Source organism: Pseudomonas cavernae, from assembly GCF_003595175.1.
GTDB lineage: Bacteria > Pseudomonadota > Gammaproteobacteria > Pseudomonadales > Pseudomonadaceae > Aquipseudomonas > Aquipseudomonas cavernae.
In genome coordinates, this window is the sequence record NZ_CP032419.1 from 1,414,969 (window position 1) to 1,526,193 (window position 111,225).

The 111,225-nt window shown below is 63.4% G+C and carries 108 protein-coding genes, 2 tRNA genes and 1 pseudogene (2 of these 111 cut by a window edge); 58 read left to right on the forward strand and 53 right to left on the reverse strand.

Annotated features, from left to right (window positions below; translation table 11 throughout):
• On the forward strand, window positions 1-218 hold the 3' end of the coding sequence (locus tag D3880_RS06515) for a sensor domain-containing diguanylate cyclase (protein ID WP_119892677.1). It extends 1,549 nt beyond the left edge of the window; only the last 218 of its 1,767 coding nucleotides appear in the window; the start codon falls outside the window, past its left edge; it ends in the stop codon at window positions 216-218.
• 798 nt (window positions 219-1,016) lie between these two features.
• On the opposite strand, the gene D3880_RS06520 is transcribed toward D3880_RS06515, so the two are convergent.
• Complete coding sequence (locus tag D3880_RS06520) at window positions 1,017-1,475, reverse strand: hypothetical protein (RefSeq protein ID WP_119892678.1); 459 nt, start codon at window positions 1,473-1,475, stop codon at window positions 1,017-1,019.
• A gap of 221 nt (window positions 1,476-1,696) precedes the next feature.
• On the opposite strand from D3880_RS06520, the gene D3880_RS06525 reads away from it, so the two are divergent.
• Entirely contained in the window at window positions 1,697-2,356 is a 660-nt protein-coding gene (locus D3880_RS06525; protein ID WP_119892679.1) for a hypothetical protein, read from the forward strand.
• A 359-nt stretch (window positions 2,357-2,715) separates the two neighbouring features.
• Here the strand turns inward: D3880_RS06525 and D3880_RS06530 are convergent, their stop codons facing one another.
• Window positions 2,716-3,402 carry a DUF4197 domain-containing protein gene (locus D3880_RS06530; RefSeq protein WP_119892680.1) on the reverse strand — a complete coding sequence of 229 codons (687 nt, stop codon included), beginning with the start codon at window positions 3,400-3,402 and terminating at the stop codon, window positions 2,716-2,718.
• A gap of 110 nt (window positions 3,403-3,512) precedes the next feature.
• Window positions 3,513-5,996 carry a glycerol-3-phosphate 1-O-acyltransferase PlsB gene (gene plsB / locus D3880_RS06535; protein ID WP_119892681.1) on the reverse strand — a complete coding sequence of 828 codons (2,484 nt, stop codon included), beginning with the start codon at window positions 5,994-5,996 and terminating at the stop codon, window positions 3,513-3,515.
• A gap of 214 nt (window positions 5,997-6,210) precedes the next feature.
• On the opposite strand from plsB, the gene D3880_RS06540 reads away from it, so the two are divergent.
• The 6 genes from D3880_RS06540 (at window position 6,211) to D3880_RS06565 (ending at window position 11,808) form a co-directional block, all read left to right on the forward strand.
• Window positions 6,211-6,681 carry a YMGG-like glycine zipper-containing protein gene (locus D3880_RS06540; protein WP_119892682.1) on the forward strand — a complete coding sequence of 157 codons (471 nt, stop codon included), beginning with the start codon at window positions 6,211-6,213 and terminating at the stop codon, window positions 6,679-6,681.
• A 219-nt stretch (window positions 6,682-6,900) separates the two neighbouring features.
• Complete coding sequence (locus tag D3880_RS06545; protein ID WP_119892683.1) at window positions 6,901-7,824, forward strand: ABC transporter ATP-binding protein; 924 nt, start codon at window positions 6,901-6,903, stop codon at window positions 7,822-7,824.
• Window positions 7,821-8,552 (forward strand): ABC transporter permease subunit, encoded by a 732-nt coding sequence (locus D3880_RS06550; RefSeq protein ID WP_119892684.1) that lies wholly within the window; start codon window positions 7,821-7,823, stop codon window positions 8,550-8,552. The genes D3880_RS06545 and D3880_RS06550 overlap by 4 nt, the downstream gene beginning before the upstream one ends.
• 10 nt (window positions 8,553-8,562) lie before the next feature.
• Window positions 8,563-10,401 carry a Gldg family protein gene (locus D3880_RS06555; protein WP_119892685.1) on the forward strand — a complete coding sequence of 613 codons (1,839 nt, stop codon included), beginning with the start codon at window positions 8,563-8,565 and terminating at the stop codon, window positions 10,399-10,401.
• Between the two features lie 13 nt (window positions 10,402-10,414).
• Complete coding sequence (locus D3880_RS06560) at window positions 10,415-11,389, forward strand: DUF4340 domain-containing protein (RefSeq protein ID WP_119892686.1); 975 nt, start codon at window positions 10,415-10,417, stop codon at window positions 11,387-11,389.
• Between the two features lie 209 nt (window positions 11,390-11,598).
• The gene (locus D3880_RS06565) at window positions 11,599-11,808 is read left to right on the forward strand and encodes a cold shock domain-containing protein (protein WP_119892687.1); all 210 of its coding nucleotides are present in this window, start codon (window positions 11,599-11,601) and stop codon (window positions 11,806-11,808) included.
• Window positions 11,809-11,985: 177 nt separating this feature from the next.
• Here the strand turns inward: D3880_RS06565 and D3880_RS06570 are convergent, their stop codons facing one another.
• The 5 genes from D3880_RS06570 to D3880_RS06590 all read right to left on the reverse strand — a co-directional run bounded on the left by D3880_RS06570 (window position 11,986) and on the right by D3880_RS06590 (window position 18,388).
• Window positions 11,986-12,369, reverse strand: a complete 384-nt coding sequence (locus tag D3880_RS06570) for a hypothetical protein (protein WP_119892688.1) — start codon at window positions 12,367-12,369, stop codon at window positions 11,986-11,988.
• Between the two features lie 27 nt (window positions 12,370-12,396).
• Entirely contained in the window at window positions 12,397-13,197 is an 801-nt protein-coding gene (locus tag D3880_RS06575; protein WP_119895680.1) for a putative RNA methyltransferase, read from the reverse strand.
• Window positions 13,198-13,202: 5 nt separating this feature from the next.
• Window positions 13,203-14,354 carry a succinyl-diaminopimelate desuccinylase gene (gene dapE / locus D3880_RS06580; protein ID WP_119892689.1) on the reverse strand — a complete coding sequence of 384 codons (1,152 nt, stop codon included), beginning with the start codon at window positions 14,352-14,354 and terminating at the stop codon, window positions 13,203-13,205.
• 92 nt (window positions 14,355-14,446) lie between these two features.
• Window positions 14,447-17,044: a glycosyltransferase gene (locus D3880_RS06585; protein ID WP_119892690.1), complete on the reverse strand. Its 2,598-nt coding sequence runs from the start codon at window positions 17,042-17,044 to the stop codon at window positions 14,447-14,449.
• A 192-nt stretch (window positions 17,045-17,236) separates the two neighbouring features.
• Window positions 17,237-18,388 carry an iron-containing alcohol dehydrogenase gene (locus D3880_RS06590; protein WP_119892691.1) on the reverse strand — a complete coding sequence of 384 codons (1,152 nt, stop codon included), beginning with the start codon at window positions 18,386-18,388 and terminating at the stop codon, window positions 17,237-17,239.
• Between the two features lie 164 nt (window positions 18,389-18,552).
• On the opposite strand from D3880_RS06590, the gene tcdA reads away from it, so the two are divergent.
• A complete protein-coding gene (tcdA, locus tag D3880_RS06595; RefSeq protein WP_119892692.1) occupies window positions 18,553-19,368 on the forward strand; it encodes a tRNA cyclic N6-threonylcarbamoyladenosine(37) synthase TcdA in 816 nt (271 codons plus the stop codon).
• A 6-nt stretch (window positions 19,369-19,374) separates the two neighbouring features.
• On the opposite strand, the gene D3880_RS06600 is transcribed toward tcdA, so the two are convergent.
• The 7 genes from D3880_RS06600 to map all read right to left on the reverse strand — a co-directional run bounded on the left by D3880_RS06600 (window position 19,375) and on the right by map (window position 27,384).
• Complete coding sequence (locus D3880_RS06600; RefSeq protein WP_119892693.1) at window positions 19,375-19,788, reverse strand: SufE family protein; 414 nt, start codon at window positions 19,786-19,788, stop codon at window positions 19,375-19,377.
• Window positions 19,785-20,990, reverse strand: coding sequence for an aminotransferase class V-fold PLP-dependent enzyme (locus tag D3880_RS06605; protein WP_119892694.1), 1,206 nt, complete (start codon window positions 20,988-20,990; stop codon window positions 19,785-19,787). Before D3880_RS06605 ends, D3880_RS06600 begins: the two co-directional genes overlap by 4 nt.
• A gap of 113 nt (window positions 20,991-21,103) precedes the next feature.
• Complete coding sequence (dapD, locus tag D3880_RS06610; protein ID WP_119892695.1) at window positions 21,104-22,138, reverse strand: 2,3,4,5-tetrahydropyridine-2,6-dicarboxylate N-succinyltransferase; 1,035 nt, start codon at window positions 22,136-22,138, stop codon at window positions 21,104-21,106.
• A gap of 79 nt (window positions 22,139-22,217) precedes the next feature.
• Window positions 22,218-22,565: an ArsC family reductase gene (locus D3880_RS06615; RefSeq protein WP_119892696.1), complete on the reverse strand. Its 348-nt coding sequence runs from the start codon at window positions 22,563-22,565 to the stop codon at window positions 22,218-22,220.
• A 2-nt stretch (window positions 22,566-22,567) separates the two neighbouring features.
• Window positions 22,568-23,776, reverse strand: a complete 1,209-nt coding sequence (gene dapC, locus D3880_RS06620; RefSeq protein WP_119892697.1) for a succinyldiaminopimelate transaminase — start codon at window positions 23,774-23,776, stop codon at window positions 22,568-22,570.
• 92 nt (window positions 23,777-23,868) lie between these two features.
• Window positions 23,869-26,568, reverse strand: a complete 2,700-nt coding sequence (locus tag D3880_RS06625; protein WP_119892698.1) for a [protein-PII] uridylyltransferase — start codon at window positions 26,566-26,568, stop codon at window positions 23,869-23,871.
• A gap of 30 nt (window positions 26,569-26,598) precedes the next feature.
• The gene (gene map, locus D3880_RS06630; protein WP_119892699.1) at window positions 26,599-27,384 is read right to left on the reverse strand and encodes a type I methionyl aminopeptidase; all 786 of its coding nucleotides are present in this window, start codon (window positions 27,382-27,384) and stop codon (window positions 26,599-26,601) included.
• A 325-nt stretch (window positions 27,385-27,709) separates the two neighbouring features.
• Between map and rpsB the strand changes: the two genes are divergently transcribed.
• The 23 genes from rpsB (at window position 27,710) to ispD (ending at window position 53,491) form a co-directional block, all read left to right on the forward strand.
• Window positions 27,710-28,450, forward strand: coding sequence for a 30S ribosomal protein S2 (gene rpsB / locus D3880_RS06635; RefSeq protein ID WP_119892700.1), 741 nt, complete (start codon window positions 27,710-27,712; stop codon window positions 28,448-28,450).
• Between the two features lie 122 nt (window positions 28,451-28,572).
• Window positions 28,573-29,442: a translation elongation factor Ts gene (gene tsf / locus D3880_RS06640; RefSeq protein ID WP_119892701.1), complete on the forward strand. Its 870-nt coding sequence runs from the start codon at window positions 28,573-28,575 to the stop codon at window positions 29,440-29,442.
• Window positions 29,443-29,623: 181 nt separating this feature from the next.
• Window positions 29,624-30,367, forward strand: coding sequence for a UMP kinase (gene pyrH, locus D3880_RS06645; RefSeq protein ID WP_119892702.1), 744 nt, complete (start codon window positions 29,624-29,626; stop codon window positions 30,365-30,367).
• Window positions 30,364-30,921 carry a ribosome recycling factor gene (frr, locus tag D3880_RS06650; protein WP_119892703.1) on the forward strand — a complete coding sequence of 186 codons (558 nt, stop codon included), beginning with the start codon at window positions 30,364-30,366 and terminating at the stop codon, window positions 30,919-30,921. The genes pyrH and frr overlap by 4 nt, the downstream gene beginning before the upstream one ends.
• Window positions 30,922-30,936: 15 nt before the next feature.
• Window positions 30,937-31,695, forward strand: coding sequence for a polyprenyl diphosphate synthase (gene uppS / locus D3880_RS06655; RefSeq protein WP_119892704.1), 759 nt, complete (start codon window positions 30,937-30,939; stop codon window positions 31,693-31,695).
• On the forward strand, window positions 31,695-32,522 hold the full coding sequence (locus D3880_RS06660) for a phosphatidate cytidylyltransferase (protein ID WP_119892705.1): 828 nt from the start codon (window positions 31,695-31,697) through the stop codon (window positions 32,520-32,522). The genes uppS and D3880_RS06660 overlap by 1 nt, the downstream gene beginning before the upstream one ends.
• Window positions 32,519-33,709: a 1-deoxy-D-xylulose-5-phosphate reductoisomerase gene (ispC, locus tag D3880_RS06665; protein WP_119895681.1), complete on the forward strand. Its 1,191-nt coding sequence runs from the start codon at window positions 32,519-32,521 to the stop codon at window positions 33,707-33,709. The genes D3880_RS06660 and ispC overlap by 4 nt, the downstream gene beginning before the upstream one ends.
• A 14-nt stretch (window positions 33,710-33,723) precedes the next feature.
• Window positions 33,724-35,076, forward strand: coding sequence for a sigma E protease regulator RseP (gene rseP / locus D3880_RS06670; RefSeq protein WP_119895682.1), 1,353 nt, complete (start codon window positions 33,724-33,726; stop codon window positions 35,074-35,076).
• 74 nt (window positions 35,077-35,150) lie between these two features.
• A complete protein-coding gene (gene bamA, locus D3880_RS06675; protein ID WP_119892706.1) occupies window positions 35,151-37,571 on the forward strand; it encodes an outer membrane protein assembly factor BamA in 2,421 nt (806 codons plus the stop codon).
• Window positions 37,572-37,616: 45 nt separating this feature from the next.
• Window positions 37,617-38,120, forward strand: coding sequence for an OmpH/Skp family outer membrane protein (locus D3880_RS06680; RefSeq protein ID WP_119892707.1), 504 nt, complete (start codon window positions 37,617-37,619; stop codon window positions 38,118-38,120).
• Between the two features lie 2 nt (window positions 38,121-38,122).
• Window positions 38,123-39,184 carry a UDP-3-O-(3-hydroxymyristoyl)glucosamine N-acyltransferase gene (gene lpxD, locus D3880_RS06685; protein ID WP_420800849.1) on the forward strand — a complete coding sequence of 354 codons (1,062 nt, stop codon included), beginning with the start codon at window positions 38,123-38,125 and terminating at the stop codon, window positions 39,182-39,184.
• A 46-nt stretch (window positions 39,185-39,230) separates the two neighbouring features.
• The gene (gene fabZ / locus D3880_RS06690) at window positions 39,231-39,674 is read left to right on the forward strand and encodes a 3-hydroxyacyl-ACP dehydratase FabZ (protein ID WP_119892709.1); all 444 of its coding nucleotides are present in this window, start codon (window positions 39,231-39,233) and stop codon (window positions 39,672-39,674) included.
• Window positions 39,671-40,447: an acyl-ACP--UDP-N-acetylglucosamine O-acyltransferase gene (gene lpxA / locus D3880_RS06695; RefSeq protein ID WP_119892710.1), complete on the forward strand. Its 777-nt coding sequence runs from the start codon at window positions 39,671-39,673 to the stop codon at window positions 40,445-40,447. The genes fabZ and lpxA overlap by 4 nt, the downstream gene beginning before the upstream one ends.
• A 4-nt stretch (window positions 40,448-40,451) precedes the next feature.
• A complete protein-coding gene (gene lpxB, locus D3880_RS06700) occupies window positions 40,452-41,585 on the forward strand; it encodes a lipid-A-disaccharide synthase (protein WP_119892711.1) in 1,134 nt (377 codons plus the stop codon).
• Window positions 41,585-42,187, forward strand: coding sequence for a ribonuclease HII (gene rnhB / locus D3880_RS06705; protein WP_119892712.1), 603 nt, complete (start codon window positions 41,585-41,587; stop codon window positions 42,185-42,187). The genes lpxB and rnhB overlap by 1 nt, the downstream gene beginning before the upstream one ends.
• Window positions 42,188-42,346: 159 nt before the next feature.
• On the forward strand, window positions 42,347-45,868 hold the full coding sequence (dnaE, locus tag D3880_RS06710; RefSeq protein WP_119892713.1) for a DNA polymerase III subunit alpha: 3,522 nt from the start codon (window positions 42,347-42,349) through the stop codon (window positions 45,866-45,868).
• A gap of 166 nt (window positions 45,869-46,034) precedes the next feature.
• Entirely contained in the window at window positions 46,035-46,985 is a 951-nt protein-coding gene (gene accA, locus D3880_RS06715; RefSeq protein ID WP_119892714.1) for an acetyl-CoA carboxylase carboxyl transferase subunit alpha, read from the forward strand.
• 59 nt (window positions 46,986-47,044) lie between these two features.
• The gene (tilS, locus tag D3880_RS06720; protein ID WP_119892715.1) at window positions 47,045-48,361 is read left to right on the forward strand and encodes a tRNA lysidine(34) synthetase TilS; all 1,317 of its coding nucleotides are present in this window, start codon (window positions 47,045-47,047) and stop codon (window positions 48,359-48,361) included.
• 188 nt (window positions 48,362-48,549) lie between these two features.
• Window positions 48,550-50,181 carry a CTP synthase gene (locus D3880_RS06725; RefSeq protein WP_119892716.1) on the forward strand — a complete coding sequence of 544 codons (1,632 nt, stop codon included), beginning with the start codon at window positions 48,550-48,552 and terminating at the stop codon, window positions 50,179-50,181.
• Between the two features lie 4 nt (window positions 50,182-50,185).
• Entirely contained in the window at window positions 50,186-51,031 is an 846-nt protein-coding gene (kdsA, locus tag D3880_RS06730; protein WP_119892717.1) for a 3-deoxy-8-phosphooctulonate synthase, read from the forward strand.
• Between the two features lie 125 nt (window positions 51,032-51,156).
• Complete coding sequence (eno, locus tag D3880_RS06735) at window positions 51,157-52,446, forward strand: phosphopyruvate hydratase (protein ID WP_119892718.1); 1,290 nt, start codon at window positions 51,157-51,159, stop codon at window positions 52,444-52,446.
• A gap of 59 nt (window positions 52,447-52,505) precedes the next feature.
• A complete protein-coding gene (gene ftsB / locus D3880_RS06740) occupies window positions 52,506-52,784 on the forward strand; it encodes a cell division protein FtsB (RefSeq protein WP_119892719.1) in 279 nt (92 codons plus the stop codon).
• Window positions 52,781-53,491, forward strand: coding sequence for a 2-C-methyl-D-erythritol 4-phosphate cytidylyltransferase (gene ispD, locus D3880_RS06745; protein WP_119892720.1), 711 nt, complete (start codon window positions 52,781-52,783; stop codon window positions 53,489-53,491). Before ftsB ends, ispD begins: the two co-directional genes overlap by 4 nt.
• Before the next feature lie 212 nt (window positions 53,492-53,703).
• On the opposite strand, the gene D3880_RS06750 is transcribed toward ispD, so the two are convergent.
• Window positions 53,704-54,591: a LysR substrate-binding domain-containing protein gene (locus D3880_RS06750; protein ID WP_119892721.1), complete on the reverse strand. Its 888-nt coding sequence runs from the start codon at window positions 54,589-54,591 to the stop codon at window positions 53,704-53,706.
• A 103-nt stretch (window positions 54,592-54,694) separates the two neighbouring features.
• On the opposite strand from D3880_RS06750, the gene D3880_RS06755 reads away from it, so the two are divergent.
• The 8 genes from D3880_RS06755 to rpoS all read left to right on the forward strand — a co-directional run bounded on the left by D3880_RS06755 (window position 54,695) and on the right by rpoS (window position 61,843).
• Window positions 54,695-55,807: an S-(hydroxymethyl)glutathione dehydrogenase/class III alcohol dehydrogenase gene (locus tag D3880_RS06755; protein WP_119892722.1), complete on the forward strand. Its 1,113-nt coding sequence runs from the start codon at window positions 54,695-54,697 to the stop codon at window positions 55,805-55,807.
• Between the two features lie 99 nt (window positions 55,808-55,906).
• Window positions 55,907-56,752, forward strand: coding sequence for an S-formylglutathione hydrolase (fghA, locus tag D3880_RS06760; protein WP_119892723.1), 846 nt, complete (start codon window positions 55,907-55,909; stop codon window positions 56,750-56,752).
• 55 nt (window positions 56,753-56,807) lie between these two features.
• Window positions 56,808-57,281, forward strand: coding sequence for a 2-C-methyl-D-erythritol 2,4-cyclodiphosphate synthase (gene ispF / locus D3880_RS06765; RefSeq protein WP_119892724.1), 474 nt, complete (start codon window positions 56,808-56,810; stop codon window positions 57,279-57,281).
• On the forward strand, window positions 57,278-58,336 hold the full coding sequence (truD, locus tag D3880_RS06770; protein ID WP_119892725.1) for a tRNA pseudouridine(13) synthase TruD: 1,059 nt from the start codon (window positions 57,278-57,280) through the stop codon (window positions 58,334-58,336). The genes ispF and truD overlap by 4 nt, the downstream gene beginning before the upstream one ends.
• Window positions 58,324-59,073 (forward strand): 5'/3'-nucleotidase SurE, encoded by a 750-nt coding sequence (surE, locus tag D3880_RS06775; RefSeq protein ID WP_119892726.1) that lies wholly within the window; start codon window positions 58,324-58,326, stop codon window positions 59,071-59,073. The genes truD and surE overlap by 13 nt, the downstream gene beginning before the upstream one ends.
• Before the next feature lie 41 nt (window positions 59,074-59,114).
• Window positions 59,115-59,750: a protein-L-isoaspartate(D-aspartate) O-methyltransferase gene (locus D3880_RS06780; protein WP_177412193.1), complete on the forward strand. Its 636-nt coding sequence runs from the start codon at window positions 59,115-59,117 to the stop codon at window positions 59,748-59,750.
• 132 nt (window positions 59,751-59,882) lie between these two features.
• Entirely contained in the window at window positions 59,883-60,737 is an 855-nt protein-coding gene (locus tag D3880_RS06785) for a peptidoglycan DD-metalloendopeptidase family protein (RefSeq protein WP_119892728.1), read from the forward strand.
• A 101-nt stretch (window positions 60,738-60,838) separates the two neighbouring features.
• Window positions 60,839-61,843, forward strand: coding sequence for an RNA polymerase sigma factor RpoS (gene rpoS, locus D3880_RS06790; protein ID WP_119892729.1), 1,005 nt, complete (start codon window positions 60,839-60,841; stop codon window positions 61,841-61,843).
• 421 nt (window positions 61,844-62,264) lie between these two features.
• Here rpoS and fdxA read toward each other — a convergent pair whose 3' ends face one another.
• Together fdxA and mutS are read right to left on the reverse strand one after the other, a co-directional pair.
• Window positions 62,265-62,588, reverse strand: a complete 324-nt coding sequence (gene fdxA / locus D3880_RS06795; protein WP_119892730.1) for a ferredoxin FdxA — start codon at window positions 62,586-62,588, stop codon at window positions 62,265-62,267.
• 141 nt (window positions 62,589-62,729) lie between these two features.
• On the reverse strand, window positions 62,730-65,297 hold the full coding sequence (mutS, locus tag D3880_RS06800; protein ID WP_119892731.1) for a DNA mismatch repair protein MutS: 2,568 nt from the start codon (window positions 65,295-65,297) through the stop codon (window positions 62,730-62,732).
• Window positions 65,298-65,371: 74 nt separating this feature from the next.
• On the opposite strand from mutS, the gene D3880_RS06805 reads away from it, so the two are divergent.
• From D3880_RS06805 to recX, 3 genes are all read left to right on the forward strand, one after another.
• Entirely contained in the window at window positions 65,372-65,878 is a 507-nt protein-coding gene (locus D3880_RS06805) for a CinA family protein (protein ID WP_119892732.1), read from the forward strand.
• 86 nt (window positions 65,879-65,964) lie between these two features.
• The gene (recA, locus tag D3880_RS06810) at window positions 65,965-67,014 is read left to right on the forward strand and encodes a recombinase RecA (protein WP_119892733.1); all 1,050 of its coding nucleotides are present in this window, start codon (window positions 65,965-65,967) and stop codon (window positions 67,012-67,014) included.
• A gap of 8 nt (window positions 67,015-67,022) precedes the next feature.
• Window positions 67,023-67,487 (forward strand): recombination regulator RecX, encoded by a 465-nt coding sequence (gene recX / locus D3880_RS06815; RefSeq protein WP_119892734.1) that lies wholly within the window; start codon window positions 67,023-67,025, stop codon window positions 67,485-67,487.
• 168 nt (window positions 67,488-67,655) lie between these two features.
• On the opposite strand, the gene D3880_RS06820 is transcribed toward recX, so the two are convergent.
• Both D3880_RS06820 and D3880_RS06825 read right to left on the reverse strand, forming a co-directional pair.
• Window positions 67,656-68,726, reverse strand: a complete 1,071-nt coding sequence (locus D3880_RS06820) for an LOG family protein (RefSeq protein ID WP_119892735.1) — start codon at window positions 68,724-68,726, stop codon at window positions 67,656-67,658.
• 275 nt (window positions 68,727-69,001) lie between these two features.
• Window positions 69,002-69,406, reverse strand: coding sequence for a quorum-sensing-regulated virulence factor family protein (locus D3880_RS06825; protein WP_119892736.1), 405 nt, complete (start codon window positions 69,404-69,406; stop codon window positions 69,002-69,004).
• Window positions 69,407-69,695: 289 nt separating this feature from the next.
• On the opposite strand from D3880_RS06825, the gene D3880_RS06830 reads away from it, so the two are divergent.
• Window positions 69,696-70,406, forward strand: coding sequence for a tRNA-uridine aminocarboxypropyltransferase (locus D3880_RS06830; RefSeq protein ID WP_119892737.1), 711 nt, complete (start codon window positions 69,696-69,698; stop codon window positions 70,404-70,406).
• A gap of 9 nt (window positions 70,407-70,415) precedes the next feature.
• On the opposite strand, the gene D3880_RS06835 is transcribed toward D3880_RS06830, so the two are convergent.
• Entirely contained in the window at window positions 70,416-71,306 is an 891-nt protein-coding gene (locus D3880_RS06835; protein WP_119892738.1) for a DMT family transporter, read from the reverse strand.
• Between the two features lie 125 nt (window positions 71,307-71,431).
• On the opposite strand from D3880_RS06835, the gene erdR reads away from it, so the two are divergent.
• Window positions 71,432-72,082: a response regulator transcription factor ErdR gene (gene erdR, locus D3880_RS06840; RefSeq protein ID WP_119892739.1), complete on the forward strand. Its 651-nt coding sequence runs from the start codon at window positions 71,432-71,434 to the stop codon at window positions 72,080-72,082.
• Window positions 72,083-72,157: 75 nt separating this feature from the next.
• Entirely contained in the window at window positions 72,158-72,523 is a 366-nt protein-coding gene (locus tag D3880_RS06845) for a diacylglycerol kinase (protein ID WP_119892740.1), read from the forward strand.
• Between the two features lie 207 nt (window positions 72,524-72,730).
• On the opposite strand, the gene D3880_RS06850 is transcribed toward D3880_RS06845, so the two are convergent.
• A complete protein-coding gene (locus tag D3880_RS06850) occupies window positions 72,731-73,657 on the reverse strand; it encodes a LysR family transcriptional regulator (RefSeq protein ID WP_119892741.1) in 927 nt (308 codons plus the stop codon).
• Window positions 73,658-73,774: 117 nt separating this feature from the next.
• Here D3880_RS06850 and fpr point away from each other — a divergent pair, with 117 nt between their 5' ends.
• Window positions 73,775-74,554 carry a ferredoxin-NADP reductase gene (gene fpr / locus D3880_RS06855; RefSeq protein WP_119892742.1) on the forward strand — a complete coding sequence of 260 codons (780 nt, stop codon included), beginning with the start codon at window positions 73,775-73,777 and terminating at the stop codon, window positions 74,552-74,554.
• A 267-nt stretch (window positions 74,555-74,821) separates the two neighbouring features.
• Here fpr and D3880_RS06860 read toward each other — a convergent pair whose 3' ends face one another.
• Window positions 74,822-75,232, reverse strand: a complete 411-nt coding sequence (locus tag D3880_RS06860; RefSeq protein WP_119892743.1) for a VOC family protein — start codon at window positions 75,230-75,232, stop codon at window positions 74,822-74,824.
• A gap of 59 nt (window positions 75,233-75,291) precedes the next feature.
• Between D3880_RS06860 and D3880_RS06865 the strand changes: the two genes are divergently transcribed.
• A complete protein-coding gene (locus D3880_RS06865; RefSeq protein ID WP_119892744.1) occupies window positions 75,292-75,585 on the forward strand; it encodes a putative quinol monooxygenase in 294 nt (97 codons plus the stop codon).
• A gap of 138 nt (window positions 75,586-75,723) precedes the next feature.
• Here the strand turns inward: D3880_RS06865 and tsaA are convergent, their stop codons facing one another.
• Window positions 75,724-76,416 carry a tRNA (N6-threonylcarbamoyladenosine(37)-N6)-methyltransferase TrmO gene (gene tsaA, locus D3880_RS06870; protein WP_119892745.1) on the reverse strand — a complete coding sequence of 231 codons (693 nt, stop codon included), beginning with the start codon at window positions 76,414-76,416 and terminating at the stop codon, window positions 75,724-75,726.
• 50 nt (window positions 76,417-76,466) lie between these two features.
• Entirely contained in the window at window positions 76,467-76,853 is a 387-nt protein-coding gene (locus D3880_RS06875; protein ID WP_119892746.1) for a winged helix-turn-helix transcriptional regulator, read from the reverse strand.
• A gap of 110 nt (window positions 76,854-76,963) precedes the next feature.
• Between D3880_RS06875 and D3880_RS06880 the strand changes: the two genes are divergently transcribed.
• Window positions 76,964-77,557, forward strand: a complete 594-nt coding sequence (locus D3880_RS06880) for a protoglobin domain-containing protein (protein WP_119892747.1) — start codon at window positions 76,964-76,966, stop codon at window positions 77,555-77,557.
• A complete protein-coding gene (locus D3880_RS06885) occupies window positions 77,557-78,045 on the forward strand; it encodes a redoxin domain-containing protein (protein WP_177412158.1) in 489 nt (162 codons plus the stop codon). Before D3880_RS06880 ends, D3880_RS06885 begins: the two co-directional genes overlap by 1 nt.
• 28 nt (window positions 78,046-78,073) lie before the next feature.
• Here the strand turns inward: D3880_RS06885 and D3880_RS06890 are convergent, their stop codons facing one another.
• The 17 genes from D3880_RS06890 to D3880_RS22680 form a co-directional block, all read right to left on the reverse strand.
• Entirely contained in the window at window positions 78,074-78,388 is a 315-nt protein-coding gene (locus tag D3880_RS06890; RefSeq protein ID WP_119892748.1) for a cupin domain-containing protein, read from the reverse strand.
• A gap of 274 nt (window positions 78,389-78,662) precedes the next feature.
• Window positions 78,663-79,463: a DUF2182 domain-containing protein gene (locus D3880_RS06895; protein WP_238474415.1), complete on the reverse strand. Its 801-nt coding sequence runs from the start codon at window positions 79,461-79,463 to the stop codon at window positions 78,663-78,665.
• 2 nt (window positions 79,464-79,465) lie between these two features.
• The gene (locus D3880_RS06900; protein ID WP_119892749.1) at window positions 79,466-80,101 is read right to left on the reverse strand and encodes a DUF1326 domain-containing protein; all 636 of its coding nucleotides are present in this window, start codon (window positions 80,099-80,101) and stop codon (window positions 79,466-79,468) included.
• A gap of 309 nt (window positions 80,102-80,410) precedes the next feature.
• Window positions 80,411-81,181, reverse strand: a complete 771-nt coding sequence (locus tag D3880_RS06905; RefSeq protein ID WP_119892750.1) for an SDR family oxidoreductase — start codon at window positions 81,179-81,181, stop codon at window positions 80,411-80,413.
• Between the two features lie 113 nt (window positions 81,182-81,294).
• Window positions 81,295-81,756, reverse strand: coding sequence for a YehS family protein (locus tag D3880_RS06910; RefSeq protein ID WP_119892751.1), 462 nt, complete (start codon window positions 81,754-81,756; stop codon window positions 81,295-81,297).
• Window positions 81,757-81,957: 201 nt separating this feature from the next.
• Window positions 81,958-82,668 carry an rRNA pseudouridine synthase gene (locus D3880_RS06915; protein ID WP_119892752.1) on the reverse strand — a complete coding sequence of 237 codons (711 nt, stop codon included), beginning with the start codon at window positions 82,666-82,668 and terminating at the stop codon, window positions 81,958-81,960.
• Window positions 82,669-83,018: 350 nt separating this feature from the next.
• Window positions 83,019-83,312, reverse strand: a complete 294-nt coding sequence (locus tag D3880_RS06920) for a hypothetical protein (protein ID WP_119892753.1) — start codon at window positions 83,310-83,312, stop codon at window positions 83,019-83,021.
• 88 nt (window positions 83,313-83,400) lie between these two features.
• On the reverse strand, window positions 83,401-83,730 hold the full coding sequence (locus D3880_RS06925) for a DHCW motif cupin fold protein (protein ID WP_119892754.1): 330 nt from the start codon (window positions 83,728-83,730) through the stop codon (window positions 83,401-83,403).
• A gap of 55 nt (window positions 83,731-83,785) precedes the next feature.
• Window positions 83,786-84,193: a VOC family protein gene (locus tag D3880_RS06930; protein ID WP_119892755.1), complete on the reverse strand. Its 408-nt coding sequence runs from the start codon at window positions 84,191-84,193 to the stop codon at window positions 83,786-83,788.
• Window positions 84,194-84,323: 130 nt separating this feature from the next.
• Window positions 84,324-84,740 (reverse strand): DUF1801 domain-containing protein, encoded by a 417-nt coding sequence (locus D3880_RS06935; protein WP_119892756.1) that lies wholly within the window; start codon window positions 84,738-84,740, stop codon window positions 84,324-84,326.
• Between the two features lie 117 nt (window positions 84,741-84,857).
• On the reverse strand, window positions 84,858-85,370 hold the full coding sequence (locus D3880_RS22665) for a hypothetical protein (RefSeq protein ID WP_162934949.1): 513 nt from the start codon (window positions 85,368-85,370) through the stop codon (window positions 84,858-84,860).
• A gap of 87 nt (window positions 85,371-85,457) precedes the next feature.
• Window positions 85,458-85,916, reverse strand: a complete 459-nt coding sequence (locus D3880_RS06940; protein ID WP_119892757.1) for a hypothetical protein — start codon at window positions 85,914-85,916, stop codon at window positions 85,458-85,460.
• A gap of 94 nt (window positions 85,917-86,010) precedes the next feature.
• On the reverse strand, window positions 86,011-86,421 hold the full coding sequence (locus D3880_RS22670) for a hypothetical protein (RefSeq protein ID WP_162934950.1): 411 nt from the start codon (window positions 86,419-86,421) through the stop codon (window positions 86,011-86,013).
• A gap of 92 nt (window positions 86,422-86,513) precedes the next feature.
• On the reverse strand, window positions 86,514-86,987 hold the full coding sequence (locus tag D3880_RS22675) for a hypothetical protein (protein ID WP_162934951.1): 474 nt from the start codon (window positions 86,985-86,987) through the stop codon (window positions 86,514-86,516).
• 429 nt (window positions 86,988-87,416) lie between these two features.
• On the reverse strand, window positions 87,417-87,803 hold the full coding sequence (locus D3880_RS06945) for a hypothetical protein (RefSeq protein WP_119892758.1): 387 nt from the start codon (window positions 87,801-87,803) through the stop codon (window positions 87,417-87,419).
• 108 nt (window positions 87,804-87,911) lie between these two features.
• A complete protein-coding gene (locus D3880_RS06950; protein ID WP_119892759.1) occupies window positions 87,912-88,214 on the reverse strand; it encodes a hypothetical protein in 303 nt (100 codons plus the stop codon).
• Window positions 88,215-88,314: 100 nt separating this feature from the next.
• On the reverse strand, window positions 88,315-88,590 hold the full coding sequence (locus D3880_RS22680; RefSeq protein ID WP_162934952.1) for a hypothetical protein: 276 nt from the start codon (window positions 88,588-88,590) through the stop codon (window positions 88,315-88,317).
• A 508-nt stretch (window positions 88,591-89,098) separates the two neighbouring features.
• Here D3880_RS22680 and D3880_RS06960 point away from each other — a divergent pair.
• Window positions 89,099-90,064 carry an integron integrase gene (locus D3880_RS06960; protein WP_119892760.1) on the forward strand — a complete coding sequence of 322 codons (966 nt, stop codon included), beginning with the start codon at window positions 89,099-89,101 and terminating at the stop codon, window positions 90,062-90,064.
• Between the two features lie 3 nt (window positions 90,065-90,067).
• Here D3880_RS06960 and D3880_RS06965 read toward each other — a convergent pair whose 3' ends face one another.
• Window positions 90,068-90,427 (reverse strand): DCC1-like thiol-disulfide oxidoreductase family protein, encoded by a 360-nt coding sequence (locus D3880_RS06965; protein ID WP_119892761.1) that lies wholly within the window; start codon window positions 90,425-90,427, stop codon window positions 90,068-90,070.
• A gap of 100 nt (window positions 90,428-90,527) precedes the next feature.
• Window positions 90,528-91,856: pseudogene (gene rimO, locus D3880_RS06970) on the reverse strand (30S ribosomal protein S12 methylthiotransferase RimO).
• A gap of 246 nt (window positions 91,857-92,102) precedes the next feature.
• Here rimO and D3880_RS06975 point away from each other — a divergent pair.
• A complete protein-coding gene (locus D3880_RS06975) occupies window positions 92,103-94,007 on the forward strand; it encodes a potassium transporter Kup (protein WP_119892762.1) in 1,905 nt (634 codons plus the stop codon).
• Window positions 94,008-94,161: 154 nt separating this feature from the next.
• Here D3880_RS06975 and D3880_RS06980 read toward each other — a convergent pair whose 3' ends face one another.
• From D3880_RS06980 to D3880_RS07000, 5 genes are all read right to left on the reverse strand, one after another.
• On the reverse strand, window positions 94,162-94,710 hold the full coding sequence (locus tag D3880_RS06980; protein WP_119892763.1) for a cytochrome b: 549 nt from the start codon (window positions 94,708-94,710) through the stop codon (window positions 94,162-94,164).
• Between the two features lie 87 nt (window positions 94,711-94,797).
• Window positions 94,798-96,063, reverse strand: coding sequence for a virulence factor family protein (locus tag D3880_RS06985; protein ID WP_119892764.1), 1,266 nt, complete (start codon window positions 96,061-96,063; stop codon window positions 94,798-94,800).
• Between the two features lie 7 nt (window positions 96,064-96,070).
• Entirely contained in the window at window positions 96,071-98,713 is a 2,643-nt protein-coding gene (gene mprF, locus D3880_RS06990; RefSeq protein ID WP_119892765.1) for a bifunctional lysylphosphatidylglycerol flippase/synthetase MprF, read from the reverse strand.
• Between the two features lie 299 nt (window positions 98,714-99,012).
• Window positions 99,013-99,089 (reverse strand) — tRNA-Met (locus D3880_RS06995).
• A gap of 130 nt (window positions 99,090-99,219) precedes the next feature.
• Window positions 99,220-99,296: transfer RNA gene (locus D3880_RS07000), tRNA-Met, on the reverse strand.
• A 330-nt stretch (window positions 99,297-99,626) separates the two neighbouring features.
• On the opposite strand from D3880_RS07000, the gene dinB reads away from it, so the two are divergent.
• Window positions 99,627-100,682 carry a DNA polymerase IV gene (gene dinB / locus D3880_RS07005; RefSeq protein ID WP_119892766.1) on the forward strand — a complete coding sequence of 352 codons (1,056 nt, stop codon included), beginning with the start codon at window positions 99,627-99,629 and terminating at the stop codon, window positions 100,680-100,682.
• A gap of 147 nt (window positions 100,683-100,829) precedes the next feature.
• Here the strand turns inward: dinB and D3880_RS07010 are convergent, their stop codons facing one another.
• From D3880_RS07010 to D3880_RS07025, 4 genes are all read right to left on the reverse strand, one after another.
• Window positions 100,830-101,234: an META domain-containing protein gene (locus D3880_RS07010; protein WP_119892767.1), complete on the reverse strand. Its 405-nt coding sequence runs from the start codon at window positions 101,232-101,234 to the stop codon at window positions 100,830-100,832.
• The gene (locus D3880_RS07015; RefSeq protein ID WP_119895685.1) at window positions 101,231-101,668 is read right to left on the reverse strand and encodes a hypothetical protein; all 438 of its coding nucleotides are present in this window, start codon (window positions 101,666-101,668) and stop codon (window positions 101,231-101,233) included. Before D3880_RS07015 ends, D3880_RS07010 begins: the two co-directional genes overlap by 4 nt.
• Before the next feature lie 76 nt (window positions 101,669-101,744).
• The gene (locus D3880_RS07020; protein WP_119892768.1) at window positions 101,745-102,734 is read right to left on the reverse strand and encodes a 2-hydroxyacid dehydrogenase; all 990 of its coding nucleotides are present in this window, start codon (window positions 102,732-102,734) and stop codon (window positions 101,745-101,747) included.
• A 10-nt stretch (window positions 102,735-102,744) separates the two neighbouring features.
• On the reverse strand, window positions 102,745-105,495 hold the full coding sequence (locus tag D3880_RS07025; protein WP_119892769.1) for a response regulator: 2,751 nt from the start codon (window positions 105,493-105,495) through the stop codon (window positions 102,745-102,747).
• A 184-nt stretch (window positions 105,496-105,679) separates the two neighbouring features.
• Between D3880_RS07025 and cysM the strand changes: the two genes are divergently transcribed.
• From cysM to D3880_RS07050, 5 genes are all read left to right on the forward strand, one after another.
• Window positions 105,680-106,582, forward strand: a complete 903-nt coding sequence (gene cysM, locus D3880_RS07030) for a cysteine synthase CysM (RefSeq protein WP_119892770.1) — start codon at window positions 105,680-105,682, stop codon at window positions 106,580-106,582.
• Window positions 106,583-106,584: 2 nt separating this feature from the next.
• The gene (gene rlmD, locus D3880_RS07035; protein ID WP_119892771.1) at window positions 106,585-107,934 is read left to right on the forward strand and encodes a 23S rRNA (uracil(1939)-C(5))-methyltransferase RlmD; all 1,350 of its coding nucleotides are present in this window, start codon (window positions 106,585-106,587) and stop codon (window positions 107,932-107,934) included.
• 83 nt (window positions 107,935-108,017) lie between these two features.
• Window positions 108,018-110,264, forward strand: coding sequence for a GTP diphosphokinase (relA, locus tag D3880_RS07040; protein ID WP_119892772.1), 2,247 nt, complete (start codon window positions 108,018-108,020; stop codon window positions 110,262-110,264).
• Between the two features lie 19 nt (window positions 110,265-110,283).
• Window positions 110,284-111,114, forward strand: coding sequence for a nucleoside triphosphate pyrophosphohydrolase (gene mazG, locus D3880_RS07045; RefSeq protein ID WP_119892773.1), 831 nt, complete (start codon window positions 110,284-110,286; stop codon window positions 111,112-111,114).
• A gap of 101 nt (window positions 111,115-111,215) precedes the next feature.
• Window positions 111,216-111,225 carry the 5' portion of a DUF2058 domain-containing protein gene (locus D3880_RS07050; RefSeq protein ID WP_119892774.1) on the forward strand. The gene runs 530 nt beyond the window's last position, so the window shows 10 of its 540 coding nt (coding positions 1-10); it begins with the start codon at window positions 111,216-111,218; the stop codon falls past the right edge of the window.

Here is a 111,225-nt window from a genome sequence, read left to right on the forward strand (position 1 = left end):
CCGATATCGACGAAGCCATGACCTTCGCCCGGCGCATTCAGGGCGAACTCGCCGAGGCGCCCGTGCTGCATGGCGATGAGCGAATCCCCCTGGCCACCAGTGTCGGCATCGTCGCCATCAACCCCAACGATGCGAGCGCCGAGTCCGCGCTGTCGCGCAGCGACATGGCGCTGTATCGCGCCAAGCGGGGTGGCCGCAACCGAATCGAGTGCTATTGAGAGGCGCGGCTCGAAGAATCGGGGAAAATCCGTAATCGCAAAAGTGGGGTGACATCAACGTTTCTGTCTCAATGTTGCATCGGATTAATACAGAGACTTCTGGCCCGGCGGAAATAAGCCCTGGTCAGAGAGTTGGAAGTTTTCCACAACCCATAGGGTCTGTTGACGTTTCGTCGCGAACCGCGTTGCCGCGCCAAATGGCGCCAGGCTAGGCGCGGGACGCAGGGAATGGTCGTTCCCTTGCCAAGTCCCGCAACGACGCATGGCGCCATTTGCCGCACAACCCGCAGGGACGGGCCTGTTTTTGCGCGGCGCGTCGTTGCGCGACGCTCATTTGGAACGACCAAACTTCACGTCTCGCGCCTAGCCCCGCGCAAAAACAGGCTCCGTCGCGGCCGTGACGAAACGTCAACAGACCCTAGGCCAAACATCCTTTCCCCAAGACCCTGCCTTCTGAAGCTGCGCATTGGATGCTCAGTGGTGACGAGCTCAAGTGCGAGCCTTACCGATCGACCAGTGAATGTGTTCGAGCGCCCTATAGAGGGACGTTTTGAGCCGGCCGGGTGGGCCGCGTAAGTGGTCATCCCCTTTGCCAAGGCGTGGTCACATCGAATGCAAATGACTGGTCAGTGGCAATGCAAGCCGGTGGTCAAGCGAGGCACAATTTCGCAACCAGGGCATCGCAGCCTCTGGAGGCCGGCTTCTTCGGCGAAACCGGCACGATTGGCTTGTGGCGGGGGATGTACGGCTGGGCGTAGGTAGGTCGGGCCTGATTGCCTCAGGCCCGCTGCAGGCGGATCACAGCATGGGGTCGGGGTCTTGCACCAGGACGCACTTCCTGCCGTTTTCGTCTTCGTAGTAATCGAACACCTGGTACATGACGACATGTCCGCCGCCCGGCATCGCCGCCACATAATCGCCGACTTCGGCGGCGAAGAAGCCCTTGGACGCCGGGGCCGCCTCGCACTCGATGAACGCCTCGATGAACAGCTCGGGGTCGAGATCGCCGAAGAATTCTTCCCGATCCTTGGCGTCCCAGTCCTGGGGGGCCTGGAACTGGCCGACGAACAGCAGTTTCGCATCGCCCATTTCCTCGTGATCCGCTTCGGGGTCCTGTTCGTCCGGGCGATAGACCGTGCAGTCGCGGGCGTCGGCGTGGCTCAGGATGGCTGTGCGTGCGGCGCTGCGCTTGGCCGGGTCGATTTCCGCTTGGGTGGGCTCTTCCTGCGGGGTGACTTTGTCGTTGCGGTTGTTCATTGCATTCTCGGCGATGGCTGGCGTGCGGTTGGCCAATAGTAGCGGTTGCAGCGCCGGGCCGGGCGAGCAAGCGCCGATCGTCCTGGTGCAGGCTTACGCTCGATCGCCAAGCGGCGAGCCATGTAGCCAGGCAGCAGGGCGACGGAAGGTGGCAGCGAGCCTGGGTGGCGCGTCTAGGCTCAACATTCCATCTTGGGACTCGCTACCTGCAGGAGGACTGTATGCAAAAGATGATTGTGACTCTCGTCTTACCGGCTGCCCTATTGGTATTGCTCAGCAGTTTCGCCAGCCAGGCCCAGTCCGCGGACATGACCTTCTTCGTCACCAGCCAGGGCCTGGGCAAGGGCGCCGATCTGGGCGGTCTGGCCGGCGCCGACCAGCATTGCCAGGCGCTGGCCTCGGCCGTCGGCGCGGGCCAGCACACCTGGCGCGCTTACCTCAGCAGCAGTGCCAGTGGTGGCGCGGCGGCGGTCAATGCGCGCGATCGCATCGGCCCGGGGCCCTGGCAAAATGCCAAGGGCGTGGTCATCGCCCGCGATGTCGCGCAACTGCACGGCGACAACCAGCTGCGCAAGGACACCGCCCTGGACGAGCACGGGGCGGCGGTCAAGGGCCGCGGCGATACGCCGAACATGCACGACATCCTCACCGGCTCGCAGGCGGACGGCACCGCGTTCGCCGGTAGCGATGACCATACCTGCCGCAACTGGACCAGCGGCGCCGACGGGGCGGCCCAGGTCGGCCATCACGACCGCATAGGGCTGCGTGACGATGCGCCGGCCCGCTCGTGGAACTCCTCGCACCCTTCGCGGGGCTGCAGCGCTGAAGCTTTGGCCGGCTCGGGTGGGGCGGGGCTGCTGTACTGCTTTGCCGCCGACTGACGGGCGAGGCCGCCACGGCTAGCAACGTGCAGGCGGGCCAGGCCGGGTAGAGCGGTCGGGCTCGCCGTATTTATAAGTACCGCGGATCAGTGCAGACATCCCGGCGCAACCCGGTGCGCGGGCCAAGCGCGGCTTAGAACCTGTCTCGGATCTGCTGCGCGTCGGCGACACTGCGTTAAAAACAACCTCGGAAAGCGGCTTGCCGCTAACGCGCTTCAGCGCGACCCAAAGGGCGAGTGCAACGAGTCATGCTTATTTACAGCTCGTAAACTCCGCTTCCTCAGCTATTTTGACCAGCCTTCGGCTGTTACTGCGTTGCGCCTTGTCTCGCTCTAGCTCGCGAGATCCGAGACAAGCTCTTAGAGCGCGCCGAAGACCTTCTTCGCCAAGCTGGTGGCGGCGCCGGCCGGGTTCTGGCGCAGGCTCGCTTCCTGTTCGGCGATCATCTTGAACAGGCCGTCCAGCGCCTCTTCGGTGACGTAGCTTTCGATGCTGGCGGTCTTGGCGTTGCCGACGCCGAAGCTCGCCGCCTGGCCGGCGAAGGCGTTGTACTGCTGGGCCAGGCCGACCTTGGCGGTGGCCTGCTTGACGATCGGCAGGAACTTGGCGCGCAGCTGTTCGCGGCTGCTCTGGTTCAGGTACTGGGTGGCGGCGTCGTCGGGGCCGCTGAGGATGCCCTTGGCGTCCTCCACGGTCATCTTCTTCACCGCCTCCACCAGCAGCGCCTGGGCTTGCGGCACGGCGGCCTCGGCGGCCTGGTTCATGCTGCTTTCCAGCTGCTCGACCTGGGCGCCCATGCCCATCAGCTTCATGGTCTTGGCCGCCTTGCCGAGGTTGCCCGGCAGTTCGATGCGTACCTCGGGGTTGTTGCTGAAGCCGCCGGGCTTGCCGAGCTGTTGCACGGCGACCTTGGCACCCTGGGTCAGGGCGTCCTTCAGGCCGCCGCTGGCGTCGCTCTGGCTGAGATCGGCGAGCGACAGGGCGAAGGTGTTGGCGGATAGGCTGAGGCCAACGAGCAGGGCGACGCGGGCAAGAGTGGTTTTCATCGGGAGTGTCCGTTCTCGGGGGAAGGGCGGCAGAGCCGGTTCAGAGTCTGTGCAATATCTTGCGTAGCCCGGATTGCATCCGGGCTACCAGTGTTGACTGGCAAGGCTGATTAGACCGGCACAGCCTCTTCGTCGCTACGTTCCAGCGCCACCTGGCGGATCGACAGGCGAATCTCCGCCGGCAGCACGCGCTTGGCGGCGCCTTCGGCCAGTTCGCTGAGCAGCGGGTGGTAGCTGAGCTTGCCGGCTTCGTCCTGGCGCAGCACTCCCTCGTCCAGCAGGGTCTGGATGAAGTGGCGGAACAGCGTCTTGTCGAAGAATTCCGGGGCGTTGAGGCCATGCAGGATCGACAGGCGCTGGGCCATCACCGTGGAGAGGTCCTCCAGTTCCTCGGCGCTGATGGCATTCTGCCCGGCGTTGAGCAGCAGGGCGGTGGCCATGTAGAAGCGCTGCAAGGTCTGCACGATGGCGCGCGAGAGCAGGGTCAGCAGGACGAACTGCCGTGAGCTCGGTGCCGGGCGCACGTAGACGTCCGCCTCGACCTTCAGCAGGCCCTGCTCGACCAGCGCCACCAGCCATTGATCGACCACCGCATCCAGCTCGTCCAGCGACCAGCGGATGAACAGCTCGGACTGCAGGTAGGGGTAGAGCGCGCGGGTGAAGCGCAGGATCTGTTCGCGGCTGATCCGCGCGCTGCTCTGGAAGAAGCTGGCGAGCAGCGCCGGCAGGGCGAAGATGTGCAGCACGTTGTTGCGGTAGTAGGTCATCAGGACGGCGTTCTGCTCGTCCAGATAGAAGATCTTGCCGAGGGCGTCCTTCTGCTCGGAGACCAGCTGCATGCCTTTGACGTACTCGATCAGCGCCTGGCCGTCGCCTTCCGGCAAGGTCGTGTGCGGCGAGTAGGGCACCTGGCGCAGCAGGCTCTGGTAGAGGTCGAGCACGCGCACCAGGGCGCGTTCGTCGAGCGCCAGCTTGCCGGTGGACAGCAGCGCCAGGGCCACCAGGTTGACCGGGTTGACCGCCGCCGCCTCGTTGAGGCGCTGGGCCACGCGCTCGGCCAGGCGGTTGGTGGTGTCGTTCAGCCAGTCCGGGCGGAACTGCGGGCCGAGTTCCTGCTGGCGCCAGCCGGGCTGCTGCTGGTCGAGGAATTCGCCCAGGCGGATCGGCTCGCCGAAGTTCACCGCGACCTGGCCGAAGCGCTGCTTGAACGCGCCGAGCACCTTGAACAGGTCGAAGATCGACTCCTTCTTCTTGGTCGCGCCGCGCAGCTCGCCGAGATAGGTGCGGCCCTCCAAGACCCGCTCGTAGCCGATGTACACCGGCACGAACACCACCGGCAAGCGATGCGAGCGCAGGAAGCTGCGCAGGGTGATGGCCAGCATGCCGGTCTTCGGCTGCAGGGTGCGGCCGGTGCGCGAGCGCCCGCCCTCGACGAAGTACTCGACCGGAAAGCCCTTGCTGAACAGGGTGTGCAGGTATTCGTTGAACACCGCGGTGTACAGCGGGTTGCCCTTGAAGGTGCGGCGCATGAAGAAGGCCCCGCCGCGGCGCAGCAGGCTGCCGATCAGCGGCATGTTGAGGTTGATGCCGGCGGCGATGTGCGGCGGCGTCAGGCCGTTGCGCAGCAGCAGGTAGGACAGCAGCAGGTAATCCATGTGGCTGCGGTGGCAGGGCACATAGATCACCTCGTGGCCCTGGGCGATGTGCTGCACGCCTTCGAGGTTGTTGAGCTTGATGCCGTCGTAGAGCTTGTTCCAGAACCAGGACAGCAGCACTTCGAGGCCGCGCACCACGGTGTAGGCGTAGTCCGAGGCCATCTCGTTGCCGTAGCGCAGCGCCTGGGCCTCGGCCTTCTCGACGGAAATCTTCTCGCGCTCGACCTCGTCGTTGATCGCCTGGCGCACCAGCGGCGCGTGGATCAGGCCCTTGACCAGGTTGCGCCGGTGCGACAGGTCGGGGCCGATCACCGCGGTCTTCTGGTTGCGGAAATGCACGCGCAGGATGCGGTTGACCATGCGCAGGGTGCGCTCCTGGCCCTTGCCCTGTTCGACCAGCTCGCGCAGGTGGATAGGCGCGGCGAACTGCACGCGGGTCTTGCGCCCGAGGATGAGGATGTTGAGCAGCCGGCGCAGGCGCCCGGTGACCGCCCAGCTGTCGGCGAACAGCAGTTTCCACGGGCTGGTCTCGCGGTCCGGCGACTGACCCCAGAACACGCTGACCGGCACGATCTGCGCATCCTCGGCGGCGTACTGGCCGATGGCGTTGACCAGGCGCACCAGCGTCGGCGAGGCGCCGCGCTTGTCCTGGCGGCCGAACCAGTCGGCCTCGCGGTTGAGGTAGAAGAACGCCGCTGGCTCCTGCAGGCCGCCGACCGCCACCGGCAGCACCGGCCGTGGCAGCCCGCTCTTGCTGCATTCGTGATCCAGCACTGCCAGGTCGCTGAGCGACGGCTGCTGCAGCACATAGAGCACTGGCTTGCTGCGGTCGAGCTTGAGGCTGAAGGCGGACTGGGCGATGGTTTCCGAGCGCACCCAGAGGTACAGCAGGCGGCGCAGGGTGCCAAACACGAGGCGGTGGAACGGCGAGCGGGTCATTACGGAATCTACTGCTGATTGTGGAACGAGCGTGCGCTCGGGCCGGCTAGTGTGCCGGATTAGCGCAGGCGCAGCAAAAGCCCGGGCGGGCGGTTAGTCGGATGTGCCCGAGATTGGCGGCCGTGTAGGGGATCGCTGGCTATCCTTTCAGTTCGGGGTTTGCCACGCAGGCAGCACCGTGGCAACCAAGGCTTTGCAGCCAGTGGAGGTAGGTATGAAGAGCTTTTCCGGAGTCTGCCTGGTGGCGGCCTTGCTCGCCGCCAGCGTCCAGGCGCAGACGGTGGTGCCCACCCAGGGGCAGAGTTCCCAGCAGGTGCAGCAGGACATGAGCGATTGCCAGAACATCGCGGCGAGTTCGGCCAGTAGCGCGTCGAGCACCAGCAGCGCGCACGTCGGTGGGCGCGTGCGGGGCGCGGCGGCGGGGGCGGCGGCCGGCGCGGTAGGGGCCGAGGTGCGCGGACGGCAACATGACGAGGTGTATGACCGGGTCGACGACGATGTGAAGCGCGATTACCGGCAGAACCGCGCCGAGCAAACCGCCGCCGCCGGTGCGGTGGTCGGCGGCATGCACCAGCGCCAGGAGCGCCGCCAGGATCGCCGCACTCAGCAGCAGACGGCCAGTTCGGCCAGTGCGACGGCCTATACCAGTTGCCTGCAGGGGCGTGGTTATCAGGTCACGCCCTGAGCGGCACGTGACGTTCGTCCCGGGCCGCAACGGCCCGGGGCAACGTCTTACAGGCTTTCTGACCGTCTGAATTTCCAGCTTTCATCTGCAACTTCCGGAAACTTCGGCTGTCTTGCATTGCCATGGTGGCACTCCTTATAGTCCGCCGGCATTTTCAAGACCCATCTCGCTGTGCTCGTGGGTGGCGAGAGGGGTTTTTCATCGTGATGGTGAGAGACCATGATCGAAATAAAAAATCTAACGAAACGATTCGCGCAGCATATTGCGGTGGACAACCTGTCCTTCCGTGTTCAAGAGGGGGAAGTGCTGGGTTTCCTGGGGCCGAACGGCGCCGGTAAATCCACCACCATGAAGATGCTCACCGGTTTTCTGGCGCCGACCTCCGGCACCGCGAGCATCCTCGGTTTCGATATCCAGACCCAGACCATCAAGGCCCAGCGGCAGATCGGCTACCTGCCGGAAGGCGCGCCCTGCTATGGCGACATGACGGTGCGCGGCTTCCTCGAATTCATCGCCGAAATCCGTGGTTTCCGCGGCGCCGAGAAGCGCCGGCGGGTGACGCTGGCGGTCGAGCAGGTGGAGCTGGAACAGGTTCTCGAGCAGTCCATCGAGACCCTGTCCAAGGGCTTCAAGCGCCGCGTTGGCCTGGCCCAGGCGATCCTCCATGATCCCAAGGTGCTGATCCTCGACGAGCCCACCGACGGCCTCGACCCCAACCAGAAGCATCAGGTGCGCGGGCTGATCCAGAGCCTGGCCAAAGACAAGATCGTGATCATCTCCACCCACATCCTCGAGGAAGTGACGGCGGTGTGCAGCCGTGCGGTGGTGATCGCCCACGGCAAGCTGCTCGCCGACGGCACGCCGTTCGAGCTGGAAAGCCGCTCGCGCTACCACCAGGCGGTGACCCTGGTCGGCGCCGAGGCGCTGGATCAGGCCGCGCTCGGCGCGCTGCCGGGCGTCGCCGGGGTCGAAATCAACGCACTGGAAAACAGCCTGACGGTGCTGGCGCAGCCCGGCCAGGTGATCTTCCCGCAGGTCAATGCGCTGCTGGCCCAGCGCGGCTGGGCGGTGAAGGAGTTGAACGTGGAGCGCGGCCGTCTCGATGAAGTGTTCCGCAGCCTGACCCGGGGGGAGATGGTATGAAGCAGTTGCCGGTAGTCTTCAAGCGCGAGCTGGCGAGCTATTTCGCCACGCCGCTGGCCTACGTGTTCATCCTGATCTTCCTGGTGCTGTCCGGGGTGTTCACCTTCTACCTCGGCGGTTTCTTCGAGAGCGGCCAGGCCGATCTGGCGCCGTTCCTCAACTTCCACCCCTGGCTGTACCTGTTCCTGATCCCGGCCATCGCCATGCGCCTGTGGGCCGAGGAGCGCAAGTCCGGCTCCATCGAGCTGCTGATGACCCTGCCGATCACCCGTACCGAAGCGGTGCTGGGCAAGTTCCTCGCCGCCTGGGTGTTCGCCGGTCTGGCGCTGCTGCTGACCTTCCCGATGATCATCACCGTCAACTACCTGGGCGAGCCGGACAACGGCGCGATCGTCACCGGCTACATCGGCAGCTGGCTGCTGGCCGGCGCCTACCTGGCGATCGGCTCGTGCATGTCGGCGCTGGCGAAGAACCAGGTGATCGCCTTCATCCTCGCGGTGAGCATGTGCTTCCTGTTCATCGTCAGCGGCTTCCCCATGGTGCTCGACAGCTTCAGCTGGGCGCCGCAGTGGCTGGTGGATGCGGTGGCGTCGCTGAGCTTCCTGACCCGCTTCGACGCGATCAGCAAGGGCGTGATCGACCTGCGCGACCTGCTGTTTTTCGTCAGCCTGATCGCCGCCTGGCTGACCGCTACCGCCGTAGTGGTCGACCTGAAGAAAGCCGACTGAGGATGCCCGCATGAAGAAGTTGATGTTTTCCAGCGTCGGGCTGCTGCTGATCGCCCTGGCGTTTCTCGCGTTCAATATGTTCTCCAGCCTGGCGCTCACCGATACGCGCCTGGACCTGACTGAACAGAAGCTCTACACCATCTCCGCCGGCACCCAGAAGATCCTTGGCGAGCTGGACGAGCCGATCAACCTGTACTTCTTCTACTCCGACAAGGCCACCAAGGACGTGGTGCAGCTGCGCAACTACGCCCGCCGCGTCGAGGAGATGCTCAAGGCCTACGAGCGCGAGGCCGACGGCAAGCTCAAGCTGCACATCGTCGATCCCGAGCCGTTTTCCGAGGATGAGGACCGCGCCGCCCAGTTCGGCCTGCAGGCGGTGCCGCTGAACCAGAGCGGCGACCAGGTGTATTTCGGCCTGGCCGGCACCAACAGCGTCGATGACACCCAGGTGATCCCGTTCTTCCCCCTCGATCACGAGGAGTTCCTTGAGTACGACATCAGCCGTCTGGTGCAGAGCCTGGCCAAGCCGGAGCTGCCGGTGGTCGGCGTGCTCTCGACCCTGCCGCTGAATGGCGGCTTCGACATGGCCAGCCAGCAACCCACCTCGCCGTGGATGGTGATGGAGGATCTGCGCCAGCAGTTCAAGGTGGAAAGCCTCAAGCCGGGCCTCGATCGCATTCCCGAGACGGTTTCGGTGCTGCTGCTGGTGCATCCGAAGAACCTGCCGCAACCGACCCTGTACGCCATCGACCAGTTCGTCCTGCGCGGCGGCAAGCTGCTGGTGTTCGTCGACCCCTACAGCGAGGCCGATCACAGCATGCCGATGCCGGGCGAGATGGGTGGCGCCGATAAGGCCTCCGACCTCGACCCGCTATTTAAGGCCTGGGGCCTGCGTATGGTGCCGGACAAGGTGCTCGGTGACGGCTCCTACGCCATGGCCGTGAGCATGGGCCAGGGCCAGCGCGCGGTGCGCCATGCCGCCTGGCTCAATCTGCCGAAGAATGCCATCGATCAGAGCGATGTCAGCACCGCCGGCCTGGAGAACATCACCGTGGCCACCGCCGGCATCCTCGAGCCGGTGGAAGGGGCGAAGACCCATTTCACCCCGCTGATCCACAGCTCGCAGTACGCCATGCCGTTCGACGCCCAGCGCTTCGCCATGCTGCAGAACCCGGAAAGCCTGATCCGCGAGCTGCAGCCGACCGGTGAGCGTTACGCCGTCGCCGCGCGCATCAGCGGCCCGGCGCAGAGCGCCTTCCCCAACGGCATCGAAGGGCAGAAGGACGGGCTCAAGGAGGCGGCCAGCATCAACGTCATCGCCGTCGCCGACACCGACATGCTCACCGACCGCATGTGGGTGCAGGTGCAGGAGATGTTCGGCCAGCGCGTGCCCCAGCCATGGGCCGACAACGGCAGCTTCGCGATCAACGCGCTGGACAACCTGGCCGGCTCCGATGCGCTGATCAGCGTGCGTTCGCGCGGCCGCTTCAGCCGTCCGTTCACCGTGGTCGAAGCGATCCAGCGCGATGCCGAGGTGCAGTTCCGCGAGAAGGAAGAGGCCCTGCAGACCCAGCTCAACGCCACCGAGCAGAAGCTCGCCGCCCTGCAGCAGAAGCAGGACCCGAGCAAGGTGCTGGAGCTGACCCCGGAACAGCAGGCCACCGTGCAGCAGTTCATCCAGGAGCGGGTCAAGCTGCGCAAGGAACTGCGCGAGGTGCGCTACCAGCTCAACGCCAACATCGAGGCGCTGGGGCGGACCCTGAAACTGGCCAACATCGTGCTGGTACCGGCGCTGCTGACCCTGGGCGTCCTGGCCCTGGGCCTGTGGCGCCGCCGCCGGCACGCCTGAGGGAGGGCGCGAGATGGGACGCAAGTCGCTGTTGTTGCTGGCGCTGCTGATCCTCGGCTTGGGCGGCGCGTACTTCTGGCTGCAAAAGCCGGCATCGGTCGCAGTCAGCCGCGTGCCGTTGCTGCCGTCCTTGCAGGGCCGGCTGGCCGAGGTCAGCGCCGTCGAGGTCGACAGCCCGGAGCAGACGCCGGTGCGTCTAGAGCGCCGTGAGCAGACCTGGGTGGTGCCGGCCAAGGCCGGTTATCCGGCCTCGGTCGGCGCGGTGAATACCCTGTTGCGGGCCCTGGGCGAGGCGCAGAAGGCCGAAGCCAAGACCAGCAATCCGCAACTGCATGAGCGGCTCGGCTTGGCGGAAAGAGGCGAGCAGCGCGCCACGCGCATCAATCTCGAACTGCCGGGCGCGCCGCCGCTGGCGCTGCTGGTCGGCAAGCCGGCGCAGCAGGGCAGTGGTCAGCTGGTGCGGCTGGTCGGCGACAACCAGGTGTGGCTGATCGACAAGCCGATCAACCTGCCGGTCGAGGAGCTGCAGTGGCTGGATCGGCGGGTCGCGGCGATTCCCTTCGCCAGCGTCAAACGCCTGGAAGTGCGCTATGCAGATGGCCAGCGCCTGACCCTGCTGCGCGCCGAGGCCGACGAGCCGAACTTCCGGCTCGCGCAACTGCCGGCCGGCAAGCCGCTGCCCTACGAAGCGGCGGCCAACGGCATGGTCAACCTGTTCGGTCGCCTGGACTTCGCCGACGCCGCGCCGCTGACGCAGGTGCAGTTCAAGGCGCCGGCGCTGCTCAATTTCGTCCTGGAGAGTTTTGCTGACGGCCAGGTGCAGGGTGCCGTCTACGTCCAGGGCGAGCAGTACTGGCTGACCCTGAAAGAGCGGCGCAACTTCAGCGCCGAGGAACTCCCGGGCAAGGCCGATTGGGCGTATCGGATCGAGCCGGGGCAGTATCAGGCGCTGGCCAAAACGCTCAAGGACGTGCTCGCGAAAAAGTGAGGAAATGCCCTGCAAGGCGCGCAGTGCGGGCCTTGCAGGCTTTATGGAAAAAGTACTTTTCAGCTTTTGCGCTTGCTTTATACTCGGCTGGCGGTGGCATTTAAGAGCGTTATGCAATTGTCTGCTTTGCGGCGGCAGCTGCGCGTTGTTACTGACCCGTCGATACCTCGTCAGAGGCAATAATAAAATGCGAGTTGGAGAGAGTTGGAATGGCTGATCGTGAGATTGGGACCGTCAAATGGTTCAATGATGCCAAGGGCTATGGCTTCATTCAGCGCGAAAGTGGCGCGGATGTATTCGTTCACTACCGCGCCATCCGTGGTGAGGGTCACCGCTCCCTGAACGAGGGCGAGCGCGTTGAGTTCTCCGTGATCGATGGTCAGAAAGGCCCGCAGGCTGAAGACGTTTCCCGGACTTAACCGTCCGGAACAACAAAAGGCCCGTCAGTGACGGGCCTTTTGTTTTTCTACGGTTCGTAGGGGCATCGGGCTACGAGTTGTAGGTTGGTGTGGAGCGCAGCGATACCCAACAAGCGGTCGCTCCGGGAGCGAAAGATGGGTATCGCTGCGCTCGACCCATCCTACGGGTTACTCAGTTCAGCTGGTGCGCCAGACGATCTCTTCCTCGCCATCGGCGCTGACCCGGATCCAGCGGTCGGCGGTTTCGTCGCTTTCATCCTCTTGCCAGCTGCCAGGCGCGCAGCGGACTTCCACGCCGAGGGCGGCGAAGGCTGCGCGGGCGCAGGCCAGATCGTCCGGCCAGGGCGTGTGCGGGCTGTCCAGATAGAGGCTGTGCCACTTGCCGACCGCCTTCGGCAGCCATGTTAGGGGAATCACCCCGGCGGCGCTGTCGACGTCGCACTTGTAGGTCTGGCCCTTCTGTCGCCATTCGGAACAAGGGCCGAGCGCCTGGCTCAGCCAGCCGGTGATGGCGTGGTGGTCGGCGTCCTTGAGGTAGATCTCGATATCCGGTTGGCGCATCGCAGGGTTCCTGTCGCCGAAGGCAAATTAGTTGAGTTGAAACCAATCGTAGCGCACCGCCACGGTGACCTCTAACGGCTGCTCGATCACCGCCGCGCGGCGTTCGGCACTGGCGCGCCAGCCATGCGGGGTCATCGCCAGCAGGTCGGCGCGCGCTTCGGGGCTGCTCAGCGCGAGGCTGAAGCTGAGCGTCTCGCTGTGGGCCAGGCGCATGTCGGCGGGGATCAGACTCAGGTGCTTCTCGTCGTCGTAGGCGCGCACCTCGTCGTACAGACGGGCGCGCAGTTCGATCAGGTGCTCGCGAGTCGGGCCGACGCGCAGCAGGCCGCCGCCGGCGCTGAGCAGGCGCCGGGCCTCGCTCCAGTCCAGCGGGCTGAACACGCTGGCGAGTACCTGGCAGCTGGCATCGGCCAGCGGGATGCGCGCCATGCTCGCCACCAACCAGCTCAGTTGCGGCGCACGCTTGCAGGCGCGTTTGACCGCCTCGCGGGAGATGTCCAGGGCATAGCCGTCGGCCTGGGGCAGTGCCTCGGCGATCTGCGCGGTGTAGTAGCCCTCGCCGCAGCCGATATCCAGCCAGGCGGCGGGCTTCCGCTCGGCGGCCAGTTCGGCCAGGCGCTTGGCGATCGGCGCGTAGTGGCCGGCTTCGAGAAAGCGTCGGCGTGCTTCGACCATGGCCTGATTGTCGCCCGGGTCGCGGCTGTTCTTGTGCTGCACCGGCAACAGATTCAGGTAACCCTGGCGCGCACGGTCGAAGCGATGCCCGGCCGCGCAGGCCACGCCGTTGTCCGCCGCGACCAGGGCGGCGGCGCACAGCGGACAGATCAGCCGGTTCACGCCAGCAGCCGCTCGAGGGTTTGCTGGTAGATATCGGTCAGCACGTCCAGATCGCTGGCGAGGATGCGCTCATCGACCTGATGGATGGTGGCGTTCACCGGCCCCAGTTCGACCACCTGGGTGCCCAGGGTGGCGATGAAGCGGCCATCCGAGGTGCCACCGCTGGTCGATGGCTGAGTCTCACGACCGGTCACCGCCTTGATGCTGGCGGCCACCGCGTCGAGCAACTCGCCGGGTTCGGTGAGGAACGGCAGGCCGGACAGCGCCCAGTCGAGGTGATAGTCCAGGCCGTGCTTGTCGAATATGGCGGCGACCCGCTGCTGCAGGCCTTCCACCGTGGATTCGGTGGAGAAGCGGAAGTTGAACACCGCCGTCAGCTCGCCGGGAATCACGTTGGTGGCGCCGGTGCCGGCGTTCAGGTTGGAGATCTGGAAGCTGGTCGGCGGGAAGAAGGCATTGCCGTCGTCCCAATGCACGGCGGCCAGTTCGGTCAGCGCCGGGGCAACCAGGTGGATGGGGTTCTTCGCCAGGTGCGGATAGGCCACGTGGCCCTGCACGCCGCGCACCTTCAGGGTGCAGCCGAGGGAGCCGCGGCGGCCGTTCTTCACCACGTCGCCGACTAGGCTGGTGCTCGAGGGTTCGCCGACGATGCACCAGTCCAGCCGCTCGCCGCGTGCACGCAGGCGCTCGACCACGGCTTTGGTGCCGTGCTGGGCCGGGCCTTCCTCGTCGCTGGTGATCAGGAAGGCGATGGCGCCCTTGTGCTGCGGATGGATGGCGACGAAGCGCTCGACCGCCACCAGCATCGCCGCCAGGCTGCCCTTCATGTCCGCTGCGCCGCGGCCGCAGAGCATGCCCTGGTCGTCGATCAGCGCCTCGAACGGCTGGTGCTGCCAGGCTTCGCGCGGACCGGTGGGGACCACGTCGGTGTGCCCGGCGAAGCACAGCACCGGACCGTCGCCGCCGCGGATGGCCCAGAAGTTCTCCACCTCTTCGATGCGCATCGGCTCGATACGGAAGCCGAGCGCGGCCAGGCGGCGCATCATCAGCTCCTGGCAGCCCTCGTCAACCGGGGTGACCGAGGGGCGGCGGATCAGGTCGCAGGCAAGCTCCAGGGTGGGGGAGAGGGTGGGGGAGAGGGCAGGCATTGCGGCTCCGGAACGGCAGATGGCGGAAAGGCCGCCATCTTAAAGCAAAACGGCGGCCATTAGGCCGCCGCTTCACGCTACACCGGAGGCGATCAGACTGCCGCCACTTCGTTTTCCACGGCCTGTTCGGCCGGTTTCGGCAGAGACGACAGCATGGCCATGATCAGCGCCGCCAGGTAGGGCAGCGACTGCACCAGCAGCATGGTCACCCAGAACTTCACGTCGGCGCTGGGCAGGCCCTGGACCACGCCGATGCCGGCCGCCGCGCCCCACAGCAGGAGCATGATGAACACCTCTTCACGCGCTTCGGCGAGCGCCACCAGGATGCCGTGGTTGGAGGCCATCTTCGGCGTGCGGAAGAACGGGATGGTCTTGGTGAAGGTGCCGTACAACACCGCCTTGGCGATGGTGTGCGACAGCGCCAGACCGGCGATCGCCGCCTGGAACGAACGCTTCAGGTCGACGCCTACCGCGCGCTGGTAGAGGAACATGATCTTGCCGAACTTGAAGAAGAACAGCGCCAGCGGCGGGATGGCGAAGATCATCAGCGGCGGGTCGACCCGTTGCGGCACGATGATCATCGCCGCCGACCACAGCAGTGCGCCGATGGTGAAGAAGATGTTCAAGCCGTCGGCGATCCACGGCAGCCAACCGGCGATGAAGTGGTAGCGCTGGCCGGACTTGAGCTCGCAGTCCTTGCCGAGGAACAGGCTGCGCGCGTGGCCCTTCATGATCTGGATGGCGCCGTAGGCCCAGCGGAAGCGCTGCTTCTTGTAGTCGATGAAGGTGTCCGGCATCAGGCCCTTGCCGAAGCTGTCGTAGGCGTAGGCGGCGGCATAGCCCTTCTCGAACACGCGCAGACCCAGCTCAGCATCCTCGCAGATGGTCCAGTCGGCCCACTGCAGTTCGTCCATCACGCTGCGACGGATCATGGTCATGGTGCCGTGCTGGATGATCGCGTTGCGGTCGTTGCGGGTGACCATGCCGATATGGAAGAAGCCCTTGTATTCGGCATAGCAGAGCTTCTTGAAGGTGCTCTCGTTGCCGTCGCGGTAGTCCTGCGGCGACTGCACCACGGCGATCTTCGGATCGGCGAAGTGCGGGACCATGTGCTTGAGCCAGTTGCGGTCGACGCAGTAGTCGGAGTCGATCACCGCGATCACTTCGGCATCCGCCGCGGTGTGCGGCAGGATGTAGTTCAGCGCGCCGCCCTTGAAGCCGGCCAGCGGCGCGACATGGAAGAACTTGAAGCGCGGGCCGAGCTGCGCGCAGTAGTCGCGCACCGGTTCCCAGACGGCCGGGTCCTTGGTGTTGTTGTCGATGATCAGGACTTCGAAATCCGGATAGTCGAGGTTGGCCAGGGCGTCGAGGGTCTGTTTGACCATCTCCGGCGGCTCGTTGTAGCAGGGCACGTGCACCGAAACCTTGGGCCGGTAGGCGCTATCGGTCAGCACCGGACTGAACGGCCGGCGGCGCGTGCGCGTCCACACGGTCTCCGCCAGTTCGTGGGCTTCGGTGAGCAGGACGATGAACACGCCGAGGGCGCCGACGCCGAGCAGCAGGCCGACGGTCAGGCTGAACCAGGTGCTGTATTGCTGGCTGTAGTCGTAGCCGATCCACACCAGCACCGAACCGCCGGCGAAGGCGACGAAGGTCAGGAAGGTGCGGCCGCGCTGACGCAGGGCGCTGCCGTCGATCAGCATCAGAGTCAGCGCCAGCAGGGCGAGAACTACCGAGCCGATGGCCAGCACCCGCCATTGCGGGATCGCCACCACCGGGCCTTCGAAATTGAATTTCGCCTGGCGCTCGGCGTTGTAGACGCCCCAGTAGGCGCCGACCGAGCCTTCTTCGCTGGCCTTCCACGGCTGGTCGAAGGCCTCGATGACGAAATAGTTGTAGCCCTTGGAGTTCAGCGCGTGCACCAGGGTGCGCAGGTAGATGGCCTGATCCGCCTGGGTGGCGTCGGCGCCGCCGCGCATGCGGCCGTTGCTCGGCCAGCCCACTTCGGAGAGCAGCAGCGGTTTTTTCGGGAACAGCTTCTTCAGATCCTTGGCGCGTTCGAGGACGAAATCGGTGGAGTCCTCCATCGGCACGAACTCCCAGTAGGGCAGCACGTGGGCGGCGATCAGGTCGACGTGCTTGGCCAGCTCGGGGTGTTCCTGCCAGATGTGCCACTGTTCGGAGGTGGTGACCGGCACCTTGACGGCCGCGCGCACGCGGTCGAGGTAGGCGATCAGCTTGTCGGCGGTGATTTCGCGGCGGAACAGCGCCTCGTTGCCGACCACCACGCGCACGACGCTGCGCGAGGAATTGGCGATCTCGATGGCCTGGGCGATCTCGCGCTCGTTGCGCTCAATGTCCGGGCTGATCCACACCCCGAGGGTCACGCGTAGGCCGAACTCTTCGGCCAGGCGCGGGATATCGGCGAGGGTGCCCTCGACCGAATAGGTACGGATGTTGTCGGTCTGCTTGCTGAGCAGCTCCAGATCTGCGCGGATTTGCGCGTCGTTCGGGTATTGGTTCTTCTGCGGGTTCTGATCCAGACGGAACGGCGAGAAGGAGAAGCCGGAGATCTGCTCGGGCCAGTCGGGCGCGCTGACCGGCCGGTTGATGAGGGCCCAGAAACCGGTGAACAGCGCGGCAACTGCCACGAAGACCACGAGATTGAGTCCGAATTTACGCGATGACATAGAAGTTTCAGGTTCCGATGCGTGGAACAGGGAGAGATGGCGCCAGCAGCAGGCTGGTCGGCGCGCATGCTACTCCGGCCTCTGGCGCCTGTACAGATTCCGCCGGGTGCCTGCAGGCTTTGTCCCTCCTGGCTTGCAGAAGTTCGTCGGCGGACCGTGCGGGCTTGCGCTGGCGCAGTTCATCAGCTCCGTTCAGAGCGCCTTTAGCAGTATGCGCTCGCAGCCCTCCAGGTCGAGGTCGGCATGCTCGCCGAGAGCGGTCAGGCCGTGGCGTTGCAGTTGGGCGAGGATCTGTGGGATCGCTCCGGCATCCAGGCCGTGTTCGCCGAGGCGGGTGGGCACGCCCAGGCGCTGGAAGAAGTCGCGGGTGGCGTTGATCGCGGCGTCGATGCGCGCCTCGGATTTGCCGAGGTTGAAGTCCCAGACCCGTTCGGCATATTGCAGCAGCTTGGCCTGCTTGACCGCGCGGCGCTCGTTGAGCAGGGCCGGGAGGATCACCGCCAAGGTCTGGGCATGGTCGATATGGTAGAGCGCCGTCAGTTCGTGACCGATCAGGTGGGTGCTCCAGTCGTGCGGCACGCCGCAGCCGAGCACGCCGTTCATCGCCTGGTTAGCGCAGAGCATCAGGTTGGCGCGCACCGCATAGTTGCACGGGGTGACCAGGGCTTTCGGGCCCTCCTCGATCAGGGTGCGCAGCAGGCCCTCGGCGTAGCGATCCTGCAGCGGCGCGCCGGCCGGATAGGTGAGGTACTGCTCGAGAGTGTGGACGAAGGCCTCGACCACGCCGTTGCTGATCTGCCGGGGTGGCAGGCTGAAGGTGCTGCGCGGGTCGAGGATGGCGAAGCGCGGGTACAGCAGGGGGCTGGCGAATGGCAGCTTCTCCTGGCGCCCGGCGTGGCTGACCACGCCTTTGCCGTTGCTCTCCGAGCCGGTGGCCGCCAGGGTCAGCACGCAGCCCAGCGGCATGGCCGCACTGATCGGCGTGCCGGTCAGCAATTCGAGCGGGTCGCCCGGGTGGCAGAGGGCAGCGGCGATGAACTTGCTGCCGTCGATCACCGAACCGCCGCCGACGGCGAGGATGAAGTCGCAGGCGGCGGCCCTGGCTTGCTCCAGGCCGCGGATCAGAGTGGCGAATTGCGGGTTGGCCTCGATGCCGGCGAAGCGGCTGGTGTGATGGCCGCTGAGGGCGTCTTCCACCTGCTGCCAGACGCCGTTCTGGAAGATGCTGCCGCCGCCGAGGGTGATCAGCACCCGGCTGCTGGGCGGGATTTCCTCGCTCAACCGGGCGATCTGCCCGGCGCCGAAGTGCAGGCGGGTGGGGTTGTAGAAGGTGAAGTTGCGCATGGCCACCTCCGCTGCGGTCGCCTCGCAGGTCAACAGTCGGTTTGCCTGACTTCAGACTATAGCGCTGCACCGGCCTGGGGCGGGGCCGGCGACAGGGTGTCTCGTCGCCCGGCGGTGTAGGCTTTTATAATGCGCGCCCGCTTTTCAGCCAGTGAGCCTAAGTCATGCAGATCGACGAGCAGCGTTTTGGCGGTATCGCCCGGCTATATGGCCGCGACGGCCTTGAGCGCCTGGCGGCCGCGCATGTCGCCGTGGTCGGCATCGGCGGGGTCGGCTCCTGGGCGGCCGAGGCGCTGGCGCGTTCCGGGGTCGGCGAGATCTCGCTGTTCGACCTCGACGATGTGTGCATCACCAACACCAACCGCCAGGTGCATGCCCTCGACGGTGCGGTTGGCCAGGCCAAGGTCGAGGCCATGGCCACGCGCCTGCGCGCCATCAATCCGGCCTGCGTGGTGCACGCGGTGGCCGACTTCGTCACCCGCGAGACCATGGCCGAGTACATCATCGAGCAGTTCGACGCGGTGATCGACTGCATCGACAGCGTGGCGGCCAAGGCCGCGCTGATCGCCTGGTGCAAGCGACGCAAGATCCAGATCGTCACCACCGGTGGCGCCGGCGGGCAAATCGACCCGACCCAGATCCAGATCGCCGACCTCAACAAGACTTTCAATGACCCGCTGGCCGCCAAGGTGCGCTCGACCCTGCGCCGCGACTACGGCTTCTCGCGTACGCCGGGGCGCACCTACAGCGTGCCCTGCGTGTTTTCCACCGAGCAGCTGCGCTACCCGAAGCCGGACGGCACGGTGTGTCAGACCAAGGGCTTCGTCGGTGAAGGGGTGAAACTCGACTGCGCCGGCGGTTTCGGCGCGGTGATGATGGTCACCGCCAGCTTCGGCATGGCCGCGGCGGCCAAGACCGTGGACAAGCTGGTGGCCGGCGCGCGGCGGCCGGCGGAGCGCAAGGCCGCCCCAGGTTCTTAATCCAGCCTACAGGGCGCGCAGGGTCAGCTCGCGCATGCGCTGCAGTACCGCGTTGAGGCCGTTGCTGCGCGAGGGCGACAGCTGACGGGCCAGGCCGAGCCGGGCGAACCAGTCGGCCAGATCGACTGCCGCCAAGTCCTGCGCGGACAGCCCTTCGACCCGCGCCAGCAGCAGCGCCAGCAGGCCGCGCAGCAGCCGGGCATCGCTGGCGGCGCGGAACTGCCAGCGGCCGTCCTGCACCTTGGCGACCAACCAGACCTGGCTTTCGCAGCCCTGCACGCGGTTGGCGTCGCAACGTTCGGCCTCGCTCAGCGGTTGCAAGCGCTCCCCCCACTGCATCAGCAGGCGCGCGCGCTGTTCCCAGGCACCGGCCGTGGCGAAGGCGGCGAGCGCCTCGCTGGCACTGGCGGGCAGGCTCATCGCAGCAGTTCCAGGGCTTGGTCGAGCGCGCTGAAGAAACGTTCGAGGTCGCTCGAGTCGTTGTACAGGCCCAGTGACACGCGAATCGCACCGCTCAGGCCGAGACTTTTCAGCAATGGCATGGCGCAATGATGGCCGGCGCGCACGGCGATCCCCTGTTCGCTGAGTAGATGCGCCAGATCGGCGCTGTGCACGCCCTCGACGCTGAAGCTGGCCAGCGCCACCTGCGGTTCGCCGAGCAAGCGAATGCCGTCCCGTGCCGCCAGGCCCGCGAGCAGCTTGGCGTGCAGCGCCGCCTCATGGCCGGCGATGGCCGCCGGATCGAGGCTGGCGAGGTAGTCCAGCGCCGCGCCCAGGCCGATCACCGCGGCGATCGCCGGCGTCCCCGCTTCGAAACCGAGCGGTGCGGGGCGGAAGGTGGCGCCGTGGTAGTCGGCGACCTGCACCATCTCGCCGCCGAACTGCCAATGCTGCAGGCGCTGCAGGGCCTCGTCGCGGCCATAGAGCACGCCGACGCCGTCCGGGCCGTAGAGCTTATGGCTGGAAAATACGTAGAAGTCGCAGCCCAGTGCCGGCACGTCGTGGCGGCCATGCACCGCGCCCTGGGCGCCGTCCACCAGGGTCAGGGCACCGCGTGCCTTGGCCAGGGCCAGCAGTTCGGGCAGCGGCTGCCAGCGGCCGAGCACGTTGGACAGCTGGCTGACCGCCAGCAGGCGGCAGCGCGGGCCGATCAGCTGCGCCGCCTGGTCGAGGTCGATGCTGCCGTCGGCGCTCAGCGGCAGAATCAGCAGTTCCAGCCCGCGCCGCTGCGCCAGTTGTTGCCAGGGCAGCAGGTTGGCGTGGTGTTCGAGGGCGCTGACGACGATCTGCTCGCCGGGGTGAAACTGCGTTTCCAGGCCATAGGCCAGCAGGTTGATCGCCTCGGTGGTGCCGCGGGTGAACAGGATCTGCGCCGGCGAGGCGGCGTTCAGCCACTGCGCGACCTTGCTGCGGGTCGCCTCGAAGGCCCGGGTGGCGCGTTCGCCGGGCAGGTGCTGGGCGCGATGAACGTTGGCCGCGCCGCTGACGTAGTAGCCGAGCAGGGCATCGAGCACCGCTTGCGGCTTCTGGCTGGTGGCGGCGCTGTCGAGGTAGGTCTGGCCTTCGGCTTCGAGGGCCGCGAGGGCCGGGAAATCGGTGCGCCAGGGGGAGGGTAGGGACATGGCGATTGGCTTCTAACGCGTTCCAGAAGAGTCTGGCAAAGGTTGAGCTGAAAGCGTAGCGGGCACAGGCCAGACTAGATGTCTGGCCTGTGCCGCAGACTCAAACCAATCTATTAGTTGTGCGCGTGCAGCGCCTCGTTCAGCTCGATGGCGGTCTTGTTGGTCTTGCATTCGACCGCGCCGTTCTGCGAGTTGCGGCGGAACAGCAGGTCGGCTTGACCGGCCAGGTCGCGGGCCTTGACCACTTTCACCAACTGGTTCTGCTCGTCGAGCAGCGCCACCTTGGTGCCGGCGGTGATGTACAGGCCGGCTTCGACGATGTTGCGGTCGCCGAGCGGGATGCCGATGCCGGCATTGGCGCCGATCAGGCAGCCTTCGCCGACCGAGATGACGATGTTGCCGCCGCCGGACAGGGTACCCATGGTCGAGCAGCCGCCGCCGAGGTCCGAGCCCTTGCCGACGAACACGCCGGCGGACACGCGGCCTTCGATCATGCCCGGGCCTTCGGTGCCGGCGTTGAAGTTGACGAAGCCCTCGTGCATCACCGTGGTGCCTTCACCGATGTAGGCACCCAGACGCACGCGGGCGCTGTCGGCCAGGCGCACGCCGCTCGGCACCACGTAGTCGGTCATTTTCGGGAACTTGTCCACCGAGAAGACTTCCAGCAGCTCGCCCTTCAGGCGTGCTTCCAGCTGGCGCTCGGCCAGTTCGCTGAGGTCGATGGCGCCCTGGCTGGTCCAGGCCACGTTCGGCAGCAGCGGGAAGATGCCGGTGAGGTTCTGCCCGTGCGGCTTGACCAGGCGGTGGGAGAGCAGGTGCAGCTTGAGGTAGGCCTCGGGAGTGGAGGTCGGCGCGGCGTCCTCGGCCAGCAGGGTGACGACCAGTGGCCGCTGACTCTCGGCCAGGCGGGTGAGCAGCGCGGCCTGGGCGGCGTCGACGCCTTTCAGCGCATCGGCCAGCTCGGCGGCCTGGGTGGTGCTGATGGCGATGGCCTGATTGCCGCCGCTGTAGTTGAGCTTGGCGGCCACCTTGGCCACTAGGTCGGCAGCCGGGTTGAGCAGCGGCTGGGCATAGAAGACTTCCAGCCAGTTGCCCTGGCGGTTCTGGGTGCCGACCCCGAAGGCCAGGCTATAGAGAGTGTTGGGCATGGTCATTCCTCGTGCTTAAAGGGAGATAAGGCTGCGCGGCGGCCGAGCGACAGGCTCGGTCAGGCGGCGCAGCCGTGGGTTAGCTGAGTGCGGCCGCGTATTGTTCCGGCTTGAAACCGACCAGGGTGCGCCCGTCGAGAGCGAGCACTGGACGCTTGATCATCGATGGTTGGGCGAGCATCAGTTCGATGGCCTTACCCTGGTCGAGATCGGCCTTCTGCGCGTCATCCAGCTTGCGAAAGGTGGTGCCGGCGCGGTTCAGCACGGTCTGCCAGCCATGCTCGGCGCACCATTTCTCCAGGCTGGCGCGGTCGATGGCGGAGGCCTTGTAGTCGTGGAAGCTGTAGCTCACGCCCTGCTCGTCGAGCCAGGTGCGGGCCTTCTTCATGGTGTCGCAAGCCTTGATGCCGTAGAGGGTGATGCTCATGGTCAGAGTCCCTGGAGGTAGTGGCGGATGCGTTGGGCGGCCTCCACGCACTCGGCCAGCGGCGCGACCAGGGCCATGCGCACACGGCCGGCGCCGGGGTTGAAGCCCTCGACTTCGCGCGACAGGTAGGAGCCCGGCACCACGGTGACGTGCTCGCGGGCGAACAGCTCGCGGGTGAAGGTCTGGTCGTCCACCGGGGTTTGCGCCCACAGGTAGAAGCCGCCATCCGGACGCTGCACATCCATCACCGGGGCGAGGATATCCAGCACCGCGTCGAACTTCTCGCGGTACAGCGCGCGGTTGGCGCGCACGTGCACTTCATCGTTCCAGGCGGCGACGCTGGCCAACTGGGTCTGTATCGGCATGGCGCAGCCGTGATAGGTGCGGTAGAGCAGGAAGGCCTTGAGGATCTCGGCGTCGCCGGCGACGAAGCCGGAGCGCAGGCCCGGCAGGTTGGAGCGCTTGGACAGGCTGTGGAACACCACGCAGCGTTTGAAGTCGCTGCGGCCGAGGGCGGCGCAGGCGCTGAGCAGGCCGGCTGGCGGGTTCTGTTCGTCGAAGTACAGCTCGCTGTAGCACTCGTCGGCGGCGATGACGAAGTCGTACTGGTCGGCCAGGGCGATCAGCTTCTTCAGGGTTTCCAGCGGAATCAGCGCGCCGGTGGGGTTGCCCGGCGAACAGAGGAACAGGATCTGTGTGCGCTGCCAGGTCTCGGCGCTGACCGCGTCGAAGTCCGGGTTGAAGCCGTTCTCCGCCAGGCATGGCAGATAATGCGGCTCGGCGCCGGCGAGCAGGGCCGCGCCTTCGTAGATTTGGTAGAAGGGGTTGGGGCTGACCACCAGGCCCGGTTCTTGTGAAGAGTCAGCACGCTTGACCACTGTCTGGGTGAAGGCGAACAGCGCCTCGCGGGTGCCGTTGACCGGCAACACATGGCGGGCGGCGTCCAGCCAGCCGGCCGGCACGCCGAAGCGCCGCTCGCACCACTGGGCGATGGCCTCGCGCAGGGCGGGGATGCCGAGGGTGGTCGGGTACACCGCCAGTTGCTCGAGGTTGGCGCTCAGCGCTTCGGCGACGAAGCTCGGCGAACGGTGCTTGGGTTCGCCGATGGACAGGGCGATCGGGTTCTTGTCCGCCGGCGGCTGGGCGCCGGCGAGCAGGGCGCGGAGTTTCTCAAAAGGGTAAGGCTGCAACTGGTTCAGGGCGTTGTTCATGCGTGTCGGACGTCAATCAATGCGGCGCAGCGCGCCGCCGGTGGAACAAGTCTGGTGCAGCACGGCGGGCGGCCGCGCTGCACCCCAAGGGTTCAAATGCTAATGCGGGACGGCTCGATCTGGCCGCCGGTCGGTGACAGCTGGGCGATGATCGCTTCCTGCAAGCGCGCGCACAGCTCCGGATCGGATAGCGGCTGGTTGTGCGCGTCGGTAATGAAGAATACGTCTTCGACGCGCTCGCCGAGGGTGGCGATCTTGGCGTTCTGCAGCGACAGGTCGAAATCCAGGAAGATCTTACCGATCCGCGCCAGCAGGCCGGGCCGGTCCGGTGCGGTGATTTCCAGCATGGTCACCGGCCGCTGCGCGTCGTTGGAAATGGTCACCTGCGGCGCGAAGGCGAAATGCTTGAGCTGGCGCGGCACGCGGCGCTGGATGATCGCCGGGTAGTTGTCGGGGTTCTTCAGCGCATCCACCAGTCCCTGACGAATTTGCTTGATTCGCGCAGGATCGTCGCCGATCGAGCCGCCATCAGTATCGAGCACTATGTAGGTGTCGAGGGTGAACTGGCTGCTCGAGGTGATCACCCGGGCGTCGTGGATGTTCAGGTTGAGCTGGTCCATGGCCGCCACGGTCACGGCGAAGAAGTCGTGCTGGTCCGGCGCGTAGATGAAGATCTGCGTGCCGCCCTCGAATTCACGCTGGGTGGTCTCCTTGATCAGCACCAGCGGCTCAGGGCGCTTGCCGTGCTGGAGGATGGCATCGGTATGCCAGGCCACGTCGCCGGCGGTGTGGCGCAGGAAGTAGTCGTCGCCGAGCTGGGTCCATAGCTGCTCGGCTTCGTCCGGATCGGTGCCGGCGCGCACCAGGATGTCCAGCGCCGCGCTCTGCGTCTGGCGGATCTGCTCCTCGCGGTCCAGCGGATTCTCCAGGCCACGGCGCAGGGCGCGCTTGGTCTCGGTGTACAGCTGGCGCAGCAGGCTGGCGCGCCAGGAGTTCCACAGGCTCGGGTTGGTGGCATTGATGTCGGCGATGGTCAGCACATAGAGGTAGTCCAGGCGCGTCTGGTCGCCGACCAGTTGCGCGAAGTCATGGATCACCTGCGGGTCGGAGAGGTCCTTGCGCTGGGCGGTGGTCGACATCACTAGATGGTTCTGCACCAGCCAGACGATCAGCCGGCTGTCCCAGGTCGGCAGCTGGTGGCGCCGGCAGAAAGCTTCGGCATCCACCGCGCCCAGTTCGGAATGGTCGCCGCCACGGCCCTTGCCGATGTCGTGGTAGAGGCCGGCGAGGTAGATCAGTTCGGGCTTGGGCAGCTTGTCCATCAGCTTGCTGGCTAGCGGGAACTTTTCCGCCAACTCCGGCCACTTGAGCTTGCGCAGGTGCTTGATCAGATTCAGCGTGTGCGCATCGACGGTGTAGATGTGGAACAGGTCGTGCTGCATCTGCCCGACGATATAACCGAACTCCGGCAGGTAGCGGCCGAGGATGCCGTAGCGGTTCATCCGTCGCAGGTTGCGGTGGATGCCCTGTGCGGACTTGAACAGCTCGATGAACAGGCTGGTATTGCGGATGTCGCCGCGGAACTCGTCGTCGATCAGGTGGCGATGGTCGCGCAGCAGGCGGATGGTGTCGGCGCGCACCCCCTTGATTTCCGGGTGCTGGGCCATCAGCACGAAGATTTCCATGATCGCGAAGGGGGTGCGCTTGAAGACGTTCGGGTGGGTCACCTCGATATAGTCGTCGCGTACCTGGAAGCGGCTGTTCAGCGGCCGCGGCTGGCCAGTCTCGCCGGCGCGCAGGATGGCTTCCTCGAAATGCAGGACTATCAGTTCGCTGAGCTCGGCGATGCTCATCACCGTGCGGTAGTACTTCTGCATGAAGCGTTCGATGGCGCGCTTGGCGTCGCTGTCGTCGAAGCCGAGCAGGCCGGCGATGCTGCGCTGGTGGTCGAACAGCAAGCGATCCTCGGCGCGCCCGGCGAGCATGTGCAGGGCGTAGCGCACCTTCCAGAGGAACTCCTGGGAGGAGGCCAGCAACGCGTATTCGCTCTCGAGCAAGAAGCCCTGGCCGACCATGGCGTGCAGGTTGAGGGTGCCGAAGTGCCGGCGCGCGACCCAGAGAATGGTCTGAATGTCGCGCAAGCCACCGGGCGAGCCTTTGACGTTGGGCTCCAGGTTGTACTCGGTGTCGTTGTACTTGGCGTGGCGGTCGCGCTGTTCTTTGCGCTTGGCCAGGTAGAAGTGCTTGCTCGGCCACATCTTGTCGGAGCCGGTGACTTCGATCATGCGCTGGCGCAGACGTTCGGGGCCGGCCAGGGTGCGGCTTTCCATCAGGTTGGTGACTACCGTCAGGTCGGCGCGTGCCTCTTCGGCGCACTCGTCCACCGAGCGCACGCTCTGGCCGACTTCCAGGCCGATGTCCCAGAGCAGGGTGAGAAAGCGTTCGATCGGCTCGCGGAAGGTCTCGTGATCGGCGCTGTCGAGCAGGATTAGCAGGTCGATGTCGGAATACGGGTGCAGTTCGCCGCGGCCGTAGCCGCCGACCGCCAGCAGGGCAATATCGGCGTCTTCGCACCAGTCGAAGCGCGCCCAGGCTTCACGCAGGATCTGGTCGGTGAACCAGGCGCGATCCTCCACCAGACGGCGGATGTCGCGGCCCTGGCGGAAGCGAGCATCGAGCACCTCGTGGGCGCCGCGAATGGCTTTCTTGAAGGCCGCGATAGGGCTGGACTTCAAGGCCAGTTCCGCCTGGAACTGCCCGCGATCGAACAACTCGGGATCCACCTGCGGCATGCAGCCTTCCTTTTAACGAGCGAGAACGGCCTAGAGGGCCGAAGTGCGGGCGATGGTGTCGTCGCTGCGCAGGGTCATGATTTCGTAGCCGTCGGCGGTCACCAGAATGGTGTGTTCCCACTGCGCCGAGAGCTTGCGGTCCTTGGTGATGGCGGTCCAGCCGTCGCCGAGCAGACGGGTTTCCGGGCGGCCCTGGTTGATCATCGGCTCGATGGTGAAGGTCATGCCTTCCTTCAGCTCCATACCGGTACCGGCGCGGCCGTAATGCAGCACCTGCGGCTCCTCGTGGAAGACCTTGCCGATGCCGTGGCCGCAATATTCCCGCACCACGGAAAAACCGTTCTTCTCGGCATGCTTCTGGATCACCTCGCCGATATCGCCGAGGCGCGCGCCCGGGCGGACCAGTTCGATGCCTTTATACATGCACTCTTGAGTGATCTTGGCCAGACGCTCGGCCCATTCGGCGACCTTGCCGACCATGAACATCTTGCTGGTGTCGCCGTGATAGCCATCTTTTATCACGGTGATGTCGATGTTCAGCACATCACCATCCTTCAGCGGCTTGTCATTAGGGATGCCGTGGCAGACGACGTGGTTGATCGAGGTGCAGATCGACTTGGGGAAGCCCTTGTAGTTGAGCGGCGCCGGGATGGCCTGCTGGACGTTGACGATATAGTCGTGGCAGATGCGGTCCAGTTCCTCGGTGGTGACGCCGGGCTTGACGTGCTCGCCGATCATCTCCAGCACTTCGGCGGCCAGACGGCCGGCCACGCGCATCTTTTCGATTTCCTCGGGCGTCTTGATCGTGACGGTCATGCGGACTCTCTTGGTGCGCCAGGCGCAAGGCTAAAAAGTGAAGGAAGGATTCTAACGCAATAAAGTGACAAGCTGCAGGCGGCTGGCGGGGTCAAGGGCGCAGGTGATCGGGGTGGGGCGGATCTGCTTGTTGTTGGGAGTAGGCGAGGCTTGGCTTCCAGCTATCGGCTTAGTGTGATATAAAATGCGCCGCTTTCTGGGCTGTAGCCCGTAAAGCTTAACCCGCACACGTATCGACACGGTGACCTGGGTGCCTCTCGGCTAGGGCTGGGGGTTGGTCATCGGGATGCGTGGAGGCCTAACCCGACTTACTTAAGGAACTATCATGTCCCAAGTCAATATGCGCGATATGCTGAAGGCCGGTGTGCACTTCGGCCACCAGACCCGTTACTGGAACCCGAAAATGGGCAAATTCATTTTCGGTGCGCGCAACAAGATTCACATCATCAACCTCGAAAAAACCCTGCCGATGTTCAACGAAGCTCTGTCCTTCGTTGAGAAGCTGGCTGCTGGCAAGAACAAGATTCTGTTCGTCGGCACCAAGCGTTCCGCTGGCAAGATCGTCAGTGAAGAAGCGGCTCGTTGTGGTTCGCCGTTCGTCGATCACCGCTGGTTGGGCGGCATGCTCACCAACTACAAGACCATCCGTGCTTCGATCAAGCGCCTGCGCGAGCTGGAAACCCAGTCCCAGGACGGCACTTTCGCCAAGCTGACCAAGAAAGAAGCCCTGATGCGCACCCGTGATCTGGAAAAACTGGATCGCAGCCTTGGTGGTATCAAGGATATGGGCGGCCTGCCGGACGCGCTGTTCGTGATCGACGTTGACCACGAGCGCATCGCCATCACCGAAGCGAACAAGCTGGGCATCCCGGTTATCGGCATCGTCGATACCAACAGCAGCCCGGAAGGCGTGGACTACATCATCCCGGGCAACGATGACGCCATTCGCGCCATCCAGTTGTACATGGGCGCCATGGCCGACGCCGTGATCCGTGGTCGCAGCAACGCTGGCGGTGGCACCGACGAGTTCGTCGAAGAAGCTGCCTCCCAGGCCAGCGAAGGCTGATAGCGGGCGACCATCGTCACCCGTTGCGCAAGAAGGGGGCTAGGCCCCCTTTTTGCCACTTTGGAATTTGTACCCGGTATCCGGGTTGAATGGTTAACTACCGATTCAAGAGGATTAAGAACATGGCAGAAATTACTGCAGCCCTGGTTAAAGAACTGCGCGAGCGCACTGGCCAAGGCATGATGGATTGCAAGAAAGCGCTGACCGCTGCCGGCGGCGACATCGAGAAAGCCATCGACGACATGCGCGCTGCTGGCGCCATCAAGGCCGCCAAAAAGGCTGGCAACATTGCTGCCGAGGGTTCCATCTCGGTGAAAGTGGCTGCCGACAACAAGGCTGCCGTGATCATCGAAGTCAACTCGCAGACCGACTTTCTGGCCCTGCAGGACGATTTCAAGAACTTCGTTGCTGACAGCGTCGAGAAAGCCTTCGCCGAGAAGCTGATCGACGCCGCTCCGCTGATCGCCTCGCAAGAGTCGGCTCGCGAAGCGCTGGTCGCCAAGTGTGGCGAAAACGTCAACATCCGTCGCCTGGCTCGCGTTGAGGCTGATGTGGTTGGCGCTTACCTGCACGGTAACCGTATCGGTGTTCTGGTGGCTCTGAAAGGCGGTGACGCCGAGCTGGCCAAAGAAATCGCCATGCACGTGGCTGCCAGCAACCCGCAGTTCGTCAATCCTGCGCAGGTTTCCGAAGAAGCTATCGCCAAGGAAAAAGAAATCTTCCTGGCGCTGAACGCCGAGAAGATCGCCGGCAAGCCGGAAAACATCGTCGAGAACATGGTCAAGGGCCGTATCAACAAGTTCCTTGCCGAAGCCAGCCTGGTCGAACAGCCGTTCGTCAAGGATCCGGAAATCAAAGTCGGCGATCTGGCCAAGAAAGCCGGCGCTGAAATCGTTTCCTTCATCCGCTACGAAGTGGGCGAAGGCATCGAGAAGGCCGAAGTCGACTTCGCCGCCGAAGTTGCTGCTCAGGTCGCTGCCACCAAGCAGTAAGACGGTTTCATACTGTCGTATCGAAGAGGCTGCCCGCTTACGCGTGCAGCCTCTTTTGCAAAGCGCGGGGCATAATGGGTCGTTTGCGCTGCACCAATTTACCTGGCAGTGGTCTGACTGCCCGGTAACAATACGAAACCTCTCGGGTTTCCCAGAAACAACGCCGCAGGAGAGATACGCAATGGCTCAGCAGGTGAGTGGTCGCCAACCTCGCTATAAACGCATTCTGCTCAAACTAAGCGGCGAAGCCCTGATGGGGTCGGAAGAATTCGGTATCGATCCCAAGGTCCTGGATCGCATGGCCTTGGAAGTCGGTCAGTTGGTCGGTATCGGGGTGCAGGTCGGTTTGGTGATCGGGGGCGGTAATCTGTTCCGTGGCGCCGCCCTGAGCGCCGCAGGCATGGACCGGGTGACTGGCGATCATATGGGCATGCTGGCCACGGTGATGAATGCCCTGGCCATGCGCGATGCCCTAGAGCGTTCGAATATCCCGGCGATTGTTATGTCGGCAATCTCCATGGTCGGCGTGACCGATCATTACGATCGTCGTAAGGCCATGCGCCACCTGAAAACCGGTGAAGTGGTGATCTTCGCGGCGGGTACCGGTAACCCGTTTTTCACCACCGACTCTGCGGCATGCCTGCGTGCTATCGAGATCGATGCCGATATGGTCCTGAAAGCCACCAAGGTCGACGGCGTGTATACCGCCGATCCATTCAAGGATCCGCATGCAGAGAAGTTCGAGCGGTTGACTTATGACGAAGTGCTGGACCGCAAACTCGGGGTCATGGACCTGACGGCCATTTGTCTATGCCGTGATCACGCCATGCCACTGCGGGTCTTTAACATGAACAAGCCGGGTGCCCTGCTGAATGTCGTGGTGGGTGGCGCCGAAGGAACTCTGATTGAGGAGGGCGAGCAATGATTAACGAGATTAAACAGGACGCGCAGGAGCGCATGAAGAAAACCCTGGAATCGCTGGCTCACGCGTTCAGCCGAATCCGTACTGGCCAGGCGCATCCGAGCATTCTGGGTGGGGTGATGGTGCCTTATTATGGTGTCGACACACCTCTGAACCAGGTCGCGAACGTGACCGTCAAGGATTCCCGCACGCTGCAAGTGGTGGCTTTCGAGCGCAGCATGCTGGCTGCGGTCGACAAGGCTATCCAGAGTTCCGGGTTGGGGTTCAACCCGACGAACCTGGGTGAGCTCCTTCTGATCTCGATGCCTGCCTTGACTGAAGAGACCCGCAAGGGCTTCACCAAGCAGGCTCGTGATGCTGCGGAAGAGGCTCGTGTGGCTGTGCGCAATATCCGTCGCGATGCGCTGAGTCAGTTCAAGGATCTGGTCAAAGAGAAAGACATCAGCGAAGACGAAGAGCGTCGTGCCGCAGATGATATCCAGAAGCTGACGGACAAGTTCGTGGCGGATATCGAAGTGGCTATGAAGCAGAAAGAAGCGGATCTGATGGCCGTTTGACGGCCTGCGCTGCATATGGACAAGGCGGAGAAAGTGCCCTCAGCAAATGTGCCACGCCATGTGGCCATCATCATGGACGGGAATAATCGCTGGGCAAAGAAGCGTCTGCTGCCCGGCGTTGCCGGACACAAGGCGGGCGTGGATGCGGTGCGGGCGGTGATCGAGGCGTGCGCCGAGGCGGGGGTTGAGGTATTGACCCTCTTCGCCTTTTCCAGTGAAAACTGGCAGCGCCCGGCCGATGAGGTCAGTGCCTTGATGGAGCTGTTTCTCAGGGCCCTGCGTCGCGAAGTGAAGCGGTTGAAGGTCAATGGCATCAGCTTGCGGATCATCGGTGATCGTTCGCGCTTCCATCCGGAGTTGCAGGCTGCCATGGCCGAGGCCGAGGCCCTTACCTCCGGAGAAGCCCGCTTCGTCCTGCAGGTTGCCGCCAACTATGGCGGTCAATGGGATATCGTCCAGGCTGCCCAGCGCCTGGCGGGTGAGGTTCAGGCTGGGCGGCTGCAGCCCGAGGCGATCACTCCGCAACTGCTCCAGGGCAACTTGGTTACCGCTGGGCTGCCTTTGCCGGACCTGTGTATTCGGACTGGTGGTGAGCACCGCATCAGTAATTTTCTGCTGTGGCAGCTGGCCTACGCCGAGCTGTATTTTTCCGACCTGCTTTGGCCGGATTTCAAACACGAGGCCATGCGCAAGGCGCTGGCCAACTACGCTACCCGCCAACGCCGCTTCGGCAAGACCAGTGAGCAGGTGGAAGCCGAGATGCGGAACAAATAATGTTGAAACAACGCATCATCACCGCCTTGATCTTGCTGCCTATCGCGCTCGGCGGTTTTTTTCTGCTGGATGGCGGGGCTTTCGCGCTGTTTATCGCTGCGGTGGTGACACTAGGTGCCTGGGAGTGGGCGCGTTTGGCCGGCTTCATGAGCCGGGTTGCGCGTGCGGCTTATGCTGCCGTGGTTGGCGGGCTGATCCTGCTGCTCTATCTGTCCCGCGAAACGCTGCCCTGGCTAGCCGGGGTGATCCTGTTGGCGGCGCTGCTGTGGTGGTTGTTCGCCACCGTGCTGGTATTGGGCTATCCCGCGACAAGCCGCTTTTGGACCGGCACTTCAGCAAGGGCGTTGATTGGTCTGTTGATTCTCCTCCCTGCCTGGCAAGGGTTGGTACTCCTCAAGGAGTGGCCGCTGGCCAACTGGCTGATCATCGCGGTGATGGTGCTGGTCTGGGCGGCGGATATCGGCGCCTATTTTTCCGGTAAGGCTTTTGGCCGGCGCAAGCTGGCGCCACAGGTCAGTCCTGGCAAGAGTTGGGAAGGCCTGCTCGGCGGTCTGCTGCTCAGCCTGCTGATTGCTGCGGCAGTCGGTTGCTATCGCCAATGGGCAGGAGCGGATTTCATCTTCGGTCTGCTGGGTGCTGCAGCGGTAGTCCTGATTTCGGTGGTGGGTGATCTGACCGAAAGCATGTTCAAGCGTCAGGCTGGGGTGAAAGACAGCAGTAATCTGCTGCCGGGGCATGGTGGCGTGCTCGATCGTATCGACAGCCTGACAGCTGCGATTCCGGTTTTCGCCGTGCTGCTGTGGATCGCGGGCTGGGGGGCGCTGTGAGCCGCCCGCAACAAATCACAGTGCTGGGGGCGACAGGCTCCATCGGTCTTAGCACGCTGGATGTGATTGCCCGGCACCCTGGGCGCTATCAGGTTTTCGCCCTCACGGGTTTTTCCCGTCTGGCTGAATTAGAGGTGTTGTGTCTGCAGCATCGGCCGCGTTATGCGGTGGTGCCCGACGCTGCTGCGGCGCGACATCTTCAGGAGGGGCTGATCGCCGCCGGTTTGAGTACTCGCGTATTGTCCGGCGAGGCAGGATTGTGTGCGGTGGCTTCGGATCCTGCGGTGGATGCGGTGATGGCGGCGATTGTCGGCGCGGCAGGGCTCAAGCCGACCCTGGCTGCCGTGGAGGCGGGCAAGAAGGTGCTGCTGGCGAACAAGGAGGCCCTGGTGATGTCCGGCGCCTTGTTCATGCAAGCAGTGCGCAAGAGTGGCGCGGTGTTGTTGCCGATCGACAGCGAGCACAATGCCATTTTCCAATGCCTGCCGGTGGATTATGCCCATGGCTTGGCACGCAGCGGGGTGCGCCGCATTCTCCTCACTGCTTCAGGCGGTCCCTTCCGTGAAACGCCCTTGCCGGCGTTGGCGCAGGTTTCCCCGGAGCAGGCCTGTGCGCACCCGAATTGGTCCATGGGGCGCAAGATCTCGGTAGATTCTGCCAGCATGATGAACAAGGGGTTGGAGCTGATCGAGGCCTGCTGGCTGTTCGATGCCCAGCCGGATCAGGTCGAAGTGGTGATCCATCCGCAAAGTGTCATTCACTCTCTGGTCGACTATGTCGATGGTTCGGTGCTAGCGCAGTTGGGTAATCCGGATATGCGTACGCCGATCAGTCATGCGCTGGCTTGGCCGGAGCGGATTGACTCCGGTGTGGCCCCCCTTGATTTATTCACCATCGCCCGGCTGGATTTCCTGCCGCCGGACGAATCGCGTTTCCCCTGCCTGCGTTTGGCGCGTCAGGCGGCTGAGGCGGGCGGCACGGTGCCGGCCATGCTCAATGCCGCCAATGAAGTGGCGGTGGCGGCGTTTCTCGAGCGGCGCATCCGCTTTACGGAGATCGCGAGTATCATCACCGAAGTATTGAATCTCGAAGCAGCAGGCGAGGCGGGGAGTCTCGAGGCTGTTTTGGCGGCTGATAGGCGTGCGCGGATATTGGCTGAACAATGGCTTGAGCGTCACGGGCGCTAGGCTGGAGGGTGATGATGAACACGCTTTATATGGTTCTGGGCCTTCTGGTGGCACTGGGGGTATTGGTTACCTTTCACGAGTTCGGGCATTTCTGGGTGGCCCGTCGTTGTGGTGTCAAGGTGCTGCGTTTTTCTGTCGGCTTCGGCACGCCCTTGCTGCGTTGGCATGACCGACATGGCACCGAGTTCGTCGTTGCGGCCATACCTCTCGGCGGATACGTCAAGATGCTCGACGAGCGTGAGGCCGAGGTGCCGGTCGAGCTGCTTGGTCAGGCTTTCAATCGAAAATCGGTGCGGCAGCGCATTGCCATAGTGGCGGCCGGTCCCGTTGCCAATTTCCTCCTGGCGCTGTTTTTTTTCTGGCTGCTGGCGATGTTGGGCAGTCAGCAGGTACGGCCGGTGATTGGTGCTGTCGAGGCTGACGGCTTGGCGGCACAGGCTGGCTTGGTGGTTGGCCAGGAGATCGTTGCGATTGATGGCGAGGCCACGTCTGGTTGGGCGGCGGTTAATCTGCAGTTGGTCCGCCGCCTCGGCGAAAGCGGTGCGTTGGACGTGCTGGTTCGTGAGCCGGGTTCGACGGCCGAGACTGCGCATCAGGTGGTATTGCGTGATTGGCTGAAGGGGGTGGATGAGCCTGACCCGATCGCGGCGCTGGGGATCAAACCCTGGCGGCCGCAGCTTCCGCCGGTATTGGCGCAATTGGATCCGGAGGGGCCGGCGCAGGCGGCGGGCTTGGAGATCGGCGACCGCATATTGGCTCTCGATGGTGTGACGCTGGAGGATTGGCAGCAACTGGTCGATAGCGTACGCGCTCGGCCGGGTGAGGTGATTTCGCTGCGCATCGAGCGTGCAGGGCAGCGGCAGGATGTGAGCTTGACCTTGGCTGCACGCGGTAAAGAACAGGATCGCAATGGTTATTTGGGGGCTGGTGTTCAGGGCGTCGAATGGCCGGCAGAAATGCTCCGGGAAGTTAGCTTCGGGCCACTTGAGGCAATCGGAGAAGGTTTCCGTCGCACCTGGACAATGAGCATCTTGACCCTTGATTCACTTAAGAAAATGCTCTTTGGCGAGCTCTCGGTAAAAAACTTGAGCGGGCCGATAACCATTGCTAAAGTGGCGGGCGCTTCAGCCCAGTCCGGGGTAGGGGACTTTCTTAATTTCCTCGCCTATCTGAGCATTAGCCTGGGGGTTTTGAATCTTTTGCCTATTCCCGTTTTGGATGGGGGGCATCTGCTCTTTTATCTGATCGAGTGGGCGCGTGGTCGTCCCTTGTCGGAACGAATACAGAGTTGGGGGATGCAGATCGGCATCAGTTTGGTCATAGGGGTGATGTTGCTCGCCCTGGTCAATGATCTGAGTCGACTGTAACGACTTACTGAATGACAAATCTGTCGCTTATGCGGCAGATTTTTTTATCGCCAGTTGGAATAAGAAAGGACTTCATGAAACGTCTGCTGCTGCCTGTGGCGCTAGCCACACTGATGATCGCCGAAGTTCACGCCGAGTCCTTCACTATCTCCGATATTCGCGTTAATGGTTTGCAGCGGGTTTCCGCCGGCAGCGTATTCGGCGCTTTGCCCCTTAACGTTGGCGACAAAGCCGATGATCGTGAGCTGGTCGATGCCACCCGTTCGTTGTTCAAAACCGGGTTTTTTCAGGATATCCAGCTAGGCCGTGATGGCAATGTATTGGTCATCACCGTGGTCGAGCGCCCCTCCATCTCCAGTATCGAGATCGAAGGTAACAAGGCCATTTCGAGCGAAGACTTGCTCAAGGGCTTGAATCAGTCTGGCTTGGCGGAAGGAGAGATTTTTCAGCGCGCCACTCTCGAAGGTGTGCGCAACGAGTTGCAGCGGCAATATGTGGCCCAAGGGCGCTACTCGGCCGAAATCGAGACCGAAGTGGTTCCCCAACCGCGCAACCGTGTGGCGTTGAAAATCAATATTAATGAGGGCACGGTTGCGGCCATTCAACATATCAACGTGGTTGGCAACACCGTCTTCCCTGAGCAAGAGTTAATCGACCTCTTCGAACTGAAAACCACCAACTGGCTGTCGTTCTTCAAGAACGACGACAAGTACGCCCGCGAAAAGCTTTCCGGTGACTTGGAGCGTCTACGCTCCTACTACCTCGATCGCGGCTACATCAATATGGATATCTCCTCGACCCAGGTCTCCATCACACCGGACAAAAAGCACGTCTATATCACTGTCAACGTCGACGAGGGGCAGAAGTACAGCGTGCGCGAGGTGAAACTCTCCGGTGACCTGAAGGTCCCGGAAGATGACGTCAAGGCGTTGCTGCTGGTCAAGAAGGGGCAAGTATTTTCGCGCAAGGTGATGACCACCACTTCCGAGCTGATTACCCGGCGCTTGGGTAACGAGGGCTACACTTTCGCCAACGTCAACGGTGTGCCGGAAGCGCACGATGACGACCATACCGTTTCGATCACCTTCGTCGTCGATCCCGGCAAGCGCGCTTATGTCAACCGCATCAACTTCCGTGGCAATACCAAGACCGAGGACGAGGTGCTGCGGCGCGAGATGCGACAAATGGAAGGTGGCTGGGCCTCTACCTATTTGATCGATCAGTCCAAGACTCGCCTGGAGCGTTTGGGCTACTTCAAGGAAGTGAGCGTCGAAACTCCGCAAGTCGCGGGGACCGATGACCAGGTTGACGTCAATTACAGCGTCGAAGAGCAGCCGTCCGGTTCCATCACCGCCAGCGTGGGCTTTGCCCAGAACGCAGGCCTGATCCTTGGTGGCTCCATCAGCCAGAACAACTTCCTCGGTACTGGCAACAAGGTCAGCATCGGTCTGACTCGCAGCGAGTACCAGACCCGCTATAACTTCGGCTTCGTCGACCCCTACTGGACTGTCGATGGCGTAAGCTTGGGCTACAACGCCTTTTATCGCACCACTGATTACGATGAACTGGATGTCGATGTATCCAGCTATGCGGTAGATAGCTATGGCGGCGGTATCAGCATCGGCTATCCGATCAGCGAGACTTCGCGTCTCACCTACGGCTTGACCGCACAGCAAGACAAAATCAAGACGGGCACCTTCACCGTCGATGAGATCGTGGATTTCATCGATCAGGAAGGTGACAACTACACGAACTTCAAAGCTTCCGTTGGCTGGTCGGAATCGACCCTGAACAAGGGTGTGCTGGCCAACCGCGGCCATTCACAGAGTCTGGTATTGGAAAGCACCATTCCTGGCAGCGATCTGTCGTTTTATAAACTCGATTACCGCGGTCAGATCTTCAAGCCGTTGACCCAGCAAACCGCGCTGCGTTTCCATACCGAACTCGGCTATGGCGACAGCTATGGTTCGACTTCCGAGCTGCCGTTCTACGAGCATTATTACGCTGGTGGATTTAACTCGGTGCGTGGCTTCGAAGACAGCAGCCTCGGCCCTCGCAGTACCCCGAGCGTGGCGCGTCGGGCAGATGGCTCGATTATCACTGATGGTACCGCCGGCGCCGATGGTCGCTTTACCGACCCCGACCAAGACCCATTGCCCTTTGGTGGCAACGTGCTGATTCAGGGTGGCATGGAATATTTGTTCCCCTTGCCTTTCGTCAAGGATCAACGCCAGTTGCGTACGGTGTTGTTCTGGGATGTGGGTAATGTGTTCGACACCAATTGCAGCAGTGAGCAAAAGAATGGCGTGCCGGGCGGGCGTGGCAAGGACGAGGCTTGCGACCTCGACCTCAACAATCTGGCCAGTTCTGTGGGTGTCGGTTTGACCTGGATTACCGCGCTGGGCCCGTTGAGTTTCAGCTTGGCCATGCCGGTCAAGAAACCGGATGAGGCGGATACCCAGGTATTCCAATTCTCCCTTGGTCAGACGTTCTAATCGTCCGATATTTGATAACGACAACAGTATTTGCAGGAGTGCACCGTGCGTAAGTTGACTCAACTGGTTTTGTTGGCCGCCGCCCTTATGGCGACTCCGGCATTCGCTGAGATGAAAATCGCAGTGCTTAATTATCAAATGGCCCTTTTGGAGTCCGATGCGGCCAAGCGTTATGCCGTGGATGCCGAGAAGAAGTTCGGTCCGCAACTGAGCAAGCTGAAAACCCTGGAGAGCGATGCCAAACGCATTCAGGACCGGCTGGTGAAAGAGGGCGAGAAGCTGGCGCAAGCCGAACGCGAGCGGCTGGAGCTTGAGTTCAAGCAAAAGGCCCGTGACTTCCAGTTCCAGTCCAAGGAGCTCAATGAAGCCAAGGCGGTCGCCGATCGCGATATGCTGAAGAAACTCAAGCCGAATCTGGACAAGGCCGTTGAGGAAGTCATCAAGAAAGGCAGTTTTGATCTGGTGCTGGAGCGCGGCGCAGTGGTCGATGTCAAACCCCAGTACGACATCACTCGCCAAGTCATCGAGCGCATGAACCAGCTGCGCTGATCATGGCTGTGCCAGCTTTTACCCTTGGCCAGTTGGCCGAGCGCCTCGGCGCCACCTTGCATGGCGCTGCAGACAAGATGATCACCGGGTTGGCCACGCTGCACGAGGCCGGCCCAGATCAGTTGAGTTTTCTTGCCAACCCGCAGTATCGCAAGTATCTCGCCGCCACCCGTGCCGGTGCTGTGCTGCTCACCCCGACCGATGCGCAAAGCTACAGTGGTGATGCTCTGCTGATCGCCAACCCTTATCTGGCCTACGCGCAACTCTCCCATTTGTTCGACCCGAAGCCGCAGGCGATTGCCGGGCTGGTGCATCCGACGGCAGTGATTGCCGCCGATGCCGTGGTCGATGCCAGTGCTAGCGTCGGTGCCTACGCCGTGATTGAAAGCGGCGCGCAGATTGCGGCGGGTGTGGCTATCGGTGCGCATTGTTTTGTCGGTGCGCGTACGGTCATTGGCGAAGGTGGCTGGCTGGCGCCGCGGGTGACGCTCTATCACGACGTGAGGATCGGCAAGCGCGTGGTGATCCAGTCGGGCGCGGTGATCGGTGGCGAGGGCTTCGGTTTTGCCAACGAGAAGGGCGTGTGGCAGAAGATCGCCCAGATCGGTGGAGTCAGCATCGGCGATGATGTCGAGATCGGCTCCAACACCACCATCGATCGCGGTGCGTTGGCCGATACCCTGATCGGCAACGGCGTCAAGCTGGATAATCAGATCATGATCGCGCACAACGTGCAGGTCGGCGATCACACCGCCATGGCAGCCTGCGTCGGTATTTCCGGCAGTACCAAGATCGGCAAGCATTGCATGCTCGCCGGTGGGGTGGGGCTGGTTGGGCATATCGAGATCTGTGATGGTGTGTTCATCACCGGCATGACCATGGTGACCCGCTCGATCACTGAGCCGGGTGCCTACTCCTCCGGCACGGCCATGCAGCCGGCGGCCGAATGGAAGAAAAGCGTGGCGCGCATCCGTCAGCTGGACGATATGGCGCGCCGCCTGCAACAACTGGAAAAGCGCCTGGCAGCCGTGACCGCGGCCGGGGATGCTGCATCTGATGCCTGACGCGCGCGCCGCGCGTCCCTTATCTTTACTACAGGCTCCCCCGAATATGATGGACATCAACGAAATTCGCGAATACCTGCCGCATCGCTACCCGTTCCTGCTGGTGGATCGCGTGGTTGAGCTGGATGTCGCTGAAGGTAAAAGCATTCGCGCTTACAAGAATGTCAGCATCAACGAGCCTTTCTTTAACGGCCATTTCCCTGAGCATCCGATCATGCCGGGCGTGCTGATTATCGAGGCCATGGCCCAGGCCGCCGGGATCCTTGGTTTTCGCATGCTCGATGTGAAGCCGGCGGATGGAACCCTCTATTATTTTGTCGGCTCCGACAGATTGCGCTTCCGCCAGCCGGTGACGCCGGGTGATCAACTGATCCTCGAAGCCAAGTTTCTCAGCAGCAAGCGCAGCATCTGGAAGTTCGAGTGCCGTGCCAGTGTCGATGGCAAAGAGGTGTGCTCGGCTGAAATCACCTGTGCGGAACGCAAATTATGAGTTTGATCGACCCTCGCGCCATCATTGATCCGACAGCCAAGCTGGCGGATGGTGTCGAAGTTGGCCCCTGGTCGATTGTCGGTGCCAATGTGGAAATTGGCGAGGGTACGGTGGTTGGTCCGCACGTAGTGATCAAAGGGCCAACCCGTATCGGTAAACACAACCATATTTATCAGTTCTCCTCGGTGGGGGAGGACACGCCTGATCTCAAGTACAAGGGTGAGCCCACTCGCTTGGTGATCGGTGACCACAATGTCATCCGCGAAGGCGTGACTATTCACCGCGGCACCGTTCAGGACCGCGCGGAGACCACCCTTGGCGACCATAACCTGATCATGGCCTATGCCCATATCGGCCATGACAGCGTGATCGGCAATCACTGCATTCTGGTCAACAACACTGCGCTGGCCGGCCACGTGCACGTGGATGACTGGGCGATCCTTTCCGGTTACACCCTGGTGCATCAGTTCTGCCGCATCGGTGCCCATAGTTTTTCCGGCATGGGTACCGCTATCGGCAAGGACGTGCCGGCTTACGTCACCGTGTTCGGCAACCCGGCCGAAGCGCGTAGCATGAACTTCGAGGGCATGCGCCGGCGTGGTTTCAGCGATGAGGCGATCCAGGCGCTGCGGCGCGCCTACAAGGTGGTTTACCGCCAGGGCCTGACCGTGGAAAAGGCGCTCGCCGAGTTGGCCGAGTCAGCGGAGCAGTTCCCCGAGGTGGCGGTGTTCATCAACTCCATCCAAGCCTCCTCGCGCGGCATCACGCGCTAACTTCATGGCTCGGACATTGCGTATTGCGCTGGTGGCGGGTGAGGCCTCCGGCGATATCCTCGGCGCCGGTTTGATGCGCGCCCTGAAAAGCCAGCATGCCGCGATTGAGTTCATCGGCGTCGGCGGCCCGTTGATGCAGGCCGAGGGCCTGAATTCCTACTTCCCCATGGAGCGCCTGGCGGTGATGGGCCTGGTCGAGGTGCTCGGCCGCTTGCCCGAATTGCTTGCGCGCCGTAAGCGTCTGATCGAGACCTTGATCGCCGCCAAGCCGGATGTGTTCATCGGCATCGACGCACCGGATTTCAACCTTGGCGTCGAGCTCAAACTGCGCCGTGCCGGGATCAAGACCGTGCATTATGTCAGTCCCTCGGTGTGGGCTTGGCGGCAGAAGCGGGTGCTGAAGATCCGCGAAGCCTGCGATTTGATGCTCACCCTGTTTCCGTTCGAGGCGCAGTTCTACGTCGAGCATCAGGTGCCGGTACGCTTCGTCGGCCATCCCTTGGCCGACACTATTCCACTCCAGGCCGATCGCCGCGCGGCACGCGCAGAACTGGGCCTCCCCTCCGAGAACGCGGTGGTGGCCCTGATGCCGGGCAGTCGCGGCGGTGAAGTGGCACGCCTCGGCAGTCTGTTCCTGGATGCGGCCGAGCGCCTGCGCGCACTGCGTCCGGGGATTCGCTTCCTGTTGCCCTGCGCCAGTCCAGAGCGGCGAGCGCAACTGGAAGCCTTGCTGGCCGGCAGAGATTTGCCCCTGACGTTGCTCGATGGCCGCTCGCACAGCGCCTTGGCGGCTTGCGATGCGGTATTGATTGCCTCCGGCACGGCAACCCTCGAGGCCCTGCTATACAAGCGGCCGATGGTGGTGGCCTATCGGGTGGCGCCGCTGACCTACCGGATTCTCAGGCGTCTGGTGAAGAGTCCCTACATCTCCCTGCCCAATCTACTCGCCCAGCGCCTGCTGGTGCCGGAGTTGATCCAAGAGGCGGCAACGGCGGAGGCGCTGGCGCAGACCATGGCGCCGCTGCTGGATGGTGGCGAGGTGCAGACCGAAGGTTTCGATGCGATTCATCGCACCCTGCGTCAGGATGCTTCCCGTGTCGCGGCGACCGCGGTGCTGCAGTTGATCGAGGGCAGCTGATGCAACTGGGCCTGGATTTCACTCTGGTCGAAGAGTTGGTCGCCGGCGTCGACGAGGTCGGCCGTGGCCCGCTGTGCGGGGCGGTGGTAACGGCGGCGGTGATTCTCGATCCGCAGCGGCCGATCATCGGCCTCAATGACTCGAAAAAGCTCAGTGAAGCGCGGCGTGACCGCTTGTTCGAGGAGATCCAGGAGAAAGCCCTGGCCTGGTGCATCGCCCGCGCCGAGGTGGAGGAGATCGACCGCCTGAACATCCTCCACGCCACCATGCTGGCCATGCAGCGGGCGGTTGCAGGGCTGAGCGTCACCCCGCGCTTGGCGCTGATCGATGGCAACCGCTGTCCGAAATTGGCAGTGCCGAGCGCACCGGTGGTCCAGGGCGATAGCCGGGTGCCGGCGATAGCCGCGGCCTCGATCCTGGCCAAGGTCAGCCGTGATCGCGAGATGCAGGTGTTGGACCAGCGCTATCCGGGCTATGGCATCGCCGTGCACAAGGGGTATCCCACCCCTATGCATCTCGAGGCCCTGCAACGTCTGGGGCCGACGCCCATCCATCGGCGCTCCTTCGCGCCAGTGCGGCGCTTGCTTGAAGGCGAAATCTGACCGCTGGAGCGACACCGCTCTGAGCTCGCGCCATGCACCGCCAATTGATTCGGTTCGGGGATCCAGAATCGCGCTGGGCGCTACGCGTTAAGCTGTCGTTTCGCTCGAGGCCCGGTACAATCCGGGCCTTGTCGTTTTTGCGTTTTGCATAGGATCACCATGGCCGTTTCCTTCGTTCATTTGCGTCTGCACACCGAATACTCCCTGGTCGACGGGTTGGTGCGGGTCAAACCCTTGATCAAGGCGACGGCGGCGGCGGGCATGCCGGCGGTGGCGGTGACCGACCAGAGCAACATGTGCTCGCTGGTGAAGTTCTACAAAGCGGCTCAGGGTGCCGGGGTCAAGCCGATCTGTGGCGCCGATATCTGGATGGCCAGCGAGGAGGAGGACGGCCCGCTGAGCCGCCTGACGCTGCTGGTGATGAATGCCAAGGGCTACCGCAACCTCACCGAACTGGTGTCCCGTGGCTGGAGCGACGGCCAGCGCAACGATCAGATCATCATCGAGCGGGCCTGGGTGAAGGAGGCCGCAGAGGGTCTGATCGCCCTGTCCGGTGCCAAGGAAGGGGAGATCGGTCATGCCTTGCTGAGCGGCGATCAGGTCCTGGCCGAACGCTTGCTCGGTGAATGGCAATCGGTGTTTCCCGAGCGTTTCTACCTGGAGGTGCAGCGCACCAGTCGGGTCAACGACGAGGAGCATCTACACGCCGCCGTAGCCCTGGCCGAGCGCTGCGGCGCGCCGCTGGTGGCGACCAACGATGTGCGCTTCATCAAGCAGGGCGACTTCGAGGCCCACGAAACCCGCGTGTGCATCGGCGAGGGGCGCACCCTCGACGACCCGCGCCGCCCGCGCAATTACTCCGACCAGCAGTACCTGAAGTCCCCCGAGGAAATGTGGGAGCTGTTCGGCGACCTGCCCGAGGCGCTGGAAAACACCGTCGAGATCGCCAAGCGCTGCAACATCGAGGTGCAGCTGGGCAAATACTTCCTCCCGGACTTCCCGACGCCGAACGGCATGGGCATCGACGACTACCTGCGCCATGTCTCCTTCGAAGGCCTGGAGGAACGTCTAGCGGTGCTCTGGCCGAAGGACACCACGCCCAACTACGAAGAGAAGCGGCAGATCTACATCGATCGCCTCAACTTCGAGCTGGACATCATCATCCAGATGGGTTTCCCCGGTTACTTCCTTATCGTGATGGACTTCATCAAGTGGGCGAAAAACAACGGCGTGCCGGTCGGCCCCGGCCGCGGCTCGGGTGCCGGTTCGCTGGTCGCCTACGTGCTGAAGATCACCGACCTCGACCCGCTGGCCTACGACCTGCTGTTCGAACGCTTTCTCAACCCCGAGCGGATCTCCATGCCCGACTTCGACGTCGACTTCTGCATGGACGGTCGCGACCGGGTCATCGACTACGTGGCCGAGGCCTACGGGCGCAACGCGGTGAGTCAGATCATCACCTTCGGCACCATGGCGGCCAAGGCGGTGGTGCGCGACGTGGCGCGCGTGCAGGGTAAGTCCTACGGCCTGGCCGATCGCCTGTCGAAGATGATCCCCTTCGAAGTCGGCATGACCCTGGAAAAGGCCTACGAGATGGAGGAACCGCTGCGCGACTTCCTCAAGGTCGACGAGGAAGCGGCGGAAATCTGGGAAATGTCGCTCAAGCTCGAGGGCATCACCCGCGGCACCGGCAAGCACGCCGGCGGTGTGGTGATCGCACCGACCAAGCTCACCGACTTCTCGCCGATCGCCTGCGATGAAGAGGGCGGCGGTCTGGTCACCCAGTTCGACAAGGACGACGTCGAGGCCGCCGGCCTGGTCAAGTTCGACTTCCTCGGCCTGCGCACCCTGACCATCATCAAGTGGGCGATGGAAACCATCAACCGCGAACAGGCCAAGAAGGGCCTGTCCGATCTGAACATCGACTTCATCCCGCTGGACGACAAGCCGACTTACCAGATGCTGCAGAGGGCCGAAACCACGGCCGTGTTCCAGCTCGAATCGCGCGGCATGAAGGAGCTGATCAAGAAGCTCAAGCCGGACTGCCTGGAAGACCTCATCGCTCTGGTGGCGCTGTTCCGCCCCGGCCCGCTGCAGTCGGGCATGGTCGACGACTTCATCAACCGCAAGCACGGCCGCGCCGAGCTGGCCTATCCGCATCCCGACTACCAGTACGACGGCCTCAAACCGGTGCTGGCGCCAACCTACGGCATCATCCTGTATCAGGAGCAGGTGATGCAGATTGCCCAGGTGATGGCCGGCTATACCCTCGGCGGCGCCGACATGCTGCGCCGCGCCATGGGCAAGAAAAAGCCCGAGGAGATGGCCAAACAGCGCGGCGGTTTCATCGAGGGTTGCGCCAACAACGGCATCGATGGCGATCTGGCGGGCAACATCTTCGACCTGGTGGAAAAGTTCGCCGGCTACGGTTTCAACAAGTCGCACTCGGCCGCCTACGGCCTGGTTTCCTACCAGACCGCCTGGCTGAAGACCCACTATCCGTCGCCGTTCATGGCCGCCGTGCTGTCGGCGGATATGCACAACACCGAGAAGGTCGTGACCCTGATCGAGGAGTGTCGCAGCATGAAGCTGCGCATCCTCGCCCCGGACGTGAACAACTCCGAATTCAAGTTCACCGTCGACGACGACGGCCGCATCGTCTACGGCCTCGGCGCGATCAAGGGCGTCGGCGAAGGCCCGGTGGAGGCCATAGTCGAATGCCGCGCCGGCGGACCGTTCAAGGACCTGTTCGACTTCTGCGCGCGGGTCGACCTCAAGCGCATCAACAAGCGCACGCTGGAGGCGCTGATTCGCGGCGGCGCGCTGGATCGCCTGGGGCCGTATTTCTTCGATGAGGTCAAGGCCTACCAGGCCAACATCGACCGCAACCGCGCGGTGCTGCTGGCGGCCATGGAAGAGGCGGTGCAGGCGGCCGAGCAAACCGCCCGCAGTCATGACAGCGGCCACATGGACCTGTTCGGCGGCCTGTTCTCCGAGCCCGAGGCCGATGTCTACGCCAACCACCGCAATGCCCGCGAGCTGTCGCTCAAGGAGCGCCTGAAGGGCGAGAAGGACACCCTCGGCCTGTATCTCACCGGCCACCCGATCGACGAATACGAAGGCGAGGTGCGACGCTTTGCCCGGCAGCGCATCGTCGAGCTGAAGCCGGCGCGAGAGACCCAGACCATCGCCGGGCTGATCGTCAACCTGCGGGTGATGAAGAACAAGAAGGGCGACAAGATGGGCTTTATCACCTTGGATGATCGGTCTGGGCGGATCGAGGCGTCGCTGTTCGCCGACGCCTTCGCCAGCAACCAGGCGCTGCTGCAGAACGACGCCCTGGTGGTGGTCGAGGGCGAGGTCAGCAACGACGATTTTTCCGGTGGCCTGCGCTTGCGTGCCAAGCGCGTGATGAGCCTGGAAGAGGCGCGCACCGGCCTGGCCGAAAGTCTGCGTCTGCGGGTTCAGGGCGAGGCGCTGAAAGGCGACCGGCTGCGCTGGCTCGGCGAGCTGTGCAGCCGCCATCGTGGCGCCTGCCCGCTGACCCTCGACTACACCGGCAGAGAAGCCAAGGCCGTGCTGCAGTTCGGCGACAGCTGGCGGATTGACCCGGCGGACACATTGATTCAGGCATTGCGTGACCAGTTCGGGCGCGACAACGTCTTTCTGCACTACCGCTGAGTTTGCAGCGCATTAGCTGCTATCGGCTGCGAATTTCCGGCGGGGAGCCCGAAACGGCTTACCGCCTAAATGTAGTCTCGACCTGAATGCGCCCGATCCCGTAAGGTAGGGCGTCCAACGGAATCAGCCGCCCGGCCATTTGGCCGTCGACGCAAGACGGATACCTATGAACCCGAACTTCCTCGATTTCGAACAGCCGATCGCTGACCTGCAAGCCAAGATCGAAGAATTGCGCTTGGTAGGGAACGATAACTCGCTGAATATCAGCGATGAAATCGCCCGCCTGCAGGACAAGAGCGACACGCTCACCGCCAGCATCTTCAATGGCCTCAGCAGCTGGCAGATCGCCAAGCTGGCGCGCCATCCGCGGCGGCCTTATACCCTCGATTACATCCAGCACATTTTCACCGAGTTCGAGGAGCTGCATGGCGATCGCCACTTCTCCGACGACCCGGCGATCGTCGGTGGCATCGCGCGCCTGGACGACCAGCCGGTGATGGTCATCGGTCACCAGAAAGGCCGCGAAGTGCGCGAGAAGGTGCGCCGCAACTTCGGCATGCCGCGCCCGGAAGGCTACCGCAAGGCCTGCCGCCTGATGGAAATGGCCGAGCGCTTCAAGATGCCGATCCTGACCTTCATCGATACCCCGGGCGCCTATCCGGGCATCGACGCCGAAGAGCGCGGCCAGAGCGAAGCGATCGCCTGGAACCTGCGGGTCATGTCGCGGCTGAAGACGCCGATCATCGCCACCGTCATCGGCGAAGGCGGCTCCGGCGGCGCCCTGGCGATCGGCGTGTGCGATCAGCTGAACATGCTGCAGTACTCAACCTACGCGGTGATCTCGCCGGAAGGCTGCGCCTCGATCCTCTGGCGCACCGCCGAGAAGGCTCCTGAAGCCGCCGAGGCCATGGGCGTTACCGCCGAGCGTCTGAAGGAGCTGGGTATCGTCGACAAGGTCATCGACGAGCCGTTGGGTGGCGCCCACAGTGCGCCGGTGGTCGCGGCGGCCAGCATCCGTCAGGAGCTGATCAGCCAGCTCAAGGGCCTGCGGAAGCTCGAGACCGACAAGCTGCTGGCGCGTCGCTACGAGCGACTGATGAGCTATGGCATCGCCTGATCTGCGATGGCGTTGATGCAACGGGCCCTCTGGGCCCGTTGTTGCTTTAAGCTTGGCCGATGACCTCTCTGCACTCCCGACTGCTGAACGCCCTGGCGCCCTGGCGCGATGCCCCCGCTTGGCATGTCGCCTTCTCCGGCGGCCTGGACTCCACGGTGCTGCTCCATCTCCTCGCGGTTCTCGCCCGGACTGAGCATCTGCCGCCGCTCTCCGCCATCCATGTCCATCACGGCTTGCTGGCCGCGGCCGACGCCTGGCCGAAGCATTGCCGGCAAGTATGCGCCGGGCTCGGTGTGCCGTTGCAGGTGCGGCATGTCCAGGTTGACCAGGGCGCCAGCCTCGAGCGCGCCGCCCGCGAGGCGCGCTATGCCGCGCTGAGCGCCTGCCTCGGCGCAGGCGAGTTGTTGCTGGTGGCGCAGCATCGTGATGACCAGGCGGAAACCCTGTTGTTCCGTCTGCTGCGAGGCGCCGGCGTGCGCGGCCTGGCTGGCATGCCGGTGAGTCGGGCCTTGGGGCGCGGGACCTTGGTGCGACCGCTGCTGGATTGTTCGCGCGTCGAACTGGAAGCCTATGCGCGCGAACATGGCTTGCGTTGGGTCGAAGATCCGTCGAATGGCGATACAAGGTTGGCGCGCAATCATCTGCGCCGGCTGATCATGCCACGGCTGCATGAGCACTGGCCGCAGGCTGCCAGCACCCTGGCGCGCAGCGCCGCCCATCTGCGCGAGGCGCAGACCCTGCTGGACGAGTTGGCCGTGCAGGATCTGGCCGCGGCGCAAAGCGCGTCGCTGTTCCCCTGGCTGACCCTGCCCTCGCTGGAGCTGGCACCGCTGCTGCGGTTGTCACCGGCCCATCAACGCAATGCCTTGCGCCACTGGCTGGCGGCGCTGACACCGTTGCCGGACAGCGCGCACTGGAGTGGTTGGGAGGATCTCCGCGATGCCGCGGTGGGGGCTCAGCCGATCTGGCGCCTAGGACAGGGTGAACTGCACCGCGCCGGCGGGCGCCTGTGGTGGCTGAGTGGGGGCTGGTTGCGGAAGTCGCCGGCACCGTTGGTCTGGAACGAGCCGCATGGCGCATTGCAACTGCCGGGCAATGGCGTGCTGCGCCTGGCGGGGGCGGTGCCGGCGGGCGAGTTGGAGGTGCGTTATCGCCAGGGCGGCGAAGTGCTGCGCCTGGGCGGGCGGGGGAGTCGCGACCTCAAGCGCCTGCTCAACGAGGCCGGTTTGCCGGTCTTCGTCCGCGGCCGCTTGCCACTGCTGTATCGCGCCGGCGAACTGCTGGCGGTGGCCAATCTGCCGGGCTTGAATGGCGCTGCGGAGGGCACCTGGCAGTTGCTCTGGCAGGTACCGACGAATGACCAAGGTTTGAGCTGAAAGAGCCTTTCCGGTAGACTACGCTCCCGTCTCATATAGCTCTGCGGATTCCTCGGAATCGGCGGGGCTTTCATTTTTGTCAGTAGACATTGTTTTTCAGTAAACATTGTTGGAATGGGCAGGCCCCGGCCTACCTTCGCTTTCCCCGGCGGCGCAGACCGCTTAAACGCAGACTTCTAGGGCTTTTCATGACGCGCTACATATTCGTCACGGGTGGTGTTGTTTCTTCATTGGGGAAAGGCATCGCCTCGGCTTCTTTGGCGGCAATCCTGGAGGCGCGGGGCCTGAAGGTCACGATGCTCAAGCTCGACCCCTACATCAACGTCGATCCGGGCACCATGAGCCCGTTCCAGCACGGTGAGGTGTTCGTCACCCACGACGGCGCCGAGACCGACCTCGATCTGGGGCACTACGAGCGGTTTATCCGCACCACCATGACTCAGAACAACAACTTCACCACCGGCCGTGTCTACGCCGACGTGCTGCGCAAGGAGCGCCGGGGTGACTACCTGGGGGCGACCATCCAGGTCATTCCGCACATCACCGACGAGATCAAACACCGTATCATCAAGGGCGCCGGCGATGCCGATGTGGCCCTGGTCGAGATCGGCGGTACGGTCGGCGACATCGAGTCGCAGCCGTTCCTCGAGGCGATCCGCCAACTGCGCGTTGAAGTCGGCGCCAAGCGCGCCATGCTGATGCACCTGACCCTGGTGCCGTACATCGCCACCGCTGGCGAGACCAAGACCAAACCGACCCAGCACTCGGTGAAGGAACTGCGCTCCATCGGCCTGCAGCCCGATGTGCTGATCTGCCGCTCCGATCATCCGGTCGATGTCTCCTCGCGGCGCAAGATCGCGCTGTTCACCAACGTCGAAGAGCGCGCGGTCATCGCCCTGGAAGACGTCGACACCATCTACAAGATTCCGTCCGTGCTGCACGCCCAAGGCCTGGATGACATCGTCGTCGAGCGTTTCGGCCTGGAGTGCGGCCCCGCCGATCTTTCCGAGTGGGACCGGGTGGTCGACGCCAAGCTGAATCCGGAAAAAGAAGTCACCATCGCCATGGTCGGCAAGTACATGGAGCTGCTGGACGCCTACAAGTCGCTGATCGAGGCGATGAGCCACGCCGGCATCCAGAACCGGACCAAGGTTAACCTGCGCTATATCGACTCGGAAGACATCGAGAATCAGGGCACTGCCCTGCTCGAAGGTGTCGATGCCATCCTGGTGCCCGGCGGTTTCGGCCTGCGTGGTGTGGAAGGCAAAATCAGCACGGTGCAATACGCTCGCGAGAACAAGATTCCCTACCTCGGCATCTGCCTCGGCATGCAGGTCGCGGTCATCGAGTTCGCCCGCAACGTGCTGGGCTGGAGCGATGCCAACTCCACCGAGTTCGACCAGTCCAGCGGTCATCCGGTGGTCGGTCTGATCACCGAATGGCAGGATGCCACCGGCGCTACCGAGGTTCGTACCGAAGCTTCCGATCTCGGCGGCACCATGCGCCTGGGCGCTCAGGATTGCCAGCTGGAGTCCGGCACTAAGGTCCACGATTGCTATCGTCAGGACGTGATCGTCGAACGTCACCGCCATCGCTATGAAGTGAACAACAACCTGCTGCCGAAGCTGCAGGAAGCCGGCCTGAAGATCTCCGGTCGCTCCGGTGATGGCGCCTTGGTGGAAGTCGTGGAAGCGCCCGATCATCCGTGGTTCGTCGCCTGCCAGTTCCACCCGGAGTTCACCTCCACCCCACGTGACGGTCATCCGTTGTTCAGCGGCTTCGTCAACGCCGCCGTGGCGCAGAAAGCGAAGAAGGCCTAAGCGCATGGCACAGAAAATCATCCGCGTTGGCGCTATCGAAATCGCCAACGACAAGCCATTCGTGCTGTTCGGCGGCATGAACGTGCTGGAGTCCCGTGACCTGGCGCTGAAGGTCTGCGAAGAGTACGTCAAGGTCACCGACAAGCTCGGCATCCCCTACGTGTTCAAGGCCAGCTTCGACAAGGCCAATCGTTCCTCGATCAACTCCTTCCGCGGCCCGGGCCTGGAAGAGGGCATGAAGATTTTCGAGGAAGTGAAGAAGACCTTCGGCGTGCCGGTGATCACCGATGTGCACGAGCCGCATCAGGCCGTTCCGGTGGCAGAAGTCTGCGACATCATCCAGTTGCCGGCCTTCCTCTCGCGGCAGACCGACCTGGTGGTGGCGATGGCCAAGACCGGCGCGGTGATCAACATCAAGAAGGCCCAGTTTCTCGCCCCGCAGGAGATGAAACACATCCTCAGCAAGTGCGAGGAGGCCGGCAACGACCGGCTGATCCTCTGCGAGCGTGGTTCCAGCTTCGGTTACAACAACCTGGTGGTGGACATGCTCGGCTTCGGCATCATGAAGCAGTTCAACTACCCGGTGTTCTTCGACGTCACCCATGCCCTGCAGATGCCGGGCGGGCGCGCGGATTCCGCCGGCGGCCGCCGCGCCCAGGTCACCGACCTGGCCAAGGCCGGTATGAGCCAGGGCCTGGCCGGACTGTTTCTCGAGGCCCATCCGGATCCGGACAACGCCAAGTGCGACGGCCCCTGTGCCCTGCGTCTGGACAAGCTGGAGCCGCTCCTCAGCCAGCTCAAGCAGCTGGATGATCTGGTCAAGAGTTTTCCGCCGATTGAGACTGCCTGAGCCGGCATTTCTCCGGTAAAGTGCCGCACGGGCACAAGCTGACTGTTTGGTCAGAAATCTCCGTGCCTCCCCGCGCCACAGGCCGGGCAGCAGCGTTTTCGTCAACTTTTGGAGTGCTAACAAGAATGGCAAAGATCGTCGACATCAAGGGTCGTGAGGTTCTCGACTCCCGTGGCAACCCCACCGTGGAAGCCGATGTGATCCTCGACAATGGCATCGTCGGCAGCGCCTGCGCGCCGTCCGGTGCTTCCACCGGTTCCCGCGAAGCGCTGGAGCTGCGTGATGGCGACAAGAGCCGTTACCTGGGCAAGGGCGTGCTGAAAGCCGTGGCCAACATCAATGGCCCGATCCGCGACCTGCTGTTGGGCAAAGATGCCATCGACCAGAAGGCGCTGGATCACGCGATGATCGCGCTGGACGGTACCGAGAACAAAGGCTCGCTGGGCGCCAACGCCATCCTCGCGGTGTCCCTGGCCGCCGCCAAGGCCGCTGCCCAGGCCAAGGGCGTGCCGCTCTACGCGCACATCGCCGATCTCAACGGTACTCCGGGTCAGTACTCCATGCCGGTGCCGATGATGAACATCATCAACGGCGGCGAGCACGCCGATAACAACGTCGACATCCAGGAGTTCATGGTCCAGCCGGTGGGCGCCAAGAACTTCGCCGACGCCCTGCGCATGGGGGCCGAGATCTTCCATCACCTGAAAGCTGTGCTGAAGGCCCGTGGCCTGAACACCGCCGTCGGTGACGAAGGTGGTTTCGCGCCGAACCTGGCTTCCAACGAAGATGCCCTGGCCGCTATCGCCGAAGCCGTCGCCAACGCTGGCTATAAGCTGGGTGATGACGTCACCCTGGCCCTGGATTGCGCCTCCAGCGAATTCTTCGAAGACGGCAAGTACGACCTGGCCGGTGAAGGCAAGGTGTTCGACGCCGCCGGTTTCGCCGACTACCTGGCCGGCCTGACCCAGCGTTACCCAATCATCTCCATCGAAGACGGTATGGACGAGTCCGACTGGGCCGGCTGGAAAGGCCTGACCGAGAAGATCGGCGCCAAGGTGCAACTGGTCGGCGACGACCTGTTCGTCACCAACACCAAGATCCTCAAGGAAGGCATCGACAAGTCGATCGCCAACTCGATCCTGATCAAGTTCAACCAGATCGGCTCGCTGACTGAGACCCTGGAAGCCATTCAGATGGCCAAGGCCGCCGGCTACACCGCGGTGATTTCGCACCGCTCCGGTGAAACCGAGGACAGCACCATCGCCGACCTCGCCGTGGGTACCGCCGCCGGCCAGATCAAGACTGGCTCTCTGTGCCGTTCCGACCGCGTGTCCAAGTACAACCAACTGCTGCGTATCGAAGAGCAATTGGGCGGAAAGGCACCCTATCGCGGCCGTGCCGAGTTCCGCGGCTGAGCCGGGAATGGTAAAAGGGCAGCGCAAGCTGCCCTTTTTCTATGGATATGTCCGTCTCCATGCGTAGCCCTTACTGGTTGTTCGTCGTGCTGATCCTGCTGCTGGCTGGATTGCAGTACCGTCTTTGGGTGGGTGACGGCAGCCTGGCCCAAGTCAGCAGCTTGAAACGGCAGATTGCCGAGCAGCAAGGTGAGAACGAGCGTCTGCTCGAGCGCAATCGCATCCTCGAGGCGGAAGTCATGGAGCTGAAGCAGGGCATGGAAACCGTCGAAGAGCGTGCCCGCCACGAGCTGGGCATGGTCAAGGACGGCGAAACCCTGTACCAGATCACCGAATGAACAGCGCCACCTTGCCGGCCTTCTGGGCGGTGATTCCCGCCGCGGGCATTGGCGCGCGCATGCGCGCCGACCGACCCAAGCAGTATCTGGAACTGGCCGGGCGGACCATTCTCGAACATACCCTCGACTGTTTTCTCGATCACCCGCGCTTGAAGCGCCTGGTGGTCAGCCTGGCAGTTGACGATCCTTACTGGCCGACCCTGGCCTGTGCCAATGACCCGCGCATCGAACGAGTGGACGGCGGCAGCGAACGCGCCGACTCGGTGCTTAATGCCTTGCTGCGTCTGGGTGAGCTGGGCGCGCAGAGCCACGACTGGGTGCTGGTGCATGATGCGGCGCGACCCAATCTGTCGCCCTCCGATCTTGACCTGCTGTTGGCCGAGCTGGCCAACGATCCGGTCGGCGGCCTGCTCGCCGTGCCGGCGAAAGACACCCTCAAGCGTGCCGGCGCCGATGGCCGGGTGCGCGAGACGGTGGATCGCAGCGTGATCTGGCAGGCCTACACGCCGCAGATGTTTCGCTTCGGCGCCTTGCACCGCGCCTTGGCCGATGCCCTGGTCGCCGAGGTGGCGATCACCGACGAAGCCTCCGCGCTCGAGTGGGCGGGGCAGGCGCCGCGCTTGATCGAGGGGCGCGCCGACAACCTCAAGATCACCCGCCCGGAAGATCTCGACTGGCTGCGCCAGCGCTGGTCCGGCAAGCGCTAAGAGCCTGTCTCGGATCTGCTGCGCGTCGGCGATACGGCGTTAAAAACAGCCTCGGAAAGCCGCTTGCGGCTAACGCGCTTTAGCGCGGCCCGTAGGGCGAGTGAAACGAGTCATGCTCATTTACAACTCGTAAACTGCGCTTCCTCAGCTGTTTTTGCCTTGTCTCGCTCTAGCTCGCGAGATCCGGACAGGCTTTAGGGCCTGCGGCCCGCTCAGTGATACTCCGGCCGCTCGGCCAGCCCTTCCTTGAGACAATCGACCAGTTGCCGCACCTTCGGCGACAGATGGCGTTGCTGCGGATACAGCGCCCATACCGCGGTGTTCGGTGGCTGGTGCTGTTCCAGCAGCGACACCAGCGCGCCGCTGCGCAGGTGTTCGAGTACATAGTAGTCCGGCAGCTGGCACAGGCCGAAGCCGCGCAGGGCGGCGTCCAGCACTGCCTGGCCGCTGTTGCAGCGCCAGTTGCCCTGCACCCGCAGCGACAGTTCGCGTCCCTCCTGCTGGAAGGCCCAGTGATCGGAACTGCCGATCAGGCAGTTGTGCCGGGCCAGCTCCGACAGGCTGTGCGGCCGGCCGTAGCGCTCCAGGTAGTCCGGCGCCGCGCACAGGTGCATGACCCGCGGCGCCAGGCGGGTGGCGACCAGACGCGAGTCCTGTAGGCGGCCGAGGCGAATGGCCAGATCCAGCCCCTCATGCACGAGATCGAGGGTGCGATTGCTCAGTTCGATTTCCACCCGTAGCTGCGGATGAGCAGCCATGAACTGGTTCACCAGCGGCACGATGAAACGCTCGCCATAGGCCACGGCGCAGGTCATGCGCAGCAGGCCCTTGGGTTCGCTGGCCAGGTCGCTGACCGCGCGCAAGGCTTCCTCGCGGGCGTCGAGCAGGCGCTGGCAATGTTGCAGGAAGGTCTGTCCGGCTTCGGTCAGCGCCACCCTGCGCGTGCTGCGGTAGAACAGCCGGGTTTGCAGGCGTTCCTCGAGGCGGGCGATCTGCCGGCTGACATGCGATGACGACAGGCCCAGGCGCTCGGCGGCCGCGGTGAATTGGCCGGATTCGGCCACGGCGACGAACTCGTCCAGTCCTTCCCAGCGATTCATGGATTATCCCCACATGGCAATAATGTTTTGCTTTTCGGCGGATTATTTACCAAAAGCCGGTCAACTACACTCTACGCCAGCCTCAACCCATTGGAGAAAGACGATGATCAAGTCCCGCGCCGCCGTAGCCTTCGCGCCCAACCAGCCGTTGCAAATCGTCGAAGTCGACGTGGCGCCGCCGCAGGCCGGCGAGGTGCTGGTCCGCATCGTAGCCACCGGGGTGTGCCACACCGACGCGTTCACCCTGTCCGGTGCCGACCCGGAGGGCATCTTCCCGGCCATCCTCGGTCACGAGGGCGGTGGTATCGTCGAGGCGGTGGGCGAGGGCGTGACCTCGGTGGCGGTGGGCGATCATGTGATCCCGCTGTACACCCCCGAATGTCGTGAGTGCAAGTTCTGTCTGTCCGGCAAGACCAATCTGTGCCAGAAGATTCGCGCTACCCAGGGCAAGGGTCTGATGCCGGACGGCACCAGTCGCTTCTCTTACCAGGGGCAGCCGATTTATCACTACATGGGCACCTCGACCTTCTCCGAGTACACCGTGCTGCCGGAAATCTCCCTGGCCAAGATCTCCAAGGAGGCGCCGCTGGACAAGGTTTGCCTGCTCGGCTGCGGTGTCACCACCGGCATCGGCGCGGTGCTCAATACCGCCAAGGTGGAGGCGGGCGCCACGGTGGCGATCTTCGGTCTCGGCGGCATCGGCCTGGCGGCGATCATCGGTGCGAGCATGGCCAAAGCCGGTCGGATTATCGCCATCGACATCAACCCGGCCAAGTTCGAGATCGCCAAGCAGTTGGGCGCCACCGATTTCGTCAATCCACAGGAGCATGCCAAGCCGATCCAGGAAGTCATTGTCGAGATGACCGATGGTGGCGTGGATTACAGCTTCGAATGCGTTGGCAACGTGCAACTGATGCGTGCGGCGCTGGAATGTGCACACAAGGGCTGGGGCGAGTCGGTGATCATCGGTGTCGCCGGTGCCGGTCAGGAAATCAGCACCCGGCCGTTCCAGTTGGTCACCGGCCGGGTCTGGCGCGGTTCGGCCTTCGGCGGCGTGCGTGGCCGTACCGAGCTGCCGAGCTACGTGGAGAAGGCGCAGAAGGGCGAGATCCCGCTGGATACCTTCATCACCCACAACCTGCCACTGGACGAGATCAACCAGGCCTTCGACTTGATGCACGAGGGCAAGAGCATCCGTGCGGTGATCCACTACTGATGGTCGTAGTCTGTGCCGTGCGCACCGCCGATCGTCCAGCTCGTGGTGGCTGCCGCGCTTGGCATGCACCGGCTACCGGTTCGTCTTGAGGAAGGCTCCATGTCGCTAGAAATCGTTTCCAGCAATAAAAGCTTTGGCGGTTGGCACAAGCGTTATCGGCACCGTTCGAGCACGCTCAACTGCGACATGGTGTTCGCCGTCTATCTGCCACCGCAGGCCGAGCAGGGCGCCCGGCTACCGGTGCTGTACTGGCTGTCGGGGCTGACCTGCACCGATGAGAACTTCATGCAGAAGGCCGGGGCGCAACGGCTGGCCGCCGAGCTGGGTATGGTGATAGTCGCACCGGATACCAGCCCGCGCGGCCCCGGGGTGCCGGGCGATCCGGACGGTGCCTGGGACTTCGGTCTCGGCGCCGGCTTCTATGTGAATGCCACTCAGGAGCCCTGGGTGCGGCACTACCGCATGCATGACTACGTAGTGCATGAGTTGCCGACACTGATCGAGACCAGCTTCCCGGTCTCCGAGCGGCGTGGCATCAGCGGCCACTCCATGGGCGGGCATGGCGCGCTGGTGTGCGCGTTGCGCAACCCGGGGCGTTATCTGTCATTGTCGGCCTTTGCGCCGATCAGCAACCCGATGACTTGCCCCTGGGGTGAAAAGGCGTTCAGCCGCTATCTCGGCGAAGACCGCGCGCGCTGGCGTGAATGGGACGCCTGCGTACTGCTCGCCGAGGCGAAGGAGCGGCTGCCGATCCTCGTCGATCAGGGCGATCGTGACGATTTTCTCGCCAACCAACTGAAGCCGGAGGCCTTGCAGGCGGCGGCCAAGGCTGCCGGGCATCCGCTGACCTTGCGTCTGCAGCCGGGCTACGACCACAGCTACTACTTCATCGCCAGTTTTATCGAAGAGCATCTGCGTCATCATGCGGCGGCGCTGCGAGGCTAAGCGCCGGTAAAGCAGGTAGAATCACGGCCTGACTCTTTCAGGGCGTTTGCTTGATATGCGTATTGGTCACGGCTATGACGTCCACCGTTTCGGCGAGGGCGATTTCATCACCCTCGGCGGCGTGCGGATTCCCCACACATCCGGGCTGATTGCCCATTCCGATGGCGACGTGCTGCTGCATGCCTTGAGCGATGCGCTGCTCGGCGCCGCGGCCCTCGGCGATATTGGCAAGCATTTCCCCGACACCGACCCAACCTTCAAGGGCGCCGATAGCCGCGGGTTGCTGCGTCATGTGCTCGGTCTGATCCAGGCCAAGGGCTGGCGGGTCGGCAACATCGACGCCACTATCGTCGCCCAGGCGCCGAAGATGGCGCCGCATATCGAGAGCATGCGTGCTTTGATCGCGGCAGACCTGCAGGTAAGTGTCGAACAGGTCAACGTCAAGGCCACCACCACCGAGAAACTCGGCTTCACCGGACGCGAGGAAGGTATCGCGGTGCACGCCGTCGCCTTGCTGCTGAGTCTATGAACGAGTTCGAGTTGTTGGGCTCGCGGGCCTACGGCGAAGCCGCAGGACGCGCGGTACTGAAAGCCACGGCGGAAGACTTCCAGGTCGATGAGGTGCTGGATATTCCGTTGTCCGGCGCGGGCGAGCACCTTTGGCTGTGGGTCGAGAAGCGTGGCCTGAATACCGAGGAGGCCGCGCGTCGCTTGGCGCGGTCAGCGGGGGTGCCGCTGCGTGGCATCAGCTATGCCGGGCTCAAGGATCGTCAGGCACTGACCCGGCAGTGGTTCAGCCTGCATCTGCCGGGTAAGGCCGATCCCGACCTCGCCGCGGCAGAAAGCCCGAGCCTGAGCATCCTCAAGGCCGTGCGTCACTCGCGTAAATTGCAGCGCGGGGCGCACGCGGCGAACGGTTTCACCCTGCGTCTGACCAGCCTCACTGGCGATCGCGCGGCGTTAGAGGCGCGTTTGCAGCAGATGCGTGCCGGCGGCGTGCCGAATTATTTTGGCTTGCAGCGTTTCGGTCATGACGGCGGCAATGTCGTCGAGGCTCGCGGCTTCGCCGAGCGTCACGAACTACCCGAGCAACGCAATCTGCGCTCGCGCCTGCTGTCGGCGGCGCGCAGCTACCTGTTCAATCGCGTGCTGGCGGAGCGCGTCGCCGAGGGCAGCTGGAACCAGGCACGGGCTGGTGATCTCTTGGCCTTCACCGATAGCCGCAGCTTCTTCATGGCCGGCGAGGCCGAGTGCGATGACCCGCGCCTGGCGATCCTCGATCTGCATCCCACTGGCCCGCTATGGGGCGCCGGCGAGTCACCAGCGGCAGCGCAAAGCCAGGCGCTGGAGCAATGCGTCGCGGCGAGTGAACCGGCTTTGCGCGACTGGCTGGTCGAAGCGGGCATGGCGCACGAACGGCGAATCCTGCGCCTCCCCATCGGCGGTTTGACGTGGCATTATCCTGAACCTGACGTGTTGCAACTGGAATTCGTCCTGCCGGCCGGATGTTTCGCCACCGCTGTGGTGCGCGAACTCGTCGATCTGCCGTCGGTGGGGCAGACGGAAAATTCATGCGTATTCTGATTTCCAATGACGACGGGGTGAACGCTCCCGGGCTCGCCGCCTTGCATGCTGCGCTTGAGGATTACGCCGAGTGTGTAGTCATCGCTCCAGACCAGGACAAGAGCGGTGCCAGCAGCTCCCTGACCCTGGACCGCCCGCTGCAGCCGCAGCGGCTGAACAATGGCTTCATCAGCCTCAATGGCACCCCGACCGACTGTGTGCACCTGGGCCTAAATGGCCTGCTGGAGCACACGCCGGAGATGGTGGTGGCGGGCATCAATTTGGGCGCCAACCTGGGTGATGACGTGCTGTACTCCGGCACTGTGGCGGCGGCGGTGGAAGGGCGTTTTCTCGCTCACACGGCATTTGCCTTTTCCTTGCTGTCGCGCCAACCCGATAATCTGCCGACCGCGGCGCATTTCGCCAGGTTGTTGGTCGCGGCCCATGAGCGGCTCGATCTGCCACCGCGTACCGTGTTGAACGTGAACGTCCCCAATCTGCCGTTCGAGCATATCCGCGGCATCCGTCTGACCCGCCTGGGGCATCGCGCCCGCGCAGCTGCGCCGGTCAAGGTGATCAATCCGCGCGGCAAGGAAGGCTACTGGATCTCGGTGGCCGGCGATGTCGAAGATGGTGGGCCAGGCACCGATTTCCACGCGGTGATGCAAGGCTATGTGTCGGTCACGCCGTTGCAACTGGACCGCACCTGCAGCGAAGCCTTCGGCGGTCTGGACGCGTGGTTGGAGGGCATACTCTGATGGCGCGCGAACAAGATGACCTGCAGCGCCGTGGCATTGGCATGACTTCCCAACGCACCCGCGAGCGTCTGATCCAGCGCCTCTACGAAGAGGGACTGTCGAACCCGCGTGTGCTCGAGGTGATCCGCCGCACGCCGCGTCACCTGTTTGTCGACGAAGCCTTGGCACATCGTGCCTATGAAGACACGGCGTTGCCCATCGGCCACAACCAGACCATCTCCCAACCCTATATGGTCGGGCGGATGACTGAGCTGCTGCTGGCCGCCGGGCCGTTGGACAAGGTGCTGGAAATCGGCACCGGCTCCGGCTACCAGACCGCGGTGCTGGCGCAGCTGGTCGAGCGGGTATTCTCCGTCGAGCGTATTCAGGTCTTGCAGGAACGTGCCAAGGAGCGCCTGGTCGAACTCAACCTGCGCAATGTGGTGTTCCGCTGGGGCGATGGCTGGGAGGGCTGGCCTGCGTTGGCGCCCTACAATGGCATCATCGTCACCGCAGCGGCTGCCGAAGTGCCGCAGGCGCTGCTTGATCAGCTGGCTCCGGGCGGGCGGTTGGTGATCCCGGTGGGCGCCGGCGATGTCCAGCAGTTGGAGCTGATTATTCGGGAAGAACAAGGGTTCTCGCGTCATGTATTGGACATGGTGCGCTTCGTGCCCTTGCTCCATGGCCCGGTGGTTTGAGGGTTCGCGCAGTTTAGGCTTGCGCTGATTCGAGCAGGAGGGAGTGTGCTGGTTGACGGCTCCTGTGCCCCTGCTGGTTGTACTTGAAAATAGCTTTGTCGCCACAGTTGGCCACCGAAAAGGGAGAGATAGGTGAGTCTCACAGCCATTCTGCAGCGGATTCGCATCGGCAGTGTACGGAGTCTTCTGGGTGGCCTCGTTCTCGCTGCACTGCTGGCCGGCTGTACCACGCCGTCTGGAAATGTTCAGGTCGTCGACCGCAGCAACAATCGCGCGGCCGCGGCTCCCAAGCGGCCGGCAACGACCACCGGCCAGTATCGAGTGCAGCGTGGCGATACGCTGTACTCGATCGCTTTCCGTTACGGTTGGGACTGGAAGGCTTTGGCGGCGCGCAACAATATTCCACCGCCCTATACCATTCGGATCGGTCAAGCGATTCGCTTCGATGGCCGCGCCCAATCGAAGCCAGCCGTGGCCACGGCCAAACCCGTGGTTGCTCCGGCCAAGGCTGCCGTGACACCCGCTCCGACAGTGCTAGCGAGTCCCTCGCCAGCGGTGCAATCCTCGGTTTCGCCGACACCAGCGCAGACTCCGGTACAGCCGGTAACGCGCTCCGCATCCGGTTGGGCGTGGCCTGCAACGGGCCCTCTAATTGGGCGGTTTTCATCAAACGGTAGTTTGAATAAAGGCATTGATATCGCCGGGGAATTAGGCCAGCCTGTTTTGGCTGCGTCTGATGGTTCTGTGGTGTACGCCGGGAGTGGTTTACGGGGCTACGGTGAGTTGGTAATCATCAAGCACAGCGATACCTACGTAAGTGCCTACGGCCACAACCGCAGGCTGTTGGTACGGGAGGGACAGCAGGTCAAAGTCGGACAGACCATTGCCGAGATGGGCTCGACAGGAGCTGACCGGGTGAAACTCCATTTCGAGATTCGCCGCCAGGGTAAACCTGTGGATCCACTGCAATACCTGCCTAACCGTTGACTTGCTGCCAGTCCGCTCCTTCACGTGGGAGGACGGACTCTGGTGAGGCCATGGAGGCTGCACCCGGGTTCGCTGTTGAACTCAGCAAGGGAACTACAACAATGGCACTCAACAAAGAAGCGCCGGAGTTTGACTTTGACGATGACGTTCTCCTCATGGAGCCTGCCTTTGTCTTAGAAGAAGTGTTGACCGAGGAGCCAGAAGCTCCTGTCAAGCGCGCCAAATCCAAAAGCGCGACAACATTGAAGCAACACAAGTACATCGATTACACACGTGCGCTAGACGCAACTCAGCTTTACCTCAATGAGATCGGTTTTTCCCCCCTGCTGACCCCGGAAGAAGAAGTGCACTTTGCGCGTCTTGCGCAAAAGGGTGACCCGGCCGGCCGCAAGCGCATGATCGAAAGCAACCTGCGCTTAGTTGTGAAAATCGCCCGCCGTTACGTCAATCGCGGTCTTTCCCTGCTTGACCTGATCGAGGAAGGCAATCTTGGCCTGATCCGCGCGGTGGAGAAGTTCGATCCGGAGCGGGGCTTTCGTTTCTCGACCTATGCGACCTGGTGGATTCGTCAGACCATCGAACGGGCGATCATGAACCAGACGCGCACGATTCGCCTGCCGATTCATGTGGTCAAGGAACTCAACATTTACCTGCGTGCGGCTCGCGAGTTGACTCAGAAGCTCGACCACGAACCCTCTGCCGAAGAAATCGCCAATCTGCTGGAAAAGCCGGTGTCTGAGGTCAAGCGCATGCTTGGCCTGAATGAGCGAGTGTCGTCCGTGGATGTTTCGCTTGGTCCGGACTCCGATAAAACGCTGCTTGACACCTTGACAGACGAGCGGCCCACCGACCCATGCGAGCTGCTGCAGGATGACGACCTGTCGCAGAGCATCGACCAGTGGCTGTCGGAGCTTACCGACAAGCAGCGTGAGGTGGTGGTACGCCGCTTCGGCCTGCGTGGTCACGAAAGTTGCACTCTGGAGGAGGTCGGTCAGGAGATTGGCCTGACCCGCGAGCGGGTGCGGCAGATCCAGGTCGAAGCGCTGAAGCGGCTACGGGAAATCCTGGAGAAGAACGGCTTGTCGAGCGATGCTCTGTTCCAGTAACGCGAGTGCATAAGAAACCGGCCGCGGCCGGTTTTTTTATGCGCGTCATGTAAGTAATCGCTTACATGGCGTGTAAGCCTTTCCATATTGGGGTGATACGTAATTCGCTAATTTATTATCAAGATGTTGATTTAAAAGGATTTTATTTTATGTTTGACTCGTTTTTCGGTGGGCTTTCGCCGAAAGCTGTCGCTTGTTGTCGAAACGGATACGGTTAATATCACACTTGTGTCGAGGGATAGGCACAGGCCACCAAGGATGGCGGTCAGGAAATCGCAGGATGCGATCCATCAGGATGATGAGTCCGGAAACAAAGGGACTAGGGACAAAAGAGTGGGCGGGTCAAACCGCCCCTTTTTTTGCCCGCAGAAAAGTAAAAGGCCCGCAGTTTGCGGGCCTTTTGTATTCAAGCGTGCGGCGATCAGCGTTCCAGATGCTGCAACTTATCCTTCACACCATCCCATTCTTCCGCGTCAGCCAGCGAGTCTTTCTTCTCGGTGATGTTTGGCCAGACTTCGGCCAGTTCGGCGTTCAGCTCGATAAACTCCTGCATGTCCTCAGGTACTTCATCTTCGGAGAAGATGGCCTGGGCCGGGCATTCGGGCTCGCACAGCGCACAGTCGATGCACTCGTCCGGATGGATCACCAGGAAGTTCGGGCCTTCGTAGAAGCAGTCCACCGGACAGACTTCCACGCAGTCGGTGTATTTGCATTTGATGCAGTTGTCGGTGACGACGAAGGTCATTTCTAGTTCTCTCCTCAGGCGGCTGGGGGCCCAGGTACGGAAAGGGCCCCTCTGCTCGGGAAATTATAATCATGGTGCCAGGCTAATAGGCCGTCGCTTCCCAAAGCGCGCGGGATTCTACCAGCTTGTGCGGCTTGCGCGTTAGATTCGTGCTTTCCATGCGTATAGCAGCTCCAGTGCATGGCGCGGAGTCACATCATCCGGATTGATGCGCAGCAATTCTTCCAGCACGGGGTGCGGCAGACTGGCGAACAAGTCGCTTTGCATGGGGGCTATCGGCTGGCCCGGCTCTTGGCGCGGCGGCTCGTGGGGTAGGCTGGTGGTTTCCAGGCGGGCCAGATGCTCGCGGGCGCGCAGGATTACCTCGCCTGGCACGCCGGCCAGCTGCGCCACTGCCAGGCCATAGCTCTGGCTGGCCGGGCCGGGCAGGACGTGATGCAGGAAGACGATGCGCTCGTTGTGCTCGGTGGCGTTGAGGTGCACGTTGGCGACCCCGGGTTCGCTTTCCGGCAGCACGGTCAGCTCGAAGTAGTGGGTCGCGAACAACGTCCAGGCACGCAGCCCGGCCAGCTGTTCGGCCGCCGCCCAGGCCAGCGACAGGCCATCGAAGGTGCTGGTGCCGCGGCCGACCTCGTCCATCAGCACCAGGCTATGGGCGCTGGCGTTATGGAGGATGTTGGCGGTCTCGCTCATCTCCACCATGAAGGTCGAGCGGCCGCCGGCTAGGTCGTCGCTGGAACCGATGCGGGTGAAGATGCGATCGACCAGCGACAGCTCGCAGCTGGACGCCGGGACGAAGCTGCCGATATGGGCGAGCAGGACGATCAGTGCCGTCTGCCGCATGTAAGTGGATTTACCGCCCATGTTGGGCCCGGTGATGATCAGCATGCGGGTCGCGTCGTCGAGCCTCAGGTCGTTGGCGACGAAGGGCGTGGTCAGTACCTGCTCGACCACCGGGTGGCGGCCCTGCTCGATGCGCAGGCAGGCTTCGTCGACGAAGCGCGGGCGATTCAAGTCAAGGTTCAGCGCGCGTTCGGCGAGGTTGCTCAGCACGTCCAGTTCGGCCAGGGCGGCGGCGGTGTCCTGCAGTGGTGCCAGTTGGCCGATCAGCAGCTCCAGCAATTCGTCATACAGCAGTTTTTCCCGTGCCAGGGCGCGGCTCCTGGCCGACAGCGCCTTGTCTTCGAAGACTTTCAGTTCCGGCGTAATGAAGCGCTCGGCGCCTTTCAGGGTCTGTCGGCGGATGTAGTCGGCTGGCGCCTGTTCGGCCTGCTTGCTTGGCAGTTCGATGAAGTAGCCATGCACCCGGTTGTAGCCGACCTTGAGGTTGGCCAGGCCGGTGCGCGCCTTCTCGCGGGTCTCCAGGTCGATAAGGAACTGGCCGGCGTTCTCGCTGATCGACAACAGCTCATCCAGTTCGGGATCATAGCCGGTCTTGAGCACACCGCCATCGCGGATCACCGCCGGCGGATTGTCGATGATTGCCCGTTGCAGCAACGCCGCCAGCTCAGGATAGGTGCGGATACTCACTGCCAGTTCGCCGAGGTGTGAGGCCTCCAGTTCGGCCATGGCGCGCTGCAGCTCCGGCAGGGCCGCGAGGGCATCGCGCAGGCGCGCCAGATCGCGTGGGCGGGCATTGCGCAGGCCGATACGGGCGAGGATGCGCTCGATATCGCCAATCTCTTTCAGCTGCGGCTGCAGGGTTTCGAAGCGATAGCGCTCCAGCAGGCAGGCGATTGCTTCCTGCCGCGCCTCAAGCACGCCGCGCTGGCGCAGCGGCCGGTTCAGCCAGCGGGTCAGCAGGCGACTGCCCATGGCGGTCTGGCAGCGATCCACCACCGACTGCAGGGTGTTGTCGCGGCCACCGGCGAGGTTGGTGTCCAGTTCCAGATTGCGCCGGCTGGCGCCGTCGAGAATCACCGTGTCGTCGATGCGTTCGTGGCGCAGGCTGCGCAGGTGCGGCAGGGCGGTGCGCTGGGTTTCCTTGGCGTAGGTCAGCAGGCAGCCGGCGGCGCCGATGGCCAGGCTCAGGTTTTCGCAGCCGAAGCCCTTGAGGTCTTGGGTGGCGAACTGCTGGCACAGGCTCTTGCGTGCGCTGTCGCGTTCGAAGTCCCAAGGCGCGCGGCGGCGCACGCCGCGGCGTTTCTCTGCCGGCAGGCCTTGCGGCCAGTCATCCGGGATCAGCAGTTCGGCTGGGTTTAAGCGTTCCAGTTCGGCCAGCAGGTTTTCCCAGCCCGAAAGTTCCTGCACGCTGAAGCGGCCGCTGGTGATGTCCAGCGCAGCCAGACCGAACAGGCGCTCATCGCCGAGCACCGCCGCCAGCAGGTTGTCACGACGCTCATCCAGCAGCGCCTCGTCACTCACCGTGCCGGGGGTGATGATGCGCACGACCTGGCGCTCCACCGGGCCCTTGCTGGTGGCCGGGTCACCGATCTGCTCGCAGATCACCACCGACTCGCCGAGCTTGACCAGCTTGGCCAGATAAGTCTCGGCTGAGTGGTGCGGGATGCCGCACATGGGAATCGCCTGGCCGGCGGATTGGCCGCGGGCGGTGAGAGTGATGTCCAGCAGCGCCGCAGCTTTCTTCGCGTCCTCGTAGAAGATCTCGTAGAAGTCACCCATGCGGTAGAACATCAGCTGATCCGGGTGCTGGTTCTTCAGCTTCCAGTACTGCTGCATCATGGGGGTGTGGGCTGATAGATCGCTCATCGGTGTGGTTGTCCGGTTTAAATCGCAAAAGCGCCTAGTGTACGGTATCCCTCCCGCTGGCTTTAACCCCGGAGATGGCCTTGGAACAGATAACCCGGCTCGCCGCGCAACTGGGCGAGCGTTTGCAGTCAATCAATGCCCAGGTGAGCACCGCCGAGTCCTGCACCGGCGGCGGCATTGCCGAGGCGATCACCCGCATTCCTGGCAGCTCGGTGTGGTTCGAGTCCGGCTATGTGACCTATTCCGATACACAGAAGACGGCCCAGTTGCAGGTGCCAGCCGAGCTGTTCGGGCAAGTCGGTGCGGTCAGTCGCGAGGTGGTCGAGGCCATGGTGCGTGGTGCCCAGCGTTACAGCGGCGCGCGTTTCGCTGTGGCGGTCAGCGGGATCGCCGGACCGGACGGTGGTTCGGCGGAGAAGCCGGTGGGCACGGTCTGGCTGGCCTGGGGCGATGGCGATACGGTGGTGAGTGAGCGCCGGCTGTTCGCGGGCGATCGTGCGCAAGTACGCCGACAAACGGTCGAGGCCGCTCTGGCGGGGCTTGTGCGCCTAGCGGGCGGAGAAAATCCCGGGCGGGGGTAGGCGAGTGACTTGCCCTGTGGAATAATACTGTCTACTTATACAGTTGTTGGTGGCCACCAGGCCCTCTTGATCACGTGAGGACTTCAATGGACGAGAATAAGAAGCGCGCTTTGGCTGCTGCCCTGGGCCAGATCGAAAAGCAATTCGGCAAAGGCGCGGTGATGCGCATGGGCGACCACGAGCGCCAGGCGATTCCGGCCATTTCCACCGGCTCGCTCGGCCTGGACATTGCCCTCGGCATCGGCGGTCTGCCGAAAGGCCGAATCGTCGAGATCTACGGCCCGGAGTCCTCGGGCAAGACCACCCTGACCTTGTCGGTGATCGCTGAAGCGCAGAAGCTGGGTGCCACCTGTGCCTTCGTCGATGCCGAACATGCGTTGGACCCCGACTACGCGGCCAAGCTCGGCGTCAACGTCGACGACCTGCTGGTGTCGCAGCCGGACACCGGCGAGCAGGCGCTGGAAATCACCGACATGCTGGTACGCTCCAATGCGGTGGACGTGGTCATCGTCGACTCCGTGGCAGCGCTGGTGCCGAAGGCCGAGATCGAAGGTGAAATGGGCGACATGCACGTGGGCTTGCAGGCGCGCCTGATGTCCCAGGCGCTGCGCAAGATCACCGGCAATATCAAGAATGCCAATTGCCTGGTCATCTTCATCAACCAGATCCGCATGAAAATCGGCGTGATGTTCGGCAGCCCGGAAACCACCACCGGCGGTAATGCACTGAAGTTCTACGCCTCCGTGCGCCTGGATATCCGCCGTACCGGCGCGGTGAAGGAAGGCGACGAGGTGACCGGCAGCGAAACCCGCGTCAAGGTGGTGAAGAACAAGATGGCGCCGCCTTTCCGCCAGGCCGAGTTCCAGATCATGTACGGCAAGGGCATCTACCGCACCGGCGAGATCATCGACCTCGGCGTGCAGTTGGGGCTGCTGGAAAAGTCCGGCGCCTGGTACAGCTACCAGGGCAACAAGATTGGCCAGGGCAAGGCCAACTCGGCCAAGTATCTGGAGGACAACCCAGAGGTCGGGACCACCGTCGAGCGGCAGATCCGCGAGAAGCTGCTTAGCAGCAATGCGCCGGTTGCCGCAGCCGGCGCCAGCATGGCCGATGACCTGGCCGATCTCGACGCCTGAGCCGCAGCATGACCGCCGTACTCGACACCCCTGCCGCAGTACGGCGGACCGCCATGGATCTGCTCGCACGCCGTGAACATGGGCGCGTCGAGCTGACCCGTAAGTTGCGCCGGCGTGGCGCCCCCGTCGAATTGATCGAGTCCGCCCTCGACCGTCTCGCCGAGGAAGGGTTGCTCTCGGAAACCCGCTATCTGGAGAGCTTCGTCAGCCAGCGGGCGCGCGCTGGCTATGGGCCGCTGCGCATTCGCGAGGAGCTGGCGCAGCGTGGTCTGCCGCGTGAAGCCATCGACCGCGCGCTGCGCGACAGTGGTCTCGACTGGCGTGAGCAACTGCTCGAAACCTGGCAACACAAGTTTGCCGGCCGCCTGCCTGCGGATGCTCGCGAACGGGCTCAGCAAGGGCGTTTTCTCAGCTATCGCGGTTATCCCCTGGACCTGATCGGTCGGCTGCTGCGTGGTGCTGGCGACGACTGAGTCCGGCTCTCGGGGCTGCCCGGCTCCTGGGACTGGCTGGGGGCGTGAGGCTCGTGACAGTTACGAGCTTTCCCTGGTGATGCGAGAAATCGCGGGCAGCCTTAAGCCATGCGCTAGACGCATGGCTGGGAGTCGGGAAAACGGATGCTGTGCGGGGAGGCGCTGGGCTCAGGCCCAGGCTTGCGGCTGGTTGATGAAATTCAGCAGCTCGCGCAAACGCCCGTGGTCACGGCCGTTGAAGATAAAGGCCAGGCGCGGCAGCTGACTGAGTTCCGGCTCATCGCGTTCGGCTTCGCCTGAGGCTTGCTGGTGGAAACCGCCGGTTTTGCACAGGTCGGCGAAGTCCTCGTCCAGTTGGCGGAGGGTGGCTTCGTTCAGCGCATGGTTGAGACGGATGACGAAGCGATCCTTGAGCCAGCGGCTGGAGTGGAAGTTGCGATAGAACTGGGCGATTTCTTCCGCCGCCTCCTCGGCGCTGTACACCAGACGCATCAGGTGCATGTCGCTGGGCATGATGTAGTGGTTGGCTTCCAGTTGCCGATGGATGAAGTCCAGGGCGTCCTGCCAGTAGCTGCCGCCCGGTTCGTCGAGCAGCACCACCGGCACGACCGGGCTCTTGCCGGTCTGGATCAGGGTCAGCACCTCGAGGGCTTCATCCAGGGTGCCGAAGCCGCCGGGGCAGAGCACCAGGGCGTCCGCCTCCTTGACGAAGAACAGCTTGCGCAGAAAGAAGAAGTGGAACGACAGCAGGTGCTCGCTGCCTTCGATGGTGGCATTGGCGCCTTGCTCGAAGGGCAGGGTGATGTTGAAGCCGAGACTGTTTTCGCGCCCGGCGCCTTCATGGGCGGCAGCCATGATGCCGCCACCGGCACCGGTGATCACCATTAGATCGTAGCGCGCCAGGGTGGCGCCCAAGTCGCGGGCCAGGGTGTAGACCGGGTGCCCCGGCGGCGTGCGTGCCGAGCCGAAGACGGTGACCTTGCGGCGGCGCTTGAACTGCTCGAGGGTGCTGAAGGCATGCTCCATCTCGCGCAGAGTTTGCAGCATGATCTTGGCGTCCCAGCGGTTGCGGTCGGCCTGGGCCATGCGGATGACGGTGACCAGCATCTCCCGGTACAGCGTGAGATTGGGGCTGGTGCTTGGGGTGGTGAGCTGAATCAGTTCGTCAACCTTGCTGGCGAGGTCGATGCCACTGGTCTGGAAGTGGCGGGATAGGTAGTCGTCCGGTTCGTAAGGCATTCAACTTCTCCTTGTGCTGCGGAACCTTGGCTCACGCGAAAAACTCGGCGTGGCGGTGACATGGGTTGTTGCTGGCACTTGTTCGGAGTGCGAGCCGTTCTCCTGGCTGCGAATTGTGGTCAATCCATTTAGACGCTGGTACCGGGCCGTTGCAAGGCCGGCTGCTTTTCCTGTCCGCATACGCAAAGTAAAGCATCCGGCAGATGAACGAAATGTTTCATCCATGCAATTAGTTGCGCCTGCCGCCGCTGAGCGGGAAACCGTGCTGGATGCGCTTATTGCAGCCCGCAGTCGGCCTTGCTGAAGCGTTCGGTGGTCACCGGGCGGTTGGACTTGTACTCGCTGAACTGATAGCGCAGCACCGCACCGCGGGCCAGCAATTGGCGATAGCCGTTGTTGCGGCAGACGCTGTTGCCCAGCTGGGCGCGCACAGTGTCTGGATTGGCGCGCATTTGCGCGGCATGCGCCTCGCGCACGCTGAGGTGATTGACCAGCTCGTTGCCTTCCACGGTGTAGCCCTGGTCGAGGATGTCCTCGTTGATCGCGCGCGGTGTGCCGGCGCTGCTTTCCTTGGCCACCTTGTCCAGCATCTTGCTCAACTCGTAGTCCTTCAGGCTGGCCGCCTGTGCAGCGGGTAGGGCCAAGCAGAAGGCGAGGGCTGGAGCAATAAAACGCAGCATGAAGTTCTCCTGAAACGATGACGATGATGATTGGGCCGGCCGGGCAATTGTGCGGGTCTCGGCGGCAGATGTCGCCTGGTGTCGGGCTTAGACCGGGGCTGATGCTCTGACCGGCGATCGGCCAGGTTGTTACCGCTGGGTTGGTTTGCGCGTGGCGAGGAGGGGCAGAGCGTACGACCTGTCCAGTCTGTCGGGACGCGCAGTGGTCTGCCAGGGCTCTGGTAAACTGCCGCCCTGTTTCGTTGGAGCCGTCGATGTTCGCTCGCCTTCCCTGTATGCCGAGGCAGTTGTGAGTCACGCTGTCGCCCGTCTGTACGCGCAGCGCCTGGCCCGCAGCAGCAAACCCTTTATCGCCCGCGGTTCGCGCTCCGAGCGCTGCCCCGGCTGTCGGGTGATCTTCCGCTATTGCCTGTGCGCTTGGCGCCCGCGGGTAGCGGTAGACGCAGGCGTGTGCCTGTTGATGCACGATGTCGAGCCGTTGAAGCCGACCAACACCGGTTGGCTGATTGCCGATGTGGTCGAGCGCACCAGCGCCTATGGCTGGTCGCGCACCAGCGCCGAGGCGGCCTTGCTGGCGCAGCTCGGTGATCCGCAGTGGCAACCCTATGTGGTGTTTCCCGGTGAATACGCGGCGCCGGAGCGGGTGGTGAGCGAGGTCCGGGTGGAGGAGGGCAAGCGCCCACTGTTTATCCTGCTCGATGCGACCTGGACCGAGGCGCGCAAAATGTTCCGCAAGAGCCCCTATCTCGACCGTTTGCCGGTGCTCGGTTTGTTGCCTGAGCAGCTGTCCCGCTATCGTCTGCGCCGCTCCAAGCGCGACGACCATCTGTGCACGGCGGAAGTGGCGGCGCTGTGCTTGGAGTTGGCCGGCGACAACCTTGGGGCGCAGGCGCTGGACGCCTATCTGGATGTGTTCACCGGGCATTACCTGGGGGCCAAGTATCACCTGCCGCTGGACCTGCAGGACGAAGCGCACCGACGCCTGCAGGTCTTCCTCTAGACGAGTGGCTCAGGCGGCCTTGGCATGCGCCTGTCGCGGCCACAGCTGCGCCACCAGCATGCCGACGAACATCAGGGCGCAGCCGAGATAGCCGCGCAGATGCAGCGATTCGCTGAGCAGCAGGGCACCGGCGATGGCGGCGAACACCGCCTCCAGCGAGAGGATGATCGCCGCGTGCGAGGCGATGGCGTGCTTCTGTGCGATGACCTGCAGGGTGTAACCGATGCCCACCGAGATCACCCCGCCGTAGATGATCGCCGGGCCGGCCGCGACTATGGCGTGCCAGTCGATTTCTTCGAAGCCCAGCGCCAGCAGCAGGCTGATCACGGCGCAGACCACGAACTGGATGGCGGACAGGCGGATCGGGTCATAACGGCTGGCGAAGAAGCCCACCAGCAACACATGCGCGCCCCAGACGAAGGCGCCGGCCAGTTGCAGCCAATCGCCGGAGGCCACGTGGAAGTTTTCGCCGACGCTGAGCAGGAACATGCCGACCACCGCCAGGCTGGCGCCGAGCCAGGTGCCCATGCCGGTGCGATGGCCGAGGAACAGGCCGAGCAGTGGCACGATGATCACGTACAGACCGGTGATGAAGCCGGAGTTGGTCACGCTGGTGAACAGCAGGCCGACCTGCTGCAGGTTGATGCCCAGCGCCAGCGCCACGCCCATCAGCCCGCCGCCGAACCAGAGGCCGCGGTTGAGCGGCGGCTTTTCTGTCGCGCTCGGGCGGCGCAGCAGCACCAGCGGCAGCAGCACCAGCGAGCCGAGGGCGAAGCGCAGGCCGGAATACAGGTAGGGGCCGATATGGTCCATGCCCAGGCGTTGGGCGACGAAGGCGCTGCCCCAGATCATCGCGGTGATCAACATCAACAGGTCGGCGCGCAGAGCTTGGCTTCGCATGGTGGGGTCTCGGCTGGAAAAGCGGCAAACTGTGCCGTAAAGCATTCAACTTGACCACCCTGGCAGCTCTCGGCATGCTGAGCGCCGCCTCCGGCCCACCACTATTAGAAGAACAGGATCTGCCCATGGCTGCTTACGAAATCCTGATTGCCGACGACCATCCACTGTTTCGCAGCGCGCTGCAGCAAGCCCTGACCCTAGGTCTGGGCTCCGATGTGCGGCTGGTTGAGGCCGCCAGCATCGCCGAGCTGGAAGCCTGTCTGGGCGAGAAGGCCGACTGGGATCTGGTCCTGCTCGACCTCAACATGCCAGGCGCCTACGGTTATTCCGGCCTGGTCCTACTGCGTGGCCAGTACCCGCAGATCCCGGTGGTAATGATCTCGGCGCAGGAAGAGGCGGCGGTGGTGGCGCGGGCGCGCGAGTTCGGTGCCAGCGGTTTCATTCCCAAGTCCAGCCCGCTGGAAACCATCCAGCAGGCCGTGCGCCTGGTGCTCGACGGTGACACCTGGTGGCCACCGCAAACCCAGGCAGTGGCCAGCGTCTCGGCCGAGGCGAAAGCCGCCAGCGCCGGCCTGGCCAGCCTGACGCCGCAGCAGTTCCGCGTCCTCACCATGGTCTGCGACGGCCTGCTGAACAAGCAGATCGCCTACGAGCTGAACGTCTCCGAGGCGACCATCAAGGCCCACGTGACGGCGATCTTCCGTAAGCTCGGGGTGCGTACCCGCACCCAGGCGGCCCTGTTGTTGCAACAATTGGAATCCATTCCCGCCGGTTAAACCGGCGGGCTTTCACGCATTTTTGACTGCGCCCGGGCTAGCTTGCGGTGCCTTCCGACTCGGTAGTTGCGTTCTATGTCGCCCTTCAAAGGCCAGACCGGCCTGAAACGTATCCTCAACGCCGCCGGCTATTCGCTGGACGGCCTGCGCGCCGCCTTCACCGGCGAGGCCGCCTTCCGCCAGTTGGTGCTGCTCAATGTGGTGCTGATTCCACTGGCGTTCTTCTGCGACGTCAGCCGCGGCGAGCGCGCCCTGCTGATCGCCGTGTGCCTGCTGGCGCTGATCGTCGAGTTGCTCAATTCGGCGGTGGAGGCGGCCATCGACCGCATCTCCCTGGAACAGCACCCGCTGTCGAAGAACGCCAAGGACATGGGCAGCGCCGCGCAGTTCATCGCCCTTAGCCTGATCACCGTGGTCTGGGCCACCGTTCTGCTCGGTTGACTGCTCAGAGCCTGTTCACGATCTGCTGCGCGTCGGCCAGACGGCGTTAAAAACAGCCTCGGAAAGCAGCTTGCTGCTAACGCGCTTCAGCGCGACCCGAAGGGCGAGTGAAACGAGTCATGCTCATTTACAGCGCGTAAACTCCGCTTCCTCAGCAGTTTTTGCCTGCCTTGCCTGACTCTAGCTCGCGATATCGTGAACAGGCTCTCAGGCAAGCGTCGGCAGCACGATCGCGTCGCTGCGCGTTACTCCGGCGGTCAGTTCGCGGCACAGGTCGAGGAATTCGCGCATGGCGGCGGTCTGGTACTTTTGTTTGTGCCAGATGAAGTAGAACTGCCGGGTCAGGTCCAGCTCCGGGGTTTCCACCGCCACCAGGCTGCCGCGGCGGAAGGCATCGCGCAGCGCCAGGCGGGAGATGCAGCCGATGCCCAGGCCGGATTCCACCGCACGCTTGATCGCCTCGGTGTGCTCCAGCTCCAGACGGATGTTCAGCGCCGTGCGGTGATGGCGCATGGCATGGTCGAAGGTCAGGCGCGTGCCCGAGCCCTGTTCGCGGAGAATCCAGGCCTCGCGGGTGAGTTCGTCGAGGCTGGCCTGGCCGCGCTGCGCCAGCGGATGCTGCGGGGCGCAGAACACCACCAGCTCGTCCTCGACCCAGGGCTGCACCTCGATCTCCGGGTGCTGGCAATCGCCTTCGATTAGACCCAGATCCAGTTCGTAGTGGGCGATCTGTTGGACGATATTCGCCGTGTTCTGCACGTGCAGGCGCACCCGGCATTCGGGGTGGCGCTGCATGAAACTGCCGATCAGCAGGGTCGCCAGGTAGTTGCCGACTGTCAGGGTGGCACCGACAGCCAGCGAACCGAAGCCACTCTTGCCGATGAGCAGGCGCTCGATCTCCTTGGCCTGGTCGAGCAGCGCCACCGCCTGCGGCAGCAGCTGGCGGCCGAGAGCGTTGAGGTTCAGGCGCTTGCCGGCGCGGTCGAACAGTTGGCAGTCGGATTGCCGCTCCAGCTCGGTCAGTGAAGTACTGGTCGCCGATTGCGACAACGCCAGCGATTGCGCGGCACGCGAGACGCTTTCCTGCTGGGCAATGGCGACGAACACCTGAAGTTGGCGCAAGGTAAATCGCATATCTATATAACCGATAACCTATATCTTAATAATCCACTTAACAGATATTGTGCCCGCCATTAGAATGCCGCGCCATAGCCCTTATCGGGCGTGTGTGTTTTTTCCGAGGAAGCCTGCATGAGCAATCTGAACGTAGAGCGTGTGCTCAGCGTCCATCACTGGAACGATACCCTGTTCAGCTTCAAGACCACCCGCGACCCGGGCCTGCGTTTTGAAAACGGCCAGTTCGTGATGATCGGCCTGCAACAAGAGAATGGCCGCCCGCTGATGCGTGCCTACTCCATCGCCAGTCCGAACTACGAAGAGCATCTGGAATTCTTCAGCATCAAGGTTCCGGACGGCCCGCTGACCTCCAAGCTGCAGCACCTGCAACCCGGCGATGAGCTAATGGTCAGCCGCAAGCCGACCGGCACCCTGCTGCTCAGCGACCTGTTGCCCGGCAAGCACCTGTACCTGCTCAGCACCGGCACCGGTCTGGCGCCGTTCATGAGCGTGATCCAGGACCCGGAAACCTACGAGCGGTTCGAGAAGGTCATCCTCGTTCACGGCGTGCGCTACGTGAACGAAGTCGCCTACCAAAAGTTCATCACCGAGCACCTGCCGCAGAATGAATTCTTCGGCGATGCGCTGAAGGACAAACTGATCTACTACCCGACCGTGACCCGCGAGCCGTTCGAGAACCAGGGGCGTCTGACCGACCTGATGCGCAGCGGCAAGCTGTTCGACGACATCGGCCTGCCGCCGATCAATCCGCAGGACGACCGCGCGATGATCTGCGGTAGCCCGAGCATGCTCGACGAGACCAGCGAAGTGCTCGACAGCTTCGGCCTGAAGATCTCCGCGCGCATGGGCGAGCCGGGTGACTACCTGATCGAGCGCGCCTTCGTCGAGAAGTAAGCGCCAGCGTTGTATCCCCAAGCCCGCCCATCGGCGGGCTTTTTCTTGGCTATGTCCCAGTTACGTGTTGGGACGCACAGGCCTAGTAGGTGATGCCTGAGGCGATGATTCGTAGGGTGGGTTAGCCGTAGGCGTAACCCACCGACCAGGTTGGACGCTGGTGTCCAGGGTGGCGCCGCCGCTGGTGGGTTACGCCGCTACGCGGCTAACCCACAAAAAGCGCTGTGCAACCCTTAACTGGTACATAGCCTTTTTCTTGGCTCTGTCTCAGCCCTGGCTGAAGCGCTGGCCCGACAGCGCCGGATGGTAGAGCGGCTGGATCTTGTTGCCGGCCGGATCGAGCAGATGGAAGCTCCAGGCGCCGTCGCCATGGGCGAATGGCCGGTCGAGCAGGGTCACGCCCCGGGCTTGCAGATAGTCGTACCAGGCCTGCAGCTCCTCCCGGCTGTCGACGACGAAGCCGTAGTGGTCGACCGCCTGCACGCCGCTGCTTTCGGCGTAGGCGCGGCCGAGGGAGAGGTTGTCGTTGCCGCAGGTGAGGTAGACCAGATCCTCGTTGGCGCGGTTGAGCACCTGCATGCCGAGCACGTCGACATAGAAGCGCTCGCAGGCTTCCAGATTGGGCACCAGCAGCGCCAGGTGGCGCAGGCCATTGAGGCGGCCGGGACGATTGGGCATTATCAATACTCCATTTTGTATACAATTTGTCGCGACTATAGGACAAAAAGGAGTCCGCTGTGTACTGCCTGCTGCTCAAAACCCAACTCAAACCCGCCAGCCTCGAGGCCTTCATGGCCGCCATTCGGATCAATGCCACCGCCTCGGTGCGCGACGAGCCGGGCTGTCTGGTCTTCGACGTGCTGCAGGACCGCAGCGATCCCGATCTGGTCTGGCTGTACGAGGTCTACGTCGATGAGGCGGCCTTCGAGGCGCACATGCGCACCCCGCACTTCCTCGCCAGCCGGCCGCTGGTCGAGCCGTTGATCCTCAGTCAGGAGGCCATCGAGGGCGATATGCTGGTGCGTGGCTAAACTCGGGGCGCCGGCAGAAAACCGCTAGGGTCGGGAGTATGCCGAGAAAGTACATGGCGGCCGCGGGCGTGAATTAGCCTCAAGCTAGGGGTCGCAGGTGCCGCGGTAGGCGTTGCGACGCGGCCGCATGCTGGCGAGCTACGCCGGCGTGACCTCGAGCACCGTGATCCGCCCCGTCTCCGGGTAGTGCCAGCGCACATCCACGTCCCACAGGCGCGCACCGTAGCGCCGCGCGGGTTCTGGCTGCTGATACGCCGGGCGCGGGTCCTGGGCCAGGCATTGCTCGATCAGCGCCACCAGCGGTTCGCCGAGGCGCTCGCCATGCGCCTGGGCCTCAGCCAGCGCCGTTGTGCTCCAGTCCACCGTGATCGGCGCCGGCGCCTGCTCGGCGATGCCGTTGTGCGCGCCGGCGAGGCAGTCGGCATAGGGCACATAGGGCTTGATATCCAGCACCGGCGTGCCGTCCAGCAGGTCGATGCCGGACAGCCATAGGCGTCCCGGCTCGACCTTGTCCAGGCGGACCACCGATTGGCCGATGCCATTGGGGCGGTGCGTCGAGCGGGTGGCGAACACCCCCAGCGACTGATTGCCGCCCAGCCGCGGCGGGCGCACCTTGAGGCGCGGCTTGTCTTCCAGGGCCTGATGGAAGATGAACAGCAGCCAGACATGGCTGACCTGCTCTAACCCCTGTACCGCCTCGGCCTGATCGAAGGGTGCCACCAGCTCCAGCACCCCGCGCGCCGCGGGTGCCAGCTGCGGCTGGCGGGGGATGGCGAACTTCTCCTTGAAGCAGGAGCGGACGAAACCAATCGGGGTGACGGAGTAGGACATGGGGCGAACCGCCGGCTGCAAAGGCGCTCATGATAGCCGAGCCAGGGCGCTCAGCGGGGTGGCGGGCGGCGGGTCGCCAGTTCGCCCAGGTCGACCGCCTCCTGCAGCCGGCGCACTTCCTCGAGCAGGCCGAGGAAGCGCTGGCCGAACGGCGTCAGCCGGTATTCCACCTCCACCGGCGGCTTCTCGCCGTGCACCGCGCGCTGGACGATGCCGAAGCGCAGCATTTTCTGCCAGCGTTCGTTCATCACCTTGCTGGACAGCCCCGGACAGGCGCGCAGAAAGGCGCTGGGCCGCTGGCAGCCTTCGGCGCACAGCTGCAGCAGGCGCACCGACCACTTGCAGCCGACGATGCTCTCGACCATCGCCGCCACCGGGATGGCCCCGTCGTCAGCGGCGGTCAGGGCCGAGCGGGCTGGATTCTGCGAGTCGATCATGGGCGCCTTACCGAAAAGTACCTTCCAGACATCAGCCTAGCCCAGGCGTAGATTGCTGGGACGGGGTGCCGCCGCGTGCCCCGGCCTCTCCAGACGAAAGGAGCCCAGTCATGAGCGATTCGCTGAACATCCCCGGCTACAGCGCCGGGACCACCGCCGTGGCAGCATCCCCGGTGACCCTCGCCGACTTCGCGTTGATGCGCAAAAGCGTGCTCTTCGATGACCAGGACATCCGCTACCTGCGCCTGTCCCATGAGGTCTTGAAGGACCAGGTCGAGGCCATTCTGGATGTCTGGTATGGCTTCGTCGGCGCCAACCCGCACTTGCTGGCCGCGTTCTGCGCTCACGATGGCCAGCCGCTTGGCGATTACTTGGGCGCCGTGCGCCGGCGCTTCGGCCAGTGGATCCTCGACACCGCGCGCGCCGAGTACGACCAGCGCTGGCTGGACTACCAGCACGAGATCGGCCTGCGCCACCACCGCAGCAAGAAGAATCGCACCGACGGCGCCGCGGCGAGTGCCATCGTGCCGTTCCGCGACCTGTTCCTGCTGATCTACCCGATCACCTTCACCCTCAGGCCCTTCCTTGCCAAGGCGGGGCACTCCGCCGAGGACGTCGAGAAGATGCACGCCGCCTGGCTGAAGTCGTGCCTGCTGCAGGTCACCCTGTGGAGCCGTGCTTACGTGAATGCGGGGGACTTCTGATGCCCGCGCCAGCCCCCGAGTGGCAGACCAGCGTCTGGCTCAACACCCAGGAGCCGCTCAGTCTGGCAAGCCTGCGCGGGCGGGTGGTGGTGCTGCATGCGTTCCAGATGCTGTGCCCGGGCTGCGTGGCCCATGGCATTCCCCAGGCCCAGCGCGTCGCCGAGCTGTTCCGCGACGCGCCGCTGACGGTAGTTGGTCTGCACACGGTGTTCGAGCACCACGAGGCCATGGGCGTGGAGGCGCTACGCGTGTTCCTGCAGGAGTACCGCATCCGCTTCCCGGTCGGCGTCGATGCCAGCGGGCCCGATGGCGAACGCATCCCGCGCACCATGCGCGCCTATGCCATGCCCGGCACCCCGACCAGCATCCTGATCGACGCCCGGGGCCGCCTGCGTCATCAGGTGTTCGGCGTGCATGAGGACCTGCTGCTCGGCGCCCAGATCGGTGCTCTGCTGCTGGAACTCAAGCAAGGCGCCCCAGGCGACTGAGCCGCCCGGCGTGGAGCCGTTTGGGGCGTCAAGGGTTCGGCGTGAACCAGAACTCGATCTCGTCGGTTTCCTGGGCGAACTCGGCGGCATGCTCGGCGTGGGCGGGGACATGGTACCAATCGCCGACGCCATAGCGACGGACCTCGCCAGCCATGTGCAGGATCAGCTCGCCGCGGACGATGACGCCGTAATTGTCGGTGTCGTGGCTGTGGGGCGGGATCGAGGTGCCGGCCGGATAGGAGGCAAACAGCACATCGGCGCCGTCGGCGTTCAGGCGGTAGGCATCGAAGCGCCCATCGTAAAGCGGCAGGGAGCGGATTTTGTCGGGGTACTTTCCTGGCATGGTGGTTTCCTTTCTGCTTCAGGCTGGGGCCACAGCGGCGGGTGTCAGTCGCCAGCGCCGCCACTAGGCCTCGAGGTCGACCCGCAGCTGGCAGTCGATAATGCCGCTGCGATCCCAGGGCTCAGTCTTGAACTGTTGGTGGATGCTGTCGAGCTCGAGCGTTGACGAGGCGGTCAGTGCGGTCGATTTTTCTGAGTCGTGCGCGCACAGCTAGGCCAGCAACTAGGTTATGTGCCTGTTAAGTGTTGAACACGGCTTCTGTCGATACTGATATTCAGGCGGCCGCCGCCCGGCCGAGCAGGAGCAGGCCCCAGCCCACCAGCAGCAGGCCGCCCAGACGGCCGAGCCAGGGTCCGCCGGGCAGGGTCTTCTCGAGCAGCACAAAGCCGCCGAGCAACGCCACCCACAGCATATTCATCACCCCGCCGACGAACAGCAGCCCCATCAGCGCCCAGCAGCAGCCCAGGCAATACAGGCCGTGGGCCAGGCCCATGCGCCAGCCACCGAGGATTCCCGGGCGCCAGTAACCGAGCAGGAACTGCAGCGGGCCGCGGCACCGCTTGAGGCAGGCCGACTTGCTCGGCAGCCACTGATAGACGCCCGCGACCAGCAGCAAGCCCGCGCCCAGGCCGGCACTCTGGCTGCGCATCGCCGGGCTGAGCAGGGCGAGCTGCTCGAGCCCCCACTGCAGGAGGGTGGCGAGCAGGCTGAAGGCACTCCACACCAGCACATAGGCCAGGCTAAACAACAGCAGCGCCCAGTGCCGCTGCGGCGTCGGCGTGCGTTTGCGCAGGACCTGCTGATAGAGCAGCAGCATCGGCAGGGCGCTGGGCAGCATCATGCCGACCATCATCACCGCCCACATGGCGAACATCAGCAGGGCCCCGTCGCTGCCCCAGGGCATCGGCATGCCGACCATCGCCAAGTCGGCCATGCCGCCGGGTGCGCGCATGTCCTCGGCCAGGCGCAGCAGCGTCAGCCAGGCCAAGCCGCAGAGGGCGAGCAGGCAGAGCAGGAACAGCCACTGCTCCTTCGCCAGCCCCTTGCGCTGGGCCGCCGCCGGCAGCTCGGCCACCCTTAACGCACCACCCCGCGCCCGGTGAAGTGCAACTGGGCGAAATGTCCGTGGCTATGCTGCGAGCCGATCTTGATCGCCCCCTGGGTCTGGTAGCTGCCGCTGGCCATCTGCGCCTCGGTGAACTCGAAGCCCTGGGGCAGAATCAGCCGTGCCTCCTGGGGTTCGCCGGTGACCGGGTTGCGGATCGGCTCGCCGGTCACTTCCAGCACGCCGGGGATGCGCGTGTGCGCCTGGCGGGTCACCATGTCCACGGAGAACTCGATCGGCACGAACTGCGGCTCGTACATCTCGCTGATGGTGCTGCTGAAGACCTGGAATACGGTGGCGCCCGGATCGGTTTCCTCGCCGGCGAGGATGCTCAGCAACGCCTTGCGTTGCGCCGCCGTGGCCTTGTCCTCGATAAACACCTGGCAGCGGCCGTTGCCTTCGTGGATGGCGCCCGGCCAGGCGAAGGTGCCGACCCAGCAGAGACCGTCCAGTGAGATATCGTTGAAGTGCCCGTGCTGCACCCGCATCGACACCACCGCCTCACAGTGACCGTGGGTGGGTGGTGAACTGAATTGACACGGGCAGCCCCAGTTGCAGTTACAGGAAGCGAATTCGACGCCCTGCAAGCGCCAGTCGGCCATGCTCATGGCTTACCTCCTTGCGCCCTGGCGGCGCGAGGTGCTGTGGCCCCCAACTGATAACGCTAGCAGAGCGGGCCCGGCAGGCTGGCACTAGCCGACCGGGGGCCTGCCGGTGGCGTCAGAGCCTGTTCAGGGCCGTCGCGAGTGAGCGCAGCAGATCGTGAGCAGGCTCTCAGAGCCTGTCTCGGATCTCGCGAGCTAGAGCGAGACAAGGCAAAAACAGTCGAAGAAGCGCAGTTTACGAGCTGTAAATGAGCATTCTGAGACTGTTTTTAACGCTGTATCGCCGACGCGCAGCAGATCCGAGACAGGTTCTCAGAGGCTGAAGCCGCCGTCGATGGGGATGATATTGCCGGTCATGTAGGCCCCGGCGGTGCTCGCCAGGCTGATCGCCAGGGCGGCCATCTCTTCCTCTCGGCCCCAGCGATGCATCGGGATATGCGCGCAATCCGCGGCCAGCGCTTCGGCATTTTCTGTGATATGGCGGGTCATCTTGCTCGGGAAGCGCCCGGGAGCGATGACGTTGACGTTGATGTGCTCGCCGACCAGTTCGCGCGCCAGCAGGCGCGACAGCTGGTGCAGCGCCGCCTTGCTCGGGCCGTAGGCGTAGGCCTGTTCGCCGAAGGAGGAAATCCCGGCGACCGAGCCGATATTGATGATCCGCGCCGGGTTCTGCGCATCGCCGGCCTTGCGCAGCAGTGGCAGCAATTGCTGGATGCAGCTGAACACCGCGGTTACGTTGAGCTGCATGACCTTTTCCCAGCCCTTCAGCGGGTAGCTTTCCAGCGGCGCGCCCCAGCTGGTGCCGGCATTGTTGACCAGGATGTCCAGCTGGCCGAGGTCTTCCGCCAGCTGCGCGGCCAGGGCCTGCACGCTGGCTTCGTCGGCCAGGTTGGCGGCGATCCCGTGGCATTCGCCAAAGGCGCTCAGCTCAGTGGCGGTGTCCGCGCAAGCCTGCGCATCGCGGGCGCAGACATAGACCTTGGCGCCGGCCTCGACGAAGCCCTTGGCGATCATCTTGCCGATTCCGCGGGTGCCGCCGGTGACCAGGGCGGTGCGGCCCTGCAGGGAGAAATACGGGTGCATGGCGAGTCCTCATGGCGATAGGTGGCATTACCCTAAACGGCTCCGGCCGCCAGCGGAGGCACTATTGCCCTTGGGAATGCCCGGCCATGAGGTGGCCTTGGGTCAGTAACGGCTCAGCCGCGGACCCGGTGGGTCAGTCCCTTGAGGAAGTTGCGCAACAACTGGTCGCCACAGGTGCGGTAGTTGCTGTGGCCGAACTTGCGAAACAGCGCGCTCAGCTCCGGACGGGTCACCGGCAGATGCACCGCGTCCAACAGCGCGAGGATGTCGTCTTCCTTGAGCTCGAACGCCACCCGCAGCTTCTTCAGCACGATGTTGTTGGTCAGCGGCAGTTCAATCGGCGGCGCCGGGCGGCTTTCATCCTTGCCCCGCCGGTGGATCACCAGGCCATCCAGAAAGTGCGCCAGCACCTCATCGTCGCAGGCGGCAAAACCGGCCTCGTCATCCTTCTTCAGATAGGCGCTGACTTCGGCCGTGGGAATGTCGTAGTTGGCCAGCTTGAGGATCTCGGCGACCTTGGCGTCGCTGAGGTCGAGCATGTAGCGCACGCTACGCAATACATCGTTATTGAGCATGTCGGTGTCCTGATCGAGGCGGAAAGATCCGCAAAATTTGTATGTGATGGCGTGGTGCTTAGAGCCTGTTTACGATCTCGCGAGCTAGAGCCAGACAAGGCAAAAATGGCCGAGGGAGCGGAGTTTACGAGTTGTAAATGAGCATCCCGAGGCCATTTTTAACGATGTGTGGCCGACGCGCAGCAGATCGTAAACAGGCTCTTAGAAGCGTTCACTGGCAGCCAGATAGCGCCATTGCCCCGCCGGCACCTTGCCCAGCGGCACGCCGCCGATGCGGATACGCTTCATGCTCAGCACCTGCAGGCCGACCGCCTCGCACATGGTGGCGATCTGTCCCGGCTGGGGGTTCTTCAGGGCGAAGCGCAGGTGGGTTTCGTTCTGCCAGCTGGCCTTGGCCGGCGGCAACTCCCGGCCCTTGAACGCTAGCCCGCGCCTGAGGCGTTCGAGGCCATTGGCGGCGATTGCCCCGCTGACCTCGACCACATATTCCTGCTCCAGCTTGGCGGCGTCCTCGGTCAGCTTGCGCAGGGTGCGCCAGTCCTGAGTGAACACCAGCAGACCGCCGGCCTGTGCCTGCAGCGGCAGCGCCGTGCTCAGGCGCGCGAAGTGGCCCTTGAGCGGGCGCACGCCGGATTGGTCCTCCGCCCACTGCGTTGCCGGGCCGAGCAGCGCCTGAACGGAGCCGGCTTTCAGGCCACCGGCCTGGTGCAGCAGCAAGGTCACCGGCTCCAGCGGGGCGGGGGTGGCACCGGGGAGCAGGGCAACCGCCTGCTCCAGCACCTTGAACTGCGGCTCATCCACCACCTCGCCATCGACCGTCACCCAGCCGCCCTCGATATACAACTCCGCCTCCCGGCGCGAGCAGCCGGTCAGTTCGATAACGCGTTTGGACAGGCGCAGGGGTTCAGACATGAGGTTGGGACCGAAGCAGGGGCAGGGCGGTCATTGTAACCGCGGCGAACGCTGCCGGGGCGGGATGGGGCAATTGAAGGCGCTGTCCCAGTGACGTGTTGGCGATGGCGTAGCCTGGATGCAATCAGAAGTGCAGCATCCCAAGCCCTGTGGGCTATCAGCACATTCTGAACCTGTAGGCGCGAATTCATTCGCGAAAGGCTTGGCAGCGCCTTCATCCCCGATTCGCGGATAAATCCGCTCCTGCAAAAGGCACTGCCCCCTGCAACACATAACAGGGACATAGCCTAATTGAAGCGTTCGAGCCTTTGGCCGGCCAGGCCGGCGGAGCCAAAGGCGTGGTGAGCGGGTTATTTGACCACGTTCAAGCGCTTGTCGGTGAACACGCAGACCACTCCGGAGCGGTTGTACATCACCTGGTAATTGAAGTCGCAATAGGCCGCCGCCACGCTCAGCTGTACCTGCTCGTTGCTCTGCTGCTCCGGCCGGAACCAGGCCAGTTGGCCCGGCTTGCAGCGCTCCGCCTGCGCGTCGGTGTTATAGGTGCACAGGCCAGACTGGTCGATACCAGCGTCGTCCTTGAAACAGGCGGACAGGGACAGTGCAGCGGCACTCAGTAGGATCACGCGGGCAATCTTGTTCATGGGGCTTCCAGGTGCAGGATGACGGGAAATGGAACTCGGCTTTTTAGTGTGAAGAAACCCCTAAAGGTTCCTTCGCGGCGACGCGCACTCAGTCGACCACAAACAGCTTGGCGCCAAGGTGCGTATATGAGCGGTGCGGCTCGGCATTATCCGCCACCTGGTAGCTCATGCCAGGCTGCAGCACGAACTGGCGGCCGTCCTCCAGTTCGGTATGCAGCTCACCTTCCAGGCAAAACAGGATATGCCCCTTCACGCACCAGTGATCGGCCAGATAGCCCGCGCTGTATTCGACCAGGCGCACACGGATGTCGCCGAAGTGTTGGGTGCGCCAAAACGCCGAGCCGGTTTCACCTTTGTGCTCGGTTTTCTCGATTTTCGTCCAGTCGGTGGTGCCGAAAGGAATGCCGGTTATCTGCATGCTGAGTGACTCGCTGGCGAGTGTAGCGATTGAGGGCTATGGCGTTGCCGCCGGGTTAACCCTGATTGATGGCGCTGGGCTCCATGTACATGAGTTCCCAGATGTGGCCATCCAGATCCTCAAAGCCGTGGCCGTACATGAAGCCGTGATCTTGTGGCTGGTTGTAGGTTGCCCCGCCGGCTGTGACCGCCTTGCGCACCAATTCATCGACCTGTTCCCGGCTGTCTGTCGACAGGCAAACCAGCACTTCGGTGCTCTTCGTGGCATCGCAAAGGGCTTTCGGGGTGAAGGTCTTGAACTTCTCCTCGGTTAATAACATCACGAAGATGTCGTCGCTGACGATCATGCAGGTGGCGGTCTTGTCGGTGAATTGCGGATTAAAGCTGAAGCCGAGTTGGGTGAAGAACTCGACCGATTTGTCGAGGTTTTTGACCGGCAGATTGACGAAGATATTAGTGGCCATGGGTTCACCTGTTGATGGGTACGCGCTGCACGCAGTATCGGTAAATGGGCGTCGATGTGTGACATCAACGGAGCACAGCCAGCGTAGCCGGTTCACCACGAGCTACGCCCCGCGGCGCCGCACATGGAGCCTACTTCGCTCGCCTTGGCCTTGCCTTTCCGACGGATGTATTGAGGGCGGCCGCGGCACAGATAAGCGCCTTGAACTCGCTCGCGTCGACCTCCTCCCCCTCATGGATGTCAATCGCGCGCCTTACGTTCCCGTCGAGGCTCGAGTTGAAGAGCTTGGCCGGATCCTTCAACGAAGCCCCCCTGGAGAAGGTCAACTTCACTATCGACTTGTACGACTCGCCGGTGCAGATGATCCCGTCGTGCGACCATACGGGAGTGCCCATCCACTTCCACTCTTCGACGACGTCCGGAACTGCCTCTTTGATGAGTTTGCGCATTCTGCTCAAGGTCTGCCCGCGCCAGTCCCCGAGTTCGGTGATTCTTTTGTCAATCAGCTCAGATGCCGACTGGCCCTCGGTCGAACCCGAATTTTTCATGTTTTCCTCCCCCGCGAACGGGATCCGGTAGTTAGCCTAACGATTAAGCTAACGGGCAGACAAAAGCGCAGCTTTTGGCTGTCCAGCGAACGAAGTGAGCGAAAGTTGAGCGCATTGTTAAGCTAGCTCATGGTTTCCCAGAGTCTCAATACACTCGCCGAGCCTTCTCCTGACATCATTGTGGATGTCATTAATTTTAGTGCCTTGTTTGAATACCTCGTTTTTTGCCACGGCCTCATAAATTTTTGATGCATCTTTCTCAATTTCTAAGAGAGATTTCCGCAAAGGCAGAATTCCGAGGAGCGTGATCAAGGCGCGAGCTTCAGAAATAATATTTCTTGCATCTAGGTTGTGCTTTAGAGAGTCTTCATGCACTGATGTCAATGGAGTGGCGTCTTTGTTTGCCACATGAGCCCAGAACGGGTGCGTGGCTTCATCTAGCTTGAAGTGTGCCAGCTCCAGCTTCAATGCGGCCTGCTGAAGGATTTGCCTTCTGAAAGCTCGTTCTTCCTTGGCTTTCTCATGTGAAGAGTTATGCCGAGCCACAAAATACGTAGCTGATCCACTAATTAAGGCCCCTAAGCCTATCTTTAGTGCAGTATCGATCAGCGTGTAAATATCTTTTTCCATTAACTTTGCCTAACGTTCAGGTTAAGGGGCGGGCTTTAGCCCGTCCCTAGTGAGCGAAGCGAACGGCCTTGAACCGCTAGTTAGACGTTAACTCCAAGACTTCGGATCAATCTTAAAATTTTCATTTTCCAGACGACGAAGCTCCTGAAAGCTCTTAGAGCTTTCTTTGATCTCGCCCCAGGCACGCTTGAAAGAAGGGAGGGCAAGGTTTGATTCTATTCCAGATAGCCAATTTTCCCATGCCTCCTTGTTAATGCGGCCGCGCTGCCTTAAAGATATTTGCTCGTTGGTTAAGTCAATATACCTATAAAGTTCATCGAAAGTTTTTTGAAATTCTTCTTCAGAGATATCTATACCGAGCAATGCTTTTGTCGGGATTTTTGCCGCTAGCTCTCTGTACTCTTTTGCTAGGCCGTCTTCGAATTCAAGTTGGGCAATGTTTTTTGATATGCGTAGTTGCCAGAAAGCTAAAAACACACCGCATGCAGCAATAACTGATGCTAGGGCGGAAATCCAATCTGGCGTAATGTATTTGCAAGCTTCCAAGGTCGCCTCGATCTTGATTTGACGTCTAACGATTAAGCTAAGGGGCGGGCTTTAGCCCGTCCCAGCGAACGAAGTGAGCGATTTGAGCGCATTGTTAGGTACCCAACACTCCAATTTCTGTTGCAGTTTGGTTGCTGCGAGTGAAGTGATATATCTGGATTTTATGTGGGAATTCTATGCCTTTATATCGGGAGACCAGCCACTCAGCAAGCAGAAGGTCTGTTAAAACATGAATGCGGGTTTCATTTCCTTGCCACAGGGTTAGCCAGAGTATTTCCGAGCATGCTCGATCACAGCCGCCAGTGTTACGGTTATTACCACCGGTTTTAAGGGGGCTTGTGGTTACACCCCCGATTACGTGTTCTGGTGAGTAAATATCAAATTCATGCATAGCATGAGCGGTGCCAAAACTTAGTTTTGAATTGGTTGCATTAATGCCGCCGAATATTAAGTTTATGGCTGCTCGTGCTTCTGACTCGACTTTTAGGCGTTCCCGTTTATTCATGATTGGGTATCTAACGTTCAGGTTAAGGGGCTGCGGAACGCAGTCCCGAGTGAGCGAAGCGAACGGCCTTGAACCGCTAGTTAGGCAGCAGCCTACTCACTCTCATCCGTGTATCGGATTGCTGTGCCGCTAAAAGTAACCTTTTCCCAGCCCATAGAAGAGCTGACAGTTGTGGCATAAACGCTGGCGTTGAAGCCAGTAGCCGTTGCGGAGCCGTACGCCGAGCCGGCGGTGTTACCAACTGTTAGTTGGCCATAAGGCTTGGTGCCTTTACCGGTAAGAACAATTGCATTGGCACCGATTCTGGCGGCTTCTTCTTTCATGGCCGCTATTGCTGCGGCCTCAGTCTTTGCTTTTGTGAAGTAATCGTCTGTTGCAGCGACACCCTCAACTAGAGCAATGACTGTGTGCTTTTTCTGCGGTGGTTCAATGAGCAGCGAGATTGAATTCTGGTCTGTGGACGGATGGGCACCACCTTCACCAACCAAGATTGAGGTGCCGCTGGTGGAGCACGCAGTAAGGCCAACTAAAATTGCGAGAAGAAGTGCAGCTTTGCTCTTAAGCATGATGATTCCCAAGTGGTGTGTCGTGCTGCCTAACGTTCAGGTTAAGGGGCCGCGGAACGCGGTCCCGAGTGAGCGAAGCGAGCGGCCTTGAACCGCTTGTTAGGCGAAGATGCTCGGGCCGACGCGTTGTTGATTGCGGCACGATGGCTGAGCCGCCGCGAACATTCAAGCGCGTACTACGCGACAGGAAAAACACTTGTGCACGGCGCCTGTGCGCCAGCCTGGGCGGCAACCGGGCGAGAGCCAGTACGAGCGCCACGGCAAGGTTGCCGGCCGCGCAGTGGTGGCGGAATAAATGCTGAGAGTGCGGTGGCTAACCCAACTTCCATGTTTTGCACCGAGTCCAAAAGTTACTGACGCCTAACGATTAAGCTAAGGGGCGGGCTTTAGCCCGTCCCAGCGAACGAAGTGAGCGATTTGAGCGACTTGTTAGCGGCTCCACGGCCCTGTGATTTCTCGCCAATTCAACCCATCACCAAAGGCATCAACGACAGCTTTTATTGCATCTTCATGAGTTTTACCTTTTCCATATGTGCCGCAATCTTGGCACTCGCAAAGGTAGTAACTATTTTTAATGTTGTATGTTTTTAGCTCTTTAAGGCCGCACTGCGGACATTCTTCGGTGGCCAGGTAGTGCTTTTCTTTTTCATTGAGCCAGGCGCTTAATAGAAGTCTATTTATTTCAGCGCGGGCATCTGAGATCTTTTGTTCTTCCTGATGTATTGTTTTTACTAGCTCAGGATCAAACCTGCCATCGGCATAATTGGCAGGATTTTCCTCTGGGAAGTCTTCGAAGTAATCAGACCATTCGCCCATTTTTGGATCTCCAATATTCGTACTGTTCGGGTTGTTGCCGCTAACGATTAAGCTAAGGGGCGGCGGAACGCCGTCCCAGCGAACGAAGTGAGCGCTTTGAGCGCATTGTTAGGTACGCTCGCTCACTAAATTACCATGGTACTTCTCTATTTCACGGCTAACATCGCGAAGCTTCGTGTCTAGTTCAGCGTATGTTTCTCTGGCCGCCTGAGTACCGCTTGGAGAGCTTTTGAGAAATTCAGCAAGCTTAACTTGGTGGTTCATTAGTTCGAGGTAGTGTTGGCGTAACGCTAGCAAGGCATTTAAGCGACCAATGTCATTTGCTTTCTTGGCTTCGTGCGCTGACCAGCGTGCATAAAGTGCAGCGAGACCGGCAATTAATGCTGCACCGATGGCTATTAATTCTTCCATGGTCCTTGAGGCCTACCTTGAGTACCTAACGATTAAGCTAAGGGGCGGCGGAACGCCGTCCCAGCGAACGAAGTGAGCGATTTGAGCGCATTGTTAGGTTTCATTGCACGCCCCGCTTTGAACCAATGTGTTTCGCCCCGATATCTATTAAGAAAAACGCAGAGATAGGTAGCGATAGCCAAAATAGAATAGGGCTCCAGAACATACCGAAGCCTAACCATGGCAGCAGATCAAAGCCGCCAACTGAGCAGGGAGCCAGATTTTTAATATTTCCCTGGCAGTTGAAGTGGTGATAGGAGAAAACGCCCAGCTTCCAGAGGGCAAAGAAGAGAGCTGGGGGAATTACTGCAAGAGTGTATTTGGTCATCCATGCCATTGTGGAACCTAACGTTAGGTTAAGGGGCCGCGGTACGCGGTCCCAGTGAGCGAAGCGAACGACTTGAACCTGTAGTTAGACGCAGTGGCCAAGCCGGACATTGAATTAACAGGCGACGCTGACTGTACCGCGAGCCGAACAAAATTACCGAACAACATACGTGCGGCCGTTTGCCCGCGCAGAAATTTCGTTTGAAATAGGCTGATTGCGCCAACACTTGGCCGTGAAAGCCAGCCAATAAAACGCCGGTAAGCAAGCGGAAGCAAGCGCCGCCACGGATCAAAATTGCCCGCAACGCCGAACATTAAAAGTGATGTTGAATTAATGCTTCCGTGCATACAAAAAACCAACCAAAAAGTAACGGTGGCTAACTACTATTAGGCGACATGCCATGTCGCGTTCTCTGTCGCGACGGCATGTCGTATAACGTTCCTTGTCGTCCTGTAAGTCCTTGTCTAGCTTAGAGGTGGTCGCGGTAAACGCGACATCACTCAGGGAGAAACGCGACATGGATGACGGCAAGCCCAGATTGCTGGATCAAGTGCGCCAGCAGATTCGACTCAGAAACTATTCCATTCGGACCGAGACTGTCTATGCCGAGTGGGTGAAGCGCTATATCCGTTTTCACAAGTACCGTCACCCGGCGGAGATGGGGGCGGCGGAGATTGAGGCTTTTCTTACGCATTTGGCAGTTCGGCGGAACGTGGCGGGTTCGACGCAGAACCAGGCCTTGGCGGCGCTGCTGTTTCTTTATAAAGAGGTACTGAAGATCGAGTTGCCTTGGCTGGAGGGGATTGTTCGGGCCAAGAAGCCTAAGCATTTACCTGTGGTGTTGACGCGTGAGGAGGTGGCCAGGGTGTTGGCCGAGTTGTCGGGTGTGCATTGGATGGTGGCCAATCTGTTATATGGCTCGGGTCTGCGCTTGTTGGAGGCGTTGCGCTTGCGAGTCAAGGATGTGGAGTTTGCCCGTGGCGAGATTCTGGTGCGGGACGGTAAGGGCCAGAAGGACCGCGTGACCATGTTGCCGCGGCTGGTGGTGGCGCCACTGCGGCAACACCTGGCGGAGGTCATGGCTTTGCATAAGCAAGATCTGGCCGAGGGCTTTGGGCGGGCCAACCTGCCGTTTGCCTTGGCGCGCAAGTATCCGAATGCGGCGGCGGAATGGGGCTGGCAGTTCGTTTTTCCTTCCGCCAATCGTTCGCAGGACCCGCGCTCTGCCGGCATTTTTCGCCATCATTTGCATGAGAAGACCATTCAGCGGGCGGTGCGTGAGGCGGTCGGGCGGGCGGGGTTGATCAAGCCGGCGACACCGCACACCTTGCGCCATTGCTTCGCCACCCATCTGTTGGAAAGCGGCCAGGACATCCGCACGGTGCAAGAGCTGTTGGGTCATGCCGATGTGAAGACCACCATGATCTACACCCACGTGCTCAACCGCGGCGGTTTGGGGGTGCTGAGCCCGCTGGATCGTTGAGCCTCAGAGCCGGCCGCTGCGCCTGAGCCGGCGCAGCACCCAGTGTCGGTAGCCCCAGGAAAGCAGCGGCCTGAGGCCGGGCAGGCCGAGCAGCCAGGCCAGCGGCTTCAGGCTGCGGGTGCGGCCCATCAGCAGGATATAGGCGTCCAGTTCGCGGTGGATGTGGCCCTGCTCGTCCTGCACGTGCAGTTCGGTCAGGGCCTGGTAGGGGTCGATGCCGATTCGCCGCAGCTCTTCGTCGCGCCCGCTGATATCCAGCCATTCCACTGTCTTGCTGTGTTCGCCGCTCAGCCGCTCATAGCGCCGCCGATCGGCGATGCAGCGTGGGCAGGCGCCGTCGTAGTAGACCTTGAGCTTGGCCATTCGGGGTAGCTGGGCTGGTGGGGGTAATAAAGAGTTTAGAAGAGGAGAACTCTCCAACCCTCTCCCCGGGGAACGCAGGCCGGGGAGAGGGCGCCGCCGGTCAGACCGGTTCGGCCCAGAGGTCGTATTCGTCGGCGTCGGTGATGCATACGCGGATCTTGTCGCCGGGTTTCACGTCCAGGCTGTCGATGAACACGCTGCCGTCGATTTCCGGGGCGTCGGCCCAGGAGCGGCCGACCGCGCCTTGTTCGTCCGCTTCGTCGATCAGCACTTCGATCTCCTGGCCGATCTTGCGCTGCAGGCGCGCGGCGCTGATCGCTTGCTGGTGGGCCATGAAGCGTTCCCAGCGTTCCTGCTTGACGTCATTCGGCACTAGGCCTTCCAGTTCGTTGGCCGGCGCGCCGTCCACCGGCGAGTACTGGAAGCAGCCGACGCGGTCGAGCTGGGCTTCGGTCAGCCAGTCGAGCAGGTAGAGGAAGTATTCCTTGGTCTCGCCGGGGAAGCCGACGATGAAGGTGGAGCGGATGGTCAGCTCCGGGCAGATCTCGCGCCATTGCTTGATACGGGCCAGGGTCTTGTCCTCGAAGGCCGGGCGTTTCATGGCCTTGAGCACTTTCGGGCTGGCGTGCTGGAAGGGGATGTCGAGGTAGGGCAGCAGTTTGCCCTCGGCCATCAGCGGGATGACGTCGTCGACGTTGGGGTAGGGGTAGGGGTAGACGTAATGCAGGCGCACCCACACGCCCATGCTGGTGAGCGCTTCGCACAGTTCCTTCATGCGCGTCTTGACCGGCTGGCCGTTCCAGAAGTCGGTCTTGTACGTGAGGTCGACGCCGTAGGCGCTGGTGTCCTGGGAGATCACCAGCAGCTCTTTCACGCCGGCCTTGACCAGGCGCTCGGCCTCGCCGAGCACGTCGCCGACCGGGCGGCTGACCAGCTTGCCGCGCATCGAGGGGATGATGCAGAAGCTGCAGCTGTGGTTGCAGCCTTCGGAAATATTCAGGTAGGCGTAGTGGCGCGGGGTGAGCTTGACGCCCTGTGGCGGCACCAGGTCGATCAGCGGGTTGTGGGAGGTAGCAGGCGGCACCACTTCGTGCACGGCGCTGACCACTTGCTCTTACTGCTGCGGGCCGGTGACGGCCAGCACACTCGGGTGTACGTCACGGATGTTGCCTTCTTCCACGCCCATGCAGCCGGTGACGATGACCTTACCGTTCTCGGCGATCGCTTCACCTATCACTTCCATCGATTCGGCTTTGGCGCTGTCGATGAAGCCGCAGGTGTTGACCACCACGACGTCGGCGTCCTGGTAGGTGCCGACGACTTCGTAACCCTCCATGCGCAGTTGGGTGAGGATATGTTCGGAATCGACCAGGGCCTTTGGGCATCCGAGGCTGACGAAACCGACTTTCGGCGTGGCGGGGGTGGACATGGCGGCTAACCTCGATGGGCGCTCACGAGGCGCCTTGGTCAAAAAGCGCGCATTTTTAGCGACAGGTCACGAGCTTGACCAGCCTGGCCGAGCGTGCGCCGCCACGGGGGCGCGGCGGGTTTCGAGCCGAAGGGTAATTGTAGGTAAGTCCTTCTATATTGATTCGGGCCAACCCTGCGCCACTCTTGTGTCGCCCGCATTAACGGAGCAGGATGCGCCGAATTTTTCACAGAGGAACGCCAGGACATGTCCGATGTTGCCGCAGGGACCGCAGAACACCACGAGGGCCATTCCCGCTCCGGCGTTGGCATGTTGGTGGCGGCAGTGGGGGTGGTGTACGGCGATATCGGCACCAGCCCGCTGTACACCATGAAGGAAGTGTTCATCGGCGGTTATGGCGTGCCGGTGAGCCATGACGGCATCCTCGGCGTGCTCTCGCTGATCTTCTGGTCGCTGATCTGGGTGGTGTCGATCAAGTACGTGCTATTCGTGATGCGCGCCGACAACCAGGGCGAGGGCGGGGTGATGGCGCTGACCACTCTGGCTTTGCGCGCCGCCCAGGCGTACCCACGGCTGCGCACGGTGCTGGTGATCTTCGGCTTGATCGGCGCCGCGCTGTTTTACGGCGACAGCATGATCACCCCGGCGATTTCCGTACTGTCGGCTGTCGAGGGCCTGGAGATCGCCTTCGACGGCATCGAACACTGGGTGGTGCCGCTGTCGCTGATCGTGTTGGTCGGCCTGTTCCTGATCCAGAAGCACGGCACCGAGCGGATCGGTACCCTGTTCGGTCCGGTGATGGTGCTGTGGTTCCTGGCCCTGGGGGCGTTGGGGCTGTATGGCATCTGGCAACAACCGGAAGTGCTGAAGGCGGTGAACCCGGCGTGGGCGGTGAACTTTTTCATCGCTCATCCGGGCATTGGCGTGGCGATTCTCGGTGCCGTGGTGTTGGCGCTGACCGGGGCCGAAGCTCTGTATGCCGACATGGGCCACTTCGGCCGCAAGCCGATCGCCCGCGCCTGGTTCATCCTGGTGCTGCCGGCGCTGCTGCTGAACTACTTCGGCCAGGGCGCGATGATCCTGGTCAACCCTGAGGCCGCGCGCAATCCGTTCTACCTGCTGGCGCCGGACTGGGCGCTGCTGCCGTTGGTGGGGCTGGCGACCATGGCCACGGTGATCGCCTCCCAGGCGGTGATCTCGGGGGCCTTCTCGCTGACCCAGCAGGCCATCCAGCTCGGCTATGTGCCGCGCATGTTCATCCAGCACACCTCGCGGCACGAGCAGGGACAGATCTATATCGCCGCGGTGAACTGGGCGCTGATGATCGCGGTAGTCCTGCTGGTGATCGGTTTCGAGTCGTCCGGCGCACTGGCTGCGGCCTACGGTGTGGCGGTGACCGGCACCATGCTGTGCACCACGGTGCTGATGGGCGTGGTGATGCTGCTGCTGTGGAAATGGCCGCCGCTGCTGGCGGTGCCGCTGATAGTCGGCTTTCTGGTGGTGGACGGCCTGTTCTTCGCCGCCAACCTGCCCAAGGTGGTCCAGGGCGGCGCCTTCCCGGTGCTGGCCGGCGCCGCGCTGTTCATTCTGATGACCACCTGGAAGCGCGGCCGGCAACTGCTGGTGGAACATCTCGACGAGGTGGCGCTGTCGTTGCCGATCTTCATCGGCAGCCTGCGCAGCGATCCGCCGCACCGGGTCAAAGGCACGGCGGTGTTCCTCTCTGCCCGCTCGGATGCGGTGCCGCATGCCTTGCTGCACAACATGTTGCACAACCAGGTGTTGCATGAGCAGGTGGTACTGCTCACGGTGATCAGCGAGGACACGCCGCGAGTGGCGGCGGACCGGCGTTTCGAGGTGGAGGCCTATGGCGATGGCTTCTTCCGGGTGGTGCTGCATTTTGGCTTCATGGAGGAACCGGACGTGCCCGGGGCCCTCAAGCTCTGTCATCTCAGTGAGCTGGACTTCAGCCCGATGCGCACCACCTACTTCCTCAGCCGGGAAACCGTGATCCCGTCGAAGGTGGTCGGCATGGCGCGCTGGCGCGAGAGCCTGTTCGCCTTCCTGCTGAAGAATGCCAACGGCAACCTGCGCTATTTCAACCTGCCGCTGAACCGGGTGATTGAACTGGGCACCCAGGTCGAGATCTGATCAGGGCTGGAAAACAAACGGCGCGACCCTGGATGGGTCGCGCCGTTTGCATTTTTGGGGACTACCACTTCAATCGGTGGACAACGCTTCGCGGTTTTCCACCCTACGCTGGGCGAGCTTTGGTACTGGTCGCCAGTGAGCGTACGAGTTCCGCCTAGCCGCGTCCGGGCAACATGCGGGTGAAGGTGTTGTCACGGCTGATGAAGTGGTGGAACAGCGCCGCCGCGGCGTGCAGGCCGATCAGCCAGTAGCCGAGGGTGCCGGCCAGCTCGTGCAGTTCCTTGATCTGCCCGGCCAGTTCGGGGTTCTTGCCGATCAGCGCCGGCAATTGCAGGCCGAAGAACGGGATCGGCTTGCCGGCCGCGCTCAGGATCAGCCAGCCGGCCAGCGGCGCGCCGATCATCAGGGCGTAGAGGGCCAGATGCATCAGTTGCGCCAGGCCGTTCTGCCAGCCCGCCGGGGCCGGAGAAATCGGCGGGGTGGGGCTGACCAGGCGCGTCAGCAGGCGCAGCCAGACCAGCGCGAAGACTGCCAGACCGAGCATGAAATGCCACTGCTTGAGCAGTTCGCGGGTCTCGCTGCCCTTGGGGAAGTTGCCCTTGAGTTCGATGCAGGCGTACACGCCGGCGATCAGCACCAGCATCAGCCAATGCAGGGCGATGGAAAGGTTCCCGTATCGGGAAGGGGTGTTTATCCGGCTCATCACGACTCCTCGATCCCGCCCTTGGATGGCGGGTTTGGGGCGGGAGCTTAACCTTTCAAGCTTAATCCTGCCTGAAGCGGCTCACGCTCAGCCGGCGTTGCCCTGGCGTTGGCGGATGGCCTGCAACAACCGCTCGGCCAGGGCCGGATAGTTTTCGTCGAAGTGGTGGCCGCCCGGCAGCTCCAGGCGTTCGCCCACGGCGCCGGGCTGGGTGCAGCCGCTCTCGCCGGCTTCGTCCCGGCCATACACGCAGAGCACCTTGGCCGCCGGCAGCCGGCTCAGTTGCGGGGCGGTGGCGGCTTCCTGGCCGGCTTTGCCGAGCCAGCCCTGCACTTCGATCTCGAAGCTGCCGCTGCGCGCCAGGGCGATCAGCAACAGCGCGTCGACCTGCTGTTGGTCGGCTTTCGGCAGCTGGTTGTAGAAGGCCGGCAGCACGTCGGCGCCGAAGGAATAGCCGGCGAGGACGAAGCGCCTGGCCCCCCACTTTTCCCGATAGGTCTGCATCAGCCGGCTGAGATCGGCCGCGCCCTGGGCCGCGCTCTTGTGCTGCCAGAAGTAGCGCAGGACATCGATGCCGACCACCGGGTAGCCGCGCTCGGCCATCTGCGCGGCGACGTCGCGATCGAGATCGCGCCAGCCGCCGTCGCCGGAATAGAACAGGGTGACGGTATCGACCGCCTGGCTGGCCGGTACTTCGACCAGCGGCAGCGCCTCGCCGGCGCCTTGCAGCAGGGCGTGCAACTGCTGGTTGAGCAGTTGCGGCAGGCTGGTGTCGTAGTCGCTGATGCGGGTGCTGGCGTTGCTCTGGCTGCGGGCAAAGGCGGCGCTGGCATCGTCGGGGTTGTCGTTCCAGGCGATGCTCCAGTGGCCATGCGCGGCTTTGGTCGGCAGTGGCGTGGCGCAGTCCGGGGTGTGCAGGTTGAAGTCGATGGACAGGGCGCGGGCCTCGTCGCGGGTCTGGGTGGCCAACCAGCGCCAGGCGAAGGCGGCGCCGGGGCCAATCCCGGCTACCAGAGTCGGCTCGCCGTCGAGCGCGGCGCCGGCAGCCTGCAGGCGTTGCTGCTGGGCGGCGCAGTCGCCAGCCGGCAATTCGACCTGGAGCAGGCGCGCGCCGCCGCTTTCGGCCAGGGCGAGCAGCTCGGCGTTGCTCAGCCGCTGCTCGCCGCTCACTGCCAGCAGCACCCGGGCCTTGGGCGTGCCGGCCGGGCTGGCGAGGGTCGCCGGGCTGCCATCGGGCAGCGGCTGCGATGCAACCTGGGCCTGCGAGGCCGGGCGACTCCACAGCAGCAGGGCGGCGGCGAGCAGCACCAGAATGAGGATGAGCAGAATGTGTCGCCAATTGTGTTTGAGCATGGGGACCTCAGCGTTTCACCAGGCCGGTCAGTCCACCGGCGATCAGCGCGGCGGTGTCGGCCAGTGCCACCAGCGGGTCGAGCCCGGCGGGAGCGGCCATGTAGCGTGGCTCCCAGGTCGGCTGGAATTTGTCCTTGAAGCGGCGCAGGCCCTGGAAATTGTAGAGCTGTTCGCCGCGACGGAATACCAGCGAGCCTAGCCGTTGGGTCAGCGGCGCGCCACGCCGTGGTTGCAGTCCGGAGAGCGGCACCATGCCGAGGCTGAAGCGGGCATAGCCCTGGGCCTTGAAGTGCAGGATCAGGCCGAGCATGAGGAACTCCATGGTCAGCTTCGGCGCCTCCGGATGGGCGCGCATCAGATCGAGGCTGGCCAGCTCATGGCTGCCGGTTTCCAGCAGATTGGCGAAGGCCACCGCGCGGCCCTGGAAACGCACCACGGCGATGCGGAAATGCTGCAGGTAGTCGGCGCTGAAGCGGCCGAGGGAGAAACCCTTCTCGCGCACATTCTTGCCGCTCAGCCAGGCGTCGGAGATCGGTTGCAGTTCGTCCAGTGGCGCCTGCCCGGCTGCGTGGATTTCCAGCGCCAGGCCATCGCGCTGGCCGCGATTCCAGGTGTAGCGCAGGTCCTTCATCTCCTTGCCCTTGGCGTCCAGGTCGAAGTGCTTGAGCTCGACGCGGGCTTCCTCGCCGAGCTTCACCGCGCTGAGGCCGATGTCCATGTAGAACGGCAGATTCTCCGCGCGGACCTGATAGAACACCGGGCGGGCGTGATGCAGGTCGCAGAGATCGCGGAACTGCCAGATCAGCTCGGCGCGCTGCAGGGCCGGGCCGATCGGGTCGTACAGCGCCACCATGCTGCGGCCGCGGCGGGCGTACATGAGGAAGGCATCCTCACCTTGCTCGCCGCGATGGAACAGCAGGGCCTTGTCGCCGGTCAGCGCCAGGCCGCCGTCCGGTTGGTCGGAGGCCTTGAGGATGGCGGCGGCGCGGGCCAGCTGCTGGCCATCCGGCGGCAGGATGACCGGCGGTGCGGTGCGCAGCAGCCAGGTCAGCGCCAGCACCGCCAGCAGCACGGCGCTGCCCAGGGCCGCGCGCAGCGCCCGCGGGGCGTTGGCGTCGAGGGCGAACTGCCACCAGAGTTCATGGCTGTAGGGCACGTCCTGATAGACGAACAGCAGCAACCACAGCGAGGCGGCCAGCACGCAGAGACTGGCCGCCAGGTAGACCTGGGAGAAGGGCAACTCCAGCAGTCGGCTGGGGCGGTAGAAGGAGCCGCGGAACAGCGCCAGCAGGCAGGCGGTGAGGGTCAGCAGGCTGGCTTCCTCCCAGTCGAAGCCTTTCAACAGCGACAGCAGGGCGCCGACCAGCAGCAGTACCAGGGTCAGTGCCCAGGCCGCCGACAGGCGCCGGCGCAAGCCTTGGGCGAGCAACAGGCAGAGCACGCCGATCAGGCTGGCGCTGAGGTGCGAGGCGTCGATCAGGCGGTGCGGGATCAGGAAGCCGATGTACTCCAGGCGCGTGTCGATCGCCGGGGTAGCGCCGGAGAACAGCAACACCACGCCGGAAATGAACACCAGCAAGGCCAGAATCGGCGCCGCGAGACCGGAGGCCACGCGAATCGCCGGAGCGCCGAGGAAGCGGCGTGCCTCGACCAGCAGCAACAGCAGGCAGGCCACCAGCAGCGGTAGCACCACGTAAATCAGCCGATAGAGCAGCAGCGCCGCGGCCAGCGGGGCCGCGCCGATCTGGCCGGCAAAGGCCGCCAGCATGATCGCCTCGAACACTCCGACACCGCCCGGCACATGGCTGAGCACGCCGGCGGCCAGGGCCAGCAGGTAGACCAGCAGGAAGGCGCCGAACGGCGGGGCTTCCGGCAGCACCAGATAGAGCACGGTGGTGGCTAAGCCGACGTCGAGGGCGGTGATCAGCAGTTGCAGGGCCGCCAGGCGCCAGCCGGGCAGACGCAGGGTGCGGCGGCCGAACTGCACCAGCAGGTTGTGCGCCAGCGGTTGCTCGGCCAGGCGCTGGCGCCAGATGACCAGGGCCAGCGCGGCATAGGCGAGGATCACCACCGCGGCGATGCCGGCCAGCAGCGGGGCCGATAGGTGCAGCGCTGCGGACGCATCGGGCAGGTCGCTGAGGGTGGCCAGCGCCGCTAGCAGCGGCAGGGCGCAGCCCAGTGACAGACTGGCGAACAGTGTCATCCGCGCCACTTCGCCGGCACCCAGGCTGCAGCGGGCATACAGGCGATAGCGCACCGAGCCGCCAGACAGCAGCGACAGGCCCACCGCGTTGCCGATGGCGAAGGCGCTGAAGCCGCCGAGCGCCAGGGTGCGCGCCGGTAGGCGCACGTCGGCATAGCGGCTGGCCGACCATTCATAGCCCAGCAGCACCAGGAAACCCAACACCGTCGCCGCCAGCGCACCCAGCAGGGAGGCGCTGGGGACGCTCAGCAGCGACTCACGCAGGGCATCGGGGTCCAGTTCGTCGAGCAAGTGTCGGCAAGCGATCAGCGCCAGCACGAACAACAGCAGGCTGACGGCCAGGCTGAGCGGCTGTTTATAGGTGCTGATGCGCTCGAACCAGCGCAGGCGGGTGGGATGAGCGGGGGAGGCCGGGGCGGAATGAGGCGTGGACGACGGGGCGCGCATAGGTAACCTCGGTGGTGGTACGCCACAGATTGGGGTGAAACATTCAGTTACCAATGGCCGGGCGAGAAAAAAATCCTGCCGCCGGGGTGCGCCCAGTCATGCCGCGTGTCGCCCGCAGCCTGTTCGCAGTGGTTGTCAGTGTAGAAGTCGATGCTGGTTGAAGGTCAGTGGTGTGCAGGGCGCACTCTCTACTGACTAGCGGGATAGGCTTCGGGGAAGAAGCCGCAGCGGGCAGTTTACCGGAGGGCGGATAGCAGAAGGCCCCGATTGCCAGTGGCAATCGGGGCCTTCTCTGTATCTGGTTGCGGGAGCTGGATTTGAACCAACGACCTTCGGGTTATGAGCCCGACGAGCTACCAGACTGCTCCATCCCGCACCGACCATTCTACAGTTGAACGCTTGCCTGTCAACCACTGATTTGCTTTTTGGATCAAAGGCTTAGTTGATTTCTTTGGGGAACGCGAAAAACAAAAAGGCCACTCGCTTGAGTGGCCTTCTTGTTGAATTGGTTGCGGGAGCTGGATTTGAACCAACGACCTTCGGGTTATGAGCCCGACGAGCTACCAGACTGCTCCATCCCGCGCCGGCCATTCTACAGCCGAACATCGGGCTGTCAACTTAAGTTTGGGAAAAACTGTTTTTCGTTCAGATGCTTAGCGTCAAACGGGTGTTACACTTTTGGCTCCAGGCCATGCCAGGCGGGGCTTAGCAGGCTATTGAGAAACTACTGCGCTCGGCCATTCGGCGTTGAAATCAGCCTCAGGAGCCGCTTGCGGCTAACGCGCTTTAGCGCGGCCCGAAGGGCGAGCGGAGCGAGTCATGCTCATTTACAACTCGTAAACTGCGCTTCTTCGGCTGATTTTGCCTGGCCTTCGCTCGCTACCTTTCTCAATAGCCTGTTACCGGACTTTCTGTGCGCAAGATCATCCACATCGACGCGGACTGCTTCTACGCCGCCATCGAGATGCGCGACGACCCGCGATTGGCCAATCGGCCGATGGCGGTCGGCGGCGCGGCGGATCATCGCGGCGTTATCGCCACCTGCAACTATGAGGCGCGCGCCTACGGCGTGCGCTCGGCGATGTCGTCCCGGCAGGCGCTCAAGCTGTGCCCGGACCTGCTGATCGTCCGCCCGCGGATGGAGGTCTATAAAGAAGTCTCGCGCGAGATCCACGGCATCTTCCGCGAATATACCGAGCTGATCGAGCCGCTGTCGCTGGATGAGGCTTATCTCGACGTCTCCGACAGTCCGCACTTTGCCGGCAGTGCCACGCGCATCGCTCAGGACATTCGCCGGCGGGTTTCCCTGCAGTTGCATATCACGGTGTCTGCCGGGGTGGCGCCGAACAAGTTTCTGGCCAAGATCGCCAGCGACTGGAAAAAACCCAACGGGCTGTTCGTCATCACTCCTGAGCAGGTCGAGGACTTTGTTTCCGCGCTGCCGGTCAGCAAGCTGCATGGGGTTGGCAAGGTCACCGCCGACAAGCTGACGCGCCTGGGCATTTCTTCCTGCCTGGATCTGCGGGAATGGAGCAAGCTGGCCCTGACGCGCGAATTCGGTGCTTTTGGCGAGCGCTTGTGGAATCTGGCGCGTGGCATCGATGAGCGCCAGGTGCAGGTCGATAACCGGCGGCAGACGGTGAGTGTGGAAACCACCTACGACCAGGATCTGCCCGATCTTGCGGCTTGTCTGGAGCGCCTGCCGGGGTTGCTGGAGCAGTTGGCCGGGCGTCTGGCGCGGCTGGACAGCAGCTACCGACCGGACAAACCCTTCGTCAAGGTGAAGTTCCATGACTTCACCCAGACCACCCTGGAACAGGCCGGCGCGGCCCGCGATCTGGACAGCTACCGCCAGCTGCTGAGCAGCGCCTATGCCCGTGGCGCCAAGCCGGTGCGTCTGCTCGGCGTGGGGGTGCGGTTGGTCGATCTGCGCGGGGTGAGTGAACAGTTGGAGCTGTTCGCGCGTTAGAACCTGTCTCGGATCTGCTGCGCGTCGGCGATACGGCGTTAAAAACAGCCTCAGAATGCTCATTTACAACTCGTAAACTGCGCTTCTTCGGCTGTTTTTGCCTTGTCTCGCTCTAGCTCGCGAGATCCGAAACAGGTTCTTAGAGCTTCAGTCCTTTTCCGGCCACAGGCGCATGGGCTTGCCCTGCGTCGGCCACAGGCGCAACTGTTCGATGGCCGAGACATCCCAACGCTGGATGGTGCCGAGCATGTCGAGGAAGCGCTGTTCCTGTTCCATCAGGGCGGGGGCGCACATCTTGCGGGTGCTGCCGGCGCTGCCGAAACTGAGGCGCTCGCCTTCCAGCTGGTAGGACGCGAACCAGTGATTGCAACCGGCGCTGCCATAGGCGCGGCCGTCCTTGTCGAGGGTGATGGTCAGATGGCTGCGGTCGATCAACGGCCGTTCGCCCAACCATTCCACCTGGTAGGTGGTTTCCTGTTCCAGAGCGGTCGGGTCCGCGGCGCAGCCGAGCAGGCTGGCGCCGATCAGACCGAGGGCTAGGGCGCGCTTCATGGAGCCTCCTTCTGGCAGCGTGGGCATAGGTGACGACCGTCGAGGTTCTGCCAGTGCAGCTCGCGAATGCGCGCCTCGGCGGCTGGGGCCTGGGCGGATTTGCCGAGGCTGGAGTCTACGGCGAACTCGAAATCCAGCTGCGTGGCGCAACCGTCGCACTGCACGTGCCAGTTGAGGATAGCCAGTTCGCGGAAGGCCGGACCCTGCGCCACGGCGACCCATTGCCCGGGCGGGTTGATCAGGTGACGAACCTTCTCCACGCTCAGGCGCATGCACAGGTCGCGGCTGCCCTTGAGGGTGACCAGCAGGCTGTCGCCGCTGTGGATCGAGCCGCCGTTGCCGGTGACCTGGTAGCGGCCCGGCGCCAGGGCGCGGCATTCGATCAGGGTGTGCTCGGGGTTGAGCAGGTTGTAGCGGAAATCATGTTCGGCCATGACGGCGGGCTCGGCGGCAATCAATAAGCTGGGCATCTTACTACGCCGGCCCGCCTTTAGAGTCCTGGCGCGGCGGTTAAGGCTCGATCTGGTTCTGTAGCCGGCCGGCGGCCCAGGCGGCGATGTTGTCGAGGGTGGTGGTGGCAATGGCGGCCAGCGCCTCGCAGGTGAGAAAGGCCTGGTGGGCGGTGACGATCACATTGGGGAAGGTCAGTAGGCGCGCGAGCACATCGTCCTGCAGGGGCAGGTCGGAACGGTCCTCGAAGAACAACGTGGCTTCTTCTTCATAGACGTCGAGGCCGAGGTAGCCGAGCCGGCCGCTTTTCAGCGCGTCGATCAGCGCGGGCGTGTCGACCAGGGCGCCGCGCCCGGTGTTGATCAGCATGGCGCCGGGCTGCATGCGCTGCAGCGTGGTGGGGTTGATCAGGTGGCGGGTCGCCGGCGTCAGTGGGCAGTGCAGGCTGACGATCTGCGCCTGCTCCAGCAGTTCGTCGAGGGCCAGGTAGCGGGCGTCGAGGGCGACCACTTCGGGGTTGGGGTAGGGGTCGTAGGCCAGCAGCTGACAACCGAAACCGCTCATGATGCGCGCGAAGGCGGCGCCGATCTGGCCGGTGCCGACCACGCCGACGCACTTGCCGACCAGATCGAAGCCAGTCAGCCCGTGCAGGCTGAAGTCGCCATCGCGAGTGCGGTTGTAGGCGCGGTGCAGGCAGCGGTTGAGGGTCAGGATCAGTGCCACCGCGTGCTCGGCCACGGCGTGCGGCGAGTAGGCCGGCACGCGGACCACGGTCAGGCCGAGTTGCTGCGCGGCGGGCAGGTCGACATGGTTGTAGCCGGCCGAGCGCAAAGCGATCAGGCGCGTGCCGCCGGCAGCCAGACGCTCCAGCACCGGTGCGGAGAGGTCATCGTTGATAAAGGCGCAGACCACCGCGCAACCCTGGGCCAGGGCGGCGGTCTCGAGCTCCAGGCGCACCGGCTGGAACAGCAACGCGGTGCCTGCCGGCCGCGGTGCGGCGAGGAAGCTGTCGCGTTCGTAGGTCTGGCTGCTGAACAGGATGATGCGCATGGCGGCTCCTTCAGGCGCTGAGATTGGCTTCGCTGGCCAGGCGGACGATGGCGGCGTCCAACTCGTCGAGGGCCAGGGCGGCAGCCGGGTCGTTCTGCTTGAGCAGGGTTTCGCTGCGCTGGCAGGCCGCGCGTAGCTGCGGCACGCCGCAGTAGCGGGTGGCACCATGCAGGCGATGCACGCGTTCGATCAGGGCCAGGCGTTCGCCGGCTTGGCGGGCCTGGTGGATCGCCTGGCGGTCGGCGGGCAGCCCGGCCAGCAGCATGCTCAGCATGTCCGCGGCCAGATCGGCCTTGCCGGCGGCCAGGCGCAGGCCTTCCTCGGCATCCAGCACGCTCAGGGTCTTGCCGGCGTGGGTGTCGACGGCCCGTTCCTGGCCTTGGTTGCGTAGCGCCAGGCCGGTCCACTTGAGCACCACTTGGGCCAGCTGGCGCTCGCTGATCGGCTTGGTCAGGTAATCATCCATGCCCGCCTGCAGCAGGGCGCGCTTCTCGTTGGCCAGGGCGTGAGCGGTGAGGGCGATGATCGGCAGCGCGCCGCCGTCGCGCTGGCTTTCCCACTGGCGGATCGCTTCGGTGGTCTGGCGGCCGTCCAAGCCGGGCATCTGCACGTCCATGAAGATCAGGTCGAAGCGCTGCTGCTGGACGCGTTCCAGCGCGGCGTAGCCGCTGTCGACGGCGCAGACCTCGGCGCCCATGTCTTCCAGCAGGGTCTGCACCAGCAGCAGGTTGGCCGGGTTGTCGTCGACACACAGCAGGCGTGCTGCCCGGCTGGCCAGCGGCGCAGGGTTTTCCGCTCGCGGCTGGCGCGGGCCGAGCAGTTCGAGCAGCGCCTGCTGCAGTTTGCGCGTGCAGGCTGGTTTGGCCTGCAGTTGGCTGGAAGCGACGGGCAGCAGGTCGTGATAGAGCGCCTGTTCGGTGGTGGGGCAGAGCACCAGGCTCTTGCAGTCGAGCCCTTCGAGCTCCCAGATGCGCTGGCTGAGCCGCTCTGGCGGCAGCTCCTGGGCGGTCACCCCGAGCACCGCCAGGCCGATCGGCTGCTCGCCGTGGCGCTGCGCGGCGATGCCCTCGTGCAGGGCGTCGAGACTGGGGTATTGCAGCACCTGCAGGCCGCAATCCTCGAGCTGGTGCTGCAGGGCCTGGCGAGCCAGGGCATGACGTTCCAGCACCGCCACGCGGCGACCACGCAGCGGGGCGCGCGGCAGGTCCTCGGCATCCGCGCGGCCTTTCGGCAGCGCCAGGCTGATCCAGAACTCCGACCCCTGTTCTGGAACGCTGGTGACGCCGATCTCGCCGCCCATCTGTTCGATCAGGCGCTTGGAGATCACCAGGCCGAGGCCGGTGCCGCCGGTTTGCCGTGACAGCGAGTTGTCCGCCTGGCTGAAGGCCTGGAACAGGTGGCGCAATTCCTCGTCGGCGAGGCCGATGCCGGTGTCCTGCACGCTGATGCGCAGCTGCGCCTGATCGTCGTTCTCGTCCTCGACCATGGCGCGAACGACGATGGTACCGGCGCGGGTGAACTTGATCGCGTTGCTGATCAAGTTGGTGAGGATCTGCTTGAGCCGCTGCGGATCGCCGATCAGCGCCAGCGGGGTATCGCGATAGACCAGGCTGACCAGCTCCAGCTGCTTGGCGTGGGCGGCCGGGGCGAGCAGGGTGAGGGCGTCCTGCAGCAGGTCGCGGAGGTTGAAGGGGATGTGCTCGAGCACCAGCTTGCCGGCTTCGATCTTGGAGAAGTCGAGGACCTCGTTGATGATCCCCAGCAGGCTGTCGGCGGATTTCTCGATGGTGCCCAGGTAGTCCTGCTGGCGCGGACTCAGCTCGCTCTTCTGCAACAGGCGGGTGAAGCCGAGAATGCCGTTGAGCGGCGTGCGGATCTCGTGGCTCATGTTGGCGAGGAATTCGGATTTGATCCGGCTGGCTTCCAGGGCTTCCTTGCGCGCGAAGTCCAGCTCGATGTTCTGGATCTCGATGGTTTCCAGGTTTTGCCGCACATCCTCGGTGGCCTGCTCGATGTTGTGCTGCAGCTCTTCCTGGGCGTTCTGCAGCGCCTCGGCCATGCGGTTGATGCCGCTGGCGACTTCGTCCAGTTCATGGCTGCCGAGCGGCGGCAGGCGGGTCTCCAGGCGGCCGTCCTTGAGTTGCCCGACGCTCTGCTTGATCTGCCGCAGTGGCTCGTTGATGGTGCGGCTCAGACGCACCGCCAGTAACGCGGTGACGAACAGGCCGGCGACGATCAGCAGCAGGCTGGCGAACAGGCTGCGATAGCCGCGCAGCAGGGTGCTGTGGTGCGATAGTTCGAGTTCGACCCAGCCGAGCAAGCGTTCACCGTCCGCTATTGGCAGGCTATCGGTCAGGTTGCGGTGGCGGCCGAACACCGGCAGCAGGAAGCGCGTGGCGTCGTTGCCGCTGCGCAGCGCCAGGCCCGTGCCGTCGCCACTGGGGGGCTGGTTGAGCATGCGCGGGCCGGCGCTGGCCAACAGTGCGTGTTCGGCGCCGAGAAAACCGGCGGCGCGTACATCCGGCTGCTCCAGGGTCTGCCTGGCGATCCGTTTCAGTTGTTCGGCATCACCCCGCGCCAAAGCCGGGGCCGCCAAAGGCGCCAGTTGCTCGGCGATCATCTGCCCGCGCTGCAGCAGCTGCACTTCCAGCTCGGCCAGTTGCACCCAGGTGAAGTAGCCGCCCAGGACCAAGGCCATCAGGCTGGCGGGCAGTAAGGTGAGCAGCAGAACGCGACCCTTGATGCCGAGATCTTTGAACACTGGCTGCCTCTTGTATGGGGTTTTCGGCAGTGTAGCGATTCACCGCGTGGGAATCTGCCCGCTTGGTGCGGCTTAGCGCATCGGCCTCGGCCACCGTGCGGCGGCCGTTTGGCTTTCGAGTTATGGCGCCTGCTGGTTTGCCGCTATCATAGTCGGCCCCGCAGTCTGGATTGCGAACGAGATCATGACTCAGCAGTACCCCACCATCGCCGACTGCGTCGGCAACACCCCGCTGGTACGTCTGCAACGCCTGCCCGGTGCAACCAGTAATACCCTGCTGGTGAAGCTGGAGGGCAACAATCCGGCCGGTTCGGTGAAGGACAGGCCGGCGCTGTCGATGATTACCCGCGCCGAGCTGCGTGGCGACATCAAGCCCGGTGACACGCTGATCGAGGCCACCTCCGGCAACACCGGCATCGCCCTGGCCATGGCCGCGGCGATCAAGGGCTACAAGATCATGCTGATCATGCCGGACAACATGAGCGCCGAGCGCAAGGCGGCGATGACCGCCTATGGCGCCGAGCTGATCCTGGTCAACAAGGAAGAGGGCATGGAAGGCGCCCGCGACCTCGCCGAGAGCCTGCAGCGTGGCGGGCGCGGCAAGGTGCTCGACCAGTTCGCCAACGGCGACAACCCCGAGGCGCACTACGAGGGGACCGGCCCGGAGATCTGGCGGCAGACCGGCGGCAGCATCACCCATTTCATCAGCTCGATGGGCACCACCGGCACCATCATGGGCGTGTCGCGCTACCTCAAAGAGCAGAACCCGGCCATCCAGATCGTCGGCCTGCAGCCGATGGAGGGCTCGGCGATCCCCGGCATTCGCCGTTGGCCGCAGGAATACCTGCCGAAGATCTACCAGGCCGAGCGCGTCGACCGGGTCGTCGACATGGCGCAGGTCGAGGCGGAAGACGTCATGCGCCGCCTGGCCCGCGAGGAAGGCATCTTCTGCGGGGTGTCCTCGGGTGGTGCGGTAGCGGCGGCCTTGCGCCTGTCGCGCGAAGTCGAAAACGCGGTGATCGTGGCGATCATCTGCGACCGCGGCGACCGCTACCTGTCCACCGGCATCTATGACTTACCCAACTGACCATGGCCAAGCGTAGCGGGCTGCGTTTCCAGCCGAGTGGCGGCAGCCGCGCGGCGGCGCTGCCGGTCGGCAAGAAGCAGAAACTGACGATCGAGCGCCTGGCCAACGATGGCCGCGGCCTCGGCTTCGTCGACGGCCGCACCTGGTTCGTCACCGGCGCACTGGCTGGCGAGGAAGTCGAGGCCCGCGTGCTCGGCGCCCGCAGCCAGGTGGTGGAGGCGCGCGCCGAACGCATCCTCGTCGCCAGCAGTGAGCGCCGGGTCGAGCCCTGTGTCTATGCCAAGCGCTGCGGCGGCTGCTCGCTGCAACATATGGCGCATGCCGATCAGCTCGCGCTGAAGCAGCGCGCGCTCGCCGAGCAGTTGCACCGCCTGGCCGGGCTCGAGCCCGAGGAGTGGGCGGCGCCGCTGATCGGCCCGGAGTTCGCCTACCGTCGCCGCGCGCGCATCGCCGTGCGCTGGGATGTGAAGAGCAAGCGCCTCGACGTCGGCTTCCGTGCCGCGGCCAGCCAGGACATCGTCGCCATCGACGACTGCCTGGTGCTGGTGCCGTCCTTGCAGCCGATCCTGCGCGGCTTGCCGCAAGTGTTGCGGGGCTTGAGCCGGCCCCAAGCGCTCGGGCATGTCGAATTGTTCAGCGGCACCGCCAGCGTGGTGCTGCTGCGCCACACCGCGCCGCTGGCGGACAGCGACCTGGCGCAGCTGCAGGCGTTCTGCGTGGCGCACGAGGCGCAGCTGTGGCTGCAGGGCACGAGCGAGCCGCAGCCGTATCTGGGCGGACAAACGCTGGGCTATCGGCTGGAACGCTGGAATTTGCAGCTGGACTATCGGCCTGGGGATTTCATCCAGGTCAATGCGCCGGTGAACGAGGCAATGGTCGCGCAGGCGCTAGACTGGTTAGCACCGCAGGCCGATGAGCGGGTGCTCGATCTGTTCTGCGGCCTGGGCAACTTCGCCCTGCCGCTGGCCCAGCGGGTGCGCGAAGTGGTGGCGGTGGAAGGTGTCGCCGCGATGGTCGCCCGCGCCGCCGGCAACGCGGCGGCGAATGGTCTGGGCAACCTGCACTTTTTCCAGGCCGACTTGTCGAATCCGCTTGCCGAAGCGCCTTGGGCTGGACAAGGATTCTCGGCAGTACTGCTGGACCCGCCGCGCGATGGCGCCTGGGAAGTGGTGCGGCAGATCGGCGCCCTGGGTGCCAAGCGGGTGCTGTACGTGTCCTGCAACCCGGCCACGCTGGCGCGCGATGCCGCCGAACTGGCGAAGCAGGGCTACCGGCTAAAGCGTGCCGGAATCCTCGATATGTTCCCCCAGACGGCGCATGTCGAGGCGATGGCGTTATTCGAGGCGGGCTAGGAAGCCCGCGTAATCCGACTAGCCCATAAAGAAGGCTGGCGTCATTCGGCGCGTTGGTTCGAGCGTCGTGGGGAAGGTAAGAGATGGTACAGGTTAGAGCGCATCAGCCGATCAACACCGACGGCAGCATCAACCTTGAGGCCTGGCTCGATCATGTCATCAGCGTCGATCCGGCGTTGGACCGTGACGCCCTGAAAGAGGCCTGCGAGTTCGCCCGCGAGGCCGAACAGCAAGCCAATGCCGCGCAGAACCTCTGGGCCGAAGGCACCTCCAGCTTCCAGGCCGGTCTGGAAATCGCCGAAATCCTCGCCGACCTCAAGCTCGACCAGGAGTCGCTGGTCGCCGCGCTGATCTACCGCGGCGTGCGTGAAGGCAAGATCACCCTGGACATCGTGCAGAAGCGCTTTGGCAGCGTGGTCGCCAAGCTGGTCGAGGGCGTGCTGCGCATGGCCGCGATCAGCGCCAGTCTCAATCCCCGCGAGTCGCTGGTGCTCGGTTCCCAGGCGCAGGTGGAGAACCTGCGCAAGATGCTGGTGGCGATGGTCGACGACGTGCGCGTGGCGCTGATCAAGCTGGCCGAGCGCACTTGCGCGATCCGCGCGGTGAAGAATGCCAGCGACGAGAAGCGCCATCGCGTCGCCCGCGAAGTGTTCGACATCTATGCGCCGCTGGCCCACCGGCTGGGCATCGGTCATATCAAGTGGGAGCTGGAGGACCTGTCCTTCCGCTACCTCGAGCCCGAACAGTACAAGCAGATCGCCAAGCTCCTGCACGAGCGGCGTCTGGACCGCGAACGCTTCATCAGCGATGTGATGGCGCAGCTGAAAAGCGAGCTGGCGGCCGCCGGCATCCGGGCCGACATCAGCGGGCGGGCCAAGCATATCTATTCGATCTGGCGGAAAATGCAGCGCAAAGGCCTGGATTTCAGCCAGATCTACGACGTTCGTGCACTGCGGGTGCTGGTTCCGCAGGTGCGCGACTGCTATACCGCGCTGGGCATCGTGCACACCCTGTGGCGGCACATTCCCAAGGAGTTCGACGACTACATCGCCAATCCCAAGGAGAACGGCTACCGCTCGCTGCATACCGCGGTGATCGGCCCGGAAGGCAAGGTGCTGGAGGTGCAGATCCGCACCCACGACATGCACGAAGAGGCCGAGTTGGGCGTATGCGCGCACTGGCGCTACAAGGGCACCGACGTCAAATCCGGCTCCAACCATTACGAAGAGAAAATTTCCTGGCTGCGCCAGGTGCTCGAATGGCATGAGGAACTGGGCGATATCGGCGGTCTGGCCGAGCAGCTGCGCATCGACATCGAGCACGACCGGGTCTACGTCTTCACCCCCGACGGCCATGCCATCGACTTGCCCAAGGGCGCCACGCCGCTGGACTTTGCCTATCGCGTGCACACCGAGATCGGCCACAACTGCCGTGGCGCCAAGATCAACGGCCGTATCGTGCCGCTCAACTACAGCCTGCAGACCGGCGAGCAGGTGGAGATCATCACCAGCAAGCACGGCACGCCGAGCCGCGACTGGCTAAACACCAACCTCGGCTACGTCACCACCTCGCGGGCGCGGGCGAAGATCGTCCACTGGTTCAAGCTGCAGGCGCGCGACCAGAACGTCGCCGCCGGCAAGGCCATGCTCGAGCGCGAGCTGGCGCGTCTGGCCCTGCCGCAGGTGGATTACGAGCGCCTGGCCGAGAAGGCCAACCTGAAGACCGCCGAGGACCTGTTCGCCGCCCTCGGCGCCGGCGATCTGCGCCTGGCCCATCTGGTCAACTATGCCCAGCAGCTGGTGGAGCCGGAGCGCGGCAGCGAGCAGCTCGAGCTGATCCCGCGCCGGCATGTTCCGCACAAACCGGGCAAGCGCGGTGATATCCAGATCCAGGGCGTCGGCAACCTGCTGACGCAGATGGCCGGCTGCTGCCAGCCGCTGCCGGGCGATGCGATCGTCGGCTACATCACCGTCGGCCGTGGGGTCAGCATCCACCGTCAGGATTGCGCCTCGGTGCTGCAACTGGCCGGCCGCGAACCGGAACGTATCATCCAGGTCAGCTGGGGGCCGGTGCCGGTGCAGACCTACCCGGTGGACATCATCATTCGTGCCTATGACCGGCCGGGCCTGCTGCGCGATGTGTCGCAGGTGTTGCTCAACGAGAAGATCAACGTGCTGGCAGTCAACACTCGCTCGAACAAGGAAGACAACACCGCGGTGATGTCGCTGACCATCGAGATTCCGGGTCTGGATGCGCTTGGCCGCCTGCTCGCGCGCATCGCTCAGTTGCCGAACATCATCGAGGCGCGGCGCAATCGTAGTGTTGGCTGATCAATCGGGAGCCAGACAGATGTACAGTCTCGACGACCTGCTTTACCTGATGGCTCGCCTGCGTGATCCGCAGTACGGCTGCCCGTGGGACCTCAAGCAAAGCTACGCGACCATAGTGCCGCATACCCTCGAGGAAGCCTATGAGGTCGCCGATGCCATCGAGCGCGGCGACTTCGCGCACTTGCCCGGCGAACTCGGCGACCTGCTGTTCCAGGTGGTGTATTACAGCCAGCTGGCCCGCGAGGAGGGGCGCTTCGACTTCGCCGCGGTGGTCGACGGCATCACCCGCAAGCTGATCCGCCGCCACCCGCATGTGTTCGTCGACGGCGACCTGTATGGCAAACCGGATGCCGCACGGCTGGAAGAGGCAGCGGTCAAGCAGCGCTGGGAAGAGCTGAAGGCCGAAGAGCGGGCGGCCAAGGCCATGGAGCCGGAGCAACTGTCGCTGCTCGACGACGTGCCGACGGCCTTGCCGGCATTGTCGCGGGCGGTGAAGCTGCAGAAGCGGGCCGCCCAGGTCGGCTTCGACTGGCCGGAGGCGCTGCCGGTGCTGGACAAGGTCCGCGAGGAACTGGACGAAGTGCTGGAGGCCATGAGCGAAAACGACCCGCAGGCGATTGCCGAGGAAGTCGGCGACCTGCTGTTCGTGGTCACCAACCTCGCCCGCCACCTCAAGGTCGACCCGGAAGCCGCCCTGCGCGCGGCCAACGGCAAGTTCGAGCGGCGCTTTCGTTTCATCGAACAGGCCTTGCGCACTGCCGGCCAGCCCATCGAAGATTGCACCCTGGAACAACTGGATGCCCTCTGGGGCGAAGCCAAGAAGCAGGAAAAGCAGGTTTTTGGCTGCTGAGAGGGCGCCCGCAGGCGGCTCTTTCCAGCTGAAGTAGGAACGGCAACAACACCGGCAAGGCGTGAAGTTGCGCTCACTGAATCCTTTGAGAAGCGTTGTTTATGAGTATTT

Bases quoted from the DNA above. Each gene is read 5' to 3' on its own strand.
- rnhB (WP_119892712.1), top strand. From the start codon at position 41,585: ATGCAACTGGGCCTGGATTTCACTCTGGTCGAAGAGTTGGTCGCCGGC.
- accA (WP_119892714.1), top strand. From the start codon at position 46,035: ATGAACCCGAACTTCCTCGATTTCGAACAGCCGATCGCTGACCTGCAA.
- D3880_RS06850 (WP_119892741.1), bottom strand. From the start codon at position 73,657: ATGCGATTTACCTTGCGCCAACTTCAGGTGTTCGTCGCCATTGCCCAG.
- relA (WP_119892772.1), top strand. From the start codon at position 108,018: ATGGTACAGGTTAGAGCGCATCAGCCGATCAACACCGACGGCAGCATC.
- D3880_RS06525 (WP_119892679.1), top strand. From the start codon at position 1,697: ATGCAAAAGATGATTGTGACTCTCGTCTTACCGGCTGCCCTATTGGTA.
- uppS (WP_119892704.1), top strand. From the start codon at position 30,937: ATGGACAAGGCGGAGAAAGTGCCCTCAGCAAATGTGCCACGCCATGTG.
- D3880_RS06780 (WP_177412193.1), top strand. From the start codon at position 59,115: ATGACTTCCCAACGCACCCGCGAGCGTCTGATCCAGCGCCTCTACGAA.
- tilS (WP_119892715.1), top strand. From the start codon at position 47,045: ATGACCTCTCTGCACTCCCGACTGCTGAACGCCCTGGCGCCCTGGCGC.
- tcdA (WP_119892692.1), top strand. From the start codon at position 18,553: ATGCAGATCGACGAGCAGCGTTTTGGCGGTATCGCCCGGCTATATGGC.
- D3880_RS06805 (WP_119892732.1), top strand. From the start codon at position 65,372: ATGGCCTTGGAACAGATAACCCGGCTCGCCGCGCAACTGGGCGAGCGT.
- D3880_RS06545 (WP_119892683.1), top strand. From the start codon at position 6,901: ATGATCGAAATAAAAAATCTAACGAAACGATTCGCGCAGCATATTGCG.
- fdxA (WP_119892730.1), bottom strand. From the start codon at position 62,588: ATGACCTTCGTCGTCACCGACAACTGCATCAAATGCAAATACACCGAC.
- cysM (WP_119892770.1), top strand. From the start codon at position 105,680: ATGACTCAGCAGTACCCCACCATCGCCGACTGCGTCGGCAACACCCCG.
- fabZ (WP_119892709.1), top strand. From the start codon at position 39,231: ATGATGGACATCAACGAAATTCGCGAATACCTGCCGCATCGCTACCCG.
- D3880_RS06585 (WP_119892690.1), bottom strand. From the start codon at position 17,044: ATGTCATCGCGTAAATTCGGACTCAATCTCGTGGTCTTCGTGGCAGTT.
- mutS (WP_119892731.1), bottom strand. From the start codon at position 65,297: ATGAGCGATCTATCAGCCCACACCCCCATGATGCAGCAGTACTGGAAG.
- lpxB (WP_119892711.1), top strand. From the start codon at position 40,452: ATGGCTCGGACATTGCGTATTGCGCTGGTGGCGGGTGAGGCCTCCGGC.
- D3880_RS06570 (WP_119892688.1), bottom strand. From the start codon at position 12,369: ATGCGCCAACCGGATATCGAGATCTACCTCAAGGACGCCGACCACCAC.
- D3880_RS06835 (WP_119892738.1), bottom strand. From the start codon at position 71,306: ATGCGAAGCCAAGCTCTGCGCGCCGACCTGTTGATGTTGATCACCGCG.
- lpxA (WP_119892710.1), top strand. From the start codon at position 39,671: ATGAGTTTGATCGACCCTCGCGCCATCATTGATCCGACAGCCAAGCTG.
- fghA (WP_119892723.1), top strand. From the start codon at position 55,907: ATGTCGCTAGAAATCGTTTCCAGCAATAAAAGCTTTGGCGGTTGGCAC.
- rpsB (WP_119892700.1), top strand. From the start codon at position 27,710: ATGTCCCAAGTCAATATGCGCGATATGCTGAAGGCCGGTGTGCACTTC.
- D3880_RS06555 (WP_119892685.1), top strand. From the start codon at position 8,563: ATGAAGAAGTTGATGTTTTCCAGCGTCGGGCTGCTGCTGATCGCCCTG.
- fpr (WP_119892742.1), top strand. From the start codon at position 73,775: ATGAGCAATCTGAACGTAGAGCGTGTGCTCAGCGTCCATCACTGGAAC.
- D3880_RS06960 (WP_119892760.1), top strand. From the start codon at position 89,099: ATGGATGACGGCAAGCCCAGATTGCTGGATCAAGTGCGCCAGCAGATT.
- D3880_RS06965 (WP_119892761.1), bottom strand. From the start codon at position 90,427: ATGGCCAAGCTCAAGGTCTACTACGACGGCGCCTGCCCACGCTGCATC.
- D3880_RS22670 (WP_162934950.1), bottom strand. From the start codon at position 86,421: ATGAATAAACGGGAACGCCTAAAAGTCGAGTCAGAAGCACGAGCAGCC.
- rseP (WP_119895682.1), top strand. From the start codon at position 33,724: ATGAACACGCTTTATATGGTTCTGGGCCTTCTGGTGGCACTGGGGGTA.
- surE (WP_119892726.1), top strand. From the start codon at position 58,324: ATGCGTATTCTGATTTCCAATGACGACGGGGTGAACGCTCCCGGGCTC.
- D3880_RS06920 (WP_119892753.1), bottom strand. From the start codon at position 83,312: ATGAACAAGATTGCCCGCGTGATCCTACTGAGTGCCGCTGCACTGTCC.
- tsaA (WP_119892745.1), bottom strand. From the start codon at position 76,416: ATGTCCTACTCCGTCACCCCGATTGGTTTCGTCCGCTCCTGCTTCAAG.
- D3880_RS06945 (WP_119892758.1), bottom strand. From the start codon at position 87,803: ATGGGCGAATGGTCTGATTACTTCGAAGACTTCCCAGAGGAAAATCCT.
- ispD (WP_119892720.1), top strand. From the start codon at position 52,781: ATGAACAGCGCCACCTTGCCGGCCTTCTGGGCGGTGATTCCCGCCGCG.
- D3880_RS06975 (WP_119892762.1), top strand. From the start codon at position 92,103: ATGTCCGATGTTGCCGCAGGGACCGCAGAACACCACGAGGGCCATTCC.
- pyrH (WP_119892702.1), top strand. From the start codon at position 29,624: ATGGCTCAGCAGGTGAGTGGTCGCCAACCTCGCTATAAACGCATTCTG.
- recA (WP_119892733.1), top strand. From the start codon at position 65,965: ATGGACGAGAATAAGAAGCGCGCTTTGGCTGCTGCCCTGGGCCAGATC.
- D3880_RS06520 (WP_119892678.1), bottom strand. From the start codon at position 1,475: ATGAACAACCGCAACGACAAAGTCACCCCGCAGGAAGAGCCCACCCAA.
- D3880_RS06985 (WP_119892764.1), bottom strand. From the start codon at position 96,063: ATGCTCAAACACAATTGGCGACACATTCTGCTCATCCTCATTCTGGTG.
- D3880_RS06910 (WP_119892751.1), bottom strand. From the start codon at position 81,756: ATGCTCAATAACGATGTATTGCGTAGCGTGCGCTACATGCTCGACCTC.
- D3880_RS06820 (WP_119892735.1), bottom strand. From the start codon at position 68,726: ATGCCTTACGAACCGGACGACTACCTATCCCGCCACTTCCAGACCAGT.
- D3880_RS06925 (WP_119892754.1), bottom strand. From the start codon at position 83,730: ATGCAGATAACCGGCATTCCTTTCGGCACCACCGACTGGACGAAAATC.
- D3880_RS06660 (WP_119892705.1), top strand. From the start codon at position 31,695: ATGTTGAAACAACGCATCATCACCGCCTTGATCTTGCTGCCTATCGCG.
- D3880_RS06885 (WP_177412158.1), top strand. From the start codon at position 77,557: ATGCCCGCGCCAGCCCCCGAGTGGCAGACCAGCGTCTGGCTCAACACC.
- bamA (WP_119892706.1), top strand. From the start codon at position 35,151: ATGAAACGTCTGCTGCTGCCTGTGGCGCTAGCCACACTGATGATCGCC.
- plsB (WP_119892681.1), bottom strand. From the start codon at position 5,996: ATGACCCGCTCGCCGTTCCACCGCCTCGTGTTTGGCACCCTGCGCCGC.
- D3880_RS06565 (WP_119892687.1), top strand. From the start codon at position 11,599: ATGGCTGATCGTGAGATTGGGACCGTCAAATGGTTCAATGATGCCAAG.
- D3880_RS06560 (WP_119892686.1), top strand. From the start codon at position 10,415: ATGGGACGCAAGTCGCTGTTGTTGCTGGCGCTGCTGATCCTCGGCTTG.
- D3880_RS06755 (WP_119892722.1), top strand. From the start codon at position 54,695: ATGATCAAGTCCCGCGCCGCCGTAGCCTTCGCGCCCAACCAGCCGTTG.
- D3880_RS06725 (WP_119892716.1), top strand. From the start codon at position 48,550: ATGACGCGCTACATATTCGTCACGGGTGGTGTTGTTTCTTCATTGGGG.
- recX (WP_119892734.1), top strand. From the start codon at position 67,023: ATGACCGCCGTACTCGACACCCCTGCCGCAGTACGGCGGACCGCCATG.
- D3880_RS06625 (WP_119892698.1), bottom strand. From the start codon at position 26,568: ATGCCGCAGGTGGATCCCGAGTTGTTCGATCGCGGGCAGTTCCAGGCG.
- D3880_RS06750 (WP_119892721.1), bottom strand. From the start codon at position 54,591: ATGAATCGCTGGGAAGGACTGGACGAGTTCGTCGCCGTGGCCGAATCC.
- D3880_RS06930 (WP_119892755.1), bottom strand. From the start codon at position 84,193: ATGGCCACTAATATCTTCGTCAATCTGCCGGTCAAAAACCTCGACAAA.
- D3880_RS06615 (WP_119892696.1), bottom strand. From the start codon at position 22,565: ATGAGCATCACCCTCTACGGCATCAAGGCTTGCGACACCATGAAGAAG.
- D3880_RS06825 (WP_119892736.1), bottom strand. From the start codon at position 69,406: ATGCTGCGTTTTATTGCTCCAGCCCTCGCCTTCTGCTTGGCCCTACCC.
- dnaE (WP_119892713.1), top strand. From the start codon at position 42,347: ATGGCCGTTTCCTTCGTTCATTTGCGTCTGCACACCGAATACTCCCTG.
- D3880_RS06935 (WP_119892756.1), bottom strand. From the start codon at position 84,740: ATGAAAAATTCGGGTTCGACCGAGGGCCAGTCGGCATCTGAGCTGATT.
- D3880_RS06605 (WP_119892694.1), bottom strand. From the start codon at position 20,990: ATGTCCCTACCCTCCCCCTGGCGCACCGATTTCCCGGCCCTCGCGGCC.
- lpxD (WP_420800849.1), top strand. From the start codon at position 38,123: ATGGCTGTGCCAGCTTTTACCCTTGGCCAGTTGGCCGAGCGCCTCGGC.
- D3880_RS06590 (WP_119892691.1), bottom strand. From the start codon at position 18,388: ATGCGCAACTTCACCTTCTACAACCCCACCCGCCTGCACTTCGGCGCC.
- tsf (WP_119892701.1), top strand. From the start codon at position 28,573: ATGGCAGAAATTACTGCAGCCCTGGTTAAAGAACTGCGCGAGCGCACT.
- kdsA (WP_119892717.1), top strand. From the start codon at position 50,186: ATGGCACAGAAAATCATCCGCGTTGGCGCTATCGAAATCGCCAACGAC.
- D3880_RS06530 (WP_119892680.1), bottom strand. From the start codon at position 3,402: ATGAAAACCACTCTTGCCCGCGTCGCCCTGCTCGTTGGCCTCAGCCTA.
- truD (WP_119892725.1), top strand. From the start codon at position 57,278: ATGAACGAGTTCGAGTTGTTGGGCTCGCGGGCCTACGGCGAAGCCGCA.
- D3880_RS06980 (WP_119892763.1), bottom strand. From the start codon at position 94,710: ATGAGCCGGATAAACACCCCTTCCCGATACGGGAACCTTTCCATCGCC.
- D3880_RS06880 (WP_119892747.1), top strand. From the start codon at position 76,964: ATGAGCGATTCGCTGAACATCCCCGGCTACAGCGCCGGGACCACCGCC.
- D3880_RS06540 (WP_119892682.1), top strand. From the start codon at position 6,211: ATGAAGAGCTTTTCCGGAGTCTGCCTGGTGGCGGCCTTGCTCGCCGCC.
- D3880_RS07015 (WP_119895685.1), bottom strand. From the start codon at position 101,668: ATGGCCGAACATGATTTCCGCTACAACCTGCTCAACCCCGAGCACACC.
- D3880_RS06600 (WP_119892693.1), bottom strand. From the start codon at position 19,788: ATGAGCCTGCCCGCCAGTGCCAGCGAGGCGCTCGCCGCCTTCGCCACG.
- D3880_RS06890 (WP_119892748.1), bottom strand. From the start codon at position 78,388: ATGCCAGGAAAGTACCCCGACAAAATCCGCTCCCTGCCGCTTTACGAT.
- mazG (WP_119892773.1), top strand. From the start codon at position 110,284: ATGTACAGTCTCGACGACCTGCTTTACCTGATGGCTCGCCTGCGTGAT.
- D3880_RS06950 (WP_119892759.1), bottom strand. From the start codon at position 88,214: ATGGAAGAATTAATAGCCATCGGTGCAGCATTAATTGCCGGTCTCGCT.
- D3880_RS22665 (WP_162934949.1), bottom strand. From the start codon at position 85,370: ATGGAAAAAGATATTTACACGCTGATCGATACTGCACTAAAGATAGGC.
- D3880_RS06845 (WP_119892740.1), top strand. From the start codon at position 72,158: ATGTCGCCCTTCAAAGGCCAGACCGGCCTGAAACGTATCCTCAACGCC.
- dapC (WP_119892697.1), bottom strand. From the start codon at position 23,776: ATGAACAACGCCCTGAACCAGTTGCAGCCTTACCCTTTTGAGAAACTC.
- ispF (WP_119892724.1), top strand. From the start codon at position 56,808: ATGCGTATTGGTCACGGCTATGACGTCCACCGTTTCGGCGAGGGCGAT.
- D3880_RS22680 (WP_162934952.1), bottom strand. From the start codon at position 88,590: ATGGCATGGATGACCAAATACACTCTTGCAGTAATTCCCCCAGCTCTC.
- D3880_RS06905 (WP_119892750.1), bottom strand. From the start codon at position 81,181: ATGCACCCGTATTTCTCCCTGCAGGGCCGCACCGCCCTGGTCACCGGC.
- frr (WP_119892703.1), top strand. From the start codon at position 30,364: ATGATTAACGAGATTAAACAGGACGCGCAGGAGCGCATGAAGAAAACC.
- rlmD (WP_119892771.1), top strand. From the start codon at position 106,585: ATGGCCAAGCGTAGCGGGCTGCGTTTCCAGCCGAGTGGCGGCAGCCGC.
- D3880_RS06860 (WP_119892743.1), bottom strand. From the start codon at position 75,232: ATGCCCAATCGTCCCGGCCGCCTCAATGGCCTGCGCCACCTGGCGCTG.
- D3880_RS07020 (WP_119892768.1), bottom strand. From the start codon at position 102,734: ATGCGCATCATCCTGTTCAGCAGCCAGACCTACGAACGCGACAGCTTC.
- erdR (WP_119892739.1), top strand. From the start codon at position 71,432: ATGGCTGCTTACGAAATCCTGATTGCCGACGACCATCCACTGTTTCGC.
- map (WP_119892699.1), bottom strand. From the start codon at position 27,384: ATGACCGTCACGATCAAGACGCCCGAGGAAATCGAAAAGATGCGCGTG.
- D3880_RS22675 (WP_162934951.1), bottom strand. From the start codon at position 86,987: ATGCTTAAGAGCAAAGCTGCACTTCTTCTCGCAATTTTAGTTGGCCTT.
- dapE (WP_119892689.1), bottom strand. From the start codon at position 14,354: ATGCCTGCCCTCTCCCCCACCCTCTCCCCCACCCTGGAGCTTGCCTGC.
- D3880_RS06875 (WP_119892746.1), bottom strand. From the start codon at position 76,853: ATGATCGACTCGCAGAATCCAGCCCGCTCGGCCCTGACCGCCGCTGAC.
- ftsB (WP_119892719.1), top strand. From the start codon at position 52,506: ATGCGTAGCCCTTACTGGTTGTTCGTCGTGCTGATCCTGCTGCTGGCT.
- dapD (WP_119892695.1), bottom strand. From the start codon at position 22,138: ATGCCCAACACTCTCTATAGCCTGGCCTTCGGGGTCGGCACCCAGAAC.
- D3880_RS06550 (WP_119892684.1), top strand. From the start codon at position 7,821: ATGAAGCAGTTGCCGGTAGTCTTCAAGCGCGAGCTGGCGAGCTATTTC.
- eno (WP_119892718.1), top strand. From the start codon at position 51,157: ATGGCAAAGATCGTCGACATCAAGGGTCGTGAGGTTCTCGACTCCCGT.
- D3880_RS06915 (WP_119892752.1), bottom strand. From the start codon at position 82,668: ATGTCTGAACCCCTGCGCCTGTCCAAACGCGTTATCGAACTGACCGGC.
- rpoS (WP_119892729.1), top strand. From the start codon at position 60,839: ATGGCACTCAACAAAGAAGCGCCGGAGTTTGACTTTGACGATGACGTT.
- mprF (WP_119892765.1), bottom strand. From the start codon at position 98,713: ATGCGCGCCCCGTCGTCCACGCCTCATTCCGCCCCGGCCTCCCCCGCT.
- D3880_RS06900 (WP_119892749.1), bottom strand. From the start codon at position 80,101: ATGAGCATGGCCGACTGGCGCTTGCAGGGCGTCGAATTCGCTTCCTGT.
- D3880_RS07010 (WP_119892767.1), bottom strand. From the start codon at position 101,234: ATGAAGCGCGCCCTAGCCCTCGGTCTGATCGGCGCCAGCCTGCTCGGC.